A 108,908-nucleotide genomic window follows, 5' to 3' on the forward strand; every position below is an offset into this window, starting at 1 on the left:
CTGCGAAGCCTGCTGGCCCGCAGCGCCCGCTGGAGCGGCCCCCTGCTGGAGCGGCGCTGGCGGGCGACGCAGCGGGACCTGCGCAACGGCAGCGAAGCGATCGCCACGGAACTCTGAGCGGCGGCCATGATTGGGGGACCTCCCCGCCAGCCATGGACCGGACCGTTTCCGTCACCCACCCCGGCCCACACCGCCTGAGAGCGTCCCTGCCGCACCTGGCCCTGCTGGCGAGCCTGCCATTGCTCGGGGCCGCACCGCTGCGGGCCGCCCCGGAGCTGCCCCCGTTTCCGCCCTCCGCCGACTTCCGCTCCCTGCAGCTGATCACCCTGGCCTGCAGTCGCGAGAACACGGCCGAACCCTGCGACAAAGCCCGCAGCCTGGCCAACCCCCTGCTCGACCACCCGCGCCTGCCGGCCAGCTGCAAGGACACGCTCTGGACGATCCGTCAGCGGTCGGTGGTGGCCGCCAGCAACAGCTTTGCGCGGCGTGAACCGATCGACCGGGCCGCCCGCAGTCTCACGGCCGTCTGCCGCCAGCAGTTGCCGACCGCCAAGCCGGCGAGCGATGCCGCCCCGAGGCCCCAGGGGGGCCTCAACCTGATCAATCCCAATCAAAACTGAACCGCTGGCCGGGCAGCAGGCTCTGCAGCTCCTGGCTCAGCTCGGCCATCATCAGTCGGCTTTGAGGTCCATGGCTGGGGAGGATGAGGCTCAGGGCTTGGGCTGGGCGCCCTGGGGGCTTCCGGCCGCCGGGGCATCGATCAACGCCAGCAACTGGGTCGCGGTGTCGCGCATGAAGGCCAGGCTCATCGGGGTGACGACCACGGCCTTGTCGGCCAGCTGGCAGAGGGGGCTGCGCTCGCCGTTGGCCTCACAGCTGCTCGAAAGCCCCAGCAGAGCATTGGTGAGCTTGCCCCGCAGGCAGGTTTCGGCCCCCGCCCCGGCCAGCACGGCCTCGGCGGCGGTGTGGGTGCGGCCCACTGCTTCGGCATAGGGAAGGGCCTTCGCAGCACCCATCACCGCCGCCCTCGCCGAGGACAGACTCAACACGACCGCTCCGGCTACGGCGACGGCAGCGGTGGCACCGAGGGCGGCGGCCGTGCTCAGGGCGTTGGGGAGCAACCGTGGCGCCATGGGATGAAAGCAATTTGTCCCAGGCTAGCCAGCCCTGTCGACGCCACCAGCAGCAGGAGCGGAACAATCGTCGGAGGTAGCTTGGGGCGTCCCCGACCCCCCAGGACGCCAGCCATGGCGAAGACGACCGAGCTGCGTCAGGTGGCGCTGGAGCGACCCTTCGACGACCAGAAGCCCGGCACCTCCGGTCTGCGCAAGAGCACCCGTCAATTCCAGACCCCCCACTACCTGGAGAGCTTCATCGAGGCCTCCCTGCGGGTGGTGCCCGGGGTTGAGGGGGGCACCCTGGTGGTCGGCGGCGACGGTCGTTACGGCAACCTCGCGGCGATCAGCGTCATCGCCCGCATGGCCTCGGCCCATGGGGTCAGTCGCCTGATCACCACCACCGGCGGCATCCTCTCCACGCCGGCGGCCTCCCACCTGATCCGCAGCCGCGGCGCCGTGGCCGGGATCATCCTTTCGGCCAGCCACAACCCCGGCGGCCTCGACGGCGACTTCGGCGTCAAGATCAACGGCGCCAACGGCGGGCCGGCCCCGGAATCGGTCACCGATGCCATCCATGCCGCCACCCTCCACCTGGAGAGCTACCGCATCCTCGACGCCGAACCCCTGAACCTGGACGCCCCGGGGACAACCACCATCGGCGCGATGGCGGTGGAGGTGATCGACGGGGTCGACGACTACGTGGCGTTGATGCAGAAGCTGTTCGACTTCGACCGCATCGCCGCCCTGCTGCGGGGCGACTTCCGCGTCGCCTTCGATGCCATGCATGCCGTCACCGGCCCCTACGCCTCCCGCCTGTTCGAGGGGCTGCTGGGGGCCCCGGCCGGCACGGTTCGCAACGGCCTGCCACTGGCCGACTTCGGCGGCGGCCACCCCGACCCCAACCTCACCTACGCCCACGAGCTGGCCGATCTGCTGCTGACCGGCGGCGCCTACGACTTCGGCGCCGCCTGCGATGGCGATGGCGACCGCAACATGATCCTGGGGCGGAACTGCTTCGTGAATCCCAGCGACAGCCTGGCCGTGCTCACCGCCAACGCCACCCTGGCCCCCGGCTACGCCGATGGCCTGGCCGGCGTGGCCCGCTCGATGCCCACCAGTGCCGCCGCCGACGTGGTGGCCGCCGAGCTGGGGATTCCCTGCTTCGAGACCCCCACGGGCTGGAAGTTCTTCGGCAACCTGCTCGATGCCGGGCGGATCACCCTCTGTGGCGAGGAGAGCTTCGGCACCGGCAGCAACCACATCCGCGAGAAGGACGGCCTCTGGGCCGTGCTGTTCTGGCTGCAGATCCTGGCGGTACGCGGCTGTTCGGTGGCGGAGGTGATGGCGGGCCACTGGAGCCGCTTCGGCCGCCACTACTACTCCCGCCATGACTACGAAGCCGTGGCCAGTGAGGCCGCCCATGGCCTCTACGACCGCATCTCCGGCAAGCTCGCCGCCCTGCCGGGCCAGGCCTTCGCCGGCCGCACGATCCGGGCCGCCGACGATTTCGGCTACACCGACCCGGTGGATGGCTCGATCAGCAAGGGCCAGGGCCTGCGGGTGCTGCTCGACGACGGCAGCCGGGTGGTGCTGCGGCTCTCGGGAACCGGCACCAAGGGGGCCACGCTGCGGGTGTATCTGGAGAGCTACGTGCCCCCCAGCGGCGATCTGAACCAGAACCCCCAGCTGGCCCTGAAGGATCTGATCGACGCCAGCGACGCCCTGGCGGAGATCCGCTCGCGGACCGGCATGACCCGTCCCACCGTGATCACCTGAGGGGCCAGGGCCCATGAGGCCACCGGTCGCCACCGTTGGCTGGCTGGCGGCCGCCTCGATCGGCTGTGCCGCCGGGCCCCTGCTGGCCCAGGAGCTGCCGCATGACGTGCCGGTGCTGCCCCCCCCTGCCGCCACCGAAGCACTCGAAGCCACCGACTTCGCGCCCACCACCACGGTGAACCTGCAGATCAATGGCGCCCTGGGGGGCCTGCAGTACAGCGGCAGTGAGCGCGACAGCGCCAGCAACACCGGAGATGGAGCGCCGTTGCTGAACGGGGTGAGCTTCAACCACGAGGCCCGTCTGACGATCGACACCAGCTTCACGGGCCAGGACCTGTTCCGGATCCGTTTTCGCAGTGGCAACTTCGCCCGCTCCGGCTTCTTCTCCAACCCGCCCACTCCGCTCACCCGCCTCGACTTCGCCTTCCAGGAACCGGCCTGCGGTCGCAGTGAGGGGGCCTGCCCGACGGGGTTGATCACCATCAACAGGGCCTACCTGCAGCTTCCGCTCAGTCGCGAGATCCGCTTCACGATCGGGGCGCGGGTGATGCAGCTCGACATGCTTCCCGTCTGGCCGAGCGTCTACAACGCCTCCCCCATCCTCGATCTGTTCCAGTACGCCGGAGCGCCGGGCGCCTACGGCAAACGGCTGGGTGGCGGCTTCGGTGTCTGGTGGCAACCCGGGGGGGACCTGCGGGGCCTGAGCCTCGGCTACGCCTACGTGGCTGGACGGGCCGGGGGTACGCCCCAGGGTGGCGGCCTGTTCGGCGGGGCCTCCTCCCAGACCAGCACCCTGCAGCTGGCCCTCAGCCGGCCGCAGTGGAACGTCACCGCCGCCTACAGCCTGAGCGGTCCCCAGGTGCGGTTGAGGGGGACGCCCCTGGCGAGCCAGCTGGCGGCGGGGGCCGGCGAGAGGAGCCTGGGATCCTTGTCGCTGGCGGGATACTGGCAGCCGCGCCGCTCCGGCTGGCTCCCCTCGGTCAGCGCCGGCTGGGGGCACGACACGTTCCGCTTCGCCTCCTACCCGGCGCCGGGCCTGTCGGAGGTGCGCAGCCGCTCCTGGTACACCGGCCTGGTGTGGAGCGATGTGCTTGGGGTGGGCAACAGCCTGGGGTTGGCCGTCGGCTCGCCCGCCCACGTGAGTGCCATCCAGACGCCGACGACCAGCAGCATCGACGACCGGGGGCTGGCCTTCGAGGTCTTCTACCGGATCCAGCTCAGCGATGAACTCTCCCTGACACCCGCGGTGTTCTGGCTACCGCGCCCGCGCGGCGCCCTCACCGGCAGCTCGGATGTCTCCGAGGCCCTGCGCTTTCCTCCGGCCTCTGGAGAGGCCAGCCTGGGGGTCTGGGCCGGCCTGATCAGAACCACGCTTCGGTTCTGATCGGCGCAGGGTCAGCGCCCCCGCCGGATCAACCGAACCAGACAGATCAACCGAACCAATTGAGAAAACGCTGGATCACCACCGCGTTGCTGATGTCGACGAAGAAACCCGACACCAGCGGAACCACGATGAAGGCCCTGTGGGCGGCACCGTATTTCTGGACCACAGCCGCCATGTTGGCCATCGCCGTGGGGGTGGCCCCCAGGGAAATCCCCCCGAAACCGGCACAGATCACCGCAGCTTCATAATCGCTCCCCATCACCTTGAACACCACGAACAGCGCGAACAGGAACGACGCCACGAACTGCGCCGCAAGCATGGCCAGGATGGGCCCTGCCAGGGAGGCGATCGTCCAGAGCTGAAGGCTCATCAGAGACATCGTCAGGAAGATGCCCAGAGCAATATCGGAGACGATGGCCAGGGAACGTGGCGCGGCCAGGTAGCGGATCGGCAGCAGCCGCGGCACGGTGTTGGTGAGGAAGATCGCTGCGAACAGGCAGCACACGAACAGGGGCAGGTTGCTGCCGGCCGCCCGCAGGGTTTCGTGCAGCACCTCCCCCAGGCCCAGGCTCACGTTGAGCCAGAACAGAGTGCGCAGCAGGCTGAAATATGTCACCGGCTCCTGCTCACTCTCTGGACTGAGGCTCTCCACCCCCGCCGCGGCCACAGCCGGCTGCAGCCGGTTGCCGCGAATCAGGATGCGGGCAATCGGCCCACCCATCAGAGAAGCGAGAACGAGCCCGAAAGTGGCGCAAGCGATGCCGATCTCCAGGGCATTGCTGATGCCATGGACTTCATAGAATCGCGGCGCCCAGGCGATGGCCGTGCCGTGGCCGCCGAGCAGGGACACCGACCCCCCCAGCAGGCCCACCAGGGGATTCAATCCCAGCAGCGAAGCCGTACCGATCCCGATGAGATTCTGCAGGATCATGTAACCCACGGTGGTCCCCACCAGGATCAGCAGGGGCCAACCGCCAGAAAGCAGCGTCTTGATGTCGGCGTTGAGGCCGATGGCTGCAAAGAAGTAGAGCAGCAGAAAATCCCGCGTCAGCAGGTTGAAGCTGATCTCTGTACCATTAAAGGCATGGATCAAGGCCAGCAGAATGCAGACCAGCAAGCCACTGGTGACCGGCTCTGGAATATTGAATTCCCGCAGGAGGGCAACTTTTCGATTCAACCAGCGACCGATCGCAAGCACCACGATGGCGATATTGAAGGTGGCAAAACTTTCAAACTGCATGGCGAATCAGTCACAACCCTGGACAGAAATGCGATAACTGAAACCAATGGCCGCCGGCGCGCTGGAGGATCCCACCCGGAAATTCATCAGCCTGGTGCGCTTGCCGGGAACGGCCTGGAAAGGCCCGAACATCCGGCCCGTGCCTGGCTCAAAGGTTGGTGTTTCGTTGATCACCTGCAGGTTGCTGCCGTCGGTGAACACCATGAAACCCGACACCGGGAAGCTGGCGCGCTCGGTGGAGGCCGAGGTGAAGAAGAAGCGATAACTGCGGAAGTTGCGATCCACGATGAAGTCGGTGTTCCAGTTCGTGCGGCCCACGAGCCGGTCTGGGCCGATCCGCTTGGACACCACCGGGTTGCCGCCGCCCCCCAGCGGCATCAGAAAGCGGCAACTGGCCTGCGCCGCCGGAACACCGGTGGCCGCGGTGGCGGCAAGGGCCGTGAGGGTGGCAAGGGTCGCACGGTTCACAGTCAAGGGCTTGGCGAAGAGATCAGTAACGAGCAGCATGACAGCCGGCTGCAACACCCTCCACCAACGTTCTTGGGACGATGGCGTCCAACGCCGGCGGCACGGGGAGCAGGCCGTGATCACTGGTCTAATCCTCACCCGCTGGGGTGAGAAGGATAGCGTCCTGCTGCTGGCGTTCGGAATGAACCCAGATCGCAATCATGCCAGCAAGAGGGATCGAAAGGAACACCCCCAACAGGCCTGCAACCCGCTGTCCGATGAACAGGGCTAAAAAGAGAATCACCGGATTGAGCTCCATCGCGTCGCCCATCACCTTCGGCCGGACGATGTTGTCCTGAATCTGACCGAGCAGCACGGACGCGATCAAGACCCGTAAGCCGATGTCTCCCCCCTGGGAGGCGAAGACCATCAACGAGATCAACACGATGCCGAGGGTGGCGCCGATCCCCGGAATCACATCAAGGACCCCCACAATCACCGCCAGAATCAAGCTGTACTTCACACCCAGCAGCGGGAAGATCACGGCCGTTGAGACGGTCAGAAACACCATCAGCAGCAGCTGACCGCGAATGAATCCCAGAACGCTCTGCAGAAAGGTCACGGCGAAACGATCACGGTGCTGCTCAGGAATCAGCCCCAGGAATCCATTCCAGAGCTTCTCGCCGTCGATCAGCATGTAGAGACTGATCACCGCACCGAAAATACCCGTGAAGACCCCGGAAAAAACGGTTTGCAACAACCCCAGGCCCGTCAGCAACCCCTCCTGCAGCAACGTGGTGATTCTGTCGAATCCATAGGTTTTGAGGTAGTGATGCAGGGGCGTGAGGTCCTGCTGTTTCAAGGTGCCCTGCAGATCCAGCAGCAGACCCTGGCCCTGGTTCAGCACCTGCAGGCCAATGCCAGTGACGAATCCGACCAGGAGGATCAGGGCACCGAAGGCAACGGCGGCAATCGACCATCCCCGCGGCAGATAGCTGCACAGCCACTTCACCGGGACGTTCAGCAGGGACGCCACAATGGCGGCGGCCGTGAACACTGCAATCGTGCCTGAAAAGTAATTGAAGATCACCACCGTGACTCCGATGCAGGCCATCAGCAGGAGATAGCGAACGAGATTGGTGGTGCTGATCATTGCGACCCAAGGACCCCTGCTGAGGCTGGATCGTAGACAGGCGAGGCCGTCATCTCCCTGGCAGCGGCCCTGATTCAGCGGCTCCCCTCGGGCCGGGAGGCGAACAGGTTCAGACCCAGCCGCTCCGAGAGGAAGCGCGCCGTGAGCTGGCCGCGCACACTGTTGCCCGCCTCATCGAGGGGTGGCGAATACGTCGCCAGGCCCCCCTTGCCCGGGGCCACCGTGATCATGCCGCCGGCCACGCCGCTCTTCCCCGGCAGGCCGGTGGCATACAACCAGTCGCCGGAGGTTTCGTACAGCCCGGCGGTGACCATCACCGCCAGCACGTGCTGGCAATGGATCGCCTCGATCACCTGCTCACCCGTGACCGGCTGACGCCCCCCGTTGGCCAGGGTGGCGGCCATCACGGCCAGGTCGGCCGCGGTGACACTGAGGGAACACTGGCGGGTGTAGAGCTCGGTGGCCTCGTCGGGATCCCACCAGATGCGGTCATGGTCGCTCAGCAGGGTGGCCAGACCGGCATTGCGGCGATTGCTGGCCAGCTCTGAATCGAAGACCCGCCCGTCGACCTCCAGCCGCCGGCCGGCGAAACGGGAGAAGCCGTCCTGGATGAAGGCCCATTTGTCTTCGCTGCTGGCCCCTGGCGCCAGGCTGGTGGCGGCGATCGCTCCGGCGTTCACCATCGGATTGGACAGGCCCTCGCCGCTGCGCTCCACCGCCAGAACGGAGTTGAACGGCAGGCCGGTGCTGTTGACGCCGAGCTTCTCGCGGGCCTCCTGCTCACCAATGGCCTGGCAGATCAACGCAAACAGGAACGGCTTGGAGATGCTCTGGATGCTGAAGGCCACCCGGGCTTCGCCCGCCTCGAACAACGCCCCCCCACAACTCGACACACAGAGACCGAAATGCTCGGGAGCGGCCGCCGCCAGGGCGGGGATGTAGTCGGCCACCTGGCCATCCAGAACCGGCGCGAAGCGGCCGTGGGCCTCCGCCACCAGCTCCTGCACCACTTCGGCGGTGGGCAGGTGGCCGTTGGACACCCATTCGGAAACGGACCACATGGCGGTACAGGGCAGAGGGAGCAAACGCGTCAGGCACAACCGGGGCTTGCGGCAGGTTCAGCCCGACGAGGCCTGCTCCCAGGGAAAGCTGGGCAGGCGATGCAGGGCTTCCCGTTGGGCGTCGCTCCAGGTCTCGACCATGGCGGCCAGCTCAGGAGCCTCCGCCCCCAAGGTCAACTGGTGGGCCAGCGCCAGGGCATCCGCGGGAAGGATGGCCAGCTCAAACGGGGGGCCCACGGTGAGATTGGAGCGCTGGGTGAGCACCTCCGAGATCAGGCAGAGCCGGGCGGCATCCTCCAGGGAGAGGTTGGTGTGGCCCACGTTATCGAGGGGGGGTTTGCCGTATTTCGTCTCACCGATCTGCAGGTAGGGCGTTTCGCGGGTGGCCATGATGGCGTTGCCCTGGGGATAAACCAGGTACAGACCGTGGGCCTCCCCGGCGATCTGGCCACCCAGGATGAAGGAGGCCCCCGCACTGGCGCCCGCCTGCTGCAGGGCGGCAGCATTCTCCTGCTGCACCGCCACGCTCACCCGGCCGATGTAGGCGGCCGCTTCGAACAGATAATCGCAGGAGCGCAGATCCCGGACCCCTGCGACGAACGCCTCGGCCGGCCGGTCGAGATCCCGGCGGATCCAGCTGATCACGGCCTGGGTGGTGGCCAGATTTCCCGCCGCCAGGAGCACGAACAGCCGATCCGATGACGGCTGAAAGACATGCATCTTGCTGTAGCTGGAGATGTAATCAACTCCCGCATTTGTACGGGAATCGGAGACCATCACCAGGCCCTTCTCCAGCCAGTAGCCGATGCAATACGTCACCGTGAAAGGCAGCAGATATGGCAATTGAAGGCTAGCTCATTGCCTCAAACAAACTGCCGGGGAGTGATCTTGATCACTCCCCGCAGGCGCCGCCCGGTGCTCAGCCCCTCAAGGTGCTGAAGGGGGCGGGACGGCCGGGGCGGTGGGATCGCTGACGTTGGCGCAGAGATCCAGGACGATCTGTTGCGCCACCGAACGGCCCTCGGGAACCTCCCAGGGCCCCCAGGCCCCGTTGATCAGCCAGGCCTGGCGCAGGCTGCTGCAATGCACCGCCACAGCCGTCGCCTGGGCCCGGATCGGCCCGACCTCCGCCTGGGTGGGCTGTACCAGACTGACCCGGACGCCCCCGGGATGGAGCTTCCAGCCGCCCCAGTCGACGAGGGTGTTGCCGTAGAACCTCCAGCGCACCGCCTCCGCCGGTTGTGGCGGCACGGGCGAGGGGGGGGCGGTGGGCGCCGGGGCCTTCACTGGCGGAGGACCGGCCGGAGTCGGAGGCTTGACCGCGACCGTGGGTTTGGGTGCAACCGTGGGTTTGGCTGCAACCGTGGCCGTAGGTTTGGGTGCAGGCTTGGCGTTGGCGGCAGCGGTGGCCGTCGGCTTGGCCTTGGCCACAGGGGGCCTCGCAGGCAGCTTCAGCCAGGCGCCGACCTTCAGCTGGTCGGGCTTCACCCCGGGATTGGCCTTCTGGAGCTCCGCCACGGTGGTGCGGTGGCGGGCCGCCAGGACAGCCAGCGTGTCGCCCGTGCGCACCTGCACGAGGCCCTTCGATGGCGGCAGCTTCAGGGACTGGCCGATCTGCAGCTCCTCGGGCCGGGTGATCGTGTTGAGCCGCATCAAGTCCTGCACACTCACGCCGTACCGGGCGGCCAGGGCCTCGAGCGTGTCCCCCTGGACAACCTTGACGCTGCGCACAGGCGCAGCCGACTGGGCGAAGGCCTCAGGGCTGAAGCCGAAACCGGCGGAGCAGAGAACAAGGGCTGCCAGAAACCCCTTCATGGCCGCTGCTGTTCCACTCACGATTCCCACCACTCCCTGCACAACGAAACTACCAGAGGTGCGCGCCTGGCCAGGGAAGACCATCAGCCATCAAGCGGCCGGAATTACCCTGCCGGCCGTTACATCAAGACGTTACAAAGTTGCTTCATATTGAGGGGGAGACCACCGGCATCTCTACAGCAACTCTCTGGGCTTCCGGGCCCTCGGGAGGAATCAGAACGTCCTGCAGATGACGCCGCCAGGGTGGTCCTCATCTGGCGGAGCTCCCCGGGGTTTCTGCGCTCACGGGACGCGAGGCGATCGATCAGAGAGGCCAGCGCCAGCGCCCCATCGATCACCACCAGCACGGCCCAGACGCACAGCAACAGCGCCTCGGCCTGGGCCGTCCGGGTCTGGGGCGCCGTGGGCGCGGCGGGCTCCGCAGGGGGGGCGGCGACCGGTTCTGCCGCTGGCGGCAGCCGCTGGAACAGCAGGGCGGTGGGCGGCTCGCTGGGCAGGGGCCAGGGCTGGCGCGACGGGGGCCGGCTCCTGCTCCTGGCCTGCTGCTCCCGCAACCGTTCGGCAAGCGTCGGCAGCATGGCGATCTCTCCTCAACCCCTTTGAAAGATCCTCACGGCCTGGACCAGCGACCGCAATGGCGCAGCCAAGCCGGCGCATGATTCGTTACACGGGCGCTGTCGGGGTGGCTCCTAGCCGGGGGGGGTGTCCTGGGCGACGGCCAGATCGGTCGGCTCGGTTTCGGACTCGCCGAACCAGCGGGCCTCCAGGCCCTTCACCACCACATAGAAGGGAGGCACCACCCCCAGCGACAGCACCGTGGCCACCAGCAGGCCGCCGAAGATCACGGTGCCCAGAGACTGCTGGCTGTTGGCCCCCGCCGTGGTGGCCACCACCAGGGGCAGGAAACCGGCCAGGGCGGCGATGGCCGTCATCAGGATCGGCCGCAACCGCGATTCGGCCGAGGCAATGGCGGCCTCGGCGGCCGTCATGCCCTCCTTCATGTGCTGCTCGGCCACCTCAACGATCAGGATGCCGTTCTTGGCCGCCAGGCCGATCAGGGTCACCAGACCCACCTGGGCGTAGATGTTGAGATCGATCGAGCGCAGGGCCAGGAACGCCAGGGCTCCGAGCATGGCCAGGGGCACGGTCATCAGGATGATCACCGGCGTCACATAGCTCTCGTACTGGGCCGAGAGCACCAGATAGACCACCAGGATCCCCAGGCCGAACACCAGCACGCTGGCGTTGCCCGCCGAAAGTTGCAGAGCGGCGAGGCCGGTGAAGGCATAGCCGATGTTGTTGAACTCCTGGGCATGGAAGAGGTCCTGGATCTTGGTCAGGGCCTGGCCGGAACTCTTGCCAACCGCCTCTGCCCCCTGGATCAGGATCGTGCGGTAGAGGTTGAAGTGGCTGATCACCGGCGGCGCGCTGGTGAGTTCCGCGGTGGCAAACTCCGACACCTGGACCAGCTTGTCGTCCTTGCTGCGCACGTAGTAACTGAGCACATCGTCCAGGGAACTGCGGTTGCCCGCGGCCGCCTGCACGTAGATGTTCCTGACCTGGCCACTCTCATAGGTGAGGCCGGAGTAGTTGCTCCCCGCCAGCACGGCGATGGTCTGCATCGCCTGCTGGAAGTCCACATTCAAGGCCCCCAGGATCGAGCGGTCGATCTTCAGCCCGAAGGCCGGGGCGCTGGGGATGAACTGGGTGTAGAGAGTGGAGAAACCACCGCTGGCCGTGCCGGCCTGGATCAGTTGCTTGGCCTGATCATTGAGCTGGTTGAAGGTGTAGGCCCCATTGCTGAGGTCGTTGAACTGGAAATAGAAGCCGCCCTGGGCGGAAAAGCCCGGGATCGCCGGCGGCTGGGCCGCCACCGCCATGCCGGAGCTGATCTGGCTGAGCTTGGCGTTGAGCCGGTTGATGATCGCCGGCGCCTTCTGGGCGGCGCCGCTGCGCTCCTCCAGCGGCTTGAAGCCGAAGAAGAACACCCCCTGATCAGGACTGGCGCCGTTGAAGCCGTAACCACTCACCACCGAACCGGCGATGATCTCCGGCTCGGCATTGAGCACCTTGGCCACCTCCAGGCCGGTGCCCTGGGTCTGGCTGAGGGAGGCACCGTTCTGGAGCTGGAAGATGCCCATGCCATAGCCCTGGTCCTCCTCGGGGATGAAGGCGGAGGGGAGCGCGGTGAAGGCGAACAGGGTGAGGGCAATGCCGCCGCCCAGGCCCACCAGAATCCAGCGGCGCCGGGCGATCAGGGCCGCCACCATCGCGGCGTAGCCACGCTCCAGGCGGGCGAAGAAGGCGTTGAACCGGTTGAAGATCCAGACAAGATTGGCTCCGGCCAGCACACCGGCCACCACGCCCACCACATAGGTGATGCTGCCGAAGGAGGCGGCGCTGAAGCGACCGAAGGCCAGGCCCACCACCACGCCACCGATGATGCCCACCAGCCGACCAGGGGGCGCTGATTTCTGGCTCCTCAGCAGCAGGGCCGAGAGCATCGGCGAGAAGGTGAGGGCGTTGAAGGCGGAGATCGCGATCGAGAAGGCGATCGTGAGCGCGAATTGTTTGTAGATGATGCCGATGCCACCGGGGTAGAAGGCGACGGGCACGAACACCGCCATCAGCACCAGGGCGGTGGCCACCAGGGCACCGAAGAGCTCGCCCATGCATTCCATGGCGGCCTGGCGGGGACGCATCCCCTTCTCCAGGTTCTTCTCCACCGCCTCGATCACCACGATGGCGTCATCCACCACCAGGCCCGTGGCCAGCACCAGACCCAGCAGGGTGAGCTGGTTGATCGAAAAACCGAAGATCTTCACGAACGCGAAGGTGCCGATCAGGGAGATCGGAATCGCCAGGCTGGGCACCACCGTGGCCCGCCAGTCCTGCAGAAACAGGAACAGGATCAGCAGCACCAGCACGATGGCCAGGCCGAGGGCATCGATCACCCCCTCCACGGCCGATTCGATGAACTGGCCGATGTTGTAGATCTCGAACACCTTGACCCCCGGAGGGACGGTCTGGGTGAACTGGTTCATCACCTGCACCACCTGGTTCGAGACGTCGAGGGCATTGCTCTCGGGGGTCTGGAAGACGGCAACCGTGATCGAGGGGTGGCCTTCGATGCTGACGGCCTGCTGGGCATAGGTGTTGGTGCCGTAGGTGGCCTCGCCGACATCCTTGAGCCGCAGCAGGTTGCCGGCGGGCGTGCGAGCGACGATCAGGTTGTTGAGCTCCTCAACCGAGACGAGGTTGCCGTTGTTCTCTACCAGGATCGGGTAGGCGAACTTCTGGTTTCCTCCCGCAGGCGGTCCTCCCACCAGGCCACCGATCGCCACGGTGTTCTGGCTGGCCACCGCATTCACCACCTGATCGGCGGTGAGATTGTTGGCGGTCAGTTTGTTGGCATCGACGAACAACCAGAAAGCGGGATTGCTACCACCGAGAAGATTGACCTGGGCCACCCCGGGCACCCGCTCCAGCTGGAAGTACAGATTCTGATAGATGAGGCCGTTGAGATAGGAGGCATCGAACTGGCCTTCCGTTGAGGTGACCTGATAGGCCAGCAGGATCGACGGGGTGCTCTGCATCACCGAAACCCCGGTGGCCTGCACCTGCTGGGGCAACTGGGGCATCGCCAGGGAGACGCGGTTCTGCACGTTCACCTGATCGATATTGATATCCGTCCCTTCGTTGAAGAACACCTGAATCGTGCTCGTCCCAGACATGTTGCTGGTCGAGGAGATGTAATTGGCCCCGGGAACTCCGTTGATCTGCTGCTCGATCGGGTTGGTCACCGCCTGCTCGGTGACCAGGGAATTGGCTCCTCCGTAGTTGGAGGTCACCTGGATCAGTGGAGGGGCAATGTTGGGAAGATTCTCGATCGACAGCGTGGGGATGGCGATCAAACCCACCAGCACGATCAGGATGCTGCAGACGGTGGTCAGAACCGGCCGCTTGATGAAGTTATCGGAGAACGACATCGGTTCGCTCAGCTTGCCGCCGGGGCCGTCGCCCGCCGCACCGGCATGCCGGAGCGCAGCAGGGCCGTGTTGCTCACCACCACCTCATCCCCCTTGGCCAGGCCCAAAAGCACCGGATAGGCATTGTTCTGCAACTTGCCGAGCTTCACCGCCGTCTGCACCACAATGGGCGTGGTGCCGGGAAGTTTCTCCAACTGCTGCTTCTGGGCTGGCAACAGCTGATCGGAGGCCTTGATCTGGGGCAAGACTGTGGAAAGGGGCAGCACCTTGTACACGAAAGGTTGCTGGGCCTGCATCATCACCGCCTCCACCGGCACCGCCAATTGGTCGCTGATACCGGTGATGATGCGGTTGCGTACGTACTGGCCGGTTTTCAGCATTCCGGTGAGATTGGGAAACACCGCTTTCACCAGCACCGTATTCGGCTGGGTGGTGGAGCCCTGCTGGCTGGCGGTGGCGAAGTAGGGGGAGACGAACACCACCTGGCCCACGCCCTTCACCGGAGGATTGCTCTGGCTCTCCACCTGCACCGGTTGGCCGATCTTCACCTGGCTGGACTGGGTGGCCGGCACATCCATCAGGGTCCAGAGGGAGCTGTTATTGACGATTCCCGTGATCGCCTGGCCCTGGCGCACGTAATCGCCGAGCTTGACCGAGTCGAGGTTGCCGATTTCCCCGTCAATGGGGGCGGTGACGAACTTGTAGCCGAGGGTGGCGGCGCTGGAGCGGGCCTGGTCCCGGCTCTGGATCGCCTGGGTGATGTAGGCATCTCGATCCTTGGTCGACACCGCCCCCTGCTCGTTGAGGAAGACGTAGCGCTCGGCGTTGACGCGATCCTTGATGGCCTCGGCCCGATCCGAATCGAGGGTGGCCGATTCCTGCACGTTGTCGAGCACCAGGATGGGCTGGCCCGCCTTCACCCGCTGGCCCTCCCTGGCCAGGATGCGTACCACCCGGCCATCAGACTCGGGTCGCATCACCACATTGGAGGTGGACTCAATGACGCTGATCGTCTCGATGCTCGGGGCGAAGCGGAACTCCCCCACGGTCACCGTCTGCACCACCAGGGGCTGTCGGGCCTCGGGCTTAGGGGCGCCGCAGGCTGCCAGCAGCAGCGCCAGTGGAAGGAGAGGGGGGAAGGCCTGCCAGCGCACCGGACCGGTTCATACCTCTGCAAGGTACCGGAAAAGCCCCCTTTGCCCCACTGGTCCGGCGCGGCTTGCGGCCCCTCAGCCGTGGGGGCCGGGCCCACCACGACGGCTGTGGCGCCGGTGGTACTCGGGCTCCGGGTTGGATTCCTGCAGCTGGCGCACCGCTTCCACCGCCATGCCGGCCACCACCCCGAACCCCCCGAGCACCACCGTGCTCCAGAACAGGGCCTCGGGGGTGATTCTCAGGGGAGTGTTCCCGACGATGGCCCGTAGGAACTGGGCGATCGCCAACCCCACCAGACCGGTGATCAGTCCTGCGCAAAGCACCCGCCGGCCACTCAGTGGTGGGCAGGGGGCTGGCATCAGGACGCTCCGCCCACCGGGGCCTCAGCCGTCGCGGTAGGCGAAGCGCCTGTGAGCTGTTTCACCACGACGTAAAACACCGGCACCACCAACAGCGACAGCACGGTGGCCACCGCCAGGCCGCCGAAGACCACCGTACCCAGGGACGCCTGGCTGCGGGCACCGGCACCGGTGGCCAGCACAAGCGGTAAAAAACCAAACAGGGAGGAGATCGCGGTCATCAGGATCGGCCGGAAGCGGGACTGGGCCGAGGCCCGCGCCGCCTCCAGGGCGCTCTCGCCCTCCTCCATGCGCTGGTTGGCGAGATCGACGATGAGGATGCCGTTCTTGGCCGCCAGGCCGATCAGCATCACCAGCCCCACCTGGGCGTAGATGTTGAGCACCTCACCGCGCAGGGCCAGGAAGGCCAGGGCGCCCAGCATGGCCGTCGGCACGGTCATCAGGATGATCAAAGGATCGCTGTAGCTCTCGTACTGCGCTGAAAGCACCAGATAGACCGCAAGAATCCCAAGTGCGAAGATCACGATCGCCAGGGCCCCCGCGCTCACCTCTTCCCTGGAGATGCCAGTCCAGTCGTAGCCGACACCGGTGGTGGAGAGGTTGTTGAAGAGGTCCTGGATGTCCTTGATCGCCTGGCCGGAGCTGCGCCCGGGCAGGGCCGACCCCTCCACCTTGATGGAGCGGAACAGGTTGAAACGGGGAATCACCGACGGGCCGGTGACCGACTCCACCTTGATGAACTCCGAGAGGGGGATCTGATCACCACTGGCGTTGGGCACGTACAGGGATTTCAGATGGTCCGGATTGGCGCGATAGCGCTCATCGGCCTGAACGAAGATGCGGCGCACCCTGCCGGCATCGAAGGTGTCGTTGACGTAGAAGGAACCGATGTTGAAGCTGAACGTCTGCATCGCCGTGCCGTAGTCGACCCCGAGGGCCGCCATCCGATCACGGTCCACCAAGATCTGCAGCTGGGGGGCTTCAGGAGAGAACTGGGTGAACACCCGGTCAAACAGGCCGCTCTGGTTGGCTTTGCCCACCAGCTGGGTGGCGGCCGCGAAGAAATCGGCGGGCGTGAGGGAGCCACCGCTGCGGTTGAGCATCTGCATCTCGAAGCCGGCCCCCGTGCCGTAGCCGGGAATGGCGGGGGGTTCGACCACGATGATGCGGGCCTCCTGGATCACCGAGAGTTTGCGGTTCAGACGCTGGGTGATCGCCGCCACCGACTGCTCGGCGGACGTCCGCTCATCCCAGTTGCGGGTGCCGAAGAAGAACAGGCCCCGGTTGGGGGCATTGCCATCGAGGCTGGCGCCGCTGAACACCGCCGCCGTGGTGATGTCCTTCTCGCTGCGCAGGATTTCAGCCACCCGCTGATTGATGCGGCGGGTGTTCTCGAGGGAGGCCCCGTCGGGAGCCTGGACGAAGCCGATGGCATAGCCCTGATCCTCCACGGGCACGAAGCCCGTCGGGATCGAGGTGAAGGCGAAAGCGGTGAGGACGATGCCCCCGGCCAACAGGGCCATGATCAGCCGGCGCCGGCCCAGCACCCAGCCCAGGACTGCGTGGTAGCGCCGCTCCACCCCGGCGTAGATGACGTTGAAGCGGCGGAAAATGAACAGGGCTCCCCAACCCAGCACCCCACCGATCACGGTGTAGATCAGCACCTCAAGGGGACTGTTGACCCCTGCCAGCAACAGCGCCGAGACAGCGCCACCAATCGCGAAAGGCATCCGCAGGGGTAGGCCGGTGAGCAGGTGCAGGCCAAAACCGATTCCCGCAGCCAGGGCCAGAACCCCCAGGGCCACCAGGGTGCCGCCACCGCTGGCGAGCAGGCCGTACACGAAACCGATGAACACCCCGGAGATGGCATAGGTGCGGCGGCTCGGGGGCTCGCTTTCCCGGGCCAGCAACAGGGCCGAGAGCATCGGCGAAAAGGTGAGGGCGTTGAACGTGGAGATCAGGATCGAGAAGATGATCGTGGCGGCGAACTGCTTGTAGATCGTTCCGGTGGCCCCGGGGAAGAACAGCACCGGCACGAACACCGCAAACAGCACCAGGGAGGTGGCGATGACGGCGCCGAACAACTCGTCCATCGTGGCCTTGGCACTCTCCAAGGCACTGAGCCCTGAGGCCTTCTTCGTCGAGGTGTCTTCGATCACGGTGATAGCGTCATCTACCACCAAGCCGGTCGCCAGCACCAGGCCGAACAGGGTCAGCTGGTTGAGGGTGAAGCCGAACGCCTGCACGAACAGGAATGTGCCCACCAGGGCCACCGGGATAGCGATGGCCGGCACCAGGGTGGCTTTCCAGTTCTGCAGAAACAGGAACAGGATCAGCACCACCAGCACCACCGCTTCCCGCAGGGCGGAGGTGACGCCTTCGATCGAGGCCTCGACGAATTCGGTGTTGTCGTAGATCTTCTGGATCGTCATGCCGACCGGCATGGTTTCGCTGAATTCCTTGAGCACCGCCTCCACACCACTGGAGACGTCAAGGGCATTGCTGCCGGTGAGCTGGTAGATGGCCATGCCGACGGAGGGAACGCCGCGCAGGTCGGTGGCCTCAATGTCGAAGGATTCACCCCCCAGCGTCACCCGGCCCACATCCCGCAGGCGCACCAGACCGCCCTCGGCGGTGGAACGCAGGATCATCGCCCCAAATTCCTCGGTGGTCCGCAGCCGTCCCTGCAGCTGCACCGTCAGGGTGAACTGCTGGCCCTCGGGGGAGGGAGCACCGCCGATGCGTCCCACCGGGACCAGGCGGTTCTGGCTGCGCAGGGCCTGCACAACATCGGCAGCCGAGAGCTGGTTGGCAGCGAGGCGATCTGGGTCAAGCCAGAGGCGGAAGGCCAGCTGGCGGTTGCCGAAGTAGGTGAGTTCACCAACGCCAGGGACCCGCCGGACCGCATCGGTGAGGTTCTGATCCAGGAGGCCACTGATCGTCTCGAGGCTGTATTGATTTTTTGGATCTTCGCTGGTGAAGTTATAAACGAGGAGAATGGAGTTCGAGGCCTTGTTCACCGTGATGCCGGATTGCCGCACCTCTTCCGGCAGGCTGGGCTGGGCCAGGGACACCCGGTTCTGAACGTTCACCTGGTTGATGTCGCCGTCGCTGCCGCTGGCGAAGGTGACGGAGATGGCGCTGGAACCGTCGGCCGCACTGGTGGAGGTGATGAACTCCATGTTCTGCACCCCGTTGATCTGCTGCTCAAGCACGCTGGTGACGCCCTGCTCAACGCTGACCGCGTCGGCCCCCACATAGCGGGAGGTGACCCTCACCGTCGGAGGGGCGATGTCCGGCAGGCTCTCGATCGGTAGCAGCGGGATCGCGATCAGCCCGGCGATCACGATCAACAGGCTGCACACCGTGGTGAGCACCGGCCTGAGGATGAACGTGTTCGAAGGAGACATCAGGCAGGACTCAGTTGACCTTGACGGGCGCGCCGTTGCGGAGATTGATCAGATTGGAGGTGATGACGCGGGCCCCGGCCTGGAGTCCCTTGAGCACCGGGTAGCGGTTGTTCTGCAAGGGGCCGAGCTGCACGGGGGTCTGCAGGGCGAAGCTGGTGCCGGCGGGCAGCTTGCGGGCCACGGCCAGATCGGTCCGGCCTGGGCGGCGCTCCAGGTCGGCCAGGCTGCCCACCTCGTAAACGAAGCTCTGGCCGGAGATCTGGGTGACGGCCGCAAAGGGCACCGACAGCTCCTGGCGGCTGTCGAGCACCAGCCGGGTGCGGGTTCGCAGGCCGGTGCGCAGCAGGCCAGCCGGATTGGCGAACTCCGCCTTGGCCAGCAGGGACTGGGTGCCGGCCACCACACCGGGGTCGAGGGAGCCGACGACGCTCTGGGCCATCGGCTTGTTGCTGGCGGGATCCATCAGGATCACCGTCTGTCCCAGGCGCAGGCGGTCGGAGAACACGGCCGGCACGTCCACCCGTGCCATCAACCGGTCGTTGCGGATGATCGTGGTGAAGGGATCATTGGCCGAAATCACGTCGCCCAGTTTGACCTGTAGATCGCCGACGATCCCTGAGATCGGCGCCTTCAGATCGAGAAAGGCCAGATCGGCCCGGCGGGCCACCAGATTCTGCTGGGAGGCGATGTAGCGCTGGCGGAACTCATCGCGCTGGAAGGCGCTGGCGGCCCCCTGGCGCACCAGGTATTCGTAGCGCTCGTAGTTGAGTTTGTTGGTCTGCACCTCGGCCTCAAGGCGGGCCACATCGGCGCGGACCTGGGTCTGATCGAGCACCAGGAGAATCTGGCCCTGGGTCACCTTGTCGCCCTGACGCACGAGCAGGCGCTGGATGCGACCGCCCGCCTGGGCCGCCAGCCGCACCTCCTCGATGGCCTCAAGGGTGCTGACGGTGTCGACGTTGTCGGTGAAGGGGGCGAGGGTGGCCGCTTCGGTACGCACCGAAAGGGGTGGCCTGGCGGCGGGGGGTTCGGCCTGGCAACCCGCCAGCAGCGTGCCCCCCAACAGGGCTACGGCTGCTCCGGGGAGGATGCGGCCGGTCCATCGAAATCGCCGCGTGGGGGCCCCGCCAAGAGGCGGCCTGCTCGGATGGCCGATCACGGGTTCAACGAGTAGCAAGGCTTCCCGGAGACCGTACCGCTCCTGAGGCCAATGCGGCGGGATGATGGGGCGGTGAGTGATCTGTTCAGCCATCAAGGCGAGCAAGCCAGGCGCAGAATCGCCCCGCTGGCGGATCGGCTGCGGCCGCGCACCCTCGACGACTTCGTGGGTCAGGCGGCGATCCTGGGGCCGGGGCGGCTGCTGCGTCGCGCCATCGCCGCCGACCGGGTCGGCAACCTGATTCTGCACGGCCCCCCCGGCACCGGCAAGACGACCCTGGCGCGGATCATCGCCGGCAGCACCCGGGCCCACTTCAGCAGCCTCAACGCCGTGCTGGCCGGGGTGAAGGATCTGCGGGCCGAGGTGGACGCTGCCAAGGTGCGCCTGGAGCACCACGGCCTGCGCACGATCCTGTTCATCGACGAAGTGCACCGGTTCAACAGTGCCCAGCAGGATGCCCTGCTGCCTTGGGTGGAGAACGGCACCGTCACCCTGATCGGCGCCACCACCGAAAACCCCTACTTCGAAGTCAACAAGGCCCTGGTCAGCCGCTCCCGCCTGTTCCGCCTCCAGCCCCTGGAACCGGAAGACCTGCGCCTGTTGCTGGAGCGGGCCCTGGCCGATCCCGAACACGGCTTTGGCCAGCGGCCCGTCGAGCTGTCCGAGCCAGCGGCGGCCCACCTGCTGGACGTGGCGGGGGGCGACGCGCGCAGCCTGCTCAATGCCCTCGAACTGGCGGTGGAAACCACCGAAGCCGATGCCGACGGCGTGATCCGCATCGATCTGGCCATTGCCGAGGAATCGATCCAGCAGCGGGCGGTGCTCTACGACAAACAGGGGGATGCCCACTTCGACACGATCAGCGCGTTCATCAAATCGATCCGGGGCTCCGATCCCGATGCGGCCCTGTTCTGGCTGGCACGGATGGTGGAAGCGGGCGAGAACCCTCGCTTCATCCTGCGGCGCCTGCTGATCTCCGCCGGCGAGGACATCGGCCTGGCCGATCCCCAGGCGATGGTGGTGGTGGAGGCCTGCGCCGCGGCCTTCGACAGGGTGGGGCTGCCGGAGGGGCTCTACCCCCTGGCCCACGCCACCCTCTATCTGGCCGGCACCGAGAAGAGCAACAGCAGCCTGGGCTTCTTTGATGCGGTCAAGGCGGTGCGCGAGGCCCGGCGCCAGCAGGTGCCCGCCCACCTGCGCGACGCCAACCGGGACGGCCAGGCCTTCGGCGATGGGGTGGGCTACCGCTACCCCCACGCCTATGCCGACCACTGGGTGGCCCAGCAGTATCTGCCCCGGGCCCTGCAGGGGGAAGTGTTCTGGCAGCCGGGGGCCCTGGGCTGGGAAGGGGGATTGCGGAAACGGCTGCAGCAGCGCCGGGCCGCCCAGCTGGCCGCCGCGGCCGAAACGGCGGCCGATGACCGGGGTGACCTGCTGAGCAGCAGTCCGGACGACCCCCTGCTGAACCGTTGGCTTCAGCGCCAGGCCGGGGCGGAGGGGGAACGGCTCGACCGACTGCGCCAGCGCTTCTGGCAAGACGCCGCCATCGGTCGCCTCGACCGGGTGCTGGTGGTCGACGCCCGCTCCCTGCTCTGGGCCCTCGATCCGCTTGAGGCCGCCAGTGAGGGGGAGGTGGTGCTCACCACGCCGAGCGCCACGGTGCTCGATCGCCTGCAGGCCCAGCTGCAGCTGCTGGATCAGCTGCGGCGCCCGCGCCTGCTGACGGTGGCACCCGACGCCCCCGACCAACTGCAGACGCAGCTGGCCGCTCCCCTGGGGGAGGGACGCTTTGAATGGATCGCCGCACGCCAGCCCTGGCGACTCTGTTCAGCGGAGCAGCGGCTGGCCTGGCTGGAGCAGCTCACGGCACTGGCGGCCCCGGGAGCCCGGGCCCGCCTGCTGTTCACCCATCCCCTGCAGGGACCGGCGGGCAGCCTGCGCGCCCACCTGGGCAGCACCCCCGCGGGCACCGCGCTGGCCGTGCTCGAGAGCGCGGCCTCCAAAGAACAGGAGTGGCTGGCTGGCGACGTTGAGATGGCCGATCGGGTGCAGGAAGGCCTGGAGGCCCTCGGCTGGAGCGTGCAACGACACGTCTGGGAGGAGGCCCTCGAGCTGCCCCTGAGTGACGCCCTGCTGGAGCGGTGGTTCGGCAAGGAGGCCAGCTACCGGAAGCATCTGGCAGCGGCGCTTCCGGCCGCTGATCGCAAGGGCCTGGAATCCCTGTTCCGAGAGCGACGGGGTACCAACCTGCCCCAACCCCTGGGACACATCCTGCTGTTGGCTCACAGGCTCCCAGGCCCATAAAAAAAGCCCCGGCATCGCCGGGGCTGAAGCGAATGGGGAGGGATCCTCCCCGATCAATCACCAGAGACCGCGAACCGGCTGATCCATCATGGGAGCAGGGGCCGGGGTGTCCCTGACCATGGCCACGGGATCGGCCATCTGGTTGGCCTGGATGCAGGCGGGCAGGAAGACGTACCAGGACAGCAGCGAGGTGCACTGGGCGGTACCGGGTGCACAACGACCCTCGGCACAGATGTTCTGCGCACCGGTGTAGGTGTTGCAGAAATCAGCCAGGCGGAAGTCGGTGGGCAGGGCCTTCATGATGCCGGCCGAGGAGATCGAGCCGTCCTTGGCGTCGGAGATGATCGCCGAGCGCAGGGCCTGAACAGCATAGGTATTCATGCTGTAGTAGGGGAAGTAGCTGTTGGTCGCGTTCTTGAGGAACTTGACCCCGGCGTCGGAATAGAGGAAGCGCGACACCCCAACGAGGTTGACCGCATAGGTCTTGGTCATGCCGGACTTGACCTCGTCGGAGGTCCAGCCGGAGCGGGCGAGGCCACCCTCGAGGCCCCGATCGGTGATGTCACCGGAGTCGAGAAAGGTGTCGAAGGCAGCTTGGTTCGTCGACCACACGGCACCGCCGGTGTTCCAACGGACGGGCAGATCGTTGTCCACAGCCGCGGAAGCGGGCAGCACGGAAACCGTGAGGGCCGTTCCCACGAAGAGACCGGTGAGAAGTTGCTTGAACACGGGAGACGATGTTGACTTCACAATCAACCTAGCGATCCACGGTGCTCCTGCCTACATCGCGTGTGCGGTTTCTTTGCCTCTCCACACACAACCCAGGGGCTTCAGGCAAGAGACGGGGCTGTCTCGTCGCGACTCGGCCAGCTCCGGAAGCCCAGGACGCAAAAAGTGCATCAGGATCGGCTCCCCTAAGGTACAGCCGTCTCCTTCGTTTTCAACGTTCGACCCATGGCCCTGCAGGTGGGGGACCCAGCGCCCGACTTCAGCCTCCCCGATCAGAAGGGTGAGACCGTTTCCCTGGCCGCGTTGAAGGGGCAGCGGGTGGTGATTTATTTCTACCCGAAGGACGACACTCCGGGCTGCACGAAGGAAGCCTGCAACTTCCGAGACCGCTGGAGCGCCTTCGAGACCCACGGCATCCGGGTGCTGGGAATCAGCAAGGACGGGGCGGCCAGCCATGGCAAGTTCGTCGCCAAGTACGACCTGCCCTTCACCCTGCTGACCGACGCCGAGCCCTGCCCGGTGGCCGAGTCGTACGCCAGCTACGGCCTCAAGAAGTTCATGGGCAAGGAGTACATGGGGATGATGCGGCACACCTTCGTGGTCGATGCCGAGGGCAAGCTGGAACGCATCTATCTCAAGGTGAAGGCCGAAGCCATGGCCGATCAGATCCTTGAGGACCTCGGCCTGGCCTGAGCGGCGCCCACCGGCGGACGGGGATGCAGGGCGACAAGGGCCTCCAGGCAGAGATCGGGGCGGTGCAGGAGGACGTCCTCACCAAGCTCCGGCGATCGCTGCAGAAGCGGCAGCAGGGCGGGCCCATCCCCTCCGGTGAGCACGATCCGGCAGCCGGCCTCAAGCGAGCGGACCTGGCGGCCGGCCTCCAGCACCGCGGCGGCCAGGCCCTCAACCACCCCCTGGGTCATCGCCATAGCGGTCTCGCGCGGCCAGAGCTCTCCGCTGCCGGCACTTGCCAGGCCACCTTCGAGGGCCGGCAACTCCTGAGTTCCGGAGGCCATGGCCCCCAGCTGCAGGGCTGCGCCCGCCATCAACCGGCCGCCGGCGAAGCGGCCGCGGCCGTCGACCCGGGTGAGGCTCAGGACGGTGCCGGCATCGACCACCAGCACAGGGCTGGCTGTGAGTCGGGCCGCCCACCAGCCCGCCAGGGCCCGATCGATGCCCAGCCAGGGGGGGGCGTCAGCCAAAGGCACATCCTCCAGAGCCAGGCGCGTTTCCGCCGGTAGGGCGGCCTGGGGAGGCACCGGGCCCACCGCGGCCCAGGCCAAAGGTGGATCCACCGCAGCCGTCGGCGGGGGCAGGTGCAGGAAATGCGGCACCCGTTCACGGCCCATCCCGTCCGGCGCCTCCAGGGCCCAGTGCCAGCGGCTGTTGCCGATCAGCAGCCAGCGGAGCTGGCGAGCCGGCACCTCAGATGCCCTCGCCCATCAGGCCGGGCATGTGGATGCCGCACTCCTGCTGCAGCCCGCCAAACCGTGTGGCCCGGCCATTGGTGGTGCCATCGTCAGGGGCGCTGGTGTGCCAGTCGCCCACGGTGGAATAGCCCTGATCAAACAGTGGGTGCTGGGGCAGATCGTGCTCCTGCATGTAGTAGTAAACGTCGCGGCGGCTCCAGGCGAGCAGCGGACGCAACGACCAGCGCTCCCGCACCGGATCGAGGCCGTGCATCGCACCGCGGTGGTCGGTCTGGCCGGCACGCACGCCGCTGGCCCAGCAATGCACCTCAAGGCGCTCCAGCCCCCGGTCGAGGGGTTCCACCTTGCGCAGCCGGTTGTAGGTGCGCATGTCGTCGCGGTTCCCCGTTTCCCAGAGGCGACCATGCAGGGCCTCCATCCGGGCCGGACTGAGGTCGGACTGCAGGACATGCAGATCGAGCTTGAGCCGATCACAGAGCTCGTCCGCGTAGCGGTAGGTCTCGGGGGGCAGATAGCCGGTGTCCACCCAGAGCACGGGGATCGCCGGCCAGGCGCCGGAAGCATCGAGGGTGCTCACCATGTGCAGCATCACCGCCGACTGGATGCCGAAGCTGGTGGTGATGGCGAAGTGGCCGGCAAACGCCTCCTGGGCCCAGCGCATCCGGCCGATGGCATCGAGGGGCTCAAGTTCGGAACGGGCGGCATCGAGGTCGATGGCCGCTCCATGGCGATTGCGGGGCAGGGCCTGGAGGGCCGCATCCAGACCCGCCGCGCTGCCCTCGGGGCTGATGGAAGCCGTGAGGGGGAAGGACACCATCGCCCCATCATCGCCCTTCAGCCATCCAGTGATTGTGGGTAAGGTGACACCATGCAAGGCCAACGGGAAAAGGCCCAGAACGTCGTCATCGTTGGCGGTGGCTTCGGAGGTTTGTACACGGCCCTGGCCCTGGCCCAGCGGAAGAACCACCCGCCTGTGCTGCTGATTGAGCCAAACGACCGTTTCCTGTTTCTACCCCTTCTCTACGAGCTGCTTAGCGGAGAATTGCGGGGCTGGGAAATCGCCCCCCGCTACGACAGTCTGCTGGCGGGCCGTGGCTTGGCCTGGCTGCAGGACCGGGTGGAGCGGATCGATGCCGAGCGCCATCAGCTGCATACCTCGTCGGGCCGGACCCTGGCCTACGGGCGCCTGGTGATCGCCACGGGCGCCGAGAGCAACACCTTTGCGGTGCCAGGGGCCGACCGCCACAGCCTGGGCTTCCGCAGCCTGGTCGATGTGGAGCGACTCCAGCGCCTGGTGGCCACCCTGAAAAGCCAGCGGCGCCCCCTGCAGCGCATCGCCGTGGTGGGGGCCGGGCCCACCGGGGTGGAGCTGGCCTGCAAGCTCGCCGACATGGCCGAGGGCAGCGCCGTGATCGAGTTGATCGAGCAGGGGCCGCAACTGCTGCCCCAGGCCAGGGCCTTCAACCGGGAACAGGCCGCCCTGGCCCTGCGGCGCCGAGACGTGCGTCTGCGCCTCCGCACCCAGGTGGAGGCGGTTGAGGCCGAAGCGATCAGCCTCCGCTGCCATTTCGATGGGCAGAGCACCGCCCACAGCGAAACCCTCGCCATTCGGGCGGTGGTCTGGACCGCCGGGTTGCGCTTCCGAGCGCCCCGGATCGATCCTGCCCCCGCCTGCGACAGCCTCGGCCGCCTGCTCTGCGGTGCCGATCTGCGCCTGCAGGACCACAGCGATCTGTTTGTGGCCGGCGATCTGGCCGCCCCGGTGGATGGGGTGGGAACGGCTGGCGAAGCCCCCATCACGGCCACGCCGGCCACCGCCCAGGTGGCCTTTCAGCAGGCTTCGGTGCTGGCCACCAATTTGATCCGGTCGCTGCGGGGTGAGCCCCTGGAACCCTTCCAGTGGAAGGATCTGGGCGAAATGATGAGCCTCGGCGTTGGTGAAGCCAGCCTCACCGCCGCTGGTGTCACCCTGGCCGGGCCGGCGGCCTACCAACTGCGCCGGCTGGCCTACCTGGCCCGCCTGCCCGGCCGGCCCCACCAGCTGAAGGTCGCCGCCGGCTGGCTGGCCGACTGGAGACCATGACGGCGACACCGACTCCCCCGTCGACCTGGCCCCGACCCAGGGGCCTGCTGCTCGATGCCATGGGCACGTTGATCGGGCTGCGCACTTCGGTGGGCCACACCTACGCCGCCGTGGCGGCCGAGCACGGCATCGACGTCGCCGCTGAGGCCATCGATCGGGCCTTCCCGGACGTGCTGCAGCAGGCCCCAGCCCTGGCCTTCCCCGGCCTCGAGGGCGACGGCCTGCTCCAGGCGGAGCGCCGCTGGTGGGGGGCTCGCATCGACGCCGTCCTGGGGGCCGCCGGTGCGGCCGTGGCTCCGGCAGCCCTGCATGACGCCCTGTTTGATCGCTTCGCCGATCCCTCGCTGTGGCACGTCTATGCCGATGTGCCCTCCGTTCTGCGCCGCTGGCACGGGGCCGGATTGCGCCTGGCTGTTGTCAGCAACTTCGACCGGCGGCTGCATCCGCTGCTGGAGGGGCTGGGCCTGGCGGATCTGTTCGGGGCCGTGGTGGTGTCCAGCAGTGCCGGGGCCGCCAAGCCGTCGCCGTTGCCCTTCCAGATCGCCCTGGAGTCGCTCGGTCTGCCGCCGTCCCAGGTCTGGCACGTGGGCGACAGCCCCGAGGATCGGGCCGGCGCCCGCGCCGCCGGCGTGCGCTGCCTGCTGGTGCAGCGTCCTTGAGGCAGGGAGTGCTGGCCGGCAAAACGGTGGGTCTGCGGCCCGCGGAGCGGCGCCGGCTGGAGCAGATCTGCCACCGGCGCCACCGGAACGATGCGGTGGCGGATCTGCTCACCCTGCAGCGCCTGGCGGCCGAAGGCCGCAACCTGGCGTTGCCCCTCACCCTGGTGGTGGACGGGCGCGGCCTCTGCCGCCTGCTGTGGGTGGGGGAGCTCGACCACTCGGCACGCCTGCTGGAGAAACTTCCCGGGCCCTCCAGGCGCCAGGGCCACAACCTGCGTCTGCTCACCTGCGCAGGGGCTGGGCGCCAGGCGCACCTGCAGCCCTCCTCCCAGGAGGCCGTGGTGGGCCTGGACGTGGCGCCGGACCTCTGGCTGCGCTTCGGCCCCCAACCGGACGCCGGCGGACGCTGGCAAGCGGCGATCCACACCCCGGCCGGCAGCGGTGATCGCGCCTGGACCTGCGCCCTGGAGGGGGATCTGGCCGACCTCTGCGGCCTCGACCCCGCTGCCCTCGCCGCTGCGGAGCCGCCGGAGGCGTCCCCCGCCCCAGCCCTGGAGGGCCCCGAGCGGGTGCTCCTGCTGGTGCAGACCAGCGGCGACCGGGCCCTGAGCGACCGGCGCATCGCCGAGTTGGAAGGCCTGGTGCGCAGTGCCGGTGCCGTGCCGGTGGGCCGCATGGAGCAGCGCCGCCATGGCCCCGTCTCCCGCAGCCCCTGGGGGGAGGGCAAGCTGCGGGAGGCGGCCCTGGAGGCGCGCCGCGTCGGCGCCAGCCTGGTGGTGGCCGACCGGGAACTCACCCCGGCCCAGGCCCGTGACCTGGAGGGGTTGCTCGACCTGCCGGTGAGCGACCGCAGCGAACTGATTCTCGACATCTTTGCCCAGCGGGCCGCCAGCGGCGCCGGGCGGCTGCAGGTGGAGCTGGCCCAGCTGCGCTACCGCCTGCCGCGACTCACCGGGCGGGGACTGAGCCTGTCGCGCCAGGGGGGCGGCATCGGCACCCGGGGTCCCGGCGAAACCCAGCTGGAGAAGGACCGGCGCGCCATCGCCCGTCGGATCGAGCGGCTGCAGCGGGAGGTGCAGCGGCTGGGGGCCCACCGGGCCCGCCTGCGGGAGGGGCGCCGCGACCTGCCGCGGGTGGCCCTGGTGGGCTACACCAACGCCGGCAAGAGCTCCCTGCTCAACGCCCTCACCGGGGCCAGCGGCAGCCAGGCGGTTCTGGCCGAGAACAAGCTCTTCGCCACCCTTGATCCCACCACCCGCCGCATCGAGCGGACGGCGGGCGGCGGCGCGGACGGCCCGCCGCTGCTGGTCACCGACACGGTGGGGTTCATCCGCGATCTGCCGCCCCAGCTGATGGAGGCGTTCCGTTCCACCTTCGAGGAGGCTCTCGATGCCGATGGCCTGCTGATCGTGGTCGATCTGGCCGATCCGGCCTGGCCCGAGCAGCTCACCACCGTGCAGGCGATCCTCGATTCCCTGCAGGCCACCATGCCCAGGCGGGTGATCGGCAACCAGATCGACCGCTGCCCCAGCGGCGAACTGGAGCGCGCCAGGGCCGTGGATCCGGCCATGCTGTTCGTTTCAGCCACGGCGGACCTGGGCCTCCAGCATCTGCGCCAGGAGCTGCAGTCCTGGCCCGCCACCACCACGACGGGCGGCCCCACTGCTGTGCCAGCATCGCTCGGCGCCAATTTCTCTCCGATGACCCTCCAACTGGGCGACACCGTTCCTGATTTCACTCAGGAGTCCCAGCTCGGCCCGATCAACCTCTACGACTTCGCCGGCGACAGCTGGGTGGTGCTGTTCTCCCATCCTGCCGACTACACCCCCGTCTGCACGACGGAGCTGGGGGAGGTGTCCCGGCTGCGCGCCGAATGGGAGAAGCGCAATGTCAAGACGATCGCCCTGAGCGTCGATTCCGCCGAGAGCCACAAAGGCTGGATCGGCGACATCAACGAGACCCAGAACACCAGCGTCGACTATCCGATCCTGGCGGACAGCGACAAGAAGGTGAGCAGCCTTTACGGCATGATTCACCCCAACGCCCTCAGCAACCTCACGGTGCGCTCGGTGTTCATCATCGACCCCAACAAGAAACTGCGTCTGCAGATCACCTACCCCGCCAGCACGGGCCGCAATTTCGATGAGATCCTGCGGGTGATCGATTCCCTCCAGCTCACCGACCACCACCAGGTGGCCACTCCTGTGAACTGGAAGGAAGGCGAGGACTGTGTCGTGGTCCCCTCGATCCCCACCGATGAGGCCCGCACCAAGTTTCCGAAGGGTGTGACCGAAATCCGTCCTTATCTGAGGATGACTCCCCAGCCCAACAAGTGAAGCGACTGCAGAGTTGGCGGCACCGTCTGACGGTGCCGCAGTTCACGCTTGTCACCGGTCTGCTGGTGATCGCCTTCGGCACCCTGGTGATGGCCAGCCCGCTCTGCTCCACCAGACAGGTGGGCCTCTGGGAGGCGCTGTTCACCGTCACCTCTGCCATCACGGTCACGGGGCTGTCGATCATCGACGTGGGGACCGATCTCACCTTCTTCGGGCAGGTTGCCCTGGCCGGGCTGATCCTCACCGGGGGCTTGGGTCTGATGGCGATCACCACCTTCCTGCAGGGCTTCGTGCAGGGGCGATCAGGGCTGCGCCACCGCCTCGACAAGGGTCGCGCCCTCGATGAATTCGGGGTGGGTGGCATCGGCCCCACCCTGAATCAGATTCTGCTGATCGCTGCTGCGGTGATCGGGATTGGCACCCTGATCCTCTACAACTTCGGCTTCACCGATATTCCTGACAGGGGCCAGAGGCTCTGGGCCTCCCTGTTTCACTGCATCAGCGCTTACAACAATGCCGGATTCGGTCTGTGGCGCGACAGCCTGGTGGGCTACCGGAGCCAACCCATTGTCAATGTGGTGATCGGCCTGCTGATCGTGATGGGCGGCATCGGCTGGCGGGTCACCAACGACATCTGGGTGAACCGCTTCCGGCTGGGTCGGATTCGCCGCCTCAGCCTTCACACCCGCCTGGTGATCCGCACCACATTCGGCCTGATCGTGATCGGAATGCTGGGGCTGCTGTTCACCGAACACTTCGCCACGGAGGGGATGGTGGAGCAGATGAATCTGCTTGAAAAGTTGTTCGTCACCCTGTTCCAGTCGATCACCACCAGAACCGCCGGCTTCAACACCATCCCCATCAGCGCCGAAACCATTTCCGACTCCGGCCTGCTGCTGATGATCGCCCTGATGTTCATCGGCGCCAGCCCCGGCGGCACCGGCGGCGGCATCAAGACCACCACCTTCGCGGCCCTGGTCGCCGCCACGCGCTCCACCCTGCGCGGCCATGACGAGGTGGTGGTGAGGAACCGGGAGATTCCCGCCAAGGTCATTCTGAAGGCCGTGGGGGTCACCCTCGGATCGCTCCTGTTCGTGCTGGGCATGGCCCTGCTGCTGGGGCTGGGCAACACCACCGCGGGTACCCCCGGCAGCGAGGCGTTCACCTTCCTGGAGAAGCTGTTCACCTGCATCTCCGCCTTTGGCACCGTGGGCCTCGACGTGGGCGTCACCAGTCAGTTGAATCGCTGGGGTCAACTGGTGCTGATGATCGGCATGTTCGTGGGCCGGATCGGCATTCTGCTGCTGCTTTCGGCCGTCTACGGCAGTCGGCCCCAGAATCGCGTGGGGTACCCCCGCGAGGATCTCTACATCTGAAGCCCGGCCCCCCTCCCACCGATTCCTCCCGAACCAGTTCGATCCATGCATTCCCAGACGTCGGCCTCATGAACCAGTGGTGGCAATGGCAGGGCAGCGAGGAGGACACCTCCAACAGCTACGCCGTGATCGGCGTCGGTCGTTTCGGCAGTGCCGTCTGCAAGGAACTTTTGCGCCATGGGGCCGAGGTGCTGGCGATCGACAACAACCAGCGGGCCATCGATGAACTGCGTCAGATGGATCCGGCCATCGAGGCCCGCGTGGTGGACTGCACCGATGAGGAGGCCCTGAGGGCGGCCGGCGCCCTCGACGTGGGCACGGTGGTGGTCGCTATCAGCGAACCGATCGGCGCCAGCATCACCGCCACCTTGATCGTCAAGGACGGCACGGGCAGCCGGGTCAAACAGGTGATCGCCAGGGCCACCAGCGATCTGCACGAAAAGATGCTGCGGCGGGTCGGCGCCGACAAGGTGGTCTTTCCCTCGAAGATGCAGGGAACACGGCTGGGCATGGAACTGATCCGGCCCAACCTGCTCGAGCGGCTCCGCCTCGATGACCGCAACAGCATCGAGGAGATCAAGGTTCCGGGCTCCTTCGTCGGCCAGTCGCTGCGGGATCTGAATCTGCGCAAGAACTACAACGTCAGCGTGCTGGCCGCCGGTCCCTCCAACCAGCTCACGGTCAACCCGCCCGCCTCCCATGTGCTCAACGAGGCGGAGCTGCTGGTGGTGATGGGTAGCAGCGAAGCCCTCGAAGCCCTGCCCTCCCACTGACAGCCATGAGGGTGCTGGGGCTGATGAGCGGCACCAGCGCCGATGGGGTGGATGCGGTGCTGGTGCGGCTGGAGGGTCGGTCCGCCCGGCCCCGCTGGCGGATTCTCGCGGGCGCCCACACCCCCTACCCGCCGGACCTGCGCGAGCGCCTGGTGGCCGTCGGCCAGGGGAGGCCCCTGGACGCTGCCGCCTGGCTGACCCTGGCTGAAGAGCTCACCGAGCACCAGGCGGTGGCGGCGCGGGCCTGCGATCCGCAGGGCCGCGCCGAGCTGGTCGGCTGCCACGGCCAGACCCTCTGGCACCGCCCGCCGGACGGGGAACGCCGCGGGGCCAGCTGGCAACTGCTGCAGGGGCCGTTGCTCGCGGAGCTGCTGGGTCGGCCGGTGGTCTTCGACTTCCGCAGCGTCGATCTGGCCCTCGGCGGCCATGGCGCACCCCTGGTGCCGGCCACCGACGCCGCCCTGCTGGGAAGGATCGGCGGCTGGCGGGCCCTGCTCAACCTGGGCGGCATCGCCAACCTCACCCTGCTCCCCCCACCCACGGGCCCCGACCGGAACGCCCCAGTGCAGGGCTGGGACTGCGGACCAGCCAACACCTTGCTGGATCTGGCCGTGTCCCGCTTCAGCGATGGACGCCTGCCGTTCGATGCCGACGGAGCCTGGGCACGGCAGGGCCGCATTGACGAGGGGCGGCTGCAGCAGTGGCTGCGGGAGCCCTACCTCCAGGCGCCGCCGCCCAAATCCACCGGCCGAGAGCTGTTCGGGGCCGCCGATCTCGATCGGCGCCTGGCGGAGCTCGGCGCTGGTGTGGAGCCGGCCGATGCCCTGGCCACCCTGACGGCCTTCACTGCGGCGGTGGTGGGTCAGGACCTGGCCCGGGGTCCCCGCCCCCTGGAGCTGCTGGTAGCCGGGGGCGGTACCCGCAATGGCTTCCTGATGGAGCAGCTGCAGCGCCGTTGCCGCGGCATGGCGGTGCGCAGCCTGGCCGGCCATGGCATCGCCGAGGATCAGCGCGAAGCCCTGGCGTTTGCCCTGCTGGCCTGGTGGCGATGGCGGGGCCACCCGGGCTCGCTGCCTTCGGTCACCGGAGCCCGCCGGGCCGCCGTGCTCGGCGTGATGGCCGTGCCTCCCCCGTCAGGGGGATAAGGGGGGCTGGCGCAGGCGCAGCCGGCGTGGCGCCCCGCGTAGCCGCCGGGTGCCGCCCTGCTCCTGCTGTTCGAGCTCACGGCGAAAACGATCGGCGGCGGCGGCCGGCCCAGTCGGGTAGGGCGCCTGGGCGGCCGCGGCGGGGCGTTGCAGCTGCTCGAGCCGTTCCACCCCCTGCTGGATCAGCACCTTGGCCATGTTGCTGACCGTGCGCGATTCGCTCTCCGCCAGGGCGGCCAGACGGGCGCAGAGCTCCTCCGGCAGGACGACCTGGATCCGCGGCGACTTGGGCTTGCCGCTGGAGGAGGTCTGGCGGGTCGGCACGGTGCCTCTGGGTGGGTGCCGGCAAGCGGCCGCCGCTGGGTTACGGCGAGATAGGAAAAAGTGTACAGTGACTGTCATGGGTAGTATCCAAAAGTAGGGTTGTGGATCATCCCGGCCCCCTCCCGGAATCCCCTCCCCCAGGCCCAAGCCCACCTGCTCCACGCCCACCTTCCACGCCCCCCGTCCCCTCCGACGGCCCACCGGCCGCATCCGCCATGGCCCGATCCACCCAGTCCCGCCCCACCGGTTCCGAAACCCCTCTGCAGCCCAAGAGCCGCCAGAGCCGGCGGCGCAGCACGGCGGAACGCAGCGATGTGCTGGTGTCGGCCGTGATCAGCACCTACCTGCTCACCCATCTGCACCACGTGCTGCAGCGGGCCGAGTTCGGCGCCCAGCAGGAGGGACGCCAGTCCCTGGCCGCCAACTACGCCCAGCTGCGCAAGGTGCTCTGTCTCGATGCCCGCAGCATGGAAGACGCCTCCGCCAGCGGCGCCGAGGAGGACCCCAGTCCGCAGGCCGCCTGATCCGTCCCCTTCGCCCCTGAAGTTCCACCCCTAGGGGGCTGCGCCCATGGCCCCCTTGCCCATAAGGTCAGGGAAGACTTCCGGCCAGGATGACCACCAGCAACGCCACCGGCAACGCGACCAGCAACGCCGCCGAGCTCTACGGACGCATCAGCAACGACGGGGAGCTCACCCAGTCACTGTTTCGCCAGGCCCTGCAGGATCCGAGCGGAGCCCTCAGCAGAATCGTCGCCCTCGGCGAGCAGGCGGGCCTGCCGGTCAGCCCAGAGGAGGTCAAGGCCCACCTGGCCGGCCTCGATGACGGCGCCACCAAGCAGTGGCTGATCAAGGCCCGGGGCGGACTCTGAAGCCGGAAAACGGCGGCCCTCCTGCTGGGGCCGGCGCGGCTGTTGCCGACGCTGGGAGCCTCCACCCTGGGCCCAGCTGAAGAACAGCCAGTAGCTCGTCAGCGCCAGGCCCGCCGCCACCACCAGGGCGGCGATCTGCTCGAGGCGCTTGATCATTCTGACGACACGACCGAACCGGTCAGTCAGTCTGCAGGACGCCCCGACAGGGGATGATGCGCTCACTGCGACCGCTATCCGCTCCGTGCTGCGCCTCGAACGCATCGGCAAGATCTACCCCACCGGTGAGGTGCTCAAGGACATCACCTGGGAAGTCAAGGCGGGGGATCGGATCGGCCTGGTGGGGGTCAACGGGGCCGGTAAATCCACCCAGATGCGCATCATCGCCGGTCTGGAGGAACCGACCAGCGGCCAGGTGGTGCGCCAGGGGGATCCCCGCATCGCCTACCTGCAGCAGGAGTTCGATGTCGACCTCGCCCGCAGCGTCCGCCAGGAACTGTTCCAGGCCTTCGGTGAGGCCGCCGAGGTGCTCAACCGTCAGCGGCAGGTGGAGGAAGCCATGGCCAGCGAGGAGGCCGCCGCCGATCCAGCCCTGCTCGACCGGCTGATCGACGAACTCGGCCAGCTGCAGAGCCGATTCGAGGCCCTGCACGGCTACGAGCTCGATGCCCGCATCGACAAGTTGCTCCCCAGCATCGGCTTCACCCCCGAGACGGCCGAGAGGGTCGTGGGGGACTATTCCGGCGGCTGGCAGATGCGCATTGCCCTGGGCAAGATCCTTCTGCAGGAGCCGGATCTGCTGCTCCTCGACGAACCCACCAACCACCTGGACGTCGAAACGATCCAGTGGCTGGAGAGTTATCTGGTCGATCAGACGGTGCCCCTGGTGGTGATCAGCCACGACCGGGCCTTTCTCGATCGGGTCTGCAACCAGATCGTGGAGACGGAACGCGGCGTCTCGCGCACCTACCTGGGCAACTACAGCCAGCATCTCGAACAGAAAGCCCTGGAGCGGGAAGCCGGCCAGGCGGCGTTCGAGCGTCAGCAGAAGGAACTGAGCAGCCAACAGGCCTACATCGACCGCTTCCGGGCCAGTGCCACCCGCAGCACCCAGGCCAAGAGCCGCGAGAAGCTGCTCGACAAGGTGGAGCGGATCGAGGCGCCGCTGGAATCGGTGAGCGGGCCGCGGTTCGCCTTCCCCCCCGCCCCCCGCTCAGGCCGCCTGGTGGCGGCGATCGAGAACCTCACCCACGGCTACGACGACCAGATTCTGTTTCTGGGGGCGAATCTGGAGGTGGAGCGGGGCGATCGGATCGCCTTCGTCGGCCCGAACGGAGCCGGCAAATCCACCTTGCTGCGGCTGGTGATGGGCTACGAGATTCCCCTTGAGGGCCAGGCGGGCCTGGGGGAACACCACGTGGTGGCGGGCTACTTCGAGCAGAACCAGGCCGAGGCCCTGGATCTGGCCAAATCGGTGATCGACACCCTGTTCGAAGCCGTTCCCGACTGGACCCAGACCCAGGTGCGCTCCCTGCTGGGCAGCTTCGGCTTCAGTAACGACACGGTCTTCAAGCCGGTGGCGAAGCTGAGCGGCGGCGAGAAGGCCCGGCTGGCCCTGGCCCTGATGCTGCTCACCCCTTGCAACCTTCTGGTGCTCGACGAGCCCACCAACCACCTCGACATCCCCGCCAAACAGATGCTGGAGGACGCCCTGATGGCCTACGAGGGGGCGGCGCTGCTGGTCTCCCACGACCGCTTCTTCATCGGCCGGGTGGCCAACCGGATCGTGGAGGTGCGCGACGGCGAACTGGTGCTGTATCGCGGCGACTACGCCTACTACCAGGAGAAGAAGCGCGAGGAGGCCGAGGAGCACCAGCGCCTGGAGCAGGAGCAGAAGCTGGCCGCCAAACGCCAGGAGCAGCGTCAGAAGCAGCGGGCCAAGTCAGCCGCGAAGGCCGGGGGCAAGGACGGCAGTGGCGGCTGACAAGGCCGGCAAAATACAACTTCATCGTTCCCTAGGCAGGAAGACTCATTTCTCTGGTGCCGTGGGATCTGTGTGCATAGGCTGACAGGGTCACCCATCCAGGAGCAGCGATGACCATCCAGAACGTCGTCACCGACGGTTGGAATGCCGAACGGGAGGAAACGGTCGGCGCCAACGATGCGATGGAGGTGTACTTCGAGTGCATCACCACCTGCTCCCTGGAGGATGGGGAGTGCGTCACCCGCTGCGTGGAAGAACTGCGCGAGCGCCACTGATCGGAGCCGGGCCCCAGGCCAGGACCCGGGGGGTCTGGTCTGGGGCCCCCTCCTCTGGATGTTGAGCGGATTTCCTGACCGGGGCTTAGGCCCTGTAACAGCCGCTACGTGACATCTTGAAACAGTTTGTAGCTTTGGGCCGGTCAGAAACGCCCCATCGCGCCTCCCACCATGTCCGAACCCCTCGCCCTCAGCCTCGGTCAGAAATTCGAGCTTGAGCGCATGACCCGGGCCATCGACGCCACTGGGGATCCGCAGGTCCTGCGGGGTCTGGCCAAGCAATTGCTGCAGGCCTGGCAGAGCCAGAAGGCGGCCACTCAATGGGTCATGCGGCAGCAACTGGGTGCACCGGCCCGCTTCGGAGCCGAACTCGCTGTGGATGCCGGCCTGCTCGATGCCTTGCGTCCGGAGGGCGGCAAGGGAGGCATGGACATCCTCTGAGTTCTGCCCTGTCAGAGATTCCGTGGCCCGGCCCCGAGGTGGCGGGGTCGGGCCACCCCCCTCATCCCTGCCGCATCACCGCCATATCGCCTGGCACGAGGCGCAGATTCAGCGTCGCCCCTTGACGGTTCACCGTCAGGTTGAGCGTTCCTCCCACCCCGGCCCGTTCCACGGCCGTGATCACCTGGGAGGGATCCTTCACCACAGCCCCCTGGGCCGCAACAATCACGTCACCGGTCCTGAGGCCGCCCCGATCTGCTGGTCCGTTGGGTTGCACGGAAACCACCACCGCACCCCGACCGGAACCCTGGCCTCCGGCTGCCCTGACCTCATCAAGACCCACCCCGATCATCGGATGGGTGGCCCGGCCGGTGGCCACCAGTTGATTGACGATGCTGCGGGCCCGGTTGATCGGGATGGCGAAGCCCAGCCCCGCCCCCGGTCCTGAGCGCACCAGGGTATTGATTCCCACCACCTCGCCATCAGCGTTGAGCAGCGGTCCACCGGAGTTGCCCGGGTTGATGGCGGCATCGGTCTGGATCAGATCCAGCCGCTTGTCGGTGATGCCCAGCTTGCTGGCGTTGCGGTTCAGGCTGCTGATGATCCCCAGGGTGACGGTGTTGTCGAGGCCGAAGGGGTTCCCCACCGCGATCGCCCAGTCGCCCACCTGCAGGGCATCGGAGTTGCCCAGGGGCGCCACGGGCCACGGACCCGCGCCCACCAGCCGCACCACCGCCAGGTCGGTGAGCTTGTCGAGGCCCACGACCCGGCCCTCATAGCGCCGGCCATTCTCCAGGCCCACGGTCACCCGGTCGATCTGATCCACCACATGGGCATTGGTGAGCACCAACCCGTCGGACTGCAGGATCACCCCACTGCCCTGGCCCCGCTCGGTGCGCCGCGAGGGCGCCCCCTGCTGCGGGATGCCGAAGAACTGACGGAACAGGGGGTCGTTCATCAGTCCCCGGGGCAGGCCGCCACCGCCGCCGGCAGATTGCACCGTCCGTTCCGTGTCAATGGTGACCACGGCCGGGCCCGCTCGGCGGATCGCCGCCGCCACAAAGGATTGACGTCCAAGCACGGCTCCGGCCGGCTGGGCGAGGCCAGGGGGGGTGAGGGTCGGGCTGATCAGGGCTGTGGTCGCCGTGACCGTGGCCGTGGCCGCCGCTGTGACCGTGGCAAGACCGGCGGCGGCCGCCGCAAGAACGCGGGTGGAACGCATCGCAAACAGAATCAGGAGTAACAAAACCGTAGACACCTCCCCCGAAAGCAGGAAGGGGAGGCAAACCGGCCTGATCGGCTATGATTTGTAAACTTTCTTATCGGGACATGGACACAAGTCGCCTGCTTCTTGCCTTTCTCGCCTTCGGAGCCGCCTGCACCTCCCTCTGGGCCTGGATGCTGGCCACCTCCACTGCTCCTTCAGACGGGTGATGATGGGGGAGAGTCCGCGGCATGCGGGGTTCCCATCGCGCCATGACCTCCCTCCTCTCGCAGATCTTCCCGATCCTCTACGGGGCCTGCTTTGTTCTGCTGCTCTGGCAGGCGTTCAGGGTCATGGGGCAGGGTTTCCGCGCCGTACCCCGGCCAGGCGATCCGGGGGCGGCCGCGAACGATTCAGGTGGCCCCACGGGTGATCGCACCGGCCGGCTCACCATCCATCCTGAGCTCCTCGACGCCGACGGTCAGCTCACCCAGGAGGACCTGTTGACCGTTCGCTTCAGTGGCGACAACGAGCAGCCCGCCTTTCCAGCCGATCCGAACTGACCACGCCAGGCCGACCGCTGAATAGGCTCCCTGAGGTGAACGCGCTCAAAGGCGGAGATCGATGGTGGATCAGAGAACACGAATCGTGGCGGCCGTGCTCGGGGCACTGAAATTGCCACCTCGTTTTCGCCTCAAGATGGTGAAGGACGATCCGATCCGGCTCGAGCTCAGCATCACGCCGTCCTACGGGAAAGACCCGATTCTTGTGGGCATCGTCGAATCCCAGGACCTGGTAGCCCGGCGCGACCGGGAAGGCCGCATTCCCCGCGATCTCCAGGGCACCTGGGACTGGACGGTGCGTCACGGCAAGGTGACCACCGGCGGCTGGAATCCTTATCTGAAAGAGGCCCTGCAGACCATGTTCGAAACCGGCCTGCCAGCCATCGTTTACGAAGAAACCACCGGTGAGGCCTATCACCCGGTGGATGGCCTCCGCCACGTGCGCTGAACCCGCCCCTGCCGATTGACGACCGCCTCGCGGCCGTCACCGCTGCCCTCGGCCCCGGAGCCACCCTGCTGCTCCAGGCCGAACCCGGCGCCGGCAAGACCACCCGGGTCCCCCTGGCCCTGCTCGAAGCCTTCGGCACCGAAGGCCGCCTCCTGATGCTGGAGCCGCGGCGGCTGGCGGCCCGCTCCGCCGCCGAGCGCCTGGCGGCCAACCTCGGTGAACCCCTCGGCGGCCGGGTGGGGTACAGCGTGCGGTTGGAATCGCGCACCTCGGCGGCCACCCGTCTGGAGGTGGTCACGGCCGGTCTGTTCCTGCGCCGGCTCCAGGCCGATCCGGCCCTCGAAGGCGTGGCCTGCGTGATCTTCGACGAATTCCATGAGCGCCAGGCCGAGGTGGATCTGGCCCTGGCCCTGGTGCGTCAGGCCCGCAGCCTGCTCCGCCCGGAGCTGCGGCTGCTGGTGATGTCGGCCACCCTCGATCTGGAACCTTTGGCCGCCGAGCTGGATGGGGCCAGCGTGATCAGCTGCGAGGGCCGCAGCCATCCGGTCACGGTCGCCTACCAACCGCCGCGGCAGGAGGAGCGGCTGGAGCGCCAGGTGCTCCGTGCCCTCGAAAGCCACTGGCTGGAACAGCCCCAGCCCCGGGGCACCGTGCTGGTCTTCCTGCCGGGCCTCGGGGAGCTGGAGACGACGCGCCGGGCCATCGAAGCCACCGCCTGGGGGGCCGAGGTCGACGCCGTTCTGCTGCATGGCCAGCTGCCGCTGGCGGCCCAGGGCCGGGCCATCGCGGCGACCCACCAGGCAGCTGGCAAGGTGGTGCTGGCCACGGCGGTGGCGGAGAGCTCGCTCACGATCGCAGGGGTGACCCTGGTGATCGACAGCGGCCTGAGCCGCCTGAGTCGCTTCGATCCGGCCACGGGTATGGACGGCCTGGTCACCCAGCCCGCCAGCCAGGCCAGTGCCGAGCAGCGCCGCGGCCGGGCCGGCCGGCTCGGACCCGGCCACTGCCTGCGGCTCTGGTCCCCGGCGGAACAGCAGCGGCGCCCCCCCTTCGACCCCCCGGAACTGCTCGAGGTCGATCCTCTGCCGATCGCCCTGCAGCTGGCGGAATGGGGTGGGGCGGCGGACGACACGTTGCCCTGGATCACCGCGCCCCCCAGGCGTTCCCTCGCAGAGGCCCGCAGCCTGCTGCGTCAGCTGGGGGCCACCAATGACGACGGGCGCATCACCGACCATGGGCGGGCGATGGCCCGGCTGGGGGTCCATCCACGCCTGGCACACATGCTGTTGCGGGCCAGGGAACGGGGCTGGGAGTCCCTGGCCAGTGCCGTGGCCGTACTGCTGAGCGAACGGGATCCGCTCGATCGCCGCGAGGCGGGCAGCGATCTGATGCGGCGCCTCGACTGGCTGCGTCGCAGTGGCGCCCGGCGTCCCTGGCGAGACCTCCAGTCCCAGCTGCTGCGCCAGCTCACGGACCGACAGGCCCCACAGGAGTCGGCGCCCATCTCCTCCGGCTCCGAGGACGCTCGGGCCGCCCAGCTGCTGGGCTGGGCCTACCCGGAACGGCTGGCCCTGGGCCGGGGCCGGGGGGATGGGCGCTTTCTGATGCACAGCGGTCGCGGCGCCGTTCTGCCCCCGGGAGACCCCCTCGCCGGCGCCGAAGCCCTGGCGATCGCCAGTGTCGACGGCCAGGGCCAGGAGGCCCGGGTGCGGCTGGCGGTGGCCCTGTCCCGTCAGGGGCTGGAGGAGCTGCTGGCCGACGGGGTCGAGGAGTGCACCGAAGCCCGCTGGGATGGCAACGACCAGCGGGTGCGCTGCGAACGGCTGCGGCGCGCCGGGGCCCTTGTGCTGGAGCGTCGCCCCTGGCCCAAAGCCACTGGGGAGCTGGTGGAGCGGGCGCTGTTGGAGGGTCTGGAAAGTCTGGGGTTGGAGGTGCTGCCCTGGTGCCGCACCAGTCGCCAGCTGCAGCAGCGTCTGATGCTGGCCCACCACCACCTGGGGGCGCCCTGGCCCGACCGTTCACCGGAGCGGCTGCAGCAGGATCCGGCTTCGTGGCTGGGGCCCCACCTGGGCGGCCTGAACAGACTTCAGGATCTGCAGCGGCTGGATTTGCCCGAGATCCTCTGGGGCGATCTTGACTGGTCCCTGCGTCGGGAGCTGGAGCGGCTGTTGCCCCTGAGCCAGCCGGTCCCCTCCGGCCGCCGGGTTCCGTTGGATTACGGCAGCGGCACCCCGGTGCTGGCGGTGAAACTGCAGGAGATGTTCGGCTGCCTCGAAGGGCCGACGGTGCTGGACGGCCGGCTGGCGGTGAGGGTCGAGCTGCTCTCCCCGGCGGGACGCCCGGCGGCGGTCACCAGCGACCTGGCCGGCTTCTGGAGCCAGGGCTACGCCGAGGTGCGCCGGGAGCTGCGCGGCCGTTACCCCCGACACCCCTGGCCCGAGGATCCCCGCCAGGGCATCGCCAGCGCCCGTACCAAGGCCGCCCTGGCGCGGGAGGGGCGCGGCGACCAGCCCACCGAGCGTTGATCCAGCTGGTCTGCTCAGACGAGGTCTGCTCAGATGAGGCCTCCTCAGGCCAGGCCCTTCAGACCAGACCGGCCAACAGATGGCCGAAGCCGAAATGGCGCAGACCCTCGAGGATGCCCGCGCCGCCATGGCTGCGGGCGCGGTAGGTGCGACGCAGGCCCGGCAGGGCGCGCACCAGGCCGGGCTCGGCATTGCCCACCATCACGCTCTGAAGCCCCGTTTCGAACATGGCCAGATCGTTGAGGGAATCCCCCGCCGTGACCACCAGGGCGGGATCCAGCTCCAGCCACTCCAGCAACCCCAGCAGGGTGCTGCCCTTGTTGACACCGGCCGGCAGCACGTCGAGGTACTTGTCGCCTGAGACAAGGCAATCCACCCCATGGGCCTCGATCGCCGGCAATCGGCTGCGATCGAGCCGGCGGGGGTCGATGGCGTAGGCCAGGCGCCGATCGCTGCTGAGGGGCTCGGCGGAGAGACCCGGGAGCCCCGCCAGCAGGGGCAGCACCTGTGCCGCCCGTCCGCGCCAGAGGGCCTCGATCGGCTCCAGCGCCAGGGGCGAGGGGGTGAGCGAGGCACCGCAGGCCACCGTGCAACCCACATCACCGATCACCAGGTGGGGGGGATGGAGGCCCAGGACGGCCTCCTCAGCCAGCAGCCGGGCGACGGAACGCATGTCCCGTCCCGTGCTGAAGACCTGCAGGATCCGGTGGCGCTGGGAACCCAGCCAGCCGTAGAGGCGACGGCGGGTCGGGAGGCTCCCCTCCAGCAGGGTTCCATCGAGATCGGTGACCAGCACCAGCTCGGTCGCCCCGGGTAGCGGCGCCTTGAGGTGCTGCTGGAAGTGGGCCCGGGGCGCACGGCGCTGCTCCTCTGTCCCAGGCCCCCAGAGGGAACCCCGGCCAGGGCCGCAGACCGGAATCATCTTCAAGCCCACCCCTGGGCACGACTGTCAACCGTGCAACCCACCCCCGAGTTTGTAGTCCTGGGCACTGTCAAGAACCCTCCATGTTTCGTTACAGTGGGGTTTCTTCCGAGGGTTCCTTCCATGTCTGACGCTTCCCAACCCCGCTTCGGTTTTGTCAACTTCGCCGAAACCTGGAATGGCCGCCTGGCCATGATGGGCTTCGTGATCGGCCTGGCGACCGAAATTCTCACCGGCCAAGGTATTCTGGCTCAGGTTGGCCTCGGCTGAAGGCCGGCCAGCCAGGCAATCCGCCAACCCTTGAATCGCATCCGTGACGTTGGCCGCCGGTCCCACCGGCGGCTTTTTCATGACCCCGGTTGCGGTCCTAGGTTGGGTGGCTTCCAGGCTTGCGCCCTCCGATGGCACCGACCGCTGCCGTTTCCCGCTTCTATGTCGGCAACCGCCGCGACGGCTCCAGGCTGCTGAGCAGCGCCTTGGTGATCACCGGGGCCGGCTTGATCCGGCTCGACCATCCCATCGGACGGGCCATTGCCCTGGTGGCGGGCCTGCTGAGCCTCTACTGGTGGCTCTGTTATCGCAAGCTCCAGCACTGATTCCATGCTCACGGTCCCTGGCAGCACCGCGTCTCACCGCCAGCAGGACGGCATTCCCCGGTTCACGGTCGCCGAGCTCAACCAGGCCATCGGCACCCTGCTCGAGAGGGGGTTCGCACCCCGCTTCCTGCTCGAGGCCACCGTGGGCCGTCCCCAGCAGAAGAAGGGCCATCTCTGGCTGAGCCTGCTCGACGGACAGGCCAGCATCCAGGGGGTGATCTGGTCCTCCCAGTTGCAGAAGCTCAGCTTCCTTCCCCAGGAAGGTGATGGGGTGGTGGTGGTGGGCAAGCTCAACTTCTGGGCCGCCCGGGCCAGCCTCACCGTGCAGGTGCTGGATGTGCGTCCCAGCCTGACCACCGTTCTGCGTCAGTTCGAACAGGTGCGCAGCCGGCTGGAGCCGGAAGGACTGTTCGACCCTGAACGCAAGCGAGCGCTGCCGCCCTGGCCCCGCCGTATCGCCCTGCTCACCAGCGTGCCCAGCGCCGCCCTGGCCGACATGCTGCGCACGGCCCGCGAACGCTGGCCCGCCACGGACCTGCTGGTGGTGCCGATCCCGGTCCAGGGGAACGTGGAATCCCAGATCGCCACTGCCATTGAGAGCGTCTGCCGTCAGGCCGCCAGCCTCGGCATCGAAGCCTTGGTGCTGGCCCGCGGCGGTGGCAGCCGGGAGGATCTGGCCGTCTTCGACGGCGAGCAGCTGGCCCGCTGCCTGGCGGCGGCGCCGTTGCCCGTGATCTGCGGGATCGGCCACGAGGATGACGTCACGATCGCCGACCTGGTGGCCGACTACCGGGCCGCCACACCGACGGCCGCCCTCGTCGCCGTGCTGCCGGAACGCAGCCAGGTGCTCCGCTCCCTGGCCCAGGAACGTGACCACCTGCAGCGCACGCTCTCTCTGCGCATCGCTTCAGCCCGGCAACGGCTGAGCACACGGCAGGAGCAGCTGCAGAAGCTGCATCCGAGCCGTCTGCTGGAGCAACGGCAGCACTGGCTGGCCCAGCAACGGCAGCTGCTGCGGGCCCTGTCTCCGGCGCACCTGCTCGCCAGGGGCTTCAGCCTGCTGCGGGATCGCGACGGACGCCTGCTGCGTTCCGTTGTTCAGCTGCGGCCAGGCGATGCGGTCTTCGCCGAGCTGGCGGATGGCCGGGTGGCCCTGCGGGTGCAGACGAGCGAACCAGCCGCTGCCCCCCCTGACGCATCCCCCGGCAAGAGCCCCGCCCCAGCCCGCTGAATCTCTGTCCGCTTTTCCACCGCGCACCCAACCCATGGCCAAGCCCAGCACCAGATCCACCCCCCCTCCCCAGGACCCCTCCGAACCCGCGAGCGTGGCCCAGGAACTGAGCTTCCGCGACTCCCAGACGGCCCTCGAACTCTGTCTGGCCCAGCTGCAGGACGAAGAACTGGATGTGGAGTCCATGGCCGATCTGTATCGCAGGGCCCTGACCTACGCCGAACGCTGCGAGTCGGTGCTGCAGCAGGTGGAACAGCAGGTGATGCAATGGGATCCCACCCAGCCGGAACGGGCGCCGACGCCCTACGCCCCATGAGCCAAGCAGCACGCGTCACGCCGCAAGTCCCTGGCGGGCTGAACTGGGTCTCCTGGCTTTATCTGGCCCTGGCCGTGGCAGGAGCCATTCTGCCCTGGCTGGCCAATCTGGACTTCATCCGGTCGGCAGGAGCGACCTTTGATCTGGGTCTGTTCATTCGCCAGGCCAATGCCAACCCGGCGGCCCGTTCCCTGTCCAGCGATCTGGCGATCGGGGCCACGGCTGTCACCATCTGGATGGTGCGCGAAAGCCGCAGGCTGGGCATGCGGGGACTGGGCTGGGTGCTGCTCAGCTGCGTCACGATCGCCTTTGCCTTCGGCGCGCCCCTGTTCCTGCATCTGCGCGAACGCCGGCTGCTTGAGCTCTCCCGCCTTGACCAGGAGAGTCCCGTCAGCAACGGATGAGCCGATCCCTCAGGTGGTTTCGCTTTCCCTGATGGCACCATCGGCGGAGCCGGAGGCCTCCAGATCGACGGCATCCACATTGATCGTGACGTCGCGGGCGTCGATCTCCCCATCGGCAGGGGATCCCCAGAAGAACGTTCCGGACGTGGCGCTGGGCGCCGTTCCAGACGCATCAACAACCTCAAACGCGCTGCCGCAGGCGGGGCAAGCCTCGCTGCCTAGGCTGGTGAAGCCACAGTTCGGACAGGTACGCAGCCGGCGGCGGAGCACCTGCCAGCCGATCAGGCCCACCCCTGCCAGCAGCAGCGGCAGAAACAGCAGCGTGAGGGTGAGCCCCCCGATCACATCCAGCAGGATCCTGCCCGCCGAGGTGGGCACCAGCAGCAGGGCGGCCGCCACACCGATCCAGAGCCAGGGAATGCGGCGCTCCATCAACGCTGGAAGCGCGGGTCATTCTCGATCCACCGCTCCAAGGCCGCCAGACCTTCAAGGCCGGCCCAACCCAGCAGCAGGGCCGCCACCAGCCAGGCGGCCAGCAGGCCAAGACCCAGCAACAGGGGAACCATCGCCAGGGTGGTCAGGCCGATCACCACAACCGCACCCACGGCCATGCAGACAAGCGCCAGGCTGGCCGGCAATGGCGGTATCCGGAGGGAAAGCTTGGCCAAGGTTCGGTACGTCGAAGCGACTTCCATCCTGACGCGAAACAAGTCCGTCCTCAGCGCGGCAGAGGTGTCGATGGCCCCCCAGCGGCACCGCCGGAAAGCACCACACTGAAACACTGGCCGAAATACAGAACCACCCCCACCAACCAGACCCAGAGCGTCAGCAGCAACACGGCACCCACCACCCCGTAGGCCTGGAAGCGCCAGCCAAGGGCGATCAGGATCCTGCCCAGGAGCAGGTTGGACAGGGTGAGACTGATGCTGACCAGCAGAGCGCCAGGAATCAAGGGGCGGAAGGGAATGCGGCGCGATGGCAGCAACCAGAGAAAAACCAGGGTGGCCGCGAAGCTGATCAACAGGGAAAGGAGCAGATCCAGGCCAAAAGAAAGGGAACTGAGCAAGAGCAAAGGCTTGGGCAGATAGGCCTTCAGCTGGTCCTGGAACCCACTCGAACCGAACAGCCGCACGGTGCTGAAGAGTTGGTCTACGACGATCAGAACCCCAACGAACAGGATGAGCGACAGGGCTTTCAGGCGTAGGGTCAGGAATCGGGCCACGTGCTGCTGCCAGCGCAGGTTGTCGAGTCCAAAGGGCCGGTTCCACCAGAGCCGATCAGCGCCGCGCTGGAGCGTCAGATAGATGTTGCTGGCATTGAGGGCGAGAAGCACCAAGCCGAGGAGACCAGCGCCAAAACCCTGATTGGTGAAACGCCGCAGGGTGGCCTCCACGTCCGGAAGGGAGGAGGCTGGCAGCACCTGGGCCACGTAGACGAGCAGCCGGTCGACGCGCTCCATGTCGCGGCCGAGGAGCCTGGAGGCGACCGAGAGCGCGATCAACAGGGCCGGGAAAAAGGACTGGAGGGTGTGGTAGGCAAAGGCCGCACTGAGATCGACACAATCCGCGCGCAGCCACAGGGCATAGGCCTTCCAGATAGGGCGGAAGCGGCGACGCCAGCTCACGGCAGGATCAACGTCAAGAGTGTCGAGCAGATACGCCAATGCATTCTGCCCCGGTCCGCTGCTCCCGAAAAAGCACCAGCAGCCGGCCGCAAAACAACCGACCAACAGAAAAGCCACCCTCCTCGGGTGGCTTTTCCTTCAACTCCATGTGGAGCTGGTGGCTCACATCGCGATGGGTCGCGACGATGGAGCGGAAGTTTTACCTGGCATCGAGCTATTTTTGCAGGGGGCTACCCCCCAACTATCGTCGCCGCTGCTGCGTTTCACAACCGAGTTCGAGATGGATCGGTGTGGTTCCACAGCGCCATGGACACCAGGATAGGTTTCCCTTACCCGCAACAACTGTTGAGAACAAGGGTTGAACCCTGAGAACTGCATAGGTTAGAGCAACAGCTGACGCCATCACTCCTCTGGATAAAGAAGTCATTCCGCCACTCCCTACCAACAAGCTCCTTTCGAAACTTGCTTTCGGCAATGGCCGGCTTAGAACCAGATGTTGGTCAAGCCCTCGGTCTATTAGTACTCCTCCGCTTCACCGGTTACCCGGCTTCCACGTAGAGCCTATCAACGGGTGTTCTTCCCGTGACCTTACTGGCTAACGCCATGGGAATACTCATCTTGAGGTGGGCTTCCCACTTAGATGCTTTCAGCGGTTATCCTCTCCGCACATGGCTACCCAGCGTTTACCGTTGGCACGATAACTGGCACACCAGAGGTGCGTTCCTCCCGGTCCTCTCGTACTAGGGAGAAATCCTCTCAATATTCCTGCGCATGCACCGGATATGGACCGAACTGTCTCACGACGTTCTGAACCCAGCTCGCGTACCGCTTTAATGGGCGAACAGCCCAACCCTTGGGACCGACTTCAGCCCCAGGTTGCGATGAGCCGACATCGAGGTGCCAAACCTCCCCGTCGATGTGAACTCTTGGGGGAGATCAGCCTGTTATCCCTAGAGTAACTTTTATCCGTTGAGCGACGGCCCTTCCACTCAGAACCGTCGGATCACTAAAGCCGACTTTCGTCCCTGTTCGACTTGTAGGTCTCACAGTCAAGCTTGCTTCTGCTTTTACACTCGTCGGCTGATTTCCAACCAGCCTGAGCAAACCTTTGCGCGCCTCCGTTACCTTTTAGGAGGCGACCGCCCCAGTCAAACTGCCCACCTGATACTGTCCGGTCCCCGGATGACGGGTGACCGTTAGAACCCTAGCTCTGAAAGAGTGGTATCTCACCGTTGGCTCACCATCACCCACAAGCAATGGATCAAAGCCTCCCACCTATCCTGCGCATTCAGAGCCCGGGCACAATACCAAGCTACAGTAAAGCTTCATAGGGTCTTTCTGTCCGGGTGCACGTAGTCCGCATCTTCACAGACAATTCTATTTCGCCGAGCCTCTCTCCGAGACAGCGCCCAGATCGTTACGCCTTTCGTGCGGGTCGGAACTTACCCGACAAGGAATTTCGCTACCTTAGGACCGTTATAGTTACGGCCGCCGTTCACCGGGGCTTCAGTCGCTAGCTTCGCTTACGCTGACCAGCTTCCTTAACCTTCCGGCACTGGGCAGGCGTCAGCCCCCATACATCGTCTTGCGACTTAGCGGAGACCTGTGTTTTTGGTAAACAGTCGCCTGGGCCTCTTCACTGCGACCACCTTGCGGTGGCACCCCTTCTCCCGAAGTTACGGGGCCATTTTGCCGAGTTCCTTAGAGAGAGTTACCTCGCGCCCCTCGGTATTCTCTACCACCCCACCTGTGTCGGTTTCGGGTACAGGCCGTCATGCCTTAACGGGTATAGGGCTTTTCTTGGAAGCTTGACGTCACCCACTTCGCTGCCGTAGCAGCTCGTACTCACGCCTCAGCTCAAAGTGTTTTCGCCACTTCTCAACGCCTCGAACGCTTGAACCAGTAACCAACTTCTGGCTGGGCTAGCCTTCTCCGTCCCCCTTCCCAAAACATGACAGGTACAGGAATGTTGACCTGTTGTCCATCGACTACGCCTTTCGGCCTCGCCTTAGGTCCTGACTAACCCTCCGCGGACGAGCCTGCCGGAGGAACCCTTAGGGTTTCGGGGCATGGGATTCTCACCCATGTTTTCGCTACTCAAGCCGACATTCTCACTTCCATGCAGTCCACGCCCGCTTACGCTAACGCTTCGCCCCACATGGAACGCTCCCCTACCATTTAACAAGTTAAATCCGCAGCTTCGGTAGACTACTTAGCCCCGTTCATTTTCGGCGCAGGATCGCTCGACCAGTGAGCTATTACGCACTCCTTTGAGGATGGCTGCTTCTAGGCAAACCTCCTGGTTGTCTGGGCAATCCCACCTCCTTTATCACTGAGTAGTCATTTGGGGACCTTAGCTGGCGGTCTGGGCTGTTTCCCTTTCGACCATGGAGCTTATCCCCCACAGTCTGACTGCCTGGTTTCACACAGGGTATTCAGAGTTTGTCACGATTTGGTACCGCTCTCGCAGCCCGCACCGAAACAGTCGCTTTACCCCCCTGCTATAGCACCAGACGCTACGCCTCAACGTATTTCGGGGAGAACCAGCTAGCTCCGGGTTCGATTGGCATTTCACCCCTAACCACAGCTCATCCGCTGATTTTTCAACATCAGTCGGTTCGGACCTCCACTTGGTATCACCCAAGCTTCATCCTGGCCATGGTTAGATCACCCGGGTTCGGGTCTATAAACACTGACCAACGCCCTATTCAGACTCGCTTTCGCTATGGCTCCACCATTTCCGGTTTAACCTGCCAGTGCCTATAAGTCGCCGGCTCATTCTTCAACAGGCACACGGTCATCCTATGAGTAGGACTCCCATTGCTTGTAAGCTCACGGTTTCATGTTCTGTTTCACTCCCCTCCCGGGGTTCTTTTCACCTTTCCCTCGCGGTACTGTTTCGCTATCGGTCACACAGGAGTACTTAGCCTTACGAGGTGGTCCTCGCGGATTCACACGGAATTTCACGTGCTCCGTGCTACTCGGGATACAGCTAGGCCAGTTTCGTTTTCGCGTACGGGGCTTTCACCCTCTATGGCGCGCCTTTCAAACGCTTCCACTAACGTCCCTGGTCCACGTTGCTGTCCCACAACCCCGATGGTCGAAACCATCGGTTTAGGCTCTTCCCCGTTCGCTCGCCGCTACTTAGGGAGTCGTTTTTACTTTCCTTTCCTCCAGCTACTAAGATGTTTCAGTTCGCTGGGTTGGCTCGCGCCACCCTATGGATTCAGGTGGCCGTTCTAGGGGTTGCCCCATTCGGAGATTCCCGGATCAAAGCGTGTTTCCAGCTCCCCGAGACTTTTCGCAGGTAACCACGTCCTTCATCGCCTCTGTGTGCCAAGGTATCCACCGTGAGCCCTTTGTAGCTTGACCAATTAACACTCCCAACGTTCAGGGTTGTTGAGACCCATTCTTCTGCTTTCACTTCTCTACTCCTTTGATCTTTCGGTTTCCCGATCTCTCTCAGGCTTCGATGGTTTGAAAGGCAGAATCAAACTCTTCTCTCCTCGGCGGAAAGAAAAGACGCTGGAAGCTCTCGGCTCTAAACTCAAGAATCTCCCAGCCAGACTTTCACTTCACTTGGCAGTACCAAGTAAAGTTCGCGTCCGTCTGGGCATCTATGAGATGCTTTCTTTATCCAGACTCACCTATGCAGTTGTCAAGGTTCTTTGCTAGAGTCACTGATTTTTGGCTCGCGCTAAAATCAGCGAGTCCAGCTTCCTTTCAACCACCATCGATAAAATCTACTATCACTAGCAGTTCATCCATTGGGAATGAAAGGAGGCTGGAGTCCTCAGCTGAACATGTCTTGTCACCTCACCCATCGAAAGGCATCCTGTTGCCGCTTCCTGCTGGTGGTCTTCACTTGGTTGGATGGAGGTTAGCGGACTCGAACCGCTGACATCCTGCTTGCAAAGCAGGCGCTCTACCAACTGAGCTAAACCCCCAAACACGAATGGGCCATCCTGGACTTGAACCAGGGACCTCACCCTTATCAGGGGTGCGCTCTAACCACCTGAGCTAATGGCCCAGGATTAATCACTTCGACACAAGCTTCTTACCACTTCCCTCAATTCCTAACTCTTTCGAGCTTTGAATCTTGGCAAAATGGGGAAACCCTTGGTGGGGTGACCTAGACAAAGTTTAGGAACTGAAAACGAGTCCATCACAACATCCTTAGAGTTAGCCTTCCTGCTCTTTCGAGCTCTCTGGTTTTCTCCTTGGCTTTGATGGCTCACCTTGAGGTACCGATCGACCTTCGAGATGACAGGACCGTGGCCTGAGACAAATGTGCTCCCCAAACTTTCGCTTGGTCGGCGCTCAGACATCACGATCAGTTGTGTCTCCCTGTTAGGAGGTGATCCAGCCGCACCTTCCGGTACGGCTACCTTGTTACGACTTCACCCCAGTCATCAGCCCCACCTTCGGCGTCCTCCTCCACAAGGGTTGGAGTAACGACTTCGGGCATGGCCAACTTCCATGGTGTGACGGGCGGTGTGTACAAGGCCCGGGAACGTATTCACCGCAGTATGCTGACCTGCGATTACTAGCGATTCCTCCTTCACGTAGGCGAGTTGCAGCCTACGATCTGAACTGAGCCACGGTTTATGGGATTAGCTAACTCTCGCGAGCTTGCGACCCTTTGTCCGTAGCATTGTAGTACGTGTGTAGCCCAGGATGTAAGGGGCATGATGACTTGACGTCATCCACACCTTCCTCCGGTTTATCACCGGCGGTCTCTCTAGAGTGCCCAACTAAATGCTGGCAACTAAAGACGTGGGTTGCGCTCGTTGCGGGACTTAACCCAACATCTCACGACACGAGCTGACGACAGCCATGCACCACCTGTCTCTGCGCTCCCGAAGGCACTCCCTCGTTTCCAAGGGATTCGCAGGATGTCAAACCCTGGTAAGGTTCTTCGCGTTGCATCGAATTAAACCACATACTCCACCGCTTGTGCGGGCCCCCGTCAATTCCTTTGAGTTTCACACTTGCGTGCGTACTCCCCAGGCGGAACACTTAACGCGTTAGCTACGACACCGAGGGGGTCGATTCCCCCGACACCTAGTGTTCATCGTTTACGGCCAGGACTACAGGGGTATCTAATCCCTTTCGCTCCCCTGGCTTTCGTCCATGAGCGTCAGTTATGGCCCAGCAGAGCGCCTTCGCCACTGGTGTTCTTCCCGATATCTACGCATTTCACCGCTACACCGGGAATTCCCTCTGCCCCTACCACACTCAAGCCTTGTAGTTTCCATCGCTGAAATGGAGTTAAGCTCCACGCTTTAACGACAGACTTACAAGGCCGCCTGCGGACGCTTTACGCCCAATAATTCCGGATAACGCTTGCCACTCCCGTATTACCGCGGCTGCTGGCACGGAATTAGCCGTGGCTTATTCCTCAAGTACCGTCATGTCTTCTTCCTTGAGAAAAGAGGTTTACAGCCCAGAGGCCTTCATCCCTCACGCGGCGTTGCTCCGTCAGGCTTTCGCCCATTGCGGAAAATTCCCCACTGCTGCCTCCCGTAGGAGTCTGGGCCGTGTCTCAGTCCCAGTGTGGCTGATCATCCTCTCAGACCAGCTACTGATCGTCGCCTTGGTGGGCCATTACCCCACCAACTAGCTAATCAGACGCGGGCTCATCCTCAGGCGAAATTCATTTCACCTCTCGGCATATGGGGTATTAGCGGCCGTTTCCGGCCGTTATCCCCCTCCTGAGGGCAGATTCCCACGCGTTACTCACCCGTCCGCCACTAGCCCGAAGGCTCGTTCGACTTGCATGTGTTAAGCACGCCGCCAGCGTTCATCCTGAGCCAGGATCAAACTCTCCGTTGTAGATCCAACCCTCTTGGATAACTCTCGCTACCCTCAGTTAGATTTGCCTCGTGCTATCCCTGCAGACTGGCGTCTACAAGAACATCAGGGCCACCATCGCTTTCACGCTGGGTTCAAAGAGTGCACATGTCAGCTCCCAGGCTCACCATCCATCGGACAGTTCACTCGCTTGCTTCCAGTGACTTTCCCGAATCTCAGATCCGGTTCGCAACCGGTTGACCAGCCAAAGGGCCTTCCATCCTTTTCAAGATGACGCCGCTCCAAGCACCAGCGCGTCGTGAGAACGCCCTGGTACTCCTTGGTTGCTTCAACCCGTCGCTTGTTTCTTTTGACGGGACCTCACACCTCCACCGCTCTTCGTCCGTTGCCTCCTCTCTCAAGGACTCCTCTCCCCCTCGCCGTAGCGATGGACACAGGCTCTTTTGATTCGGTCGCCTACGGTCTCCCGCATTCACACCTCCTCGCCAGTCGCAACCGACGCAGTGGAAGCGTCAGTTCCTAAACTTTTTTGGTTGTCCAGGTTCAACCGCTCCACCCCTTCCGGGGCTCTCGCGGCGCGTCGCCTCCCGGCGACTCAGAAAACTTACAACACCGTCGGCTCGCGCCTCTCGATCCCGTAAGCCTGCTCCCCGCTCGAGCTCTCGCTCTCTGGGGCGCAGTCCAAAATCATATCACCTGCACCGACGCTGCAGCGCGATGACCTGCGGATCCGCCCCTGGCCACCGTTGCCGCCTGAGCAGCACAGGGCCCACGCAGCAGCTGGAACCAGCACGGAGCGTCTGGGACATGGGCACGTCGCAGACCTGGCCAAGGGGCTTGCAGCGTTCCTCTGGCGGCAGGCGGGCCTCGCTGGGCCCCCCTTTCCTGCCAGCCGAGCCCGTGGAAGGGCACCCAGAGGCCTGTGGGCCGTGCTCTCGCTATGTACGTCCTTCGGCCCGTGGGGTCTGCAGGGCTGCTGCTGGCCCCTGGACCCGCACGGACAGCCAGAACACAAAAAAGCCGCGATCACTCGCGGCTCAAGGGAAGGTTGATTCGGGACCAAGGCCCCGGTTGGCTTCAGAACAGACCCAGGGTGAGGGACTTGTCGATCGGCAGGCAGGCGCCGATGCCGAGGTAGATGGTGAACACGGTGCCGAACAGGAAGGCGCCCATGGCGACGGGACGGCGGAACGGGTTCTGGAACTTGTTGAAGCTCTCGATGAAGGGGATCAGCATCAGGCCCAGGGGGATCATCGTCTGGAGGGCGATGCCAAGAAGCTTGTTGGGGACGACCCGGAGGATCTGGAACACCGGGTAGAGGTACCACTCGGGAAGGATCTCGAGCGGAGTGGCGAAGGGATCGGCCCGGTCACCCAGCATCGCCGGATCCAGAACGGCCAGCCCGACCAGGCAAGCCAGGGTTCCCAGGATCACCACCGGGAAGATGTAGAGGAGGTCGTTGGGCCAGGCCGGCTCGCCGTAATAGTTGTGGCCCATGCCCTTGGCCAGCTTGGCCCGCAGCTTGGGATCGGTGAGGTCAGGCTTCTTGAGGATGTGCATGGTGGGGAGCTCGCAGCGCTGGTGACCAGTGGGGGAAGGCTAAGTGGAAGAACGGGGTTCAGAGCGGGCCGGAGATGCCCTGCTTACGGATCATCAGGAAGTGGATGAGCATGAACACCGCCAGCAGCCAGGGCAGCACGAAGGTGTGGAGGCTGTAGAAGCGGGTGAGGGTGGACTGGCCCACGCTTTCACCGCCGCGGAGCAGCTCGACCATGAAGTCGCCCACCACGGGGACGGCAGCTGGAACACCGCTGACGATCTTGACGGCCCAGTACCCGACCTGATCCCAAGGGAGGGAGTAGCCGGTGACGCCGAAGGACACGGTGATCACGGCCATGGTCACGCCGGTGACCCAGGTGAGCTCGCGGGGACGCTTGAAGCCGCCGGTGAGATACACGCGGAACACGTGCAGGATCAGCATCAGGACCATCATGCTGGCGCTCCAGCGGTGCACCGAACGGATCAGCCAGCCGAAGCTGACGTCAGTCATCAGGTACTGGACCGAGGTGTAGGCCTCCACCACCGTGGGCTTGTAGTAGAAGGTCATCGCGAAGCCGGTCGCGAACTGGATCAGGAAGCACACCAGCGTGATGCCGCCCAGGCAATAAAAGATGTTGACGTGGGGCGGGACGTACTTGGCGGAGATATCGTCGGCAATCGCCTGGATTTCGAGGCGCTCCTCAAACCAGTCATAGATCGGGGACGACTTGGCGCCAGGAGACGAGTTCGCCATGCAGCGTGGGGCTTGGGTTGCGAGAGTCTACCGATCGTGCTGACCCCCCTGTGAGAGACCCGGGCCGCCGGTCCATCCCGGCTCAATGCTTTGCAACAGGGCTGCCGGGCCGTGTCCCGCTCCTGCAGCTCCTCCTGGTGACGGGCCTGTGCCTGCAGCTGTGGCTCCCCGCCCCGGCGCTGGCCCTCAGCGATGCCCAGCAACTGGTGGTGGAGGCCTGGCGGCTGGTGAACCAGAGCTACGTCGATCCCGCCCAGCTGGAGGCGGTGCAATGGCGGCACCTGCGCCAGAAAGCCCTCGAGACGCCGATCGCCAGCTCGGTGCAGGCCTACGACGCCATCGAGACCATGCTGGCGCCGATCGGCGACCCCTACACCCGGATGCTGCGCCCGGAGGAGTACGCCACCCTGCGCTCCAACACCCAGGGCCGCGTGACCGGGGTGGGGCTGCAGCTGGGACTGCGGGCGGGGGATCAGCGGATCGTCGTGATCGCCCCCCTCGATGCCTCCCCCGCCGCCGACGCGGGGATCGTCTCCGGCACCGAGATCCTGAAGGTGGACGGCATCCCCGCCGAGGTGCTGGGGCTGGAGGGTACCGCCGCCCGCCTGCGGGGCCCCGCCGGCAGCGACGTGCTCCTGGCCCTTCGCGCCCCAGCGGGCCAACCCACGGAGGTGCTGCTCGACCGCCGCGAGGTGGATCTGCAACCGGTGCGCAGCCATCGGCTGCAGAGCGACGGGCACACCCTGGGCTACCTGCGGATCACCCAGTTCAGCGAACCGGTGCCCCAGCAGGTGCGCTCCGCCCTGGCCGAGCTGACCGCCGCCGGGGGCAGCGGGCCGATCGAAGGACTGATCCTCGATCTGCGCAACAACTCGGGGGGGCTGGTGGCCGCCGGGCTGGCGGTGGCCGATGGGCTGCTCGACGGGGAGCCGATCGTGGAAACCCAGGACCGGGGCGGCATCGCCGCCCGGCAACAGGCGACCCCCGGCTGTCTCTATGGCGGCCCCATGCTCACCCTCGTCAACGCCGGCACCGCCAGCGCCAGCGAGATCCTGGCCGGTGCCCTGCAGGACAGTGGCCGCTCCCGCCTGGCCGGCAGCCGCACCTTCGGCAAGGGACTGATCCAGACCCTGATCAACCTCAGTGACGGCAGCGGTCTGGCGGTGACCGTGGCCCGCTACCTCACCCCCAGCGGCCGCGACATCCAGAACCAGGGCATCGAGCCGGACGTGCTGCTGCCCCAGCCCGAGCCCCTGGAGCCGGACGGGGACGGGGACACCTGGCGGCAGGCCGCCGCCACGCTGCTGGTGGCTGAACTGGCGGCCCCAGGCCTGGTGCCATGAGCCAGCGCACCTACCACGATCCGCTGCACGGGGCGATCCGCCTCGATCGCCAGGACCCCGCCGAAGCGCTGGCGATCGATCTGATCGACACGGCGCCGTTCCAGCGGCTGCGGCGCATCCGCCAGCTGGGGCCGGCCTTTCTCACCTTCCATGGAGCGGAATCCAGCCGCTTCACCCATTCCCTGGGGGTGCTGGCGGTGGCGCGGCTGGCCCTGCAGCAGCTGGAGCGGCTCGATCCCTCCCTGGCCCAGCACCGGGGTGTCCTCTATGCCGCCGCCCTGCTGCACGACGTGGGCCACGGACCCCTCAGCCACTCGGGCGAGGAGATGTTCGGCGTGCAGCATGAGGTCTGGTCGGGCCGGCTGATCCGCGACCATCCCGCCCTGCGCGACCGCCTTGACGCCGATGCCCCCGGCCGGGCCGCCCTGGTGGCCGACCTGCTGGAGCACGGCCAGCACCCCTGCCGGGCGATCAAAGCGCTGATCAGCAGCCAGCTCGACTGCGACCGGCTCGACTATCTGCTGCGCGACAGCTACAGCACCGGCACCCGCTACGGCCAGCTCGACCTGGAGCGGATCCTCGCCAGCCTCACCCTGGCGCCCGACGGTGATCTGGCCCTGCATCCCCGCGGCCTGATGGCGGTGGAGCACTATCTGGTTGTGCGCCACCTGATGTACCGGAGCGTCTACAACCACCGGCTCAACATCGTCTGCAACTGGCTGCTGAACCAGGTGATCGCCGTGGCCCGCCGGCTCGGACCCGCCGTGGTGTGGGCCGATCCCACCATGGCCCGCTGGCTCTGGGATCGGGATCGGCTCGATCTCGACAGTTACCTGGCCAACGACGACGTCCGCACCGGCTACCACCTGGTGCGCTGGCGCGAGGAGGCCCCCCCGGAACTGGCCGATCCCTGCGGGCGGCTGCTGGAGCGGCGCCTGCCCAAGGCCACGGACGTGAGCGATCTCCCCACGGCCGGCCGGATCGAGCTGCTGGCGGTGGCGCGGCAGCTGTGCGAACGGGCCGGCCTGGTGGCGGAAGGTTGCTGCGCCCTGCAGCAACGCCAGAGCCGGGGGTATCACCCCTACGCCGGGGGCCTGCGGCTCTGGGATGGCCTGCGGCTGCAGGCCCTCGAGCAGCGCTCGCCCCTGGTGGCCAGCCTCTGCCAGACGGTCGACATGGCCTGGCTGATCCACCCGGCCCAGGTGAGCGACGACCTGCGCGCGGCCCTGGCGGTGCGGCGACAGGAGGACAGGGGCCACCAGGGCCTCTAGGTTCGCTGCACCCCCGGACACCGTCGTGGCCGCCGCACTGATCCAGGCCGTCGACGACCGGCAGCCGCACCTGCTGCGGCTGCCGGTGCAGCAGGGCTCCGCCAGTGCCCTGGAGGAAGTGCGCTACGCCCTCGGCAGCCGCCACCCCCGGGCGGGCACGGTGGTGCTGGAGGCGGGCCGCTGGCACCTGCGCCTGCCGGAGCTGCGGCAGCTGCAGGAACTGCTGGCCCCCCTGCAGCTCGACCTGATTCGTGTCGCAGGTGACCACCCGGAGACGCTGGTGGCCGCCGCGGCCCTCGGACTCGAGATCGATCTGGCGGTGCCGCAACCGCCATCGCCAGCCGGAGCAGCCGTGGCCGGCGATCTGCTGGTGCATCGCGGCACCCTGCGCTCCGGCGACCATCTGCAGGCGGAGGGTTCGGTGCTGCTGCTGGGAGATGTGAACCCCGGCGCCCGCATCAGTGCCGCCGGCAATGTTCTGGTGTGGGGGCGGTTGCGGGGCATCGCCCATGCCGGCGTGGCCGGCGACCGCAACGCCCGCATCGTCGCCCTGCAACTGCGGCCCCTGCAGTTGCGCATCGCCGACATGGTGGCCCGGGGGCCGGAGGGTCTGCCGCCGCCAGGGCTGGCCGAGCAGGCCCTGCTGGTGGACGGGGAGATCCGCATCGATCCGGCGGCGCCGGACTTCAGCGGTTGATCAGGCCGAAGGCTCCCAGGCCACCGGCCACGGCCATGAACCACAACGGCGAGATCCGTGTGCGCAGCATCAGCACACACACCAGCAGGGACACACCGATCCCGGCGGCGTTGGTGTCGGCGGTCTGGAGGATCTTCACCCCCACGGCGAACAGGATGCCCAGGGTGATGGGGCCGAGTCCCCGCTCAAAAGCCACACGCCAGGGGGAGTCGCGCAGCCGGTTCCAGCTGAGGCAGGCCACCACCATCAGCAGGGTGGAGGGCAGCAGGATGGCGATCTCGGCGCCATAGGCGCTGAGCAAGGCCCAGCCGGGGCCCTCGGGCCAGCCGGCCCCCATGCCGAGCAACCCCACGATCATGGAGCTGGGGCCCGGGGCCGCTTCGGCCAGGGCGTAGATGTCGGCGAACTGGGCGGGCCGCAGCCAGCAGTACTGATCGACGCTGAGGTGGTGGTACTCGGCCAGCAGGGTGTTGCCGCCCCCCAGGGAAAACAGCGACAGGCCCAGAAACGTACCCATCACCTGCAGCAGGTGGCCCAGGTCGTTGAGCCGCACGGGGGTGCAACTGGCCGCCTCGGCGGCGGCCGCCAGCAGCAGGGGCGGCATCAGCGTGGCTCTCCGGCGAGGGGCCTGGGATGGGACGGCCGCGGCCAGTACCAGGCCATCGCCAGGGGGCCGGCCACCAGCACCAAGGGCACCAGGCGCACATGGAAGAACGCCATCAGTACGAAGGTGACCGCCGCCAGCAGCAGGGCCACCGGATCCTTCCAGTACTGATCAAGGATTTTGAAGCCCATCGACAGGGCCATCCCGGCCGCCGCCGCCACCACCCCCGCCAGCACCCGATTCAGCTGAGGCAGGGAATGGAACTGGAAGTACAGCAGCCCCACCCCCATCAGCAGGGTGAACGGCACCAGCAACATGCCCGCCAGGGCCGCCAGGGCTCCGGGCAGGCCGCGGAAGAAGGTGCCGACGTAGACGGCCATGTTGATCTGGTTGGGGCCGGGGAAGAGCCGGGCCACGGTGAGGCCGGTGAGGAACTCCTCGTTGCTCATCCAGCGGCGCTGCTCGACGATGATCCGCTGGCTCCAGGCCGAAAGGCCGCCGCCGAAGGCGGAGAGGGCCACCATGAGCATGCCGGTGAACAGCTGCCGCAGCCCGGGGGCGGGGGCCGTCGGGGGGAGCTCGGAAGCGTCAGTCATGCACGAAATGGGGATCCGGCGGCAGTTCCCCTTCCTCGTGGAAGCTGGGATCGAGGGGATCGGGGGCGTGGTACTTGGAGGCGGCCTGCCAGTCGATCTGGAACGTCTCCTTGAGCCGCGCCACCACTTCGGGAGCATCGCTTTCGATGCCCAGCTCCCGGCGCAGGTCGAAGGCGCTGCGGTCGATGTTCATCGAGCCGGTCTGGGCGAAGGCCCCATCCACCAGGATCAGCTTGGCGTGCAGCTTGGGCCGCTGCTGGCGCCGCACCTTGACGCCGAAGCGCTCCATCACGCGCAACGAGGAAAAGGTGTCGTAGATGTCCCAGTCGCTGATGCCGTGCTTGCCGCCGCACAGCACCCGCACCTTCACGCCCCGCTCCCGGGCGCTGATGATCCGCTCCAGGATCACCGCATCAACGAACTTGGGGTGCTGGATCCAGAGGGTGCGGGTGGAGGCATCGACGATGCGGGCCATCTGACCGCGGCTGTGGGCGCTGCTCCACACCAGCCCCACGCCGAGATCGGGCTGGAAGAAGACGCGCTGCCAGTCGGCTTCGAAGCCGGCGATCACCTGGGCCACCACGGCGGGGTTGTAGGTGAGCACCCCGTAGTCGCGGGTTTCGGTGAAGTACTTGTCGGCCAGGTTGAAGGTGGCCACCAGGGCGGTGTGCCGGTCGACCACCATCGATTTCTCGTGGGTGACGGGAAAGGACTCGCTGGTCCAGGCGGTTTCGATGCCCCAGGACTGCAGCCGGGTGAAGGCCTCGTCGTTCCAGCGGTCGCCGCCGGAGGTGTGGGGGTTGAGCATCACCCGCACCTGCACCCCCCGCTCCTGGGCGCGCCGCAGGGCGTCTTCCACCGCCTCCGACTGGAGCTTGAACTGCTTTAGGAGAAGTTGTTCGGAGGCCTCCTCGATCAGGGCGACGACGGCCTCCACGCCGTCGTCGGGCATCACCAGCAGCCGCTGGGGCCGGTGGGGGGCGGAGGTCATCGAGGCGCGCAGGGGGGAATGGGCCTTTCTAGCGGCAGTTGCTGGCCTTGGCCCAGCCGCCCTGCCCGATGGGATTAACCTGCCGCGACGCCCGTGGACGCCGTGACGTCAGCACCCGCCCGCATCATCCTCATCTGCTCCGGCAAGGGGGGCGTCGGCAAGACGACCCTCACCGCCAACCTGGGGATCGCCCTGGCCCGGCTGGGCGAGCGCACCGTCGTGCTCGATGCCGATTTCGGCCTGCGCAATCTCGATCTGCTGCTCGGCCTGGAGAACCGGATCGTCTACACCGCCCAGGAGGTGCTGGCCGAAACCTGCCGGCTGGAACAGGCCTTGGTGAAACACAAGCAGGAGCCCAATCTGGCCCTGCTGCCCGCCGGCAACCCCCGCATGCTCGAGTGGCTCACCCCCGAGGACATGCAGCGCATCGTCGCCATGGTGGCCGAGCGGGCTGACTACGTTCTGATCGATTGCCCGGCCGGGATCGAAGACGGCTTCAAGAACGCCGCCGCCGCCGCCCGCGAGGCAATCGTGATCACCACCCCGGAAGTGTCCGCGGTGCGGGATGCCGACCGGGTGATCGGCCTGCTCAACACCCGCGGAGTGGCACCGGTGCAGCTGGTGCTCAACCGGGTGCGTCCCCGGATGATGGCCAGCCAGGAGATGCTCGGGGTCGACGACGTCACCGACATCCTGGCGCTGCCCCTGGTGGGCCTGGTGGTGGAGGACGAGCAGGTGATCGTGTCGACCAACCGGGGCGAACCGCTCACCCTCAACGGCAACGGATCCCCCGCCGCGAAGGCCTACCAGAACATCGCCCGGCGCCTGCGGGGCGAGGAGATCCCCCTGGAGGATCCCTCCAAGGCCCGCAGGGGCCTGCGCGCCCGGCTGATGAACAAGATCCGCAAAACCACCGGTCTCTTCTGAGCACCATGACGCTGTTCGATTTCATCCAACGGTTGCTGGGGCGCCAGAAACCCAGCGGCACCATGGCCAAGGAGCGGCTGCAGCTGGTGTTGGCCCACGACCGCAGTGATCTCAATCCCGAACTGCTCGAGCAGATGCGGCGCGAAATCCTCGAGGTGGTGCAGCGCTACGTGGAGATCGACATCGAGGAAGGCGATGTGAGCCTCGAGACCGAGGACCGGGTCACCGCCCTGGTGGCCAACCTGCCGATCAAGCGGGCCCGGCCCCTGCCGGCCCTGGTGGCGGCGGCCGCCGCCGTGGGCATGGCCCAGGCCCCCGACCCCGAAGCCCCGCAGGAGCTGGCCGTTCCCCTGTCCAGCGAACCGACTGAGGACCCCTCCGGCGCCGATCCCGATTGAGACGGCACAGACCGGGCGACGGCCGGCGGGAACGCTGCAGGCAGTGCAGCGACGGCAGGCCTTGTCGGAACCTTTCCCGGTGGCCATCACCCCGGCCGAACAACGGGTGCTCGATCTGCTGCGCCGGGGCGACAGCAACCGCCACATCGCCGCCCAGCTGGTGCTGAGCCCGCGCACGGTGGAATGCCACGTCTCCCACCTGCTGGCCAAGACCGGCTGCCGCAGCCGCACCCAGCTGCTGCTCTGGGCCCTGGCCCAGGGATAGGCTGGGCCGGGCCAAGGGCCCGTCGCCGGCTTAGCTCAGTGGTAGAGCAGCGCTTTTGTAAAGCGAAGGCCATCGGTTCAAATCCGTTAGCCGGCTTTCCTGCATCGGGAAAGGGATCCGCCGCCCTTACCATCTCTGCATCACAACGAGCGGGAGGCCATGTCGTGCCAGGCCTGGCTGGTGGGTGGGCTGATCGTCCTCGTTGGGGACCTCGCGCAGGCCCCACCACCGCCACCGCCACCGATCTCGCCGGAGCGGCCGCCCCAGCCAGCCGTCCGCTCCGGCGCGGAGATCCTGGGCCGTCCAGGCATCCGCACCCGCTACGCCGATCCCAGCGGCCCGGCGCCAACGGCTGGGGCCAAAACGCTGCCGGCCGTTGGCCCCCCGTCGCGTCCGCTGACGGTCCCCGTGAACGAACGGGTGGATTTCACCCCGACGATGGAGGAGGGACCGTTCCAGAGGCCCACCCTGCGGGGCCTGTTCCGCTGGGATCTGCAGCAGCCCGCCAGCCGCTGAGGGGCTCTAGCCGATCGCCTGCCAGAGCGACAGCAGGCCGAAGGCCAGGAACAGGCCACCGCTGAGGCGGTAGAGCACCCGCTCGCTGATCCTGCCGCCGATCCACTGGCCCGCACCCACCGCCAGCCAGGTCACCAGGGCATGGCCCAGCAGGGTGCCGGCCAGCAGGCCGGCGAAGGTGAAAGCCGGTGCCGCCGCCAGAAAAATGGTGGCGAACTGGGTGCGATCCCCCAGTTCGGCCAGAAACACCAGCACGAAGGCCTCCCAGATCACGGCGCCCGGACCGCGGATGCTGCCATCGCTCTCGGCCGCGTCGATCGCCGCCTCGGCCTCCTGGGCCTCCCCCTTGGCCGCATCGGCGGGCAGGCCGGCGGCATCCACCAGAAGTTTGACGCCGAACCCGAGGAACAGGGCCGCCGCCAGCCAGGGAACAACGGTCTGGGGCAGCAACTCCCTGAGGCCGTACCCCATGCCCAGGGACAACAGGGTGACCAGACTGAGCGCCGCGAAGGCCCCGACGAACACCCAGCGGGGGCGATGGCGTGCCGCCAGGATCAGGGCCATGAAGAAGGTCTTGTCGCCCAGCTCGGCCAGGGTGATGGCGGTCAGGCTGGAGCCGAAGGCGGCGAGTCCGGGATCGCCGGCTGTGGCAAGGGTCATGGGGGCGTTCGGCACGCCTCCTCGGCGCCAGGGGGTGGATCCGGCCGCAGGCCAGCCCTTCAGTATCTGGGCATCATGCTCCGGCGAACAGCCAGAGCAGCGCCGCCAGACCCACCCAGCCCAGCCAGCCCAGGTTGAACACGGGGGTGGCCAGATGCACCAGGGGGACCACAAACCACTGGCTGAGGCCCACCGCCAGAAGCACCACCAGCAGGACCGGCAGCATCAGGCGCCCCCCGGCCGGAGCACGGCCCAAGGGTTGGCAGCTCCCTGATCTGGCCCCCGCCAGGCCAGAACCGTGCTGGCCTGCCCGGATCCCGCCGGCCAGGGCAGGGGCTCGAGCAGGGACAGGGCGGGGAACTGATGCGCCGCCTCAGCCGCCGTGGTGGCCGGGGGCTCGCCGGAACGGTTGGCACTGGTGGTGGCCAGGGGGCCACTGAGGCGGAGCAGTTCACACGCCGGCTCGCAGGCCGGGACACGCAGCCCCAGGCTCGTGCCGCCGGGGTGGAGATGGTTGGTCAAGGGACCGGCGATCGGAAGCACCAGGGTGACGGCGCCTGGCCAGCTCAGCTGGGCCTGCTCGATCCAGGGCTGTTGCCAGGGCACGCCCAGCGCCTCGATCAGCTGGGCCAGGTCGGCCCCCATCAGGATCAGCGGCTTGTCGGCGGGACGTTGCTTCAGCCGCCAAAGCAGGGCGGCCGCTTCGGGCCGGGCGGCCAGGGCGGGCAGGGTGTCGGTGGGGAACAGGACCGCCTCCCCCGCCGCCAGGCACCTGGCCAGTGGCACGGCAGCGTTGATCACCCGCCGGGCCTCCAGCCACTGGCGAAGCGGGCCCTGCCCTCCAGGTCGGCATGCACCGCGAGCCGTTCCAGACCCGCGGCGAGCAGCAGATCGCCGACCGCCTCGCTCTGGTCGTGGTGGTGCTCCAGCAGCAGCAGGCCGCCAGGGGCCAGGCCCCTGATGCTGCCGGCCACGATCGAACGGATGGCCGCCAGCCCATCGGGGCCGCCATCAAGGGCCAGGCGGGGTTCGTGATCCCGCACCACTGGCTCCAGTGCTGAAAGGGTGGCGCTGGGGATGTAAGGAGGGTTGCTCACCACCAGATCCAGCGCACCCCACCAGGGCGTCAGCGGCTGCCACCAGTCACCCGGCAGCAGGGTGACGCGGCCCTGCAGCTCCCAGCGGCTCAGGTTGGCGCCGGCCTGGACGAGGGCCTCAGGGCTGGCTTCCACGGCGAAGCCACGACTGGCGGGACGACTGCGGGCCAGGGCGATGGCCAGGCAACCGGAGCCGGTGCCCAGGTCGGCCCAGCGGGCTTCGGGGCGCTCTGATGGCCACAGGGACAGGGCCAGATCCACCAGCAGCTCCGTTTCCTGCCGGGGGATCAGCACCCCAGGCGCCACGGGAAGCTCCAGGTCGCGCCAGGGGCAGCGGCCTACCAAGTACTGCAGGGGCTCGTGGGTGTCGAGGTGGCGGCGCCAGAGATCTTCCAGCAGCTCCAGCGAGCCGTTGAGCCGAACCTCGGCCTCCGGATGGCACCAGAGCGCCTGCAACTGGCTCCAGCGCAGACCACCGCCCAGATCCAGCAGCCAGTCGAAGGCGGCGGCGTCACCGCCGAGGGCCAGCAGGCGGCGGCGCCATCCCAGCAGCTCCGAAGCCGTGATCAGCAGGCCGTCAGGGCCATCCGCCAGAGGCGCAGGGACGGGGACGCTGCCGACCTGGGAAACCATGGAGGCAGCCTAATCAGCACTTGCGTTCTCAGCAGGGGCGCCAGCAGAGGCCGGCCTCGGCCCGCAACAGCCCGGCCAGCTCCAGCTCCAGCAGCCGGGGCATCAGCTCAGCCATGGGGCGCTCGAGGGCCAGGCTCAGCTGCTCGAGGCTGGCGCCGCCGCCCACCGCCTCCAGCAGACCCTCGACCTCCGCCCCCTGGAGCTCCCTGGCCGGGGTGGGGGGGTCTGCAGGGGGCCGCTGGGCCAGGGGGCCCCAGCCCAGCTGGCCGATCAGGTCGGCGGGGAGGAGCAGGGGGGTGGCGCCCCTGGCCAGCAGACGGTTGCTGCCCATGGCCGAGGCGCGGCCGGCATCGGCGGGCACCACCCAGAGCGGCATCTCGAGCTGCCAGGCCCGTTCGGCCGAATGCAGCGCCCCGCTCTCCACCGGGCACTCCACCACCACCACCGCGGCCGCCATGGCCACCAGCAGGCGGTTGCGGGCGGCAAAGCTGCCGGGCCGGACGCTGCCGCCCTCGGCCAGCTCGCTCACCAGCAGCCCCTCACGGGCCACCTGCCGCTGCAGCGAGGCGTGGTGCAGGGGGTAGGCGCGGCCCAGGGGTGTGCCCAGCACCCCCACCGGGGCACCCCCAGCCGCCAGACATCCCTCGTGGGCCGCCCCATCGATGCCCTCGGCCAGACCACTCAGCACCGGCCATCCCGCCTCGGCCAGGGCGGCGCCGATGGCGCGGGCCATCGAGAGGCCATGCAAGGACGGACGCCGGGTGCCCACCACCGCCACCGAGCGGCGAAGGCCCAGGTGGGGCCACAGACTGCCCCGCCCCCGCCAGCACAGCTGCAGGGGGGGCCGCTGCAGCTCCCGCAGACCCGCGGGCCAGCCCCGATCCCCTGGCACCAGCACCCCACGGCCGAAGCGGCACCGGGGGGCGAAGGCCTCCAGGGGCCGGGGGCCCCAGCGATGGCGAAACCGCTCCACCACCGCCACCAGCCCCGGTCCGAGACCCGGCACCGCCGCCAGCTCATCGGCGGGCACCTGCCAGGCGGCCATCAGCCCGCCACAGCTCGCCTCGAGGGCCCGCAGCCGCTGCCAGCCGAGGCCGGGACAACGGCTCCAGAGCAGCCACCAGAGGCGCCGCTGTTGATCCCAGACCGGGGCCCCGCGCCGCGGGAAGGCCCCCTGCACCAGATCTCCCATCCCCGCGCCCCACCGCCCGAACAGCAGTACAAGCGTACTATGGCTGGTCGCTGGCGGCGGCCGGGCCGGAGCGCAGGATCGCCAGGGCCTGCTCCAGATCCTGCGGCAACCGCCGCAGCAAGCGCCGTTGCGAGGCGCCACCGGAGAGATCCACCAGCACCAGATCGACGCTGGCTTCCGCCGCCACGGCCCCGTCGGGGCCGATGAACTGGCTGTGCCAGGGCAACTTCACTCCCAGCCGCGGCAGCACCCGGCTGCGGATCTCGACGCTCTCGCCATGGAGCAGGGCCCGCCGGTAATCGATGCGCAGCCCCACCACCGGCAGCTCCAGCCCCCGGGCGGAGAGGGTGCTGTAGGCCAGGCCCGCCCTGTCCAGGGCCTCGACGCGCGCCTCCTCCAGCCAGGCCAGATAGGCCCCGTGCCACATCACTCCGGCATGGTCGGTGTGCTGGGGCAGCACCCGCCGCCGCAGGTGCCACCAGGCCTCATCCGAACGCTGCATCACGGTCTTCACCACAGGGGATGGCGGAAAGGGGATCAGCCATAGGCTGATGCCGAGCCACGTTGATGTCCGTGTTCCGCAACCTGCTGATCGCCGATTCCGGCAAGGGCCATGTCGAGGAGATGGTCCGCCTCCTGCGCGACATCCCCCCCTGCCGCCAGGCCCGGATCAACCTGCTGCACGTGATTCCCGAGCAAGGGGGGCTCGACCTGGAAAGCCATCGCCAGCGGGCCGAGGTTCTGGTGAAGGAGGCCATCGAACGCCTCGGCCTCACCCCAGCGGAGGTGAACACCGTGGTGCGCGAAGGCGACACCAAGCTGACCGTGCTGAAGGTGGCCGACGAGCTTGAGGCCGATCTGATCGTGATGGGGTCGCGGGGCCTGGGCAGGCTGCAGTCGATCCTCGGCAACAGCGCCAGCCAGTACGTCTTCCAGCTGTCGACCCGGCCCATGCTGCTGGTGCGCGACGACCTCTACGTCAAGGCCATCAACCGGGTCCTGGTGGCCATCGATGGCACCGGGGTGGGCGATGACGCCCTCAAGCTGGCCTGCGAGCTGGTGCAGGGGATCCCCGGCGGCAGCCTCACCGGCGTGCACGTGTCCCGCCAGGACATCACCCCCTCCCGGGGGGGGCGCACCCCCGGCGATGAGGTGCTGCTGAAGGCCATTCAGCGGGCCCGCAGCTTCGGGGTGGAGATGAAGGGCCTGCACCGCACCGGTGACATCGCCCGGGGCGTCTGCGGCACCGCCGCAGATGTGAAGGCCGATCTGGTGGTGATCGCCTCCCAGGACCGTCGGCCCTTGGTGGCCCGGGGCCTGGTGGATCTCGACAAACTCCTGGGCAGCTCGGTGAGCGACTACATCCGTGTCCACGCCCCGGCCCCGGTGCTGCTGGTGCGGGAGCCGGAGGGGCGGGTCCGCTGAACCCGGTTCAGCCGCCCTGGCGGCTGTTCGTCTGGATGTAGAGAATGATCAGGAAGACGGCGGGAACCAGAACGAACAGGAGGCTGGCAACGAAGCCGAGGTCGTTGGTTTCCATGACTGCTGGAGAGGTTCTGAGAAGGTATCACCGCCCATCGGCGGGAAGGACGCCCCCTTCATCGCTCGTTGTGGATGGAGCCCCGGGGCCTTCGGACGCCGCTTCGGACGCCTGGGAATCCACCGCCTCCGGTGCGGCGGGGGGCTCGGGCCAGGCGGTGGGACCCTCCGGCAGGGGCAGAGATCGGGCCCGGCCCAGTTCCCCCTCCCGATCGGCCAGTCCCACCTGGGGCCTGGTGAGCACCATCACCGACTTCTGCACCAGGGCCTGACACGCCAGCCGCCAGGTCTGGGGGCGCCGTTTCAGCTTCAGCAGCTCCACCGAGGTCTGCTCGGTGAGGGCGTTGTCAGCGCCCCCCTCCACCACCTCCACGAAACAGGTGATGCACTGGCCGCAGCCGCCGCAGTTGCCCAGGCGGCCCTTGAGGCCGTAGAGCTCAATGCCCTCGCGCAGGGCCACCTCACGCAGATTTTCCCCCGGGTAGCACGCCACATCGCGCTGCTCACGGACGAACCGGATCACGGGCATGGCGGAGGCCTCTCAGGGGACGGGATGACTCCCATTGTGAATCGCGCCGTTGCGGTCCGTTACCTGGGGCCCCGCGGTGTTGCCCGCAACCCTTACCATCGCCAGCACGGATCGGTAATCACCGAGCGTCTCCTTAGCCGTCATCGCTCCGGCGATCGGCTTCGGCAACTGTCAACCCAGACCTGACCCCCCAATGGGATTGCCCTGGTACCGGGTGCACACGGTCGTCATCAACGACCCGGGCCGACTGCTGGCCGTGCACCTCATGCACACCGCCTTGGTAGCCGGCTGGGCCGGCTCCATGGCGCTCTACGAGCTTGCGATCTTCGACCCCTCCGACCAGGTCCTCAACCCCATGTGGCGCCAGGGCATGTTCGTCATGCCCTTCATGGCCCGCCTGGGCGTGACAGGCAGCTGGGGGGGCTGGAGCGTCACCGGTGAAACCGGCGTCGACCCCGGCTTCTGGAGCTTCGAAGGCGTGGCCGCCGCCCACATCATCTTCAGTGGCCTGCTCTTCCTTGCCGCCATCTGGCACTGGACCTACTGGGATCTCGAGATCTGGCAGGACCCCCGCTCCGGGGAGCCAGCCCTCGACCTGCCCAAGATCTTCGGCATCCATCTGCTGCTGGCGGGCCTGGGCTGCTTCGGCTTCGGAGCCTTCCACCTCACCGGCGTCTTCGGACCGGGGATGTGGATCTCGGATCCCTACAGCCTCACGGGCCACCTGGAGGCGGTGCAGCCCTCCTGGGGGCCTGAAGGCTTTAACCCCTTCAACCCGGGCGGCATCGTGGCCCACCACATCGCCGCCGGCATCGTGGGGATCATCGCCGGCATCTTCCACATCACCACCCGACCGCCGGAACGCCTGTACAAGGCGCTCCGCATGGGCAACATCGAGACGGTCCTGGCCAGCGCCATTGCGGCGGTGTTCTTCGCGGCCTTCATCGTGGCAGGAACCATGTGGTACGGCTCTGCGGCCACGCCGGTCGAACTGTTCGGCCCCACCCGCTACCAGTGGGATCAGAACTACTTCAAGACGGAGATCAACCGTCGCGTCCAGACCGCCATCGACAACGGCGCCACCAAGGCCGAGGCCTTCGCGGCCATCCCCGAGAAGCTGGCCTTCTACGACTACGTCGGCAACAGTCCCGCCAAAGGCGGTCTGTTCCGCGTGGGCCCGATGATCAACGGTGACGGCCTGCCCACCTCCTGGATCGGGCACATCTCCTTCACCGACAAGGAGGGCCACGACCTCGAGGTCCGTCGCCTTCCCAACTTCTTCGAGAACTTCCCGGTGGTCCTCCAAGACGACCAGGGCATCGTCCGCGCCGACATCCCCTTCCGTCGTGCCGAGGCGAAGTACTCCTTTGAGCAGCAGGGCGTGACGGCCACCGTCTACGGCGGTGCCCTCAACGGTCAGACGTTCACCGATCCCGCCGACGTCAAGCGACTGGCCCGCAAAGCCCAGCTTGGCGAGGCCTTCGAGTTCGACCGCGAGACCTACCACTCCGACGGCACCTTCCGCAGCTCCCCTCGCGGCTGGTTCACCTTCGGCCATGCCTGCTTCGCCCTGCTCTTCTTCTTCGGCCACATCTGGCACGGTGCCCGCACCCTCTACCGTGATGTCTTCGCCGGTATCGACCCCGATCTCGGTGAGCAGGTGGAATTCGGTCTGTTCGCCAAGCTGGGCGACCGTTCCACCCGACGCCTGCCCGAGGGCTTCGTGCCCCCGGCCGGCTCCCCCCTCAGCTGACCGCCAGCCCCCCCGAGGATTCCCATGGAGAGCTTCGCCTACATCCTGATCCTGGCCCTGGCCATTTCCACGCTCTTTTTCGCGATCGCCTTCCGCGATCCCCCGAAAATCGGCAAGTGACCACGCTTCCGGATTGCTTCAACCCCTGGGAAACCAGGGGTTTTTTCTTGCCTGGGGCCCCACCTTGAAGGCAAGCCCTTCTCTTTGTGCGCGTAGCTGTTTACACTCCAAAGACTTGGAAGCGTGCCCAGGGATGCAATGTCCCTCCTGCCAACACACCGATAGCCGTGTTCTGGAATCAAGGGCCGCCGATTCCGGACGCAGTGTGCGGCGACGCAGGGAGTGCCTCAACTGTGATTTTCGCTTCACCACCTACGAACGGGTTGAGACTGTCCCGATCACCGTGGTCAAGCGCAACGGCAGCAGGGAAACCTTCAATCGCAGCAAACTCCTGCATGGCCTGCTGAGGGCCTGCGAGAAAACAGGCCTCGAACCTTCCCGGCTGGAGGCTGTCGTCGACGACATCGAACTGGTGCTGCAGCAGCGGGCCGGCCGAGAGGTGAGCAGCAACGAGATCGGGGAACTGGTGCTGGAGCGCCTGCGGGAGATGAGCGAAGTCGCCTACGTGCGCTTTGCCTCCGTCTACCGCCAGTTCCAGGGCGTCAGCGATTTCGTGGCCACCCTGGAAGGCCTGGGGAACCGGGGCAAGACCAAGAGCCGCCTGGCGGTGGTCGGCTGAGGCCGGCTCCAGGCCCTCGCGCGGTTGGTCTGCCGGTCCATTGATAGAGTGATTGATCGGGTGTGCGCTGCAGGCGGGCAGTCACCCCGTTCCTTCGCACTGCCACCGGCAGACCGCCCCAGCTCCATGACCCTCACTCCTTCTTCCGAAGCCGACACCCTCGAGGCCCTCACGCCGATCAGCAGCGAGGAGGCCGCCGACATCGAGACCACAGCGGAACTCGATCTGGCAATCCCGGAAGAGGTACCCAGCGCCGACGACTCCAGCAGCAGGGTCAGCGCTCGGGACGGCGACGGTGTGGGCTTCACGCTGGACGAGTTCGCGGCTCTGCTCAGCAAGTACGACTACAACTTCAAGCCGGGTGACGTCGTCAACGGCACCGTGTTCGCCCTGGAATCGAAGGGCGCCATGATCGACATCGGCGCCAAGACCGCAGCCTTCATGCCTCTCCAGGAGGTGTCGATCAACCGCGTCGAGCATCTCTCCGACGTGCTCGAGCCCGGCGAGGTGCGCGAATTCTTCATCCTCAGCGAGGAAAACGAAGACGGCCAGCTCACCCTGTCGGTGCGACGCATCGAGTACCAGCGTGCCTGGGAGCGGGTGCGCCAGCTGCAGAAGGAAGACGCCACCATCTACAGCGAAGTGTTCGCCACCAACCGTGGTGGTGCCCTGGTGCGGGTGGAGGGCCTGCGGGGCTTCATCCCCGGCAGCCACATCAGCACCCGCAAGGCCAAGGAGGAGCTCGTGGCCGACTTCCTCCCCCTCAAGTTCCTCGAGGTGGACGAAGAGCGCAACCGCCTGGTGCTGAGCCATCGCCGCGCCCTGGTGGAGCGCAAGATGAATCGCCTCGAAGTGGGCGAAGTGGTGCTGGGTACCGTCCGGGGCATCAAGCCCTATGGCGCCTTCATCGACATCGGTGGTGTCAGCGGTCTGCTGCACATCTCCGAGATCAGCCACGAGCACATCGAGACGCCCCACACGGTGCTCAATGTCAACGATCAGATGAAGGTGATGATCATCGATCTCGACGCTGAGAGGGGCCGGATCTCGCTGTCCACCAAGGCCCTCGAGCCGGAACCCGGTGACATGCTGAGCGATCCCCAGAAGGTGTTCGACAAGGCCGAGGAAATGGCCGCCCGCTACAAGCAGATGCTGCTGGAGCAGGCTGAGGACAACGAGCCCATGGGCGTCTCGCTCGAATGAAGCCCCTGGCTCCGGCCCTCTGACGATGGTGCTTCTGTCGTTGCGGGGCACACCCCTTCCCTGCGGGGATCGTTCTCTGGAGGCGGTGCTGTTCGACAAGGACGGCACCATCAGCCACAGCGAGCCGATGCTCGTGGCCCTGGCCCAGGCCAGGGTCTTTCACTGTCTGGCCCTGGCCGATCTGGCCGCCGGCGACCCGGAGCGTCACCGCGACCTGGGCGACCTGCTCCACCGCGCCTACGGCCTTGCCACCGAAGGCGTCCATCCCGCCGGCACCATGGCGGTGGCCAGCCGCGACCAGAACCTGGTGGCCACCGCCACCGCCCTCGTGCAAGTGGGCCTGGGCTGGCCCGAAGCCCTGGCCATGGCCGAAGCCGTGTTCGCCCGCACCGACGCCCTGCACGGCCAGGGGAGCACACAGCGGCCGGCCCCCACCGCCGGCCTGCGCCCGCTGCTGGAGTCCCTGAACCGGGCCGGGGTGCGCTGCGCCGTGATCAGCAACGACCATGTCGACGGCATCGAAGCCTTCCTGGCCGCCCATGATCTGGCCTCCTACGTGCAGGCCATCTGGAGCGCCGAACATCAGCCCCGCAAGCCTGACCCCGCCGCCGTCCACGGCCTGTGCAACGACCTGGGCGTGGGCGTGGAGGGCTGTGCCCTGATCGGTGACGCCAACAGCGACCTGCGCATGGCCCGGGCCGCCGGAGTGCCGGTGGTGCTGGGGTACCGGTCCGGCTGGCGGCGGCCGGTGGAGCTGGACGGCTCCTTCCTGCAACTGGATCACTGGCGGGAGCTGACCGTGGTGCCCCAAGGCGTCTCGACGCTGGCCGCTCCGTCCATCCCTGCCGGGGCCGGCCAGCCTGTGGGAATAAGCTCACCCATCGACTGATCGCATTCCCCCATGAGCCGTTTCGTCTTCACCTCGGAATCGGTGACGGAAGGCCACCCCGACAAGATCTGCGACCAGGTCAGCGATGCCGTGCTTGACGCCCTGCTGGCCCAGGACCCCGCCAGCCGGGTGGCCTGCGAGACCGTGGTCAACACCGGCCTCTGCCTGATCACGGGGGAGGTCACCACCAACGCCCGGGTCGACTTCAACACCCTGGTGCGGGGCGTGATCGAGCAGATCGGCTACAGCGGGGCCCGCGCCGGTGGCTTCGATGCCAGGAGCTGCGCCGTGCTGATCGCCCTCGATCAACAGTCGCCCGACATCGCCCAGGGCGTGGATGAGGCGGACGACCACGCCGGCGACCCCCTCGACAAGGTGGGCGCCGGCGACCAGGGCATCATGTTCGGCTACGCCTGCGACGAAACTCCGGAGCTGATGCCCCTGCCGATCAGCCTGGCCCACAGGCTGGCCCTGCGGCTGGCCCAGGTGCGCCACGACGGCAGCCTCGGCTACCTGCTCCCCGACGGCAAGACCCAGGTGAGCGTGGAGTACGAGGACAATCGCCCCGTGGCGATCGACACGATCCTCATCTCCACCCAGCACACCGCTGAAGTGGAGGGCCTCAGCGATGAGAAGGCCGTGCAGCAGCGCATCAAGGACGACCTCTGGACGCACGTGGTGCTCCCCGCCACCGCCGATCTGCCCCTGAAGCCCACCAAGGAAGGCACCCGCTTCTACGTCAACCCCACCGGCAAGTTCGTGGTGGGCGGCCCCCAGGGCGACGCCGGCCTGACGGGCCGCAAGATCATCGTCGACACCTACGGCGGCTATGCCCGCCACGGCGGCGGTGCCTTCTCCGGCAAGGACCCCACCAAGGTGGACCGCTCCGCCGCCTACGCGGCCCGCTATGTGGCCAAGGCGCTTGTGGCGGCAGGTCTGGCCCACAAGGCCGAAGTGCAGCTCAGCTACGCCATCGGCGTGGCCCGGCCCGTGAGCATCCTGGTGGAAAGCTTCGGCACCGGTGCCCTCGACAATGCCGACCTCACCGCCCTGGTGCAGGAGCATTTCGACCTGCGGCCCGGCGCGATCATCGAGGCCTTCGGTCTGCGGGAACTGCCCCAGCAGCGGGGCGGGCGTTTCTACCAGGACGTGGCGGCCTACGGCCACTTCGGCCGCAAGGATCTCGACCTTCCCTGGGAGGACGTCAGCGACATCGCCGCCACCCTGAAGCAGGCCACGGCGAGCCGTGTCAGCGCTGTTTCTGGGGGTTGACCTCGGCAGCAGCGGCCTGCGCCTGGCCGTTCTGGCGGAAGCTGGGTCGTCCGGCGGCCAGCCCGATGACCCCCTGCTGAGCCGGCAGTCCCCCTACCCCGGTCGCCTGGAAGAGCCTGACGCCTGGCGGCAGGGGCTGATTGAGCTGCTGGCCACTGTTCCCGAAGCGATCCGCCACCGGGTGCGTGCCATCGCCATCGATGGCACCTCCGGCACCCTGCTGGCCTGCGGGGCCGATGGCCGCCTGCTGGCGCCGCCCCTGGAGCAGGCTCTGCCGTACCACCTGGCCTGCACGGAACAGACCGGGGCCATCACAGCGCTTCTGGGCCAGCCGTCCGGCGGCCCCCCCAGCCATCCGGCCGCCAGCGCCAGCGGCAGCCTGGCCAGGGCCCTGCGCCTGCTGGCCCTGGCCAGGGACGCGGGGCTAGGGCCGGGCCTGCTGTTGCGCCACCAGGCCGACTGGCTGATGGGCTGGTTGATGGACGACTGGCGCTGGGGCGAGGAGGGCAACAACGTGCGCCTGGGCTGGGACCTGGAGCAGGGAACCTGGCTCCCTGGTGTGGCGTCAGGCCTGGGCGTGGAGACGCTGCCGCAGATCCGCTCCAGCGGCAGCCTGCTGGGCCCACTCGCCCCTGCGTCGGCGGCGTGCCTGGGCCTGTCCGAGGAGTGCCAGGTGGTGGCGGGCAGCACCGATGCCAATGCCGCCGTGCTGGCCGCCGACCCCCAGGCCGGCGATGGCATCGCCGTGCTGGGCACCACCCTGGTGCTGAAGCAGTTCGTGGCGGCGCCCCTGGCCGGCGTCGGCCTCAGCAACCACCGGGTGGCCGGCCGCTGGCTGGCGGGGGGGGCCTCCAACGCCGGCGCCGGGGTGCTGCGCCGCTTCTTCGACGACGAACGGATCGCTGAGCTGAGCCGCCAGATCACTCCGGACCGCCCGACGGGGCTCCAGCTGCTCCCCCTGAGCCGCAAAGGTGAACGTTTTCCCGTGGATGACCCGGAGCTGGAGCCGATCCTGGAGCCGAGGCCCGTCAGCGATGCCCGCTACCTGCAGGCCCTGCTCGAGGGCCTCACCGCCATCGAGGCGACGGGCTGGCAACGGCTGCGGCAGCTGGGGGCGCCGGCCCTGCAGCGGGTGATCAGCGTCGGTGGCGGCGCCTGTAACAGCCAGTGGCGGGCCCTCCGCTCGCGGGCCCTGGGGATCCCGGTGCTGAACCGACCGAAACGCACGGCGGCCCTCGGCATGGCCCTGCTGGCCAGGGCCAGCTTCAGGATGGAGATCGAATCACCACCCCTACGGCCATGAACGAACGCCTCAGCTCGATCCTCTCCATCGCGCTGTTCATCGTGCTGGCGGGATTTGTGGGCTTCAGCGGTGTGCGTCTGGGCCTGCTGCTCTGGCAGCGGTTTGCCGGCGCCTGAGCCCAGAATCCCCCCATCCGCTTCCACCCCATGGCCGCCGATCCCCTCACCGCCGCGGTGAGCGACCGCATCTGCAAGCACATGAACGACGACCACGCCGAAGCCGTTCTGGCCTATGCCCGCCACTACGGCGGCCGCACCGAGGCCAGGGAGGCCCGGATGGTGGCCGTGGAGCCCCAGGCGATGCGCCTGGAGGTGGACGGCACCCGAGTGGAGGTGCCCTTCGACCACACTCTCAGCGACAGCGAAGACGCCCACCGCACCCTGGTGGCCATGCTGCGGTCGCTCCCCGGGAAGGCTTGAAGCAGCAGCGCCAGACCCCTGACCCTCCTCGCCCACCTGGTTCGGCTGCCGCTCGACTGGCTCGCCGCCACCCCCTGCCCCCTGTGTCGCGGCCTGCAGCCGCCTCAGCACGCCGCCGCAGCCCCCTGCCCCACCTGCCGCCGCCAGCTCCCGCTGCCGGATGGTGGCCAGAGGGGCAACGAGCCCCTGCTGTGGTGGGCGGCCGGGTCCTACGACGGAGAGCTGCGACGGTTGCTGCTCGGGTTGCGGCAGCGGCCTGAGGAGGCCCGGATCGCCGCCCTGGTGCGGGTGCTGGCGGAGGGTCTGCCCCAGTGGCGGCGGCGGCCGCTGCTGGTGCCGGTGCCGAGCTGGAAACGGCGCGGCAACCCCCTGCCCGCTCTGGTGTGCCGCCAGCTCGTGCACCAGCTGGGCTACCGCCACGACGACCTGCTGGAGCGGTCGCGGCCGGTGCTCGGCCAGCACCATCTGAAGCGGGCCATGCGCCTGGCCAACCAGGAGGGCGCCTTCCACTGCCGCCGCGGACCCCGCCCCGGCGAAGCCACGGGGCGGCCGGTGCTGATCGTCGACGACATCCTCACCAGCGGAGCCACCGGGTGCAACGCCGCCCTGGCCCTGGAAACGCACGGCTGGCCTGTGGTGGGGATGCTCTGCCTGGCCCGCACCCCTGGGGGCCGATCCCGCAGCAGGCCGTGATCTAAGATCCGAAGGTCGCTTCGGCGACGGGCCGGGATAGCTCAGTTGGTAGAGCAGGCGACTGAAAATCGCCGTGTCCCCAGTTCAAATCTGGGTCCTGGCATTGCGTGCGGACTGCGCTGCAGCCCATCACCATGCCCCAGCCGCCTTCGACCTCCAGCCAGATCTTCAACAACGCCGACAGCTTTGCCCAGGCGTTCGACGAAGCCTGGCAGGCCCACAGCCGAGAGGATCCGTCCCACGGTCTGTCGGCCGCTGCGAAGCTTGACGCCATCCTCGGCTGCGTGGCCGACCACCCCTTCGCCCAGGGCGATCCGGCCACGGCCCGCCAGGTGGGCGCCTTCCGGATCCGCCTGCTCGACCTCTAGGTTGCGCCCCATGAGCAGCTCCCTTGCCCGCCTCATCCAGCAGCTGAGCGCTGGCTTCAGCAACCAGGCCCAGGCCTTCGACAACCCGCCCCTTTACGCCCACATCCTGGTCAAGTTCCGGCCGCTGCCCCAGCTGGCTCCGGGTTCGCTGCTCCTCGAGCAGAGCTACGCCATCACCCCCGGCACTCCCTACCGGATCCGGGTGCTCCGGGCCGAACAGCGCGACGGCGCGCTGATCATCCACAACCAGGCCCTTCGCGACGAGCAGCGTTTCTGGGGTGCCATCGAAGACGACGAGCGACGCCAGAGCATCGGCGCCGCCGACCTGCTGCCCCTGGAAGGCTGCACCTATCTGGTGCGGGAGATGGGCGAAGGCTTCAGTGGCGAGGTGGAACCCGGTTGCCGTTGCCTCGTGGAGCGCAAGGGCAGCCTCGCCTATCTGGTCAGCAGCTTCGAGATCGACCCCCGGGGCATGCGCACCATCGATCGGGGTCACGATCCGGCCACCCATGAGCAGCTCTGGGGATCGCTGGCCGGACCGTTTGAATTCGAGCGCACCCACGACTACAACGGCGACATCCCCCCGTCCTGGCTGGAGAACTGAGGGACTGAGGTTCACGACAGGGAGACGTCCCGGGGCTTCAGCCGGCGATCAGTTCGTCCATGAAGGGCTGCTCCCCCTCGTCGAGGAAGGGGTCGGTGTCCTCCGGTCCCAGATCAAAGCCTTCGTCCTCCGTGAGGGAGCCCGGCAGCTCCTGCTGCAGCGCCGGCGGCTGCACCGCCTGCAGATGGCGGGACCCCCCGGTGCGATCCAGACCCCGAAGCGCCGCCTCGATCCTGGCCAGTCGCTCTTCGGTGTCGCCCAGCCGCTGATCCATGGCCACGCCATGGGCCGCCTCCCTGCCGGCGACCTGCTGCAGACGTTCGCCGATCCGCTCGTCCTGGCCCTCCAAGCGTTCCTCGAGCTCCAGCAGGCGGTAGGTGAGCGCTTCGGCGACCTGGGAGAGGACCTGCAGCTGGTCGGCCAACCGCAGGGAGGCGTCCTCGGACAGGGGCACAACAGCAGTCATGACGGCACCGGGATGATGGCCGGATGGTATCGGGGTGGGGCCAGCCCGCCAGGGGGCACAACCCCAGGGGCTGACGGGGTCGGGCGGGGCAGCGCCGATCGGGGGGTTTGTAACGATTCTGAAAACCCTGTCGTGGCGAGCGGACAGGCCCATAGGATCCGCCTTGCAGCCCATGATCGGGACGTTTGCTGCAGCCGTCCTTGAAGGCGTCTGCCGATCGCGCAGTGGCCACTCGCCCTGCCCTCCGACCTCCTAACCAACGTTTCTCCCTCCGGCCCCCCACGCTCATGACACTTGCCAACGCTGCCTATCTGGGCATCGAGCGTTTCTCCAGCGACCGCAACAAGGAAAACTGGACGAACGCCACTGAAAACGACAAGGCTGCCCTGATCCGCGCCGTCTACAAGCAGGTGCTCGGTAACCAGTACGTGATGTCCAGCGAGCGGCTCACGGGTCCGGAGTCCCTGTTCAAGCGCGGCTACCTCAGCGTGCGGGAGTTCGTCCGGCAGGTGGCCAAGAGTGGCCTGTACAAGGCCAAGTTCTTCGAGAACTGCAATCCCTACCGCTTCATCGAGCTGAACTTCAAGCATCTCCTGGGCCGGGCCCCCCAGAACAAGGCTGAGATGCTGCACCACTTCACGATCCTGCAGGAGCAGGGCTACGACGCCGAGATCGACTCCTACATCGACAGTGCCGAGTATCAGACCCGCTTCGGCGAAGAGGTGGTGCCCTACCTGCACGGTTGGGACTACTCCTCCGGCCAGCAGGGCCTGCAGTTCTCCTACATGCTCCAACTCACCCGGGGCGTGGGCGCCTCAGTGCGGGGCGACCTGCTCAAGAACCAGTCCCGCCTCAATCCCTCCGTGCATGCGGAAGCCCCCATGCCGGTGGTGAGCCCCAACGCCCGCGGCAGCGTGTTCCGCAAGGTCAGCACCGATGGCCTCACCCGCCAGGGCGTGGGAGCCGGCGAAGAGGGCCGCACCTTCCGGGTGGAGATCTCCGGCTTCAACAACTACCGCCTGCACAAGCGCAGCAACCGGGTGCGCTTCATCCCCTTCAACAAGCTGCTGCAGACCCAGCAGCAGATTCTGCGGGAAGGCGGCCGCATCGCCAGCATCACCCCGGTCAACTGAACCGGTTTCCCGTCCAGCCTTTCCCCCTTACCCCACCGAATCCATGAAGGTTTCCGCAGGTACCCGAGGCACCGGCCTCAGCAGCTCCCGCCAGGTGGCCCTCACCGTCACCGGTGTGAGCAACAACGACTATTCCCGCACGGCGGACATGGTCATGAACGTGCCCTTCACCCGCATGAACGAGACCATGCGTCTGGTTCACTCCCTGGGTGGACGGATCGTCAGCGTCTCCGTGACCGGTGGTGGCAGCCCGGATCAGCCGGCCCCCCGCAAGGGGAAAGGCAAGGCCAGGGAAGACGGCTGAGCCCAGGCTCCGCCTCAGCCCCAGCCGCGATCCGTCGCCAGAGGGTCCCCGATGTGGGGGCCCTTTTTGCTGGCAGGCGAGACATGGGCCGACAGTGCCTGGCACCGATCCTCCAGGACAACCGTTCAGCTTGAACCCATGGACCTCGAGAGCGAGGCAAAACGGTTGCAGCAGCTGGAATCTTGGGGCTAGTGACCATTTATTAAGGTCCCCCCATCCCATGGACGCGGGGCACAACAATAGGGAGGTCTTTCGGAGCGATGCCCGGCCGAGGCCAGGCGATCATCGAAAGCAACGACGCAGTCGACGTCGGCCAGGCCATCACCGGGCTGACGCACCAGACTCACCCCCCTTACCCACCCAATCCCGACGTTCGACGTCGAGAACAGGAGCTAACTCAATGTTCGACGCCTTCACCAAGGTCGTTGCTCAGGCTGATGCCCGCGGCGAATTCCTCAACGCTGGTCAGATCGATGCCCTTTCCGGCGTCGTCGCTGACAGCTTCAAGCGTATGGATGCCGTGAATCGCATCACCTCCAACGCCTCCAAGATCGTCACCAACGCAGCCCGCGAGCTGTTCGATCAACAGCCCGCCCTGATCGCCCCCGGCGGCAACGCTTACACCCATCGCCGCATGGCTGCCTGCCTGCGCGACATGGAGATCGTTCTCCGCTACGTCACCTACGCCGTCTTCACCGGTGACGCTTCCGTCCTCGAAGACCGTTGCCTCAACGGCCTCCGCGAGACCTACCTGGCCCTCGGCGTCCCCGGCGCTTCCGTGGCCGAAGGCATCCGCAAGATGAAGGACGCTGCCATCGGCATCGCCAATGACCGCAACGGCATCACCCAGGGCGACTGCTCCTCCCTGATGTCCGAAATCGGCACCTACTTCGATCGCGCAGCTGCTGCTGTCGCCTGATCTCCGCTTCATCTTCCGGTTCACCTTCTCTCTAACAACCTTCAAATGAAGACTCCCCTCACCGAGGCCGTCGCAGCCGCTGATTCCCAGGGCCGCTTCCTCTCCAACACCGAGCTCAACGCCGCCTTCGGTCGCTTCGAGCGCGCCAAGAACGCCCTGGAAGCCGCCAAGGCCCTCACCGCCAACGCCGACTCCCTGGTGAACGGCGCCGCCCAGGCCGTCTACAACAAGTTCCCCTACACCACCCAGATGCAGGGGAGCAACTACGCCTCCGACGCCCGCGGCAAGGCCAAGTGTGCCCGTGACATCGGCTACTACCTCCGCATGGTCACCTACTGCCTGGTCGCCGGTGGCACCGGCCCCATGGATGAGTACCTCGTGGCCGGTCTCGACGAGATCAACCGCACCTTCGAGCTCTCCCCCTCCTGGTACGTGGAAGCCCTGACCTACATCAAGGCCAACCACGGTGTCTCCGGCGACGCCGGCGTCATCGCCAACAACTACATCGATTACGCCATCAGCGCCCTCGTTTGAGTCGCTTCGCTCTTCGATTCCTCTGGGTCCCTTCGGGGACCCTTTTTTTTGGCCATTCCGTAGGGCGGAGGTCCGCGTGGCAATCAGCCGCTGTAACGATCGAACCATTTGGCGGAAGTCTGTGCTGACTTCCTCATAAGATCGGAACGGTGCACCGTACGCGTGCAGTCCTCCCCCCTTCTGGCCCGCCATCCATGACCCTCGTCAATGCGCCCTATCTGGGCATCGAACGCTTCGCGAACGACCGCAACAAGGAAAACTGGTCGAATGCGTCCGATCAGGACAAGACCACCATCATCCGCACGGTCTATCAGCAGGTGCTCGGTCGTCAATACATCATGGAGAGCGAGCGCCTCGAGGGTGCCGAGTCCCTGTTCCGTAACGGCTATCTGAGTGTGCGCGAATTTGTGCGTGCCGTGGCCAAGAGTGGCCTGTACCGCGAAAAGTTCTTCGAGAATTGCAATCCCTATCATTTCATCGAGCTGAACTTCAAGCATCTGCTGGGCCGGGCCCCCCAGAACAAAGCGGAGATGCTGCATCACTTCACCATCCTGCAGGAAGAGGGTGTGGAAGCCGAGATCGATTCCTATATCGACAGTGCTGAATATCAGGAGCGCTTCGGGGAAGAAGTGGTCCCCTACCTGACGGGTTGGGACTACTCAGCCGGGCAGCAGGGGCGTCAGTTCTCCTGGCTGATGCAACTGGCCCGGGGCGCCGCCGCTTCGGTGAAAGGCGATACCGCCGGCACCAACTTCCGACTCGGCAAAGCCCTGCACCAGGACCGTGCCGTTCCGGTGGTGAGCCCCAACGCCAAGGGATCGGCCTACCAGCCCAGCCGGGTGGCCAATGAATCGATCACCAAGATGGCCAAGGGAATCGGCCAGAAGGCCAAGGTGTATCGCATCGAAGTCACCGGACTGACCGAGTACCGCCTGCACAAGCGCAGCAACACCGTTCGCTTCGTGCCCTTCGACAAACTGCTGGAAGCCCAGCAGATGATCCACCGTCAGGGTGGCAGAGTCGCCAGCGTGAGCCCGGTGAACTGACCGCAAGGTCACTGGTTTCTCCCCCACGACTTCACCCCCCTCGGCATCAGGCTGAAGGGGGTTTTTCATGGCCCGACTGCACGCACGCGCGCCAGGAGAGCATCCAGACGATTGTTCAGCAAGGCACAGATGAGAGGGACAATGGCGTACCCAACAGCCCCACGACTGCAGCCAACGGGAGGAATCGAGCCGCTACAGATGACCCTTTGTAAACTTAACGGATTCTGGAGCGATTCTTTCTGACAATAGGCCCGTGCCCAGCACAGGTGAACGTCCTTGGCGTTCCCACCCCCCTTACCCACCCAAAGCCCGACGTTCGACGTCGAGAACAGGAGCTAACTCAATGTTCGACGCCTTCACCAAGGTCGTTGCTCAGGCTGATGCCCGCGGCGAATTCCTCAACGCTGGTCAGATCGATGCCCTTTCCGGCGTCGTCGCTGACAGCTTCAAGCGTATGGATGCCGTGAATCGCATCACCTCCAACGCCTCCAAGATCGTCACCAACGCAGCCCGCGAGCTGTTCGATCAACAGCCCGCCCTGATCGCCCCCGGCGGCAACGCTTACACCCATCGCCGCATGGCTGCCTGCCTGCGCGACATGGAGATCGTTCTCCGCTACGTCACCTACGCCGTCTTCACCGGTGACGCTTCCGTCCTCGAAGACCGTTGCCTCAACGGCCTCCGCGAGACCTACCTGGCCCTCGGCGTCCCCGGCGCTTCCGTGGCCGAAGGCATCCGCAAGATGAAGGACGCTGCCATCGGCATCGCCAATGACCGCAACGGCATCACCCAGGGCGACTGCTCCTCCCTGATGTCCGAAATCGGCACCTACTTCGATCGCGCAGCTGCTGCTGTCGCCTGATCTCCGCTTCATCTTCCGGTTCACCTTCTCTCTAACAACCTTCAAATGAAGACTCCCCTCACCGAGGCCGTCGCAGCCGCTGATTCCCAGGGCCGCTTCCTCTCCAACACCGAGCTCAACGCCGCCTTCGGTCGCTTCGAGCGCGCCAAGAACGCCCTGGAAGCCGCCAAGGCCCTCACCGCCAACGCCGACTCCCTGGTGAACGGCGCCGCCCAGGCCGTCTACAACAAGTTCCCCTACACCACCCAGATGCAGGGGAGCAACTACGCCTCCGACGCCCGCGGCAAGGCCAAGTGTGCCCGTGACATCGGCTACTACCTCCGCATGGTCACCTACTGCCTGGTCGCCGGTGGCACCGGCCCCATGGATGAGTACCTCGTGGCCGGTCTCGACGAGATCAACCGCACCTTCGAGCTCTCCCCCTCCTGGTACGTGGAAGCCCTGACCTACATCAAGGCCAACCACGGTGTCTCCGGCGACGCCGGCGTCATCGCCAACAACTACATCGATTACGCCATCAGCGCCCTCGTTTGAGTCGCTTCGCTCTTCGATTCCTCTGGGTCCCTTCGGGGACCCTTTTTTTTTGGCCCGATTCCCCCAGCCCGCGGGGGTGGCAGCATTCCCCCAGTCCCTACGTCCCACCTCTGCACGCCCATGGCCGGAGACGGTGAACCGATCAGTGAAGCCGAAGCCCTGGAGCAGTTGCGCCAGACCGACGACCAGTCCCGTCAGTACTACGCGGCCTGGTGGCTGGGTCGCATGCGCAGCCGGCATCCGGAGGCCGTGCCGCTGCTGCTCGCGGCCCTCCGCCAGCGCCAGCCACGGGATGTGGGCGCCGGGGTGGAACACAACGCCGTGGCCCGCAATGCCGCCCGGGCCCTGGGCAAGATCGCCGATGGCCGGGCGGTGAGCGAGTTGCTGGTGGTGCTCGACGATGCCGACGACGGCCTGCGGGAGGCCGCGGCCCGTGCCCTCGGCGAGCTGCGGGCCACGGCAGCGGTGCCGCTGCTGACCCGCCGCCTGGCGAGCGGACCCGATGTCGCCGGTGCCCACCGCAGCAACAGCCCCCGGCTGCAGGAACCCTGCGAGGCGATGTTGGAGGCCCTCGGCACGATCGGAGTGGCCGAAGCGGAGGTCCTGGCCGTGATCAAGCCCTTCACCAGCCATGGGCGCCCCCTGGTGCGCAGTGCCGCTTGCCGGGCCCTGCTGCAGCTCACCGGGGAGACGGTCTGGGCCGACGAGCTGCTCCAGTTGCTGCAACACCCCCAGCTGCAGGTGCGTCGTGCCGCCCTGATGGATCTGGGGGCGGTGGGGTGGCGCCCCGCCCTGGTCCCCATCCAGCGCACCTTGGCCGAGAACAGCCTCAAGCTGATTGCCCTGCGGGGCCTCGTGGAGAACGGCAGCGGCAGTGAGGCGGGCAGCGATGATGAGGCCGTGCTGATGGCGATGGACGCCCTGCTCTGATGACGGCCGCAAGCGGAGATTCCAGGCTCGCGGTCGATCGCATCCGGGCCTTCGAGCAGGCCGGCAGCGCCGAGGAGCTGGTGGTGGCCACCCGCCGGCTGATCGCCTGCGACGACCCTTTGGCCACCGTGCCCCAGCTGGTCCAGGTGCTGGGCTTCAACAATCCGGGAGCCGCCGTGGCCGCCGTGGATGGGTTGATCGCCCTGGGCCCGGCGGCCGTGGGCCCTCTGCTGGCCAATCTCGATGCCCACAACTACGGCGCCCGGGCCTGGGCCGTGCGGGCCCTGGCCGGGATCGGCGACACCCGTGGGCTGGACGTGCTCGAGGACGCCCTGGCCACAGACGTCGGCCCCAGCGTGCGCCGGGCCGCCGCCAGGGGACTGGGGGCCCTGCGGCTGGAGAGCCTGGCCGAGGAGCAACAGCACCTGGTGCGTGAGCGCTGCCTGGGGGCCCTGGAGAGCGGCCGTGGGGACGGCGAGTGGGTCGTGCGCTACGCCGTGGCCGTGGGCCTCGAGGGCCTGGCCCTGCCCCTGCCCCCGGCCGATCCCCACAGAGATCGGGCCGAGGCGAGCCTGGGGCAGCTCCAGGATCCGGAGCGGGAGGACACGCTGGTGGTGCGGCTTCGGGCCGGCGTGGCCATCCATCGACTGAACACCCGATGACCACCCCCGCTGAACCGCCCGCCGCCCCCCTCGCCATGGCACAGCCCACCAGCCTCCTGTTCGTCTGCCTTGGCAACATCTGTCGCTCCCCGGCCGCCGAGGGCGTCTTCCTGCATCTGATCGCCCTCCAGGGCCTGGAGGACGCCTTCCGGGTGGATTCCGCCGGCACCGGCGACTGGCACGTGGGACGGCCCGCCGACGAGCGCATGCGCAGCGCCGCAGCCCAGCGTGGCATCGCCCTGCCCAGCCGAGCCCGCCAGATCACAAGCCGCGACCTGAGCCACTTCGATCACGTGCTGACGATGGATCGGCAGAACCTGACGGCGGTGCGGGGCCTTGCCGGGCCTGGGGCCTCCGCCCAGATCACCCCCATCACCCGGTACTGCAGCCACCACAGCATCGAAGAGGTGCCCGATCCCTACTACGGCGGTGAGGAGGGCTTCGATCGGGTGCTCGACCTGCTGGAGGACGCCTGCGGGGGCTTGCTCGAGGCCCTGATGGCCGAACGGGCGGGGGGCTAGGGAGCCCCAGGGCCCGGCCAGGCGTCCTCGGGCACCCGCTCGCGGAACAGATCCACCAGGCGCTGGATCACGGCGTCGATGCCCAGGCCGTCGGTGACCAGCTCCACCGCATCGGCCGCCTGCCGCAGGGGGGCCTCGGCCCGGGTGGAATCCAGGCGATCCCGCTCGGCGATCTGGGCTTCCAGTTCGGCCAGGGGCGGCACGGCGAAGCCGCGCTGGGCCAGATCCGCTGCCCGGCGGCGGGCTCGCTCCGCCACCGTGGCGGTGAGGAACACCTTGCACTCCGCCTCCGGGAAGACGGCGGTGCCGATGTCGCGCCCTTCTGCGACCAGACCGCCCCGCTGCCCCATGGCCTGCTGCTGTCCGGTGAGGGCCGCCCGCACGCAGGCATGGGCCGCCACGGCGGACACCGCAGCGGTGACCTCAGGGCCCCGGATCGCCTCGCTCACCTCGTGGCCATTCACCTGCACCCGCTGTTCCCCGCCGGCGTCGCTCTCCAGCTGCAGATCGAGGTCGACCAGCAGGGGAGCGATGGCAGCGGCATCGGCCGGGTCCACACCCTGGTGCAGCACCCACCAGGTGAGGGCCCGGTACATGGCACCGGTGTCGAGATAGAGGAGGCCCAGACGGCGGGCGAAGGCCCGGGTCACCGTGCTCTTGCCCGCCCCGGCGGGGCCATCGATGGCAACGATCGGCGGGCGGTTCATCAGGAAGAGATGGTCGATCAAGCGCGTGCTGCCGCAACGGGCGGCCGCGGCCAGCAAGACGAGGCCGCCGTCGGCGGTGGTCACGGGGCTCAGGGTAGAGGGCTGCACGAGCTGCACATACTCCACGGCCAGGCCCGCCGCCTCCAGGTCGCGGCGGACTGAAGCGGAGAGCAGCGCCGCGCTGGCGATGCCCTCGCGCCAGAGCGCCTGCGCCGCCCCCAGGGCCGCCGGCAGGGCCGCCGCCTGATCGCGCTCGCTGGCCCTCAGGTAGCGATGGCGCGAGCTGCAGGCGAGCCCATCGACCTCCCGCACCGTGGCGCAGCCCTGCACCGTCAACGGCAGGGCCAGGTCGGCCACCACGCGGCGCAGGATCATCAGCTGCTGCCAGTCCTTCTCCCCGAGCAGGAGGCGATCGGGGCGCACCAGGGCCAGCAGCCGGCAGACCACCGTGGCCACACCCTCAAAATGGCCTGGTCGACCCGGACCGCACAGGGACTGGCGCAGGGCGGCCGGGGGAACCACACCGGTGAGCTGGGCCTCACCACCGGGAAACAGCTCCTGCACCGATGGGGCAAACAGGGCCTCGGCACCGGCCGCCTCCCCCAGGGCGGCATCAGCGGCCAGATCCCTGGGGTAACGGTCGAAATCTTCAGCCGGTCCGAACTGGAGTGGATTGACGAACACGCTGAGCAGCACCGCGGGGCGGCCCGCAGGCACGGCGGCGCAGGCCCTCTGCAGCAGCTGCTGGTGGCCTTGATGCAGGCTGCCCATGGTGGGAACGAAATGGAGCGGCCGACCGACCTGCTCGCGGCGCCAGTCATTCAGCTCGGCCAGGGTCTGAAGCAGTTGCACCGGCACAAAACGAAAGCCCACCCGCCAGATTGGCGGATGGGCTGGAAGAACACGGGACGGATCGAGCCGCCTGAACGTGTCAGGGGAGCACTTCGAGCCTCACCTGGGCAACGCCGCTGGCTGTGAGGCCCAGTTCCTGGGCGGCACCATGGGCCAGGTCGATCACCCGGTTGCCGTGGAAAGGGCCACGGTCGTTGATGCGCACCACGGCGGAACGACCGTTCCAGAGGTTGGTGACGCGCACCTTGGTGCCGAACGGCAGGGTGCGGTGGGCGGCGGTGAGGCTGCCGGGGCGAAGAACCTCTCCACTGGCGGTGCGGTTGCCGAAGAAACCGGGGCCGTACCAGCTGGCCTGACCGGTGGTGACACCACCAGAGGAAGCGATCAGATTGCTCGCCGTGGGCACGGTGCGGATGTCTTCGACGAAACGATCCCAGGTGGAGGGAAAGTCGGCGGGGCGGATGGCAACGGAACTCCCAGGGGCCTGCTGGGCAGTAAGGGAGCCGGCCTGGGCCGGAGCGATGCTGCTGGTGAAGAGGAGGGCGGCGGCGCCCAGGAGTTGAGTGACTCGCATAACAAGCGGAAAACACTGGCTGAGCAAGCGATCGAGGAACGACGTTCCTGATGACTGCATTCGGGCGTTGACGACAACCAGACCTGAAGCGGTGGTGACTGAGTCGAACGCGGCCGAAATGGCCTGGCGAATTCCTAAGAGAAAATGACAACCCCGGAAAACTATCCGAACTGCACAGGGCTCAAATGTGCTGCAGACAGGCCTCAGGACCGATCAGTTTTCTTCATCTTTGCCACCCCTTCAGGCGTCCACTGGCCTGACTGGCCCACCGGCGCTAGCAAAACATCAGTGGATTTGATCAATGGCATAAGCCCAGGCGATGGAAGCATGGGCCAATCGGTCAATCGTCCATGCCCAGGGCTCTCCTGGTGCCCCCTGCGGCCCCATGCCGATGCAGGATCGGTGCAGCGCTGACCCTTGCCCCATGGACTACCGCTCTGCCGGCGTGGACGTCGCCGCCGGCCGCGCCTTCGTGGAACGCATCCGCACCAGTGTCGAGACGACCCGGCGGCCGGAGGTGATCGGGGGACTGGGGGGCTTCGGCGGGCTCTGCCGCCTGCCGGCCGGAATGAAACGCCCCCTGCTGGTGGCCGGCACCGACGGGGTGGGGACCAAGCTCGAGCTCGCCCAGGCCCATGGCGGTCACCACGGGGTGGGCCTCGACCTGGTGGCCATGTGCGTCAACGACGTGATCACCAGCGGCGCGGAACCACTCTTCTTCCTGGATTACATCGCCACCGGCAAGCTCGGGCCCGAGGCCATGGCCGAGGTGGTGGAAGGCATCGCCGATGGTTGCCGCCAGAGCGGCTGCGCCCTGCTGGGGGGCGAAACCGCCGAGATGCCGGGCTTCTACGGCGCCGGCCGCTACGACCTGGCCGGGTTCTGTGTAGCGGTGGTGGAGGAGGAGGAACGGATCGACGGCGCGCTCGTGAGCGTGGGTGACCGGATCGTGGCGGTGGCCAGCAGCGGTGTCCACAGCAATGGTTTCAGCCTGGTGCGGCGCATCCTGGAGGCCGAAGCGGTCGACGCCGCCACCCTGTTGCCGGCAACCGGGCAAGGACTGATCGAGGCCCTGCTGACCCCGACACTTCTTTATGCCTCACTGGTGCAGGACCTGCGCCGATCGGGGCAGCCGCTCCACGCCATGGCCCACATCACCGGCGGCGGCCTGCCGGAGAACCTGCCCCGCTGCCTGCCCGCGGGGGTTCATGCGGTGGTCGACCCCGACAGCTGGGAGCGTCCGCCCCTGTTCCGCTGGCTGCAGGAGCGGGGCCAGGTGCCGGAGGTCGATCTGTGGAACACCTTCAACCTGGGGGTCGGTTTCTGCCTGGTGGTGCCAGCAGAGGCCTCCCCTGGCATCATCGACCTCTGCCGTTCCTCGGGCCATCAGGCCTGGGAGCTCGGCAGGATCGCGGCGGGCGCATCGGGGGAGCACCCCCTGGCCGGATTGCCGCACTGAGGCAATGGCAGCCCTCATCCACCGCTTTCCCTAAGGTCGTGGGCGTCATGGCCGCCACAACCAGTCCCCCACACGCTCCCCAGACGTTCAAAAGATTTCGCTGCCCGATGTTCGATACGTCCAGACGCATCACCCGCCGCCGCAGTTCCGCCGGCCCGATTCCGCCCCAGCGCCCCCAGCAGCCACGTCCCCGTCTGCGCGACGGTGGGGCCCCGTTGCAGCGGGAAGGCACGGGCGGCCAGCGCCCCACCTTTCTGACCCTGCGGGACCATGGCAAGGTCTATGTGGCCGACCTGCCCCGCCTGTCCGACGGCCAACTCACCCATATCAATAAGGAAGCCCAGGACGTTCTCGACAGTCTCAACCGCCGCCTGCAGGAGCTGGAGGCCCAGACCTTCCTGAGCGAGGCCGACCAGGACACCCGCATCCGGGCCACCACCAAACGGGACATCACCCAGCGGTTCCTCAACTCGATCGCCCAGGAGCAGGAACTGCGGCGCTCCAACCCGGCGCTGCGGGCGGCCGCGGGCGAATCCCTCTCGCGCGCCTTCCTGGAGCTCGCTCGCCACCGGCTGCCCGGCTCCACCTTCGATTCCCTGCTGCAGGAGGCCCTCAGTGCCTGCGGACCCGGCGAAGACGGCAGCCTCGGCGGCGAACCGACCGACCCCCAGGTGGTGAGGCTGCTGCAACGGACCGAGGCCCCCCAGCCTCGGCCCGCCGCCCTGCCGGTGGTGTTGAGCCCGGATCCAACCGACGCCCTCAGCGCCTGAGGGCCTCAGCCGCTCTGAAACGGATTGGCCGGCATGCGTCCCTCGCACCGCTGCGCCACCCGGTCCAGATCGCGTCGTTCCCCGTCGTCGAGGCACCAGCTGGCAGCCGAGGCCGCCGCTTCGGCCTGATCAACACGGCGCAACCCCACCAGGGGAATGGCGCCATGGGCGCGGCACCAGTTGATCGCCACAGCCGCCATGGGGGCATCGTGGGCATGGGCGATCCTCTCCATCGTCTGCAGCAGGGGCTGGATGCGGGGCTGCAGCCGGCGGAACAGCAGGCCCCGGGGCCCCGCCGGCAGTCCCTGACCCTCCCCCGGCGGCCGGCCCAGCAGACCGAGGGCCAGGGGGCTGTAGGCCAGCAAGTCAATGCCCAGCTCCCGGCAGACCAATGCCACCCCACCCGCCGCGAGGGCCTCGGGCGCCAGCAGGGAGAGCTGCACCTGCAGACTGGACAATCGCAACCCCCGCCGGGCCAATCGCCCATGCACCAGGCGTAACCGGCGTGGGCCCAGGTTAGACACCCCCAGGCTGCCCACCCGGCCCTGCTCGAGCAGATCCGCCAGCCCCTCCAGCAGGGCCCCCTCCTGCCAGGGGGCGTAGCGGGCCGTGCTCCAGTGCAGCTGGACCCTGTCCAGATGACCCCTCAACCGCCTTCGGGAGGCTTCGAAGGCCCGCTCGAATCCACGGCGGCCCAGGCGCCAGGGGAAGGGGGCCAACTTGGTGGCCACGGTGAGCCCCTGGCGCCGGTCCGGCGGCAGGTCGGCGACGAAGTCGCCCAGCAGCGACTCGCTGCGGCCTCCGAAGCGACCGGTGCCATAGGAATCCGCCGTGTCGAACAGGGTCAGCCCCAGGTCCACGGCCCGGCGGAAACAGGCGGCCAGCTCCGCGTCCTGGGCCGGGTCGTAGCCCCACAGAAACTGGTTGCCCCAGGCCCAGGTGCCCACCCCGATCCCGGGGGCCGCTGACGGCCCGGGCGCGGACACGGGGGTGGCAGGGTCGGCCCAGACGATCGCGGCACTCTCACGCTGTTGCCATGATCGAACCGAACCGTTCCCAGGGGGCATGCGATGACCACCCATCCGGGCGTCCGGCCGCCACTGCCCACGGCCGGAGCAGGCGCCACCATCCCATTGGCCGCCGGCAACGAGCCAGCCGCAATGGCCCCCGAGCCGGTGCTCTGCGGCCATTGCGGCCGCACAGCCAGCAACGGGATCAGCTGCCAGGGGATCTGCGTCGCCGACTCGGGCTATTGAAGCGGTGGCTTTGCCGCGGATGGCCGTCGGGCCTGCTGCTGCTGGCCCTCACGGGCCCGTGGACAGCGCTGGAGGCCCAGGACCTGTCTGGCGAAGATTTCGGCCGCTGGGAAGGGGGCCTGCGGCGCTGCCGCATCGTCAGCACCTCCAGCCAGGACTCGCCTCAGCAGCCCATCAGCTGCAGGGTGCTGCGGCTGGATCAGCAGATGGAGGGACTGCTCACCGTCCGGTTTCTGCAGCCAGGCGGCAGCGGCGCCTTTGTTGACCGCCAGTTGGTCTTCGCCGGGGTGCTGGCGGAAGGCACCAGGGGCATGCAGTGCCAGGCAAGCCGTTGCGAGCCGCGCTGGCCCCTGCGACTGCAGGTGAGCGCCGTGGGCCAGGCAGGCTTCGGCGAGGCCACGCCGGCCCTGGGGCTGACCAGAGCCCAGCTGGCCAGCGGTCATTGCCAGCTGGACGGGCGCACCTTCCGCTGCGAAGCCGTCGGCCAGGAAGGACAGCGGTGGCAGGCGGAAGGCTCTCCCTGAGCGGGCCTGCGAACCGGTCGGAAGGGACATGACGATCGGCAACGAACGCCACAGACAACCCTGACCCTCTTCAGGTTTTCTTTATCATTCGTTCGTTCGGGTGATGGTCATGCCCCAGTCCACATCGCTGCTGGCCCTTGTGGGCGTCGTGGGCTTCGCCCTGATCTCCTTGCTCCTGGGCGTCCTTCCCTGAGCCGACGCGAGTGGCCGGAGGGACGCCGCCGCTAAGGTGCCGCCACCCACTATCCGGCATGTCGACCAAGGACGCCTTCACGCGCATCTACCAACGGGACACATGGGGGGGAGGCTCCGGCCAGGGGTCCAGACCGGAGTTCAACGGCGAGTACATCGCTACCCTGCAACGCTTTCTGCGGCTCAATCACATCCGCAGCGTCGTCGATTTCGGCTGTGGCGACTGGCAGTTCTCCCGGCTGATCCACTGGGGCGACATCACCTACACCGGGATTGACATCGTCGACTCCGTGGTGGCCGCCAACAGCGACCTCCACGCCAGCGACTCGATTCGCTTTCAGCTGTTCGAGGACCTGGCCAACCTTCCGCCCGCCGATCTGATCCTGGTCAAGGATGTGCTGCAACACCTTCCCAACCACTTGGTGCGGGAGTATCTCGACCATTTCAAGGCCCACTACCGCTGGCTGATCATCACCAACGACGATCTGCCCCACTCGGAGCTCAACCGGGACATCGAGGCAGGCGCCTGGCGGCCGCTGCGACTGGACCTGCCACCCTTTGAGGAGCACTGCTCCACCCTGGCCCAGTGGGTGGTGCTCACAGAAGCCTCGATGAGCCTGCACAGGAAACGGGCTGAACTGATCCACGGAGCAGGAGCACGTCAGCCGCAGGGAAGGCCTGGAACGCAGCAGGGTTGAATCCACACCAGGCTGTCACCCTGCAGTGGCATTGTCACCAGTTGCCGACCCTTTTGAGAGCGGTGTAATACTCGATGATGGCGTCTTCGAGAATCGCCGTGGGTGTGGAAGGTAGCTGAATTCTTTCGCGATAAGCCTGGATCTTTTCAATCATCTCCAGGCAGTCTTCGCTGAGCAGCGCCACGAACGGATCCGGCTCTTCCGTGGAGTTAGCTCCCACCTCAGTCCTCATTGGCAAGTCAGTTGCAGTCTGCCACCGATGGCCGGCCGTTGGGCCGTGACTCCTGCGCGGGGGGCGAGCAGGAGAACGTCGGTTGTTGCAGAGGCGGCACCCAGATTCGAACTGGGGATAAAGGATTTGCAATCCTCTGCCTTACCACTTGGCCATGCCGCCTGCCGGGGAGCAAACTCCCCGCAGCGGATCGTATCAGCCATGGCATGTCCACCCCCCGTCTGCTGGTTCTGAGCAACGGCCACGGGGAGGATCTGATCGCCCTGCGGCTGATCGAGGCCCTGCGGCACCAGGAACCCAACCTGAAGGTGCAGGTGCTGCCCCTGGTGGGGATGGGCCAGGCCTATGCCGGCGCCGAAGCGGCCGGGGAGCTGCAGCGGGTTGGGCCGCGGCAGCCCCTTCCCAGTGGCGGTTTCAGCAATCAGAGCCTGCGGGGACTGCTGAACGATCTGGCCGCCGGGCTGCCGCTGCTGAGCTGGCGTCAGTGGCGGATCGTGCGGCGCTGGGGAAGGCAGGGTCTGCCGATCCTGGCGGTGGGCGATCTGCTGCCCTTGCTGCTGGCCTGGGCGGGCGGTGGTCCGTACGGCTTTCTGGGCACCCCCAAGAGCGACCACACCTGGGCCTCACCCGCCCCGGCCGGCTGGGGCCGCTCCCCCCTGGCCGATGGTTACCACCGGGCCAAGAGCAGTGAATGGGATCCCTGGGAGTGGGCCCTGATGGGCCACCGCCGCTGCCATCTGGTGGCGGTGCGCGATCGCCTCACCGCCCGGGGACTGCACCGGCATGGGGTCCAGGCCGTCGCTCCGGGCAACCCGATGATGGATGGCTTCACCGCCCCTGGGCCCCTGCCGGCCTGGCTGGAGGGGCGGCGCCGTCTGCTGCTGCTGCCGGGCAGCCGCCTGCCCGAGGCCCTGGGCAACCTGCGCGGCCTGCTCGCCGCCCTGCCGTCCGCCAGCGCGAGCCAGCCGATCAGCGTGTTACTCGCCAGCGGCTCCCGCCCCAGTGACGCCGAGCTGGCCGCCCCCCTCGCCGCCGCTGGATTCAGCCCGGCGGCAGCACCGCCGGGCTCCGGTGCCTCGGGCCTCTGGCGGCGCGGCCCACTGGAGTTGCTGGTGGGTCCGGGTCAGTTCGCGGCCTGGGCGCCGCTGGCGGAACTGGGGCTGGCCACCGCCGGCACGGCCACCGAGCAGCTGGTGGGCCTGGGAGTGCCGGCCCTGTCGCTGCCGGGGCCCGGCCCCCAGTTCAAGGCCGGCTTCGCCCGCCGCCAGAGCCGGCTCCTGGGGGGAGCCGTGCTGCCGTGCCAGGACAGCGAGGAGCTGCAGCGGCGGCTGATCGCCCTGCTCAACGACGACGGCGAACGGACCCGGCTGGGCCGCATCGGCCGGCGGCGCATGGGACCGGCCGGTGGCAGCGCGCGGCTGGCGGCGCTGATCCTCGAACGCCTGCTGCCGGGGTAGGGGGATGATGGGCTCGACCACCCCCTCGTCCCCCGCACCGATGCCCGGCATCCCCGACCGCAGCTTCAACGCCGCCTGCGGTCATCTGGCCACCCAGCTGGGCATCAGCCTGGCGGCGGCCCGCCGGCGGGTGGAGATCCTGGCGGCCAAGGAGGGCCTGCGGGACACGGCCGCCAAGCTGGCCTTGGCGGAACGCCTGCTGGAGGAAACCCGGGCCAGCGGCCTCGACCGGGGCCAGTTGTTCGACGGCCAGCTGCGCTCGGTGGGCGAGGACGACCTGTTCATGATCGAGGACTGAGGGCCGCTGCCGGCAGGACGCCCGACGGGCCTGTCCGCCGCTCCCAGACTCAGTGCTCGAAGACCTGGTGGAACCGCTGCCGATCGAGGGCGGAGAACACCGGCACGCAGGCGAAACAGCGACGGGCCAGCTCCCAACGCTCCTCCCGGCGCAGCATCACCTCCAGCCGGTCCCGGGCGGCCAGCAGCCAGCGCACGTCACCGGCGGCGTAGGCCAGCTGGGTGTCGCTGAGCTCCTCCACCCGGCCCCAGTCGGAACTCTGGGCCTGCTTGTCGAGCTCCACCCCCACCAGCTCGTTGACCACGTCCTTGAGGCCGTGGCGCGGGGCGTACGTGCGGGCCAGGCGACTGGCGACCTTGGTGCAGAAGATGGGGTCCACGGCGATGCCGAGGTTCTCCGCCAACGCCGCCACATCGAAGCGGGCGAAATGGAACACCTTCTCGATCGCCGGGTTCTCGCAGAGGGCCTTCAGTCGCGGCGCCTCCGTCTGCCCCCGCGCCAGCCGAATGCAGCAGACGTTGTCGGCGTCATCGCAGATCTGCACCAGGCAGAGGCGGTCCCGCCCGTGGATCAGCCCCATGGCCTCGGTGTCGATGGCCAGGGCCCGGGCCTTTCCGTAGAGCTCCTGCCAGGTGGCGTCGAGGTCGTGGTCAAAGACGGCGAAACGGGCCGCCGGTCCGGGGCTGGCGCTGACGCTGGCAGGGGTCTGGGCCATCGTGGGGCAGGGGTTTTGCGGCCATCGTGGCCCAGCACGGACACCGGCCAGGCCAGTCGGGCCAGAATGGGGGCCGCCAAGGTTCCGCCCCCATGCCCACCCTGGGTTCCACCCTCCTGCTCACCCTGCTGATGGCCATCGGCCTGGTCTTCTTCCTGAGGGCCGCCAGCAAGGACCGCACCACGGTGGTGGACGTCCACTCCCCCCAACCGCCGGTGCAGGTGCTCGAGGGCCTCTCCAACTGGCTCACGGCCCGGGGCTGGCAGACCGAAACCGGCGATCCCGAGCGCCAACTGCTGCGCTTCCGCGGCCAGGTGCGCTCCAGCCTGCCTCTCGCCCTGCTGCTCTCGCTGCTGGGCAGCGTTGGGGCCGCCTGCCTGGGCCTGGTGCTGCGCCAGGTGCTTCCCTCCCTCGGCTGGTGGCCCCTGCTGCTGGCCCTGGCCGGTCCGATGGCGGGTGTTCTCTACAGCCGGAGGGCGGCCCGACCCGAGAGCCTGGAGCTGCGACTGATGGACGAGGACAGTGGCGGCGGCAGCACCCTGCGCCTGCGCGCCCACCGCGACGAACTGATCGCCATCGAGCGGGAGCTCGGCGCCGACCTCCAGCTGGCCAGCGACGGCTCCCTGCTCTCCTCCCCGATCTGAGCCCATGCGTTGCCGTTCTGCCGCCTGGTTGGTGGGTCCAGCCTTTCTGTTCAGCAGCCTTGCCGCCCTGGCGGCACCCGCCCGCAGCGCGGAAGCCATGCCCATGGCCGTCCAGCTCCGGACATCAGCCCCGGCGCTGGACGGCACCGATCCGATCACCGGACCCCGCAGCCACCTGAGCCGGGACTGGATCGGCCTCCGCCCCGTCGAAGCGGACACGCCCATCCTGGTGCTGGCCGGCCATGCCGATTCCCAGGGCATCGCGGGGTCCGGCACCAGCGGCGCCGCGGTGGCCGCCGGGGCGCCGCCGATGGTCCCGGGCATCAGCGACGAGCTCTACTGGAACATGGTCGTCGCCGAGACGGTGGTGGCCCTGGGGCAGCAGCGGGGGCTGCGCATCAGCTACTACCGCCCCCCCTTCCGCACGATCAGCGACGGCGACCACCCCAGCACCAACTGGAGCGTGGGCCGTCAGCACGCCGCCAGCGGCGGCTATGCCCTGGAGATCCACTTCGATGCCTGGGGACCCGATGGCGTCGGATCGGGGCTGATCCCGCCGCTGCACCGGCCCTTCGGCCGGCTCGACGAAAGCCTGGCCGAGGCCTTCGGTGGCTTCCCCATGGCCTTCCGTGGTGGCCTGGGGGGACCCAGGCGCGGCATCGCCCTGCTGGAGGTCGGCAAGCTCGAAGGCCGGCTGGAGCGCTCGCTGCGCAATCCCGCCACCCGTCCCGACACGGTGATGGCCATCGCCAGCCGGATCGTCACGGCCCTCGAAGTCGGCCTGGGCCGCAGCCCCACCCCCCAGCCGCTCAGTCCACAGCCTGGTGTGGTCGGCAGCGCTCCTCCAGGGAAGCGTCTTCAAGCCAGTTCTGGGGGCGAGTGAACAGGTCGGTCAGCAGGGCTTCCCGGCTGCCTTCAGCGGCCGTGTAGCCGTACTCCCAGCGCACCAGGGGCGGCAATGACATCAGGATCGATTCGGTGCGGCCGTTGGTCTGCAGCCCGAAGATCGTGCCCCGGTCGAACACCAGGTTGAACTCCACGTAGCGGCCGCGGCGGTAGAGCTGGAACTGGCGCTCCACCTCCCCCCAGGGCTGCCCATGGCGGCGCTCCACGATCGGCACGTAGCTCGGCAGGAAGGCATGGCCGCAGGCCGAAGCCAGGGCAAACAACTGCTCCCAGTCCTGGTGCAGAGGGCCGACGGCCGTGCTGGCCGCCGCCGCAGGCCCCTCGGGGTCGCCACCTTTGTAGAGCACCCCGCCGGGGTCCTGGTAGTCGTAGAAGATGCCGCCCACGCCCCGGGTCTCGCCGCGGTGCTTCAGGAAGAAATACTCATCGCACCAGGGCTTGAACACCTGGTAGTACGCGGGATCCACCCCATCACAAGCCCCTTTGAGGGTGCGATGGAAGTGGCGGGCATCCTCCAGGAAGGGGTAGTAGGGGGTGAGGTCGGCGCCGCCGCCGAACCACCACACCGGTCCGGCCTCGAAATAGCGGTAGTTGAGATGCACCGTGGGCACGTAGGGGTTGCGGGGGTGCAGCACCATCGAGGTGCCGGTGGCGAACCAGCGGTGACCCTCCGCCTCGGGGCGCTGGGACAGGATCGAGGGGGGCAGGCGCTCCCCCTCCACTTCGGAGAAGTTGACGCCGCCCTGCTCGAACACCCGGCCGTCCTTCATCACCCTGGAGCGGCCACCGCCGCCCTCCGGCCGCTCCCAGCTCTGTTCCTCGAAACCACCCTCGCCGTCGAGGCTCGCCAGGCCGGCACAGATCGAATCCTGCAGGCCCATCAGCAGGGCCTTGGCGCGGCTGCGGGAATCGGCAGGTGGCATCTCCATGGAACGGCAGCGCGGCGGGCGCGGAACATCCGCACACCTTTTCAGTCCGTCGGGGGGTCCCACAAGGGGTCGAGAGTCTCTGTCACGGGCTGAGGAAGTTCCGGGCGGCCGCCACCGGGGTGCCGCTGCCGGCCCAACCGCCCCGGGGCACGGCCCCTAGGATCCCTTTTCACAACGCCCGAGACGTCGACGAATGGCCAGCGCCGACACCCTCCTTCAGGCCCTGCAGCCGCTCCGCGATGCCGGCAGCGGCCGCAGCCTGGTGGAGCTCGGTTGGATCAGCGACCTGCGTCACCAGGGCAGTCGGGCGGTGTTTCGCCTCGCCCTGCCGGGCTTCGCCGCGAGCCAACGCGAGCGCATCGCCGCTGAGGCCCGCAGCGCCCTGCTGGCCGTGGAGGGCATCAACGACGTCCAGATCGAACTGGCCCAGCCCGCCGCCGCTCCCTCCTCGGGGCCGATTGGCGCCGCCGGCCACGGCCCCGGTGGGGGCCAGCTGCCGGAACGTCAGGGCATCCCCGGCGTGCGCCAGGTGATCGCTGTCAGCAGCGGCAAAGGTGGCGTCGGCAAGAGCACCGTGGCGGTCAACCTGGCCTGTGCCCTGGCCGCCTCCGGCCTGCGGGTGGGCCTGCTCGATGCCGACATCTACGGTCCCAATGCCCCCACCATGCTCGGCGTGGCCGACCGCAGCCCCCAGGTGACGGGCAGCGGCAACGACCAGGTGCTGGAGCCGATCGAGAGCTGCGGCATCGTCATGGTGTCGATGGGCCTGCTCATCCAGGAGAACCAGCCGGTGGTCTGGCGCGGCCCGATGCTCAACGGCATCATCCGCCAGTTCCTTTATCAGGTGAACTGGGGCGAGCGCGACGTGCTGGTGGTGGACCTGCCGCCCGGCACAGGCGATGCCCAGCTCACCCTGGCCCAGGCCGTGCCCATGGCCGGGGTGGTGATCGTCACCACCCCCCAGCAGGTGTCGCTTCAGGACGCCCGCCGCGGCCTGGCGATGTTCCTGCAGATGGGGGTGCCGGTGCTGGGGGTGGTGGAGAACATGACCGCCTTCATCCCCCCCGATCTGCCCGATCGCCGCTACGCCCTCTTCGGCAGCGGTGGCGGCCGCCTGCTGGCCGACGAGGCGGGTGTGCCGCTGCTGGCCCAGCTGCCGATGGAGATGCCCGTGCTCGAGGGCGGAGAGAGCGGCCGGCCGGTGGTGCTCTCGGCACCCAGCTCCGCCAGCGGCCGTGCCTTCACCGAACTTGCCGAGCGACTGAGCGCCAGCTGCGCCCTCAGCCCGGCCCTCGCCTGAAGCGATGGCGGTTCTCAGCCCCCGGCGCGGTGGGTTCGCCGCCAAGGGGGCGAAGCGGCGTGGCCTCGGCTTCGATCCGATTCTGTGGGGCATCCCGATCGCCCTCACCCTGCTGGCGGGGATCCTGATCGCCAGCACCCAGCGCCAGCAGGCCACCACCGACTGGTACCAGCACTGGGTCACCGCCGCGGTCGGGCTCGTTGTGGCCGTGCTGCTGGCCCGGGTGCCGCTGGAGCGGATCGCCCGTTTCCAGTGGCCGATCTACATCCTGATGGTGGCGAGCCTGATCGCGGTGCGGGTCATCGGGGTCAGCGCCCTTGGGGCCCAGAGCTGGATCAACATCGGCGGCTTCTACGTGCAGCCTTCTGAATTCGCCAAGGTGGCGGCCATCCTGCTGCTGGCGGGCGTTCTCTCGAAGTACCCGGTGGAGCGGCCGATCGATCTGCTGCGGCCGGTGGGGATGATCAGCATCCCCTGGCTGCTGGTGTTCGTGCAGCCGGATCTCGGCACGTCGCTGGTCTTCGGTGCGGTGCTGCTGGTGATGCTGTTCTGGGCGGGCATGCCCGCCACCTGGCTGTTGCTGCTGCTCTCGCCGCTGTTCACGGCGATCATGGCCGGCACCATGCCGTGGCTGCTGCTGGGCTGGGTGCCGCTGATGGGCTGGGTGGCGTGGCGCTCCCTGCCCTGGAAAACGATCGGGCTGACGCTGGTGCTGGCCGTCCAGGGGCTGTTCGCGGTGGGGACGCCGTGGCTCTGGGAACACGGGCTGCGCCCCCACCAGCGCGCCCGGCTCACCCTGTTCCTCGATCCGGCCCAGGATCCCCTCGGCGGCGGCTACCACCTGCTCCAGAGCACCGTGGGGATCGGTTCCGGACAACTCTGGGGCACCGGCCTGATGAACGGCTCGCTCACCAAGCTGCGCTTCATCCCCGAGCAGCACACCGATTTCATCTTCAGTGCCCTGGGGGAGGAAACCGGGTTCATCGGCTCGATGCTGGTGGTGATGGGCTTCGTGGTGCTGATCTGGCGCCTGCTGCAGATCGCCGGCCGGGCCGGCAGCGACTACGAATCGCTCGTGGTGGTGGGCATCGGCGCCATGCTGATGTTTCAGGTGGTGGTGAACGTCAACATGACCATCGGCCTTGGACCCATCACCGGCATTCCCCTGCCCTTCCTGAGCTACGGCCGTTCGGCCATGCTCGTCAACTGCATCAGCCTCGGGCTCTGTGCCTCCGTGGCCAGGCACAGCCGCAGCCAGCGGCGATGGTGGTGAGCCTGGAGGAACTGCGTTCACTGCTGGCGGACGGCGTGCCGGTGGGGCAGGGGGACGAGGACAGCGTCAGGCGTCAGTGGTGGGCCGCCCTGGCCACCGTGCAGGAGGATCTGCTCGGAGCCGCTCCTCCCCAGCCCGGCGTCTGGCTGGCGGCCCCCCTGCCGGCCCTGTACGAGCCTGCCCTGCTGGAGTGGCTCGACGGCTGGGTCTGGACCCCGGCGGAGGTCGGCAACCTGATGCCCTCGGGGCTGCCGCTGCTGCCCGGCCTGCCGCCCCCCCCAGGAACCGCCCCCCGGGGAACGGCCGGTCGGCCGGGGGGCTTCCAGCGCCTCAGCCTGCGCCAGGACGACGGCACCGATCCGCTGCTGGTGCTGATCACGCCGGTGCTGCAGGTGGCCCTGGCTCTCGATGGCCCGCCGCAGGCCCGCCGGCTGGTGGTGCGCTTCGAGGCTTCGATCCTCTCGGCCGCCCTCGAGCTGCTCGATCGCCGCCTGGCCCAGGACGATCCGGCGGCAGGTCTGGGGCTGCGCCGCCGGCTGCAGCTGCTGGGCCCACTTCGCAACGCGCCCGACCTGGCCACCCGCTTCTGGCCCCTGCTGGCCCAGCGGCTGGCGGCGATGGCCCCCAGCGTCACCCTGCAGCCCCTGGTGCACGGGGAGAAACGGAGTGAGGGCAACGGCAACGACGCCGTGAGCAGCGAGCTGGCCCTGCTCGAGGCCCTCACCCATGAGGTGCGCACCCCTCTGGCCACGATCCGCACCCTGATCCGCTCCCTGCTGCGCCGCACCGACCTGCCGGGCGTGGTGCGCCAGCGGCTGGAGCAGATCGACGGCGAATGCAGCGAACAGATCGACCGCTTCGGACTGATCTTCCTGGCGGCGGAACTGCAGCGCCAGCCGGGCAGTGGCCAGCCCCTGAGCGACAGCGAACTGGCCCGGACGGACCTGAGCCGGCTTCTCCATCAGCTGGAGGCGCTGTGGCAGCGCCAGCTGGGCCGGCGGGACCTCAAGCTCGTGCTCGAGATCGCCGCCGACCTGCCGCCGGTGATGAGCGATCCCAGCCGGCTGGAAACCATGCTCGGCGGGCTGATGGACCGGTTCAGCCGCAGCCTGCCCAGTGGCAGCGAGGTGCGGCTGCGACTGCTGCCGGCGGGGTCGCGGTTGAAACTGCAGCTCAGCAGCGACGACCCCGAAAGCCGTGCAGCCGACGGGTTGGCAGCCGCCGTGCCGATGCCGGTGGGGCCGGTGCTGAGCTGGAATCCGGAGACCGGAAGCCTGCAGCTGAGCCGCCAGGCCACCCAGCGGCTCTTCCACCGCCTGGGGGGCCGGCTCACCGAGCGGGGCGGCAGCAACCTGACCGTCTTCTTCCCGGCCGCCGAGCGCAGCAGCTGAGGGGATGGGCCCCGGGTGGGCCGCGTTTGTTGACGGGTGTGAAGAGTCCGCCGGGGGCGCCGGGAAGGCGAAAAACACGGTGCTAGCTTCCGCCTGAAACGGTCTGCAAGTCATGCCTGATACGGCCCTCCACGGTCAACTTCCGAAGTCCATCGGCAGCACCGGTGGCTTGCTGAACTCGGCCGAAACCGAGGAGAAGTACGCCATCACCTGGAGCAGCTCCAAGGCGCAGGCGTTCGAACTCCCCACCGGCGGTGCCGCGGAGATGAACGAAGGCGACAACCTCATGTACTTCGCCCGCAAGGAGCAGTGCCTGGCCCTCGGCACCCAGCTGCGCACCAAGTTCAAGCCCCGGATCGAGGACTACAAGATCTACCGGATCTACCCCGGTGGGGACACCGAATTCCTGCATCCCAAGGACGGCGTCTTCCCCGAGAAGGTCAACGAAGGCCGCACCATGGTGGGCCACACCCCCCGCAGCATCGGCGCCAACCCCAACCCCGCCAGCCTCAAGTTCAGCGGCAAGGCCACCCACGAAGCCTGAGTCCCACCGGCCAGCACCTATAACGGCGGGGCCGAGAGCCCCGTTTTTTTTGCCTGCCTGTCGCCGTGATGCCCGGTTCTGATCGCAGCGCCTTCCTTGCCCGGATCGCCGGTGGGGAAGCAGGTGCTGACTTGGCCGTCAATTTTCTGCCCCTCAAGAAGTGCTGGCCCGCCGACCTGGAGACGCCCCTGACCACCTGGCTGAAGGTGGGGACGGGCGGCAGCCATGGCGTGCTGCTGGAATCCGTGGAGGGGGGCGAGCAGCTGGGCCGCTGGAGCTACGTCGTCAGCGACCCGCTCTGGACCCTCACCTGCCGCGGTGACCGGGGCGAACGCTGCTGGCGGGATGGCCGCAGCGAACAGCTCCAGGGCAATCCCTTCAGCCTGCTGCGGGACGCCCTGGCGCCATTGCGGCCCGGCCCGGTGGAGGGCCTGCCGAAGGTGGCCCAACTGTTCGGCTTCTGGGGCTATGAGTTGATCCAGTGGATCGAGCCCAGCGTGCCGGTGCACAACGCCGCCGAAGGGGCCCCACCCGACGGCTGCTGGATGCTGGCCGACAGCCTGCTGGTGTTCGACCAGGTGAAGCGCCAGATCACGGCCGTGGCCTACGTGGATCTCTCTGCAGGCGCCGATCCCGGCGAGGCCTACGACCGGGCGGCGGCGCGCATCGAGGCTCTCGAGGCCCGCATGCACGCCCCCCTGCCCGGCCATGTCAAACCCTTGGCCTGGCATGAGGCGAGCGGCTCCGAGCTGGCCACCCACAGCAACCGCAGCCAGGCCGACTTCGAAGCCGCCGTGGCCACCGCCGCCGAGCACATCGCCGCCGGCGACGTGTTCCAGCTGGTGCTGAGCCAGCGGCTGGAAACCCGGGTGAGCCACGATCCCTTTGAGCTTTACCGCAGCCTGCGGATGGTGAACCCCTCGCCCTACATGGCGTTCTTCAACTTCGGCGACTGGCATCTGATCGGCTCCAGCCCCGAGGTGATGGTGAAGGCGGAGCCCTGCGCCGAAGGCGTGAAGGCCTCCTTGCGGCCGATTGCCGGCACCCGCCCCCGCGGCGAGGATGCCCGGCGGGATGCGGCCCTGGCCGAGGAGCTGTTGGCCGATCCCAAGGAGCGGGCGGAGCACGTGATGCTGGTCGACCTGGGCCGCAATGACCTGGGCCGGGTCTGCCGCGCCGGCACGGTGCAGGTCACCGAGCTGATGGTGATTGAGAAGTACTCCCACGTGATGCACATCGTCAGCGAGGTGGAAGGGCTGCTGACCGAGGATCACGACATCTGGGACCTGCTGATGGCGTCCTTCCCGGCCGGCACCGTGAGCGGAGCCCCCAAGATCCGCGCCATGCAGCTGATCCATGCCCTCGAACCGGATGCCCGCGGGCCCTATTCGGGGGTCTACGGGGCCGTGGATCTGGCCGGGGCGCTGAACACGGCGATCACGATCCGCACCATGGTGGTGCGGCCCCACCCCGACGGCGGCTGGCGGGTGCAGGTCCAGGCCGGGGCAGGAATCGTGGCCGATTCCCGGCCGGAGGCGGAGTACCAGGAAACCCGCAACAAGGCGCGCGGGATGCTCAAGGCTCTCGCCTGTCTGGAGCCGGCCGTGGCCGGTGCGGCGGACGCCACGCCATGAGCGCTCCCCTGCTGCTCAAGGGTTTCGAGGTGGAGATGTACACCGGCCGGGCCGATGGCTCGGTGGTCGGCTGCTCGGCTGAGGCGGCCGCCGACCTGGCGGGCTTCATGACCGAACCGGACCAGCGCAACCTGGAGTACGTCACCCCGCCCGAGGCCTCCTACACCGCCCAGCTGGAGCTGCTGCTGGAGCCGCGCCGTCGCCTGCGCCGCTGGCTCCAGCCCCGCCAGCTGACCCTGCTGCCCGGCAGCACCCTGAGCCTGGGGGACAGCCACCGCTTCGAGCGCTCCGACCCCGAGAACCCTTACCACGCCTATATCGAAGCCACCTACGGCACCCGGGTCGTGACCGCCAGCGTCCACATCAACCTGGGGCTGACGGACATGAACGCCCTGTTCGCCGGCCTGCGCCTGCTGCGCTGCGAGGCCTCCCTGCTGCTGGCCCTCAGCGCCAGCTCCCCCTTCCTGGACGGTGTGGCCACCGGGGCCCACTCCCAGCGCTGGCTGCAGTTTCCGATCACCCCGCCCCAGGTGCCCCTGTTCCGCGACCACGACCACTACATCCTCTGGATGGAGCAGCAGCTGGCCGCCGGGGCAATGCGCAACGTGCGTCACCTGTGGACCTCGGTGCGCCCCAATGGCGACGACCGCCCCCATGGCCTCAACCGCCTGGAGATCCGCATCTGTGACCTGATCGACGACCCGCTGCTGCTGCTGGCGGTCACCGCCTTCGCCGAACTGCGCCTGCAGCAGTTGCTGCGGGATCCCCAGGGTCAGGATCCCCTGGCCGCCAGTCGGCTGGCCGCAGGCGAGCTCGAAGCCTTGGCCGATGCCAACGACCGGGCGGCGGCCCGCTCCAGCCTCCAGGCCCAGCTGGTGCAGTGGCGCAGCGGACAGACGCTGGAGGCCCGCGCCTGGATCGCCGCCGAGCTGGAGGCCATGGCCCCGCTGGCAGCGGAGCTTGGGCTGGAGCGCTGGCTGGCCCCGCTCCATGAGCTGCTCGCCACCGGCAACCAGGCGATGCGTTGGCTCGCCCGTCAGGGGCGTGGCGAAAGCATCGGTGCCATCATCGGCAGCGAGGCCGTGGCACTCGCGTCACGGGAGAAGGCGCTGGACGCATGGCTGGAGACAGAAGCAGCACAGGTTCCTGGAGGATCATGAACAGCAACCCCGTGCCCACCGCCCCCATGCGGCTCCAGCTGACCGAGCCTTCGGTCGTTCCCGCCGAGGCCTCCCCCGGGGTGATCCGACTGCTCACCGAGCGGCTGGAGCTCGTGGAGGACCTCTGGCAGACGGTGCTGCGCAGTGAATGCCCGCCCGAGCAGGTGGAGCGCCTGCTGCGGCTCAAGGAACTGAGCGGTCCGGTGGCGCCGGGCCTGGATCCGGAGGCCCCCTCCGCCGTCGACACCGACGGCATCGTGGCCCTGATCAAGGCGATGGATCTGGCCGAGGGCATCGCAGCGGCCCGGGCCTTCTCCCTCTACTTCCAGCTGGTCAACATCCTCGAGCAGCACATCGAAGAGGACAGCTACCTCGAAAGCATCAAGCGGGCCCCCGCCCCCGCCAGCAACGACCCGTTCCTGCCGCCCCTGGCCAGCCAGAGCGATCCGGCCACCTTCCGCCAGCTGTTCGAGCGCCTGCGGGCCCTGAACGTGCCGCCGGGCCAGCTGGAGGGGCTGCTGCGGGAGCTCGACATCCGGCTGGTGTTCACGGCCCACCCCACCGAGATCGTGCGCCACACCGTGCGCCACAAGCAACGGCGTGTGGCGGCCCTGATCCAGAAGCTGCAGGTGAACGGCCAGGGCAACCCGGACGACAATGACCGCCTGCGCCAGCAGCTCGAGGAGGAGATCCGGCTGTGGTGGCGCACCGACGAACTGCACCAGTTCAAGCCGTCGGTGATCGACGAGGTCGATTACGCCCTCCACTACTTCCAACAGGTGCTGTTCGACGCCCTGCCCCAGCTACGCCAGCGCATCCGCGCCGCCCTGGCGGCCAGCTATCCCGACGTGCAGCCCCCGCGGGACGCCTTCTGCACCTTCGGTTCCTGGGTGGGTTCCGACCGGGACGGCAACCCCTCGGTGACCCCGGACGTGACCTGGCGCACGGCCTGCTTCCAGCGGCAGCTGATGCTGGCCCGCTACATCCAGGCGGTGTCCATCCTGCGCGACCAGCTCAGCATCTCGATGCAGTGGAGCCAGGTGAGCGCGGCCCTGCTGGAATCCCTGGAGATGGACCGGCTGCGCTTCCCGGAGATCTACGAGGAGCGCGCCGCCCGCTACCGGCTCGAGCCCTACCGGCTGAAGCTGAGTTACACCCTCGAGCGGCTGCGGCTCACCCAGCAGCGCAACCAGCAGCTGGCCGAGGCCGGCTGGGAATCACCGTGCGACGGGTCCTCCGGCTACGAGGCCGGACTGAGCAGCCTGATGGAGCCGGCCCCTCCCCAGGAGCTCCACTACGCCTCGGTGGAGGAATTCCGCACCGACCTGGAGCTGATCAAGGAGAGCCTCGATGCCACGGGCCTGAGCTGCGAGGCCCTGCAGGACCTGCTCAGCCAGGTGCACATCTTCGCCTTCTCCCTGGCCAGCCTCGACATCCGCCAGGAGAGCACCCGCCACAGCGACGCCATCGACGAACTCAGCCGCTACCTGCTGCTGCCGGTGCCCTACGGCGAGATGGACGAGGAGCAGCGGGTGGATTGGCTGCTGAGCGAACTCAAGACCCGCCGGCCCCTGCTGCCGCCGGCGGCCCGCTGGAGCGCCCCCACCGCCGAGACCTTCGCCGTGTTCCGGATGCTGCAGCGGCTGCAGCAGGAGTTCGGCCGGCGCATCTGCCGCACCTACGTGATCTCCATGAGTCACACGGTGTCGGACCTGCTGGAGGTGGTGCTGCTGGCCAAGGAGGCGGGGCTGGTGGATCCGATGGCCCAGAAATCGGCCCTGCTGGTGATCCCCCTGTTCGAAACGGTCGAAGACCTGCAGGGAGCCCCGGCCGTGATGGGGCGCCTGTTCGCCGACCCCTTCTACCGCCAGCTGCTGATCAGCAACAGCGACGGCGAGCAGCCCCTGCAGGAGGTGATGCTCGGCTACTCCGACAGCAACAAGGATTCCGGCTTCCTCTCCAGCAACTGGGAGATCCACCGGGCCCAGATCGCGCTGCAGTCGCTCGCCGATGCCCACGACGTCGCCCTGCGCATCTTCCACGGCCGTGGCGGCTCGGTGGGACGGGGTGGCGGCCCCGCCTACCAGGCGATCCTGGCCCAGCCCAGCGGCACCCTCAAAGGGCGCATCAAGATCACCGAGCAGGGGGAGGTGCTGGCCTCCAAGTACTCCCTGCCCGAGCTGGCCCTCTACAACCTCGAGACGGTCACCACCGCCGTGCTGCAGAACAGCATGGTGAGCACCCCGGTGGACGACACCCCCACCTGGAATGTGCTGATGGAGCGGCTCGCCGCCCGCTCCCGCGACCACTACCGGGCCCTGGTGCATGACAACCCCGACCTGGTGGCCTTCTTCCAGCAGGTGACACCGATCGAGGAGATCAGCAAGTTGCAGATCTCCAGCCGCCCGGCACGGCGCAAGAGCGGCGCCAAGGATCTCTCCAGCCTGCGGGCGATCCCTTGGGTGTTCGGCTGGACCCAGAGCCGCTTCCTGCTGCCCAGTTGGTACGGCGTCGGCACGGCCCTGCAGGCCGAGCTCGATGCCGATGGTGAGCAGATGGAACTGCTGCAGCTGCTCTACCAGCGCTGGCCGTTCTTCCGCATGCTGATCTCCAAGGTGGAGATGACCCTCTCCAAGGTCGACCTAGAGCTGGCCGGCCATTACGTCACCTCGCTGGGACGTCCCCAGAACAAGCAGGTGTTCGAGCAGATCTTCGCGTCGATCGCCAGCGAGTTCGCCCTCACCCATTCCCTGGTGCTGCGCATCAGCAACCACAGCCGGCTCCTCGACGGGGACCCGGCCTTGCAGCTGTCGGTCGACCTGCGCAACCGCACGATCATTCCCCTGGGCTATCTGCAGGTGGCGCTGCTGCGCCGGCTGCGGGAGCAGAAACGCCAACCGCCGATGAGCGAGGGGCCGAGCGACGGGCCTGGAAGCGGCGACGGCCGCACCTACAGCCGCAGCGAACTGCTGCGCGGCGCCCTGCTTACCATCAACGGCATCGCCGCAGGCATGCGCAACACGGGCTGATTCCCTGAACTCTCTGTTGATCCCCTTCCGCAGCCAGCCTTCGACCCCTCGCCTGCGGGAGGGTTACGCGCTGCTCCATCAGCACGACCCCGAACCGGCCGGCCTGAACCGTCTGTTGGAGGCCTGCGGCGATTCCCCCCGCAGCAACGACCGCTGGAAGCGGGTGCTGGCGCGCAGCGCCTGGCACCTGGTGGTGCTCGACCCGGGCGGCCGGCTGGTGGGCTTCGTGCGGGCCACCAGCGATCAGGCCCTCAACGCCAACCTCTGGGACCTGGTGGCCGATCCGGCCGACCCCTGCCGGGATGAGGTCATCGGGGCCCTGGTGCAGGCCGCCCTGGCCCGCCTGCGGCGGGAGCTGAGCGGCTGCAGCATTTCCCTCTCCGCCCCACCGGAAGCCCTCAACGCCCTCTCCCGGGCGGGATTCGTGGTGGATCCCGGGGGCATCCGGGCCATGGGCCTGGACCTGCGGTCCCAGGTAGACGGGTGACCGAGAAATAGGGACGGGGCTGACGAGCATGGAGGGACTCGAACCCCCGACATTCAGAACCGGAATCTGACGCTCTATCCAACTGAGCTACATGCCCTGCCACGGCGGTAGGGGTCCCTCAGGACCTTTCCCTCCGATGGCGGTACCTTAGCGGCTGACCGCCCCAGAACCATCCGGCTGCACCGCCTGGACCTCCGGCATTTCCGCAACATCGACGGCCTGCAGCTGACGCTGGAGGAGCCCCGCCTGCTTGTGGTCGGCAGCAATGGCCAGGGCAAGTCGAACCTGCTGGAAGGGGTGGAACTGCTCACCAGCCTGCGGTCGCACCGCTGCAACGTCGACCGGGACCTGATCGGCCACGGCCACCCCTGGAGCCGCCTGGGCACCCTCACCGACGAGGCCGACAGCCTGCAGCTGGAGCTGCGCCGCAGCGGCGGCCGCCAGGCGTTCCGCAACGGCAAGCGGCTGGAGCGGCAGCTCGACCTGATCGGCCCCCTGCGCTGCGTCGGCTTCAGCGCCCTCGACCTCGACCTGGTGCGGGGGGAGCCCGCCCTGCGGCGCCAGTGGCTGGACCGGGTGGTGCTGCAGCTCGAACCCGTCTACGGCGCCCTGCTGAGCCGCCATGGACGGCTGCTGCGGCAGCGCAGCCAGCTCCTACGCCGGGGCCTGGCTCCCGGCCAGCGGCAGGAGCTGCTGGATGCCTTCGATCAGCAGATGGCCCAGGTCGGGGCC

Annotated in this window: 112 protein-coding genes, 6 tRNA genes, 3 rRNA genes and 2 pseudogenes; 74 read left to right on the forward strand and 49 right to left on the reverse strand. The window is 67.6% G+C overall.

Annotation, left to right across the window (positions count from 1 at the left end; all coding sequences use genetic code 11):
* The first annotated feature begins 152 nt into the window (after nt 1-152).
* Complete coding sequence (locus VB739_RS01880) at nt 153-620, forward strand: hypothetical protein (protein ID WP_323355455.1); 468 nt, start codon at nt 153-155, stop codon at nt 618-620.
* Between the two features lie 90 nt (nt 621-710).
* On the opposite strand, the gene VB739_RS01885 is transcribed toward VB739_RS01880, so the two are convergent.
* Entirely contained in the window at nt 711-1,133 is a 423-nt protein-coding gene (locus VB739_RS01885) for a hypothetical protein (protein ID WP_323355456.1), read from the reverse strand.
* 114 nt (nt 1,134-1,247) lie between these two features.
* Between VB739_RS01885 and VB739_RS01890 the strand changes: the two genes are divergently transcribed.
* Both VB739_RS01890 and VB739_RS01895 read left to right on the forward strand, forming a co-directional pair.
* A complete protein-coding gene (locus VB739_RS01890; protein ID WP_323355457.1) occupies nt 1,248-2,894 on the forward strand; it encodes an alpha-D-glucose phosphate-specific phosphoglucomutase in 1,647 nt (548 codons plus the stop codon).
* A 13-nt stretch (nt 2,895-2,907) separates the two neighbouring features.
* Nucleotides 2,908-4,278, forward strand: coding sequence for a hypothetical protein (locus VB739_RS01895; RefSeq protein WP_323355458.1), 1,371 nt, complete (start codon nt 2,908-2,910; stop codon nt 4,276-4,278).
* A gap of 46 nt (nt 4,279-4,324) precedes the next feature.
* Here the strand turns inward: VB739_RS01895 and gltS are convergent, their stop codons facing one another.
* The 12 genes from gltS to VB739_RS01955 all read right to left on the reverse strand — a co-directional run bounded on the left by gltS (nt 4,325) and on the right by VB739_RS01955 (nt 19,970).
* The gene (gene gltS / locus VB739_RS01900) at nt 4,325-5,518 is read right to left on the reverse strand and encodes a sodium/glutamate symporter (RefSeq protein WP_323355459.1); all 1,194 of its coding nucleotides are present in this window, start codon (nt 5,516-5,518) and stop codon (nt 4,325-4,327) included.
* A 6-nt stretch (nt 5,519-5,524) separates the two neighbouring features.
* Nucleotides 5,525-6,025 (reverse strand): hypothetical protein, encoded by a 501-nt coding sequence (locus tag VB739_RS01905; protein WP_323355460.1) that lies wholly within the window; start codon nt 6,023-6,025, stop codon nt 5,525-5,527.
* Between the two features lie 88 nt (nt 6,026-6,113).
* Nucleotides 6,114-7,118 carry an AI-2E family transporter gene (locus tag VB739_RS01910; RefSeq protein ID WP_323355461.1) on the reverse strand — a complete coding sequence of 335 codons (1,005 nt, stop codon included), beginning with the start codon at nt 7,116-7,118 and terminating at the stop codon, nt 6,114-6,116.
* A 74-nt stretch (nt 7,119-7,192) separates the two neighbouring features.
* A complete protein-coding gene (gene glsA / locus VB739_RS01915) occupies nt 7,193-8,179 on the reverse strand; it encodes a glutaminase A (RefSeq protein ID WP_323355462.1) in 987 nt (328 codons plus the stop codon).
* A 57-nt stretch (nt 8,180-8,236) separates the two neighbouring features.
* Nucleotides 8,237-9,022, reverse strand: a complete 786-nt coding sequence (locus VB739_RS01920) for a 20S proteasome subunit A/B (RefSeq protein WP_323355463.1) — start codon at nt 9,020-9,022, stop codon at nt 8,237-8,239.
* Between the two features lie 84 nt (nt 9,023-9,106).
* Nucleotides 9,107-9,994 (reverse strand): lytic transglycosylase, encoded by an 888-nt coding sequence (locus VB739_RS01925; RefSeq protein WP_323355464.1) that lies wholly within the window; start codon nt 9,992-9,994, stop codon nt 9,107-9,109.
* Between the two features lie 119 nt (nt 9,995-10,113).
* Complete coding sequence (locus VB739_RS01930) at nt 10,114-10,572, reverse strand: hypothetical protein (RefSeq protein WP_323355465.1); 459 nt, start codon at nt 10,570-10,572, stop codon at nt 10,114-10,116.
* A gap of 111 nt (nt 10,573-10,683) precedes the next feature.
* Nucleotides 10,684-13,983 (reverse strand): efflux RND transporter permease subunit, encoded by a 3,300-nt coding sequence (locus tag VB739_RS01935; protein ID WP_323355466.1) that lies wholly within the window; start codon nt 13,981-13,983, stop codon nt 10,684-10,686.
* A gap of 8 nt (nt 13,984-13,991) precedes the next feature.
* Nucleotides 13,992-15,137 (reverse strand): efflux RND transporter periplasmic adaptor subunit, encoded by a 1,146-nt coding sequence (locus VB739_RS01940; RefSeq protein WP_323355468.1) that lies wholly within the window; start codon nt 15,135-15,137, stop codon nt 13,992-13,994.
* Nucleotides 15,138-15,212: 75 nt separating this feature from the next.
* Nucleotides 15,213-15,497, reverse strand: a complete 285-nt coding sequence (locus tag VB739_RS01945) for a hypothetical protein (protein ID WP_323355469.1) — start codon at nt 15,495-15,497, stop codon at nt 15,213-15,215.
* Nucleotides 15,497-18,907 (reverse strand): efflux RND transporter permease subunit, encoded by a 3,411-nt coding sequence (locus tag VB739_RS01950; RefSeq protein ID WP_323355470.1) that lies wholly within the window; start codon nt 18,905-18,907, stop codon nt 15,497-15,499. Before VB739_RS01950 ends, VB739_RS01945 begins: the two co-directional genes overlap by 1 nt.
* Nucleotides 18,908-18,917: 10 nt before the next feature.
* Nucleotides 18,918-19,970: an efflux RND transporter periplasmic adaptor subunit gene (locus tag VB739_RS01955; RefSeq protein ID WP_323355471.1), complete on the reverse strand. Its 1,053-nt coding sequence runs from the start codon at nt 19,968-19,970 to the stop codon at nt 18,918-18,920.
* A 147-nt stretch (nt 19,971-20,117) separates the two neighbouring features.
* On the opposite strand from VB739_RS01955, the gene VB739_RS01960 reads away from it, so the two are divergent.
* Nucleotides 20,118-22,370, forward strand: coding sequence for an AAA family ATPase (locus VB739_RS01960; RefSeq protein ID WP_323355472.1), 2,253 nt, complete (start codon nt 20,118-20,120; stop codon nt 22,368-22,370).
* A gap of 57 nt (nt 22,371-22,427) precedes the next feature.
* On the opposite strand, the gene VB739_RS01965 is transcribed toward VB739_RS01960, so the two are convergent.
* Nucleotides 22,428-23,099, reverse strand: coding sequence for an alpha/beta hydrolase (locus tag VB739_RS01965; protein WP_323355473.1), 672 nt, complete (start codon nt 23,097-23,099; stop codon nt 22,428-22,430).
* 225 nt (nt 23,100-23,324) lie between these two features.
* On the opposite strand from VB739_RS01965, the gene bcp reads away from it, so the two are divergent.
* Nucleotides 23,325-23,792: a thioredoxin-dependent thiol peroxidase gene (bcp, locus tag VB739_RS01970; protein WP_323355474.1), complete on the forward strand. Its 468-nt coding sequence runs from the start codon at nt 23,325-23,327 to the stop codon at nt 23,790-23,792.
* On the opposite strand, the gene VB739_RS01975 is transcribed toward bcp, so the two are convergent.
* On the reverse strand, nt 23,762-24,523 hold the full coding sequence (locus VB739_RS01975) for a type III pantothenate kinase (RefSeq protein ID WP_323355475.1): 762 nt from the start codon (nt 24,521-24,523) through the stop codon (nt 23,762-23,764). The genes bcp and VB739_RS01975 overlap by 31 nt on opposite strands.
* Before the next feature lies 1 nt (nt 24,524).
* Nucleotides 24,525-25,346 carry a phosphoadenylyl-sulfate reductase gene (locus tag VB739_RS01980; protein WP_323355476.1) on the reverse strand — a complete coding sequence of 274 codons (822 nt, stop codon included), beginning with the start codon at nt 25,344-25,346 and terminating at the stop codon, nt 24,525-24,527.
* 51 nt (nt 25,347-25,397) lie between these two features.
* Between VB739_RS01980 and VB739_RS01985 the strand changes: the two genes are divergently transcribed.
* The 7 genes and pseudogenes from VB739_RS01985 to VB739_RS02015 all read left to right on the forward strand — a co-directional run bounded on the left by VB739_RS01985 (nt 25,398) and on the right by VB739_RS02015 (nt 32,901).
* The gene (locus VB739_RS01985) at nt 25,398-26,612 is read left to right on the forward strand and encodes an NAD(P)/FAD-dependent oxidoreductase (protein WP_323355477.1); all 1,215 of its coding nucleotides are present in this window, start codon (nt 25,398-25,400) and stop codon (nt 26,610-26,612) included.
* Nucleotides 26,609-27,271, forward strand: coding sequence for an HAD-IA family hydrolase (locus VB739_RS01990; RefSeq protein ID WP_323355478.1), 663 nt, complete (start codon nt 26,609-26,611; stop codon nt 27,269-27,271). The genes VB739_RS01985 and VB739_RS01990 overlap by 4 nt, the downstream gene beginning before the upstream one ends.
* A 581-nt stretch (nt 27,272-27,852) precedes the next feature.
* Nucleotides 27,853-28,887, forward strand: a pseudogene (gene hflX / locus VB739_RS01995) (GTPase HflX); the annotation flags it as partial.
* An 84-nt stretch (nt 28,888-28,971) separates the two neighbouring features.
* Complete coding sequence (locus VB739_RS02000; protein WP_323355549.1) at nt 28,972-29,607, forward strand: peroxiredoxin; 636 nt, start codon at nt 28,972-28,974, stop codon at nt 29,605-29,607.
* Between the two features lie 32 nt (nt 29,608-29,639).
* On the forward strand, nt 29,640-30,983 hold the full coding sequence (locus VB739_RS02005) for a TrkH family potassium uptake protein (protein WP_323355479.1): 1,344 nt from the start codon (nt 29,640-29,642) through the stop codon (nt 30,981-30,983).
* 68 nt (nt 30,984-31,051) lie between these two features.
* Entirely contained in the window at nt 31,052-31,756 is a 705-nt protein-coding gene (locus tag VB739_RS02010) for a TrkA family potassium uptake protein (RefSeq protein WP_323355480.1), read from the forward strand.
* A gap of 5 nt (nt 31,757-31,761) precedes the next feature.
* The gene (locus VB739_RS02015; protein WP_323355481.1) at nt 31,762-32,901 is read left to right on the forward strand and encodes an anhydro-N-acetylmuramic acid kinase; all 1,140 of its coding nucleotides are present in this window, start codon (nt 31,762-31,764) and stop codon (nt 32,899-32,901) included.
* On the opposite strand, the gene VB739_RS02020 is transcribed toward VB739_RS02015, so the two are convergent.
* Nucleotides 32,890-33,225: a ribbon-helix-helix domain-containing protein gene (locus VB739_RS02020; protein ID WP_323355482.1), complete on the reverse strand. Its 336-nt coding sequence runs from the start codon at nt 33,223-33,225 to the stop codon at nt 32,890-32,892. The two genes, VB739_RS02015 and VB739_RS02020, sit on opposite strands and share 12 nt — an antisense overlap.
* 215 nt (nt 33,226-33,440) lie before the next feature.
* Between VB739_RS02020 and VB739_RS02025 the strand changes: the two genes are divergently transcribed.
* The 5 genes from VB739_RS02025 to VB739_RS02045 all read left to right on the forward strand — a co-directional run bounded on the left by VB739_RS02025 (nt 33,441) and on the right by VB739_RS02045 (nt 36,793).
* The gene (locus tag VB739_RS02025; protein ID WP_216909171.1) at nt 33,441-33,749 is read left to right on the forward strand and encodes a hypothetical protein; all 309 of its coding nucleotides are present in this window, start codon (nt 33,441-33,443) and stop codon (nt 33,747-33,749) included.
* An 89-nt stretch (nt 33,750-33,838) separates the two neighbouring features.
* Nucleotides 33,839-34,096, forward strand: coding sequence for a hypothetical protein (locus tag VB739_RS02030; RefSeq protein ID WP_323355483.1), 258 nt, complete (start codon nt 33,839-33,841; stop codon nt 34,094-34,096).
* A 241-nt stretch (nt 34,097-34,337) separates the two neighbouring features.
* Nucleotides 34,338-36,077 (forward strand): ABC-F family ATP-binding cassette domain-containing protein, encoded by a 1,740-nt coding sequence (locus tag VB739_RS02035; RefSeq protein WP_323355484.1) that lies wholly within the window; start codon nt 34,338-34,340, stop codon nt 36,075-36,077.
* A 110-nt stretch (nt 36,078-36,187) separates the two neighbouring features.
* Nucleotides 36,188-36,352 (forward strand): hypothetical protein, encoded by a 165-nt coding sequence (locus VB739_RS02040; RefSeq protein WP_323355485.1) that lies wholly within the window; start codon nt 36,188-36,190, stop codon nt 36,350-36,352.
* A 171-nt stretch (nt 36,353-36,523) separates the two neighbouring features.
* The gene (locus VB739_RS02045) at nt 36,524-36,793 is read left to right on the forward strand and encodes a hypothetical protein (protein WP_323355486.1); all 270 of its coding nucleotides are present in this window, start codon (nt 36,524-36,526) and stop codon (nt 36,791-36,793) included.
* A gap of 61 nt (nt 36,794-36,854) precedes the next feature.
* Here the strand turns inward: VB739_RS02045 and VB739_RS02050 are convergent, their stop codons facing one another.
* Nucleotides 36,855-38,015, reverse strand: coding sequence for a trypsin-like peptidase domain-containing protein (locus tag VB739_RS02050; RefSeq protein ID WP_323355487.1), 1,161 nt, complete (start codon nt 38,013-38,015; stop codon nt 36,855-36,857).
* A 254-nt stretch (nt 38,016-38,269) separates the two neighbouring features.
* Between VB739_RS02050 and VB739_RS02055 the strand changes: the two genes are divergently transcribed.
* The 3 genes from VB739_RS02055 to hrpB all read left to right on the forward strand — a co-directional run bounded on the left by VB739_RS02055 (nt 38,270) and on the right by hrpB (nt 41,533).
* Nucleotides 38,270-38,560, forward strand: coding sequence for a DUF2973 domain-containing protein (locus VB739_RS02055; RefSeq protein WP_323355488.1), 291 nt, complete (start codon nt 38,270-38,272; stop codon nt 38,558-38,560).
* Between the two features lie 64 nt (nt 38,561-38,624).
* Complete coding sequence (locus VB739_RS02060) at nt 38,625-39,008, forward strand: hypothetical protein (protein WP_216909205.1); 384 nt, start codon at nt 38,625-38,627, stop codon at nt 39,006-39,008.
* Nucleotides 39,005-41,533 carry an ATP-dependent helicase HrpB gene (gene hrpB / locus VB739_RS02065; protein WP_416233288.1) on the forward strand — a complete coding sequence of 843 codons (2,529 nt, stop codon included), beginning with the start codon at nt 39,005-39,007 and terminating at the stop codon, nt 41,531-41,533. The genes VB739_RS02060 and hrpB overlap by 4 nt, the downstream gene beginning before the upstream one ends.
* Before the next feature lie 58 nt (nt 41,534-41,591).
* On the opposite strand, the gene VB739_RS02070 is transcribed toward hrpB, so the two are convergent.
* Complete coding sequence (locus VB739_RS02070; RefSeq protein WP_323355551.1) at nt 41,592-42,455, reverse strand: HAD family hydrolase; 864 nt, start codon at nt 42,453-42,455, stop codon at nt 41,592-41,594.
* Nucleotides 42,456-42,578: 123 nt separating this feature from the next.
* Here VB739_RS02070 and VB739_RS02075 point away from each other — a divergent pair, with 123 nt between their 5' ends.
* The 5 genes from VB739_RS02075 (at nt 42,579) to VB739_RS02095 (ending at nt 45,002) form a co-directional block, all read left to right on the forward strand.
* Nucleotides 42,579-42,725: a chlorophyll a/b-binding protein gene (locus VB739_RS02075; RefSeq protein ID WP_015109196.1), complete on the forward strand. Its 147-nt coding sequence runs from the start codon at nt 42,579-42,581 to the stop codon at nt 42,723-42,725.
* 131 nt (nt 42,726-42,856) lie between these two features.
* Nucleotides 42,857-43,051, forward strand: a complete 195-nt coding sequence (locus tag VB739_RS02080) for a hypothetical protein (protein ID WP_323355489.1) — start codon at nt 42,857-42,859, stop codon at nt 43,049-43,051.
* 4 nt (nt 43,052-43,055) lie between these two features.
* A complete protein-coding gene (xseA, locus tag VB739_RS02085) occupies nt 43,056-44,282 on the forward strand; it encodes an exodeoxyribonuclease VII large subunit (RefSeq protein WP_323355490.1) in 1,227 nt (408 codons plus the stop codon).
* Nucleotides 44,283-44,316: 34 nt separating this feature from the next.
* Nucleotides 44,317-44,598, forward strand: a complete 282-nt coding sequence (gene xseB, locus VB739_RS02090; RefSeq protein WP_323355491.1) for an exodeoxyribonuclease VII small subunit — start codon at nt 44,317-44,319, stop codon at nt 44,596-44,598.
* The gene (locus VB739_RS02095; RefSeq protein ID WP_323355492.1) at nt 44,595-45,002 is read left to right on the forward strand and encodes a DUF2834 domain-containing protein; all 408 of its coding nucleotides are present in this window, start codon (nt 44,595-44,597) and stop codon (nt 45,000-45,002) included. The genes xseB and VB739_RS02095 overlap by 4 nt, the downstream gene beginning before the upstream one ends.
* 9 nt (nt 45,003-45,011) lie before the next feature.
* On the opposite strand, the gene VB739_RS02100 is transcribed toward VB739_RS02095, so the two are convergent.
* From VB739_RS02100 to petB, 10 genes are all read right to left on the reverse strand, one after another.
* On the reverse strand, nt 45,012-45,434 hold the full coding sequence (locus VB739_RS02100; protein WP_323355493.1) for a hypothetical protein: 423 nt from the start codon (nt 45,432-45,434) through the stop codon (nt 45,012-45,014).
* The gene (locus VB739_RS02105) at nt 45,434-45,670 is read right to left on the reverse strand and encodes a glypican (protein ID WP_323355494.1); all 237 of its coding nucleotides are present in this window, start codon (nt 45,668-45,670) and stop codon (nt 45,434-45,436) included. The genes VB739_RS02100 and VB739_RS02105 overlap by 1 nt, the downstream gene beginning before the upstream one ends.
* A 50-nt stretch (nt 45,671-45,720) precedes the next feature.
* Nucleotides 45,721-46,626 (reverse strand): YhjD/YihY/BrkB family envelope integrity protein, encoded by a 906-nt coding sequence (locus VB739_RS02110; protein WP_323355495.1) that lies wholly within the window; start codon nt 46,624-46,626, stop codon nt 45,721-45,723.
* Nucleotides 46,627-46,827: 201 nt separating this feature from the next.
* Nucleotides 46,828-46,944 (reverse strand): 5S ribosomal RNA (gene rrf, locus VB739_RS02115).
* Nucleotides 46,945-47,122: 178 nt separating this feature from the next.
* Nucleotides 47,123-49,998, reverse strand: a 23S ribosomal RNA gene (locus VB739_RS02120).
* A 502-nt stretch (nt 49,999-50,500) separates the two neighbouring features.
* Nucleotides 50,501-50,573: transfer RNA gene (locus tag VB739_RS02125), tRNA-Ala, on the reverse strand.
* Between the two features lie 9 nt (nt 50,574-50,582).
* Nucleotides 50,583-50,656 (reverse strand) — tRNA-Ile (locus VB739_RS02130).
* A gap of 320 nt (nt 50,657-50,976) precedes the next feature.
* Nucleotides 50,977-52,461, reverse strand: a 16S ribosomal RNA gene (locus VB739_RS02135).
* Together the 16S, 23S and 5S rRNA genes with 2 tRNA genes alongside form the textbook arrangement of a ribosomal RNA operon.
* 1,056 nt (nt 52,462-53,517) lie before the next feature.
* Nucleotides 53,518-54,000 (reverse strand): cytochrome b6-f complex subunit IV, encoded by a 483-nt coding sequence (gene petD, locus VB739_RS02140; RefSeq protein ID WP_254952944.1) that lies wholly within the window; start codon nt 53,998-54,000, stop codon nt 53,518-53,520.
* A gap of 58 nt (nt 54,001-54,058) precedes the next feature.
* Nucleotides 54,059-54,733, reverse strand: a complete 675-nt coding sequence (petB, locus tag VB739_RS02145) for a cytochrome b6 (RefSeq protein ID WP_259723960.1) — start codon at nt 54,731-54,733, stop codon at nt 54,059-54,061.
* A 101-nt stretch (nt 54,734-54,834) separates the two neighbouring features.
* On the opposite strand from petB, the gene ctpZ reads away from it, so the two are divergent.
* The 3 genes from ctpZ to minC are packed head-to-tail and all read left to right on the forward strand — an operon-like array spanning nt 54,835 to nt 58,044.
* Nucleotides 54,835-56,076 carry a carboxyl-terminal processing protease CtpZ gene (gene ctpZ / locus VB739_RS02150; protein ID WP_416233289.1) on the forward strand — a complete coding sequence of 414 codons (1,242 nt, stop codon included), beginning with the start codon at nt 54,835-54,837 and terminating at the stop codon, nt 56,074-56,076.
* A complete protein-coding gene (locus tag VB739_RS02155) occupies nt 56,073-57,347 on the forward strand; it encodes an HD domain-containing protein (RefSeq protein ID WP_323355497.1) in 1,275 nt (424 codons plus the stop codon). The genes ctpZ and VB739_RS02155 overlap by 4 nt, the downstream gene beginning before the upstream one ends.
* 25 nt (nt 57,348-57,372) lie before the next feature.
* Nucleotides 57,373-58,044 carry a septum site-determining protein MinC gene (minC, locus tag VB739_RS02160; RefSeq protein WP_323355498.1) on the forward strand — a complete coding sequence of 224 codons (672 nt, stop codon included), beginning with the start codon at nt 57,373-57,375 and terminating at the stop codon, nt 58,042-58,044.
* Here minC and VB739_RS02165 read toward each other — a convergent pair.
* Genes VB739_RS02165 through VB739_RS02175 form a run of 3 tightly spaced genes read right to left on the reverse strand, consistent with a single transcriptional unit; the run spans nt 58,034 to nt 60,235 of the window.
* On the reverse strand, nt 58,034-58,648 hold the full coding sequence (locus VB739_RS02165; protein WP_323355499.1) for a chromate transporter: 615 nt from the start codon (nt 58,646-58,648) through the stop codon (nt 58,034-58,036). The two genes, minC and VB739_RS02165, sit on opposite strands and share 11 nt — an antisense overlap.
* Nucleotides 58,648-59,244 (reverse strand): chromate transporter, encoded by a 597-nt coding sequence (locus tag VB739_RS02170; RefSeq protein ID WP_323355500.1) that lies wholly within the window; start codon nt 59,242-59,244, stop codon nt 58,648-58,650. The genes VB739_RS02165 and VB739_RS02170 overlap by 1 nt, the downstream gene beginning before the upstream one ends.
* A complete protein-coding gene (locus tag VB739_RS02175) occupies nt 59,237-60,235 on the reverse strand; it encodes a phospholipase D-like domain-containing protein (RefSeq protein WP_323355501.1) in 999 nt (332 codons plus the stop codon). The genes VB739_RS02170 and VB739_RS02175 overlap by 8 nt, the downstream gene beginning before the upstream one ends.
* A gap of 93 nt (nt 60,236-60,328) precedes the next feature.
* Here VB739_RS02175 and minD point away from each other — a divergent pair, with 93 nt between their 5' ends.
* The 5 genes from minD (at nt 60,329) to VB739_RS02200 (ending at nt 62,341) form a co-directional block, all read left to right on the forward strand.
* Nucleotides 60,329-61,162, forward strand: a complete 834-nt coding sequence (minD, locus tag VB739_RS02180; RefSeq protein WP_416233287.1) for a septum site-determining protein MinD — start codon at nt 60,329-60,331, stop codon at nt 61,160-61,162.
* A gap of 5 nt (nt 61,163-61,167) precedes the next feature.
* On the forward strand, nt 61,168-61,560 hold the full coding sequence (minE, locus tag VB739_RS02185; protein WP_323355503.1) for a cell division topological specificity factor MinE: 393 nt from the start codon (nt 61,168-61,170) through the stop codon (nt 61,558-61,560).
* 61 nt (nt 61,561-61,621) lie between these two features.
* Nucleotides 61,622-61,825, forward strand: coding sequence for a helix-turn-helix transcriptional regulator (locus VB739_RS02190; protein WP_323355504.1), 204 nt, complete (start codon nt 61,622-61,624; stop codon nt 61,823-61,825).
* Between the two features lie 24 nt (nt 61,826-61,849).
* Nucleotides 61,850-61,921: transfer RNA gene (locus VB739_RS02195), tRNA-Thr, on the forward strand.
* A gap of 63 nt (nt 61,922-61,984) precedes the next feature.
* Entirely contained in the window at nt 61,985-62,341 is a 357-nt protein-coding gene (locus tag VB739_RS02200) for a hypothetical protein (RefSeq protein ID WP_323355505.1), read from the forward strand.
* Nucleotides 62,342-62,347: 6 nt separating this feature from the next.
* Here the strand turns inward: VB739_RS02200 and VB739_RS02205 are convergent, their stop codons facing one another.
* From VB739_RS02205 to VB739_RS02230, 6 genes are all read right to left on the reverse strand, one after another.
* Nucleotides 62,348-63,001 carry a TMEM165/GDT1 family protein gene (locus VB739_RS02205; protein WP_323355506.1) on the reverse strand — a complete coding sequence of 218 codons (654 nt, stop codon included), beginning with the start codon at nt 62,999-63,001 and terminating at the stop codon, nt 62,348-62,350.
* A 73-nt stretch (nt 63,002-63,074) separates the two neighbouring features.
* Complete coding sequence (locus tag VB739_RS02210; RefSeq protein ID WP_323355507.1) at nt 63,075-63,227, reverse strand: hypothetical protein; 153 nt, start codon at nt 63,225-63,227, stop codon at nt 63,075-63,077.
* Nucleotides 63,227-63,787 (reverse strand): L-threonylcarbamoyladenylate synthase, encoded by a 561-nt coding sequence (locus tag VB739_RS02215; RefSeq protein ID WP_323355508.1) that lies wholly within the window; start codon nt 63,785-63,787, stop codon nt 63,227-63,229. Before VB739_RS02215 ends, VB739_RS02210 begins: the two co-directional genes overlap by 1 nt.
* Before the next feature lie 11 nt (nt 63,788-63,798).
* Nucleotides 63,799-64,731, reverse strand: a complete 933-nt coding sequence (gene prmC, locus VB739_RS02220; RefSeq protein ID WP_323355509.1) for a peptide chain release factor N(5)-glutamine methyltransferase — start codon at nt 64,729-64,731, stop codon at nt 63,799-63,801.
* Nucleotides 64,732-64,759: 28 nt separating this feature from the next.
* A complete protein-coding gene (locus VB739_RS02225) occupies nt 64,760-65,923 on the reverse strand; it encodes a DNA-processing protein DprA (RefSeq protein WP_323355510.1) in 1,164 nt (387 codons plus the stop codon).
* Nucleotides 65,924-65,960: 37 nt separating this feature from the next.
* Nucleotides 65,961-66,425, reverse strand: coding sequence for an acyl-CoA thioesterase (locus VB739_RS02230; protein ID WP_323355511.1), 465 nt, complete (start codon nt 66,423-66,425; stop codon nt 65,961-65,963).
* 71 nt (nt 66,426-66,496) lie between these two features.
* Between VB739_RS02230 and VB739_RS02235 the strand changes: the two genes are divergently transcribed.
* Complete coding sequence (locus VB739_RS02235; RefSeq protein WP_323355552.1) at nt 66,497-67,348, forward strand: universal stress protein; 852 nt, start codon at nt 66,497-66,499, stop codon at nt 67,346-67,348.
* A 7-nt stretch (nt 67,349-67,355) separates the two neighbouring features.
* Here the strand turns inward: VB739_RS02235 and psbM are convergent, their stop codons facing one another.
* The gene (psbM, locus tag VB739_RS02240; RefSeq protein ID WP_015109223.1) at nt 67,356-67,463 is read right to left on the reverse strand and encodes a photosystem II reaction center protein PsbM; all 108 of its coding nucleotides are present in this window, start codon (nt 67,461-67,463) and stop codon (nt 67,356-67,358) included.
* Between the two features lie 27 nt (nt 67,464-67,490).
* Nucleotides 67,491-67,991 (reverse strand): 2Fe-2S iron-sulfur cluster-binding protein, encoded by a 501-nt coding sequence (locus VB739_RS02245; protein ID WP_323355512.1) that lies wholly within the window; start codon nt 67,989-67,991, stop codon nt 67,491-67,493.
* Between the two features lie 193 nt (nt 67,992-68,184).
* On the opposite strand from VB739_RS02245, the gene psbB reads away from it, so the two are divergent.
* The 12 genes from psbB to VB739_RS02305 all read left to right on the forward strand — a co-directional run bounded on the left by psbB (nt 68,185) and on the right by VB739_RS02305 (nt 77,234).
* Nucleotides 68,185-69,744 carry a photosystem II chlorophyll-binding protein CP47 gene (psbB, locus tag VB739_RS02250; protein WP_323355513.1) on the forward strand — a complete coding sequence of 520 codons (1,560 nt, stop codon included), beginning with the start codon at nt 68,185-68,187 and terminating at the stop codon, nt 69,742-69,744.
* A gap of 24 nt (nt 69,745-69,768) precedes the next feature.
* Nucleotides 69,769-69,864 (forward strand): photosystem II reaction center protein T, encoded by a 96-nt coding sequence (locus tag VB739_RS02255; protein ID WP_010314684.1) that lies wholly within the window; start codon nt 69,769-69,771, stop codon nt 69,862-69,864.
* Between the two features lie 133 nt (nt 69,865-69,997).
* Nucleotides 69,998-70,483, forward strand: coding sequence for a transcriptional regulator NrdR (nrdR, locus tag VB739_RS02260; RefSeq protein ID WP_323355514.1), 486 nt, complete (start codon nt 69,998-70,000; stop codon nt 70,481-70,483).
* Nucleotides 70,484-70,609: 126 nt separating this feature from the next.
* The gene (locus VB739_RS02265) at nt 70,610-71,686 is read left to right on the forward strand and encodes a 30S ribosomal protein S1 (protein WP_254946223.1); all 1,077 of its coding nucleotides are present in this window, start codon (nt 70,610-70,612) and stop codon (nt 71,684-71,686) included.
* Nucleotides 71,687-71,711: 25 nt separating this feature from the next.
* Nucleotides 71,712-72,575 carry an HAD-IA family hydrolase gene (locus VB739_RS02270; protein ID WP_323355515.1) on the forward strand — a complete coding sequence of 288 codons (864 nt, stop codon included), beginning with the start codon at nt 71,712-71,714 and terminating at the stop codon, nt 72,573-72,575.
* A 12-nt stretch (nt 72,576-72,587) separates the two neighbouring features.
* Nucleotides 72,588-73,847, forward strand: a complete 1,260-nt coding sequence (gene metK, locus VB739_RS02275) for a methionine adenosyltransferase (RefSeq protein WP_323355516.1) — start codon at nt 72,588-72,590, stop codon at nt 73,845-73,847.
* The gene (locus VB739_RS02280; protein ID WP_323355517.1) at nt 73,822-75,150 is read left to right on the forward strand and encodes an FGGY-family carbohydrate kinase; all 1,329 of its coding nucleotides are present in this window, start codon (nt 73,822-73,824) and stop codon (nt 75,148-75,150) included. The genes metK and VB739_RS02280 overlap by 26 nt, the downstream gene beginning before the upstream one ends.
* Nucleotides 75,151-75,296: 146 nt before the next feature.
* Entirely contained in the window at nt 75,297-75,569 is a 273-nt protein-coding gene (locus VB739_RS02285; protein WP_323355518.1) for a DUF2470 domain-containing protein, read from the forward strand.
* A gap of 231 nt (nt 75,570-75,800) precedes the next feature.
* On the forward strand, nt 75,801-76,262 hold the full coding sequence (locus VB739_RS02290) for a ComF family protein (protein ID WP_323355519.1): 462 nt from the start codon (nt 75,801-75,803) through the stop codon (nt 76,260-76,262).
* 30 nt (nt 76,263-76,292) lie between these two features.
* A tRNA-Phe gene (locus tag VB739_RS02295) sits at nt 76,293-76,365 on the forward strand.
* Between the two features lie 31 nt (nt 76,366-76,396).
* Nucleotides 76,397-76,630: a hypothetical protein gene (locus tag VB739_RS02300; protein ID WP_323355520.1), complete on the forward strand. Its 234-nt coding sequence runs from the start codon at nt 76,397-76,399 to the stop codon at nt 76,628-76,630.
* Between the two features lie 10 nt (nt 76,631-76,640).
* Nucleotides 76,641-77,234: a chromophore lyase CpcT/CpeT gene (locus tag VB739_RS02305; RefSeq protein ID WP_323355521.1), complete on the forward strand. Its 594-nt coding sequence runs from the start codon at nt 76,641-76,643 to the stop codon at nt 77,232-77,234.
* Nucleotides 77,235-77,271: 37 nt separating this feature from the next.
* On the opposite strand, the gene VB739_RS02310 is transcribed toward VB739_RS02305, so the two are convergent.
* Nucleotides 77,272-77,700 (reverse strand): hypothetical protein, encoded by a 429-nt coding sequence (locus VB739_RS02310; RefSeq protein ID WP_323355522.1) that lies wholly within the window; start codon nt 77,698-77,700, stop codon nt 77,272-77,274.
* 287 nt (nt 77,701-77,987) lie between these two features.
* Here VB739_RS02310 and VB739_RS02315 point away from each other — a divergent pair, with 287 nt between their 5' ends.
* The 10 genes from VB739_RS02315 (at nt 77,988) to VB739_RS02360 (ending at nt 85,145) form a co-directional block, all read left to right on the forward strand.
* On the forward strand, nt 77,988-78,833 hold the full coding sequence (locus VB739_RS02315) for a phycobilisome rod-core linker polypeptide (protein WP_216910711.1): 846 nt from the start codon (nt 77,988-77,990) through the stop codon (nt 78,831-78,833).
* A gap of 43 nt (nt 78,834-78,876) precedes the next feature.
* Nucleotides 78,877-79,137 (forward strand): phycobilisome linker polypeptide, encoded by a 261-nt coding sequence (locus VB739_RS02320; RefSeq protein WP_323355523.1) that lies wholly within the window; start codon nt 78,877-78,879, stop codon nt 79,135-79,137.
* 400 nt (nt 79,138-79,537) lie between these two features.
* Nucleotides 79,538-80,056, forward strand: a complete 519-nt coding sequence (locus VB739_RS02325) for a phycocyanin subunit beta (RefSeq protein ID WP_323355524.1) — start codon at nt 79,538-79,540, stop codon at nt 80,054-80,056.
* A gap of 45 nt (nt 80,057-80,101) precedes the next feature.
* Nucleotides 80,102-80,590 carry a phycocyanin subunit alpha gene (gene cpcA, locus VB739_RS02330; RefSeq protein ID WP_015109240.1) on the forward strand — a complete coding sequence of 163 codons (489 nt, stop codon included), beginning with the start codon at nt 80,102-80,104 and terminating at the stop codon, nt 80,588-80,590.
* A 194-nt stretch (nt 80,591-80,784) separates the two neighbouring features.
* Nucleotides 80,785-81,636, forward strand: coding sequence for a phycobilisome rod-core linker polypeptide (locus tag VB739_RS02335; protein ID WP_323355525.1), 852 nt, complete (start codon nt 80,785-80,787; stop codon nt 81,634-81,636).
* A gap of 343 nt (nt 81,637-81,979) precedes the next feature.
* The gene (locus tag VB739_RS02340; protein WP_323355524.1) at nt 81,980-82,498 is read left to right on the forward strand and encodes a phycocyanin subunit beta; all 519 of its coding nucleotides are present in this window, start codon (nt 81,980-81,982) and stop codon (nt 82,496-82,498) included.
* 45 nt (nt 82,499-82,543) lie between these two features.
* The gene (gene cpcA, locus VB739_RS02345; protein WP_015109240.1) at nt 82,544-83,032 is read left to right on the forward strand and encodes a phycocyanin subunit alpha; all 489 of its coding nucleotides are present in this window, start codon (nt 82,544-82,546) and stop codon (nt 83,030-83,032) included.
* A 120-nt stretch (nt 83,033-83,152) separates the two neighbouring features.
* Nucleotides 83,153-83,962 carry a HEAT repeat domain-containing protein gene (locus VB739_RS02350; protein ID WP_323355526.1) on the forward strand — a complete coding sequence of 270 codons (810 nt, stop codon included), beginning with the start codon at nt 83,153-83,155 and terminating at the stop codon, nt 83,960-83,962.
* A complete protein-coding gene (locus VB739_RS02355; protein WP_323355527.1) occupies nt 83,962-84,624 on the forward strand; it encodes a HEAT repeat domain-containing protein in 663 nt (220 codons plus the stop codon). The genes VB739_RS02350 and VB739_RS02355 overlap by 1 nt, the downstream gene beginning before the upstream one ends.
* Nucleotides 84,621-85,145: a low molecular weight protein-tyrosine-phosphatase gene (locus VB739_RS02360; RefSeq protein WP_323355528.1), complete on the forward strand. Its 525-nt coding sequence runs from the start codon at nt 84,621-84,623 to the stop codon at nt 85,143-85,145. Before VB739_RS02355 ends, VB739_RS02360 begins: the two co-directional genes overlap by 4 nt.
* On the opposite strand, the gene VB739_RS02365 is transcribed toward VB739_RS02360, so the two are convergent.
* Nucleotides 85,142-86,704, reverse strand: a complete 1,563-nt coding sequence (locus tag VB739_RS02365; RefSeq protein WP_323355553.1) for a bifunctional pantoate--beta-alanine ligase/(d)CMP kinase — start codon at nt 86,702-86,704, stop codon at nt 85,142-85,144. The two genes, VB739_RS02360 and VB739_RS02365, sit on opposite strands and share 4 nt — an antisense overlap.
* Nucleotides 86,705-86,783: 79 nt before the next feature.
* On the reverse strand, nt 86,784-87,278 hold the full coding sequence (locus VB739_RS02370) for a septal ring lytic transglycosylase RlpA family protein (protein WP_323355529.1): 495 nt from the start codon (nt 87,276-87,278) through the stop codon (nt 86,784-86,786).
* A gap of 424 nt (nt 87,279-87,702) precedes the next feature.
* Between VB739_RS02370 and purM the strand changes: the two genes are divergently transcribed.
* On the forward strand, nt 87,703-88,737 hold the full coding sequence (gene purM, locus VB739_RS02375) for a phosphoribosylformylglycinamidine cyclo-ligase (RefSeq protein ID WP_323355530.1): 1,035 nt from the start codon (nt 87,703-87,705) through the stop codon (nt 88,735-88,737).
* Between the two features lie 107 nt (nt 88,738-88,844).
* Nucleotides 88,845-89,507, forward strand: a complete 663-nt coding sequence (locus VB739_RS02380; RefSeq protein ID WP_323355531.1) for a hypothetical protein — start codon at nt 88,845-88,847, stop codon at nt 89,505-89,507.
* Between the two features lie 5 nt (nt 89,508-89,512).
* Here the strand turns inward: VB739_RS02380 and VB739_RS02385 are convergent, their stop codons facing one another.
* Nucleotides 89,513-90,493: an aldo/keto reductase gene (locus tag VB739_RS02385; protein ID WP_323355532.1), complete on the reverse strand. Its 981-nt coding sequence runs from the start codon at nt 90,491-90,493 to the stop codon at nt 89,513-89,515.
* Nucleotides 90,494-90,577: 84 nt separating this feature from the next.
* Here VB739_RS02385 and VB739_RS02390 point away from each other — a divergent pair, with 84 nt between their 5' ends.
* The 3 genes from VB739_RS02390 (at nt 90,578) to VB739_RS02400 (ending at nt 92,177) form a co-directional block, all read left to right on the forward strand.
* The gene (locus VB739_RS02390; RefSeq protein WP_323355533.1) at nt 90,578-90,763 is read left to right on the forward strand and encodes a hypothetical protein; all 186 of its coding nucleotides are present in this window, start codon (nt 90,578-90,580) and stop codon (nt 90,761-90,763) included.
* Entirely contained in the window at nt 90,760-91,287 is a 528-nt protein-coding gene (locus tag VB739_RS02395; RefSeq protein WP_323355534.1) for a hypothetical protein, read from the forward strand. The genes VB739_RS02390 and VB739_RS02395 overlap by 4 nt, the downstream gene beginning before the upstream one ends.
* 251 nt (nt 91,288-91,538) lie before the next feature.
* Nucleotides 91,539-92,177, forward strand: a complete 639-nt coding sequence (locus tag VB739_RS02400) for a class I SAM-dependent methyltransferase (RefSeq protein WP_323355535.1) — start codon at nt 91,539-91,541, stop codon at nt 92,175-92,177.
* Nucleotides 92,178-92,211: 34 nt separating this feature from the next.
* Here the strand turns inward: VB739_RS02400 and VB739_RS02405 are convergent, their stop codons facing one another.
* Both VB739_RS02405 and VB739_RS02410 read right to left on the reverse strand, forming a co-directional pair.
* Entirely contained in the window at nt 92,212-92,361 is a 150-nt protein-coding gene (locus tag VB739_RS02405; RefSeq protein ID WP_259724313.1) for a hypothetical protein, read from the reverse strand.
* A 139-nt stretch (nt 92,362-92,500) separates the two neighbouring features.
* Nucleotides 92,501-92,571: transfer RNA gene (locus tag VB739_RS02410), tRNA-Cys, on the reverse strand.
* A 44-nt stretch (nt 92,572-92,615) separates the two neighbouring features.
* Between VB739_RS02410 and VB739_RS02415 the strand changes: the two genes are divergently transcribed.
* Both VB739_RS02415 and VB739_RS02420 read left to right on the forward strand, forming a co-directional pair.
* The gene (locus tag VB739_RS02415; RefSeq protein ID WP_323355536.1) at nt 92,616-93,866 is read left to right on the forward strand and encodes a lipid-A-disaccharide synthase-related protein; all 1,251 of its coding nucleotides are present in this window, start codon (nt 92,616-92,618) and stop codon (nt 93,864-93,866) included.
* Nucleotides 93,867-93,873: 7 nt separating this feature from the next.
* Nucleotides 93,874-94,164: a hypothetical protein gene (locus tag VB739_RS02420; RefSeq protein WP_323355537.1), complete on the forward strand. Its 291-nt coding sequence runs from the start codon at nt 93,874-93,876 to the stop codon at nt 94,162-94,164.
* A 49-nt stretch (nt 94,165-94,213) separates the two neighbouring features.
* Here VB739_RS02420 and VB739_RS02425 read toward each other — a convergent pair whose 3' ends face one another.
* Nucleotides 94,214-94,879: a ribonuclease D gene (locus tag VB739_RS02425; RefSeq protein ID WP_323355538.1), complete on the reverse strand. Its 666-nt coding sequence runs from the start codon at nt 94,877-94,879 to the stop codon at nt 94,214-94,216.
* Between the two features lie 92 nt (nt 94,880-94,971).
* On the opposite strand from VB739_RS02425, the gene VB739_RS02430 reads away from it, so the two are divergent.
* Nucleotides 94,972-95,523, forward strand: a complete 552-nt coding sequence (locus tag VB739_RS02430) for a cofactor assembly of complex C subunit B (protein WP_323355539.1) — start codon at nt 94,972-94,974, stop codon at nt 95,521-95,523.
* A gap of 4 nt (nt 95,524-95,527) precedes the next feature.
* The gene (locus VB739_RS02435; protein ID WP_323355540.1) at nt 95,528-96,406 is read left to right on the forward strand and encodes a dehydrogenase; all 879 of its coding nucleotides are present in this window, start codon (nt 95,528-95,530) and stop codon (nt 96,404-96,406) included.
* Here VB739_RS02435 and hemF read toward each other — a convergent pair.
* On the reverse strand, nt 96,333-97,358 hold the full coding sequence (hemF, locus tag VB739_RS02440) for an oxygen-dependent coproporphyrinogen oxidase (protein ID WP_323355541.1): 1,026 nt from the start codon (nt 97,356-97,358) through the stop codon (nt 96,333-96,335). The genes VB739_RS02435 and hemF overlap by 74 nt on opposite strands.
* A gap of 193 nt (nt 97,359-97,551) precedes the next feature.
* Between hemF and VB739_RS02445 the strand changes: the two genes are divergently transcribed.
* The 8 genes from VB739_RS02445 (at nt 97,552) to VB739_RS02480 (ending at nt 108,176) form a co-directional block, all read left to right on the forward strand.
* Nucleotides 97,552-98,658: an Mrp/NBP35 family ATP-binding protein gene (locus tag VB739_RS02445; protein ID WP_323355542.1), complete on the forward strand. Its 1,107-nt coding sequence runs from the start codon at nt 97,552-97,554 to the stop codon at nt 98,656-98,658.
* A 4-nt stretch (nt 98,659-98,662) separates the two neighbouring features.
* Nucleotides 98,663-99,931, forward strand: a complete 1,269-nt coding sequence (gene rodA / locus VB739_RS02450) for a rod shape-determining protein RodA (RefSeq protein ID WP_323355543.1) — start codon at nt 98,663-98,665, stop codon at nt 99,929-99,931.
* Nucleotides 99,922-101,322, forward strand: coding sequence for a sensor histidine kinase (locus VB739_RS02455; protein ID WP_323355544.1), 1,401 nt, complete (start codon nt 99,922-99,924; stop codon nt 101,320-101,322). Before rodA ends, VB739_RS02455 begins: the two co-directional genes overlap by 10 nt.
* Before the next feature lie 112 nt (nt 101,323-101,434).
* Entirely contained in the window at nt 101,435-101,866 is a 432-nt protein-coding gene (locus VB739_RS02460; protein WP_323355545.1) for a photosystem I reaction center subunit II PsaD, read from the forward strand.
* 68 nt (nt 101,867-101,934) lie between these two features.
* Entirely contained in the window at nt 101,935-103,500 is a 1,566-nt protein-coding gene (locus tag VB739_RS02465) for an anthranilate synthase component I family protein (protein WP_323355546.1), read from the forward strand.
* Nucleotides 103,497-104,660, forward strand: a complete 1,164-nt coding sequence (gshA, locus tag VB739_RS02470; protein ID WP_323355547.1) for a glutamate--cysteine ligase — start codon at nt 103,497-103,499, stop codon at nt 104,658-104,660. Before VB739_RS02465 ends, gshA begins: the two co-directional genes overlap by 4 nt.
* Before the next feature lie 26 nt (nt 104,661-104,686).
* Entirely contained in the window at nt 104,687-107,689 is a 3,003-nt protein-coding gene (gene ppc, locus VB739_RS02475) for a phosphoenolpyruvate carboxylase (protein WP_323355554.1), read from the forward strand.
* 16 nt (nt 107,690-107,705) lie between these two features.
* The gene (locus VB739_RS02480) at nt 107,706-108,176 is read left to right on the forward strand and encodes an N-acetyltransferase (RefSeq protein WP_323355548.1); all 471 of its coding nucleotides are present in this window, start codon (nt 107,706-107,708) and stop codon (nt 108,174-108,176) included.
* Nucleotides 108,177-108,199: 23 nt separating this feature from the next.
* On the opposite strand, the gene VB739_RS02485 is transcribed toward VB739_RS02480, so the two are convergent.
* Nucleotides 108,200-108,273, reverse strand: a tRNA-Arg gene (locus tag VB739_RS02485).
* 155 nt (nt 108,274-108,428) lie between these two features.
* Between VB739_RS02485 and VB739_RS02490 the strand changes: the two are divergent.
* A pseudogene (locus VB739_RS02490) lies at nt 108,429-108,908 on the forward strand (DNA replication and repair protein RecF); the annotation flags it as partial.

The organism is Cyanobium gracile UHCC 0281, from assembly GCF_034931305.1.
In the GTDB taxonomy this organism is placed as follows: domain Bacteria; phylum Cyanobacteriota; class Cyanobacteriia; order PCC-6307; family Cyanobiaceae; genus Cyanobium; species Cyanobium gracile_A.

Excerpts from the sequence above, each read along its gene's own strand:
- petD (WP_254952944.1), bottom strand. The coding sequence starts at position 54,000 with ATGCACATCCTCAAGAAGCCTGACCTCACCGATCCCAAGCTGCGGGCC.
- VB739_RS02205 (WP_323355506.1), bottom strand. The coding sequence starts at position 63,001 with ATGACCCTTGCCACAGCCGGCGATCCCGGACTCGCCGCCTTCGGCTCC.
- VB739_RS02415 (WP_323355536.1), top strand. The coding sequence starts at position 92,616 with ATGTCCACCCCCCGTCTGCTGGTTCTGAGCAACGGCCACGGGGAGGAT.
- VB739_RS02100 (WP_323355493.1), bottom strand. The coding sequence starts at position 45,434 with ATGGAGCGCCGCATTCCCTGGCTCTGGATCGGTGTGGCGGCCGCCCTG.
- VB739_RS01895 (WP_323355458.1), top strand. The coding sequence starts at position 2,908 with ATGAGGCCACCGGTCGCCACCGTTGGCTGGCTGGCGGCCGCCTCGATC.
- VB739_RS01910 (WP_323355461.1), bottom strand. The coding sequence starts at position 7,118 with ATGATCAGCACCACCAATCTCGTTCGCTATCTCCTGCTGATGGCCTGC.
- VB739_RS01935 (WP_323355466.1), bottom strand. The coding sequence starts at position 13,983 with ATGTCGTTCTCCGATAACTTCATCAAGCGGCCGGTTCTGACCACCGTC.
- VB739_RS02200 (WP_323355505.1), top strand. The coding sequence starts at position 61,985 with ATGTCGTGCCAGGCCTGGCTGGTGGGTGGGCTGATCGTCCTCGTTGGG.
- gltS (WP_323355459.1), bottom strand. The coding sequence starts at position 5,518 with ATGCAGTTTGAAAGTTTTGCCACCTTCAATATCGCCATCGTGGTGCTT.
- VB739_RS02380 (WP_323355531.1), top strand. The coding sequence starts at position 88,845 with ATGTTCGATACGTCCAGACGCATCACCCGCCGCCGCAGTTCCGCCGGC.
- VB739_RS01950 (WP_323355470.1), bottom strand. The coding sequence starts at position 18,907 with ATGTCTCCTTCGAACACGTTCATCCTCAGGCCGGTGCTCACCACGGTG.
- VB739_RS02305 (WP_323355521.1), top strand. The coding sequence starts at position 76,641 with ATGAGCAGCTCCCTTGCCCGCCTCATCCAGCAGCTGAGCGCTGGCTTC.
- glsA (WP_323355462.1), bottom strand. The coding sequence starts at position 8,179 with ATGTGGTCCGTTTCCGAATGGGTGTCCAACGGCCACCTGCCCACCGCC.
- bcp (WP_323355474.1), top strand. The coding sequence starts at position 23,325 with ATGGCCCTGCAGGTGGGGGACCCAGCGCCCGACTTCAGCCTCCCCGAT.
- VB739_RS02425 (WP_323355538.1), bottom strand. The coding sequence starts at position 94,879 with ATGGCCCAGACCCCTGCCAGCGTCAGCGCCAGCCCCGGACCGGCGGCC.
- VB739_RS02320 (WP_323355523.1), top strand. The coding sequence starts at position 78,877 with ATGAAGGTTTCCGCAGGTACCCGAGGCACCGGCCTCAGCAGCTCCCGC.
- VB739_RS02015 (WP_323355481.1), top strand. The coding sequence starts at position 31,762 with ATGAGGGTGCTGGGGCTGATGAGCGGCACCAGCGCCGATGGGGTGGAT.
- VB739_RS01930 (WP_323355465.1), bottom strand. The coding sequence starts at position 10,572 with ATGCTGCCGACGCTTGCCGAACGGTTGCGGGAGCAGCAGGCCAGGAGC.
- VB739_RS02165 (WP_323355499.1), bottom strand. The coding sequence starts at position 58,648 with ATGCCGCCCCTGCTGCTGGCGGCCGCCGCCGAGGCGGCCAGTTGCACC.
- metK (WP_323355516.1), top strand. The coding sequence starts at position 72,588 with ATGAGCCGTTTCGTCTTCACCTCGGAATCGGTGACGGAAGGCCACCCC.
- VB739_RS01990 (WP_323355478.1), top strand. The coding sequence starts at position 26,609 with ATGACGGCGACACCGACTCCCCCGTCGACCTGGCCCCGACCCAGGGGC.
- VB739_RS02010 (WP_323355480.1), top strand. The coding sequence starts at position 31,052 with ATGAACCAGTGGTGGCAATGGCAGGGCAGCGAGGAGGACACCTCCAAC.
- VB739_RS01880 (WP_323355455.1), top strand. The coding sequence starts at position 153 with ATGGACCGGACCGTTTCCGTCACCCACCCCGGCCCACACCGCCTGAGA.
- VB739_RS02155 (WP_323355497.1), top strand. The coding sequence starts at position 56,073 with ATGAGCCAGCGCACCTACCACGATCCGCTGCACGGGGCGATCCGCCTC.
- nrdR (WP_323355514.1), top strand. The coding sequence starts at position 69,998 with ATGCAATGTCCCTCCTGCCAACACACCGATAGCCGTGTTCTGGAATCA.
- VB739_RS02455 (WP_323355544.1), top strand. The coding sequence starts at position 99,922 with ATGGTGGTGAGCCTGGAGGAACTGCGTTCACTGCTGGCGGACGGCGTG.
- VB739_RS01980 (WP_323355476.1), bottom strand. The coding sequence starts at position 25,346 with ATGGTGTCCTTCCCCCTCACGGCTTCCATCAGCCCCGAGGGCAGCGCG.
- cpcA (WP_015109240.1), top strand. The coding sequence starts at position 80,102 with ATGAAGACTCCCCTCACCGAGGCCGTCGCAGCCGCTGATTCCCAGGGC.
- VB739_RS02270 (WP_323355515.1), top strand. The coding sequence starts at position 71,712 with ATGGTGCTTCTGTCGTTGCGGGGCACACCCCTTCCCTGCGGGGATCGT.
- VB739_RS02040 (WP_323355485.1), top strand. The coding sequence starts at position 36,188 with ATGACCATCCAGAACGTCGTCACCGACGGTTGGAATGCCGAACGGGAG.
- VB739_RS02000 (WP_323355549.1), top strand. The coding sequence starts at position 28,972 with ATGACCCTCCAACTGGGCGACACCGTTCCTGATTTCACTCAGGAGTCC.
- purM (WP_323355530.1), top strand. The coding sequence starts at position 87,703 with ATGGACTACCGCTCTGCCGGCGTGGACGTCGCCGCCGGCCGCGCCTTC.
- VB739_RS02245 (WP_323355512.1), bottom strand. The coding sequence starts at position 67,991 with ATGCCCGTGATCCGGTTCGTCCGTGAGCAGCGCGATGTGGCGTGCTAC.
- prmC (WP_323355509.1), bottom strand. The coding sequence starts at position 64,731 with ATGGTTTCCCAGGTCGGCAGCGTCCCCGTCCCTGCGCCTCTGGCGGAT.
- VB739_RS02360 (WP_323355528.1), top strand. The coding sequence starts at position 84,621 with ATGACCACCCCCGCTGAACCGCCCGCCGCCCCCCTCGCCATGGCACAG.
- VB739_RS01905 (WP_323355460.1), bottom strand. The coding sequence starts at position 6,025 with ATGCTGCTCGTTACTGATCTCTTCGCCAAGCCCTTGACTGTGAACCGT.
- xseB (WP_323355491.1), top strand. The coding sequence starts at position 44,317 with ATGGCCAAGCCCAGCACCAGATCCACCCCCCCTCCCCAGGACCCCTCC.
- VB739_RS02430 (WP_323355539.1), top strand. The coding sequence starts at position 94,972 with ATGCCCACCCTGGGTTCCACCCTCCTGCTCACCCTGCTGATGGCCATC.
- VB739_RS02315 (WP_216910711.1), top strand. The coding sequence starts at position 77,988 with ATGACACTTGCCAACGCTGCCTATCTGGGCATCGAGCGTTTCTCCAGC.
- VB739_RS02370 (WP_323355529.1), bottom strand. The coding sequence starts at position 87,278 with ATGCGAGTCACTCAACTCCTGGGCGCCGCCGCCCTCCTCTTCACCAGC.
- VB739_RS02030 (WP_323355483.1), top strand. The coding sequence starts at position 33,839 with ATGACCACCAGCAACGCCACCGGCAACGCGACCAGCAACGCCGCCGAG.
- VB739_RS02355 (WP_323355527.1), top strand. The coding sequence starts at position 83,962 with ATGACGGCCGCAAGCGGAGATTCCAGGCTCGCGGTCGATCGCATCCGG.
- VB739_RS02055 (WP_323355488.1), top strand. The coding sequence starts at position 38,270 with ATGACCTCCCTCCTCTCGCAGATCTTCCCGATCCTCTACGGGGCCTGC.
- VB739_RS02300 (WP_323355520.1), top strand. The coding sequence starts at position 76,397 with ATGCCCCAGCCGCCTTCGACCTCCAGCCAGATCTTCAACAACGCCGAC.
- VB739_RS02435 (WP_323355540.1), top strand. The coding sequence starts at position 95,528 with ATGCGTTGCCGTTCTGCCGCCTGGTTGGTGGGTCCAGCCTTTCTGTTC.
- VB739_RS02390 (WP_323355533.1), top strand. The coding sequence starts at position 90,578 with ATGACCACCCATCCGGGCGTCCGGCCGCCACTGCCCACGGCCGGAGCA.
- minE (WP_323355503.1), top strand. The coding sequence starts at position 61,168 with ATGACGCTGTTCGATTTCATCCAACGGTTGCTGGGGCGCCAGAAACCC.
- VB739_RS02075 (WP_015109196.1), top strand. The coding sequence starts at position 42,579 with ATGTCTGACGCTTCCCAACCCCGCTTCGGTTTTGTCAACTTCGCCGAA.
- VB739_RS01960 (WP_323355472.1), top strand. The coding sequence starts at position 20,118 with ATGCGGCGGGATGATGGGGCGGTGAGTGATCTGTTCAGCCATCAAGGC.
- VB739_RS01890 (WP_323355457.1), top strand. The coding sequence starts at position 1,248 with ATGGCGAAGACGACCGAGCTGCGTCAGGTGGCGCTGGAGCGACCCTTC.
- cpcA (WP_015109240.1), top strand. The coding sequence starts at position 82,544 with ATGAAGACTCCCCTCACCGAGGCCGTCGCAGCCGCTGATTCCCAGGGC.
- VB739_RS02420 (WP_323355537.1), top strand. The coding sequence starts at position 93,874 with ATGGGCTCGACCACCCCCTCGTCCCCCGCACCGATGCCCGGCATCCCC.
- VB739_RS02050 (WP_323355487.1), bottom strand. The coding sequence starts at position 38,015 with ATGCGTTCCACCCGCGTTCTTGCGGCGGCCGCCGCCGGTCTTGCCACG.
- VB739_RS02310 (WP_323355522.1), bottom strand. The coding sequence starts at position 77,700 with ATGACTGCTGTTGTGCCCCTGTCCGAGGACGCCTCCCTGCGGTTGGCC.
- VB739_RS02170 (WP_323355500.1), bottom strand. The coding sequence starts at position 59,244 with ATGACTGACGCTTCCGAGCTCCCCCCGACGGCCCCCGCCCCCGGGCTG.
- VB739_RS02255 (WP_010314684.1), top strand. The coding sequence starts at position 69,769 with ATGGAGAGCTTCGCCTACATCCTGATCCTGGCCCTGGCCATTTCCACG.
- ppc (WP_323355554.1), top strand. The coding sequence starts at position 104,687 with ATGCGGCTCCAGCTGACCGAGCCTTCGGTCGTTCCCGCCGAGGCCTCC.
- VB739_RS02285 (WP_323355518.1), top strand. The coding sequence starts at position 75,297 with ATGGCCGCCGATCCCCTCACCGCCGCGGTGAGCGACCGCATCTGCAAG.
- VB739_RS02265 (WP_254946223.1), top strand. The coding sequence starts at position 70,610 with ATGACCCTCACTCCTTCTTCCGAAGCCGACACCCTCGAGGCCCTCACG.
- VB739_RS01985 (WP_323355477.1), top strand. The coding sequence starts at position 25,398 with ATGCAAGGCCAACGGGAAAAGGCCCAGAACGTCGTCATCGTTGGCGGT.
- VB739_RS02080 (WP_323355489.1), top strand. The coding sequence starts at position 42,857 with ATGGCACCGACCGCTGCCGTTTCCCGCTTCTATGTCGGCAACCGCCGC.
- VB739_RS02350 (WP_323355526.1), top strand. The coding sequence starts at position 83,153 with ATGGCCGGAGACGGTGAACCGATCAGTGAAGCCGAAGCCCTGGAGCAG.
- VB739_RS02095 (WP_323355492.1), top strand. The coding sequence starts at position 44,595 with ATGAGCCAAGCAGCACGCGTCACGCCGCAAGTCCCTGGCGGGCTGAAC.
- VB739_RS01945 (WP_323355469.1), bottom strand. The coding sequence starts at position 15,497 with ATGCCAGCCCCCTGCCCACCACTGAGTGGCCGGCGGGTGCTTTGCGCA.
- VB739_RS02445 (WP_323355542.1), top strand. The coding sequence starts at position 97,552 with ATGGCCAGCGCCGACACCCTCCTTCAGGCCCTGCAGCCGCTCCGCGAT.
- VB739_RS02340 (WP_323355524.1), top strand. The coding sequence starts at position 81,980 with ATGTTCGACGCCTTCACCAAGGTCGTTGCTCAGGCTGATGCCCGCGGC.
- VB739_RS02335 (WP_323355525.1), top strand. The coding sequence starts at position 80,785 with ATGACCCTCGTCAATGCGCCCTATCTGGGCATCGAACGCTTCGCGAAC.
- VB739_RS02230 (WP_323355511.1), bottom strand. The coding sequence starts at position 66,425 with ATGCAGCGTTCGGATGAGGCCTGGTGGCACCTGCGGCGGCGGGTGCTG.
- xseA (WP_323355490.1), top strand. The coding sequence starts at position 43,056 with ATGCTCACGGTCCCTGGCAGCACCGCGTCTCACCGCCAGCAGGACGGC.
- psbB (WP_323355513.1), top strand. The coding sequence starts at position 68,185 with ATGGGATTGCCCTGGTACCGGGTGCACACGGTCGTCATCAACGACCCG.
- hemF (WP_323355541.1), bottom strand. The coding sequence starts at position 97,358 with ATGGAGATGCCACCTGCCGATTCCCGCAGCCGCGCCAAGGCCCTGCTG.
- VB739_RS02460 (WP_323355545.1), top strand. The coding sequence starts at position 101,435 with ATGCCTGATACGGCCCTCCACGGTCAACTTCCGAAGTCCATCGGCAGC.
- VB739_RS02175 (WP_323355501.1), bottom strand. The coding sequence starts at position 60,235 with ATGACCTCCGCCCCCCACCGGCCCCAGCGGCTGCTGGTGATGCCCGAC.
- VB739_RS01925 (WP_323355464.1), bottom strand. The coding sequence starts at position 9,994 with ATGAAGGGGTTTCTGGCAGCCCTTGTTCTCTGCTCCGCCGGTTTCGGC.
- gshA (WP_323355547.1), top strand. The coding sequence starts at position 103,497 with ATGAGCGCTCCCCTGCTGCTCAAGGGTTTCGAGGTGGAGATGTACACC.
- VB739_RS02025 (WP_216909171.1), top strand. The coding sequence starts at position 33,441 with ATGGCCCGATCCACCCAGTCCCGCCCCACCGGTTCCGAAACCCCTCTG.
- petB (WP_259723960.1), bottom strand. The coding sequence starts at position 54,733 with ATGGCGAACTCGTCTCCTGGCGCCAAGTCGTCCCCGATCTATGACTGG.
- VB739_RS02400 (WP_323355535.1), top strand. The coding sequence starts at position 91,539 with ATGTCGACCAAGGACGCCTTCACGCGCATCTACCAACGGGACACATGG.
- VB739_RS02465 (WP_323355546.1), top strand. The coding sequence starts at position 101,935 with ATGCCCGGTTCTGATCGCAGCGCCTTCCTTGCCCGGATCGCCGGTGGG.
- VB739_RS01885 (WP_323355456.1), bottom strand. The coding sequence starts at position 1,133 with ATGGCGCCACGGTTGCTCCCCAACGCCCTGAGCACGGCCGCCGCCCTC.
- VB739_RS02045 (WP_323355486.1), top strand. The coding sequence starts at position 36,524 with ATGTCCGAACCCCTCGCCCTCAGCCTCGGTCAGAAATTCGAGCTTGAG.
- VB739_RS02325 (WP_323355524.1), top strand. The coding sequence starts at position 79,538 with ATGTTCGACGCCTTCACCAAGGTCGTTGCTCAGGCTGATGCCCGCGGC.
- VB739_RS02070 (WP_323355551.1), bottom strand. The coding sequence starts at position 42,455 with ATGATTCCGGTCTGCGGCCCTGGCCGGGGTTCCCTCTGGGGGCCTGGG.
- VB739_RS02210 (WP_323355507.1), bottom strand. The coding sequence starts at position 63,227 with ATGCTGCCGGTCCTGCTGGTGGTGCTTCTGGCGGTGGGCCTCAGCCAG.
- VB739_RS02225 (WP_323355510.1), bottom strand. The coding sequence starts at position 65,923 with ATGGGAGATCTGGTGCAGGGGGCCTTCCCGCGGCGCGGGGCCCCGGTC.
- psbM (WP_015109223.1), bottom strand. The coding sequence starts at position 67,463 with ATGGAAACCAACGACCTCGGCTTCGTTGCCAGCCTCCTGTTCGTTCTG.
- rodA (WP_323355543.1), top strand. The coding sequence starts at position 98,663 with ATGGCGGTTCTCAGCCCCCGGCGCGGTGGGTTCGCCGCCAAGGGGGCG.